This is a genomic window from Kibdelosporangium aridum, from assembly GCF_900176515.1.
Lineage (GTDB): Bacteria > Actinomycetota > Actinomycetes > Mycobacteriales > Pseudonocardiaceae > Kibdelosporangium > Kibdelosporangium aridum.
Genome location: NZ_FWXV01000005.1, coordinates 361,374 through 474,269 on the forward strand (window position 1 = coordinate 361,374; position 112,896 = coordinate 474,269).

Sequence of the window (112,896 nt, forward strand, 5' to 3'; positions counted from 1 at the left end):
CAAGTACGCCGCCGGAGTCGCGGAGGGCGACTGCTCGCCGTCGCAGGCTCCGGTCGACGCCGACTTCGACGTGATCACCCTGGCCAAGGGCAAGGAGAAGACCGGCGAGCCGATGGCGCTGTCGGTGCTGCCCGACCGCCGCGTGGTCCACACCTCCCGTGACGGCACGGTCTGGCTGACCACTCCGGACGCGACCACGAAGCAAGCGGGCAAGATCCCGGTGTACAACCACGACGAGGACGGTCTGCAAGGCGTGGCCGCGGACCCGGACTTCGCCAACAACAAGTGGCTGTACTTCTTCTACGCGCCACCGCTGAACACCCCGGTGGACGACCCCGCGACACCGGACGTCAACGAGGGCGACGCGCCGGCGAACGGGACACCCGCGGACTTCGCGCCGTTCAACGGCTACAACCAGTTGTCGCGGTTCAAGCTGGCCGACGACGGAACCCTGGACTTGGCCTCGGAGCAGGAGATCCTGCAGATCCCGACGCAGCGCGGACTGTGCTGCCACGTCGGTGGCGAGATCGACTTCGACGCTCAGGGCAACCTGTTGATGAGCACGGGTGACGACACCAACCCGTTCTCATCGGACGGTTACACGCCGATCGACGAGCGCTCGACCCGCAACCCGGGTTACGACGCACAGCGCACCTCGGCGAACACCAACGACCTGCGCGGCAAGTTGTTGCGTATCAAGGTCAACGCGGACGGCTCGTACTCGATCCCGGACGGGAACATGTTCCCGCAGGGCACCGAGAAGACCCGCCCGGAGATCTACGCGATGGGCTTCCGCAACCCGTTCCGGTTCGCTGTGGACAAGAAGACCGGCTGGATCTACCTCGGTGACTACGGTCCGGACGCCGGTTCGGCGAACCCGGCTCGCGGTCCAGGTGGGACGGTCGAGTTCAACCTGATCAAGGGCCCGGGCAACTACGGGTGGCCGTACTGCGTGGGCGACAACCAGCCGTTCATCGACTACAACTTCGAAACCGGCCAGTCGGGGCAGGCATTCAACTGTGCCGCACCGAAGAATGAGAGCCCGAACAACACCGGTCTGGTGGACCTGCCGCCGGTGCAGCCCGCCTGGATTGCGTATGACGGCGGTTCGGTGCCCGAGTTCGGAACCGGTGGCGAGTCGCCGATGGGCGGCCCGGTTTACCGCTACGACGCGAACAACCCGTCGCCGACGAAGTTCCCGCAGTACTTCGACGGAAAGAACTTCGCGTACGAGTGGGACCGCGGCTGGATCAAGGAGATCACGGTCGGCGCGAACGGTGAACGCGGCCCGATCAAGCCGTTCATGGATTCCATGACGCTGTCGCGGCCGATGAACATCGAGTTCGGCCCGGACGGTTCGCTGTACGTGCTCGACTACGGCACCGGGTACTTCGGTGGTTCGCCGGAGTCGGCGGTGTACCGGATCGACTACACCAAGGGCACCCGGACGCCGGTGGTGAAACTGGCCGCCGACAAGACATCCGGACCCGGCCCGCTCACGGTCAACTTCGACCCGGCAGGCACCAACGACCCAGACGGCCAGCCGATCACGTACGCGTGGGACTTCCAGAACGACGGTGTCGTGGACTCGACCTCGTCGAGTGCGGTGACCCACACCTACACAACGGAAGGCCAGTTCATCGCCAAGCTCTCGGTGACGGACTCGACCGGACTGGTCGGTTCGGCGAACGTGATCATCACTGTCGGAAACACCGCGCCGACCGTGGTCGTCCAAACGCCACTCAATGGTGGGTTCTTCTCCTTCGGTGACAAGGTTCCGTTCAAGGCCGTGATCACCGATCCGGAGGACGGCACGATCGACTGCAGCAAGGTGATCGTGCGTTACCTGCTCGGGCACGACAACCACGCCCACGAGCTGAGCCAGACCGCCGGCTGCGAGGGCGTGATCGACACGCCGGCCGAGGGCGGCCACGGCGAGGACACCAACATCTTCGGTGTCATCAACGTGGAGTACACCGACAAGGGCAAGGGTTCCGTGCCGCCGCTGACCGGCGAGGGCGAGAACATCATGCAGCCCAAGCACAAGCAGGCCGAGTTCTTCTCCAGCATGAACGGCATCCAGGTCGTCAACCAGGGCGATGCCAGCGGTGGCAGGCGGGTCGGCTACATCGACGCCGGCGACTGGATCTCCTTCGATCCGACCAACCTGGCCGGCATCACCGGGCTGGGGATGCGGGTGTCGTCGGGAGGTGCCGGTGGCACGATCGAGGTCCGGTCCGGCGCGCCGGACGGCCAGGTGCTGCAGACGTTCCAGGTCAGCAACACCGGCGGCTGGGACACCTATGTGGACCTGCCCGCCAAGCCGATCCCGGATCCCGGTGGCACCAAGCCGTTGTACCTGGTGTTCCAGGGCACGGGCACCGGCGGACTGTTCGATGTGGACGTTCTGCGGTTCGAAGGACGCGGTGTGGCACAGCCGCCGGCATGCAAGCCGACCCAGCCGGAAGCCGGATACCGCAGCCTGTACGACGGCACCGCGGCCAGCCTGACCAAGTGGAAGCAGTCCGGTCCGGGCCGCTTCGCCCAGCAGGCCGACTGCACGATCCTGTCCGAGGGCGGGATGGGGCTGCTGTCGGTCAACGAGGAGTTCAACGCCTACAGCCTGAAGCTGGACTGGAAGGTCGCGGGCGACGACAACTCGGGCATCTTCGTCGGCTACCCGGACCCGGGCAACGACCCGTGGGTCGCGGTCAACCAGGGTTACGAGATCCAGATCGACGCGACCGACGCGCCGGACCGGACGACTGGCGCGGTCTACTCGTTCCAGTCGGCCGACATCGCCAAGCGTGATGCCGCGCTGAAGCCGCCGGGTGAGTGGAACGCGTACGAGATCCTCGTGCGCGGCCAGACGATCCAGGTGTTCCTCAACGGGGTGCTGATCAACGACTTCGTCTCCACCGACCCGAACCGGGATCTCACGCAGGGCTTCATCGGCCTGCAGAACCACGGCAACGGCGACGACGTGTCGTTCCGCAACGTCCGGATCAAGGAGCTGGAGACCACACCGCCGGTGACGGTCGCCAACTTCGCAAACCCGGGCGGGTGGCACCCCGGCCAGGTCCCGGTCGAACTGGTCGCGACCGACGAGGGGTCGGGCGTGGCTCGAACCGATTACAAGCTCGACAACGGGCCGTGGACCCCCTATTCACAACCCCTGATTGTCACCGGGGACGGGCAGCACACGCTGCTGTACCGCTCGGTCGACAAGGACGGCAACGTGGAGCCGGACAAGGCCGCGACGATCCTGATCGACGCGTCCAAGCCGACTCTGCTGGTGTCGGGCGTGGCCGACGGCCATGTCTACGGGGATGCCACGGATGTCGTTGTCAAGTGGCATGCCGAAGATGCAACTTCCGGCATCGCTTCGGTCACCGGCGTGCTGAACGCGACGCCGATCCAGTCCGGCCAGGTCACGTCGCTGTACCAGCTGCCGCTGGGTGTGCACAACCTCTCAGTGACAGCACTTGACAAGGCGGGCAACCGGACGGAGCAGAAGCTCACGTTCGCGACGACCACCTCGTTGCGGGACATCGACCAGCTGATCACGCGGTTCAGGGCGACCAACCGGTTGTCGCTGTCGGCGTACGTCAGCCTGTCGGGTCAGCTCGCCAAGGCCCGCAAGGCCGAGGCCGCAGGCGACGATGCCAAGGCTGTCAAGCAGTTGCAAAAGTTCGTGGTACTCGCGAATGATCCGGCTAAGGTCACCGATCCGGACGTCCGGTCCACCCTGGTCAGGGACGCCCAAGCGGTGATCGGCTCGCTCGAGGGCGGCCCTGCCCTGGTCCGGGCGAGCTCCGGAAGTTGATCACGGCCGAGGTGTTCTTAATGACGCGGGAGCACCTCGGCCGTTCGCGGGAATGGGGATGAGGCCAATGCGGCAACGATGCGGACTCTGGCTGATGGGGGCGCGCGGCTCAGTCGCGACAACCGCGATCACCGGTCTGCTCGCTTTGCGGGCCGGACTGGTCCGGCCGTTCGGATGTGTCACCGAGCGGCTGGAGATGGATCATTCGGTACTGCCGACCTGGGACGAGATCATCGTCGGCGGTCACGACATCGTTTCGATACCGCTGGACAAGCGAGCGGAACACCTCGCCGAGTCCGGCCTCATCCCACATTCGGTGTTCACCGCCGTGGCCTCCGGGCTGCGTGCGGTGGACGCCGAACTGCGGTGCGGGTACCACCCCGTGTCGCACACCGGTTCGCTGGCCGACGCGGCCGCCAGGCTGGCCGCGGACATCACGGAGTTCCGCGACCGGCACGAACTGGCCAGGGTGATCGTCGTCAACGTGACCTCGACCGAGCCACCCGTGCCGCAACTGCCGGAACACCTGGACATCGACCTACTCACCGAGTCACTGAACGATCCACAACGGACAGTTCTGCCGCCGAGCTCGGTCGGTGCGTACGCCGCTCTGACGGCAGGATGTCCGTATGTGGACTTCACCCCCTCGCCGGGGATCAAGATGCCGGCGTTGACCGAGCTGGCACGCAGGCAGGGCTTGCCTTATGCCGGTGCGGACGGCAAGACGGGGGAGACTCTGCTGCGGACGGTGCTCGCGCCGATGTTCGTCGCTCGTGCGCTGAATGTCCGTTCCTGGGCGGGGACCAACTTGCTCGGCGGTGGTGACGGCGCCAACCTGGCCGATCCCGAGCAGGCCAAGGGCAAGCTCGAGTCCAAGGCACGCGGGCTGGCGTCGCTGATCGGTGACGTCACCGCGCCGCTGCACATCGACAACGTGCCCGACCTGGCCGAGCGCAAGATCGCCTGGGACTACGTGTCGTTCGAAGGCTTCCTCGGCGCCAAGATGAGCCTGCAGTTCACTTGGGACGGTTACGACTCCGCGCTGGCCGCGCCGCTCGTGCTCGACCTCACCCGGCTGGTGAGCGCCGCGCACGCGAAGGGCCTGTCCGGTGCGTTGTCCGAGCTGGCGTTCTTCTTCAAGGATCCATTGGGGACGGACGAGCACCGGTTCGCCGAGCAGACCAGGATGCTGGCTGATTGGGCGGCAGGCCTGTGAAAGCTTACGTCGAATTGGTGCGGGCGCCGGCCGCGTTGTCGGTTCTCGGTGACACGGTCGCAGGCGCGGCCGCTGCCGGGATCCCGTTGCGCGGCAGGCGTCTCGCGCTGCCGTTGGCGTCGGTTGCGTTCTATTGGTCCGGAATGGCGTTGAACGACTGGTCTGACCGGGCGGTCGACGCCGTTGAACGGCCGGAACGCCCGATCCCGTCCGGCAGGATTTCGCCGAACCAAGCGCTTGCGGTGGCCGGCGGGCTGACCGCTGCCGGTCTGGCGCTTGCCGCGTACGGTAAGTCCTTCAAGGTCGCGTTGCCGTTGGCCGGTGCGGTCTGGGCGTACGACCTGGTGTTGAAGTCCACTGTGGCTGGTCCTGTCTCGATGGCGCTGTGTCGTGGCCTCGACGTCATGCTGGGTGCCGGTGGTTCTCGCGCGGCGTTGCCTGCGGCGACTGTCATGGCCGGGCACACGTTGGGGCTCACCGCTTTGTCGCGCGGCGAGGTCCATGGCGCCGATGACATCGTTGCCAAGGCCGCTTTGACTACGACGATGGCTGCCACGGCCGCTGCCGTGACCGGGAAAGCCGCTTCGTGGAAGCACCGGCTGGGGGCGTTGGCCTTCGGCGGGATGTACGCGGCGAACGTCGGCTCGGCCCAGCTGGCGGCGACTCGTGACCCGTCCGGCCCGGTTGTCCGGAAGGCGACCATGGCCGGGATCCACGGAATGGTCCCGCTTCAAGCCGCTCTGGTGGCTCGCCGTGGGTCCTTGCTCGGCGCCGGACTGATCTCCGCCGCACTGCCGTTGGCTCGCCGCCTGGCCAAGAAGGTGAGCCCGACATAATGTTCTCTCTTGGCTATGGCACCAACGGGTTCGCCAACCATCGGCTGGAGGATGCGCTACGCATCATCGCCGACATCGGTTACCGGGCGGTCGCGTTGACGCTGGACCACCACCACCTGGACCCGTTCGACCCGAATGTGTCCAAAAAGGCCAGTCAGCTGGGCAGCCTGCTGGCGTCGAACGGCATTTCGGTTGTCATCGAGACGGGTGCGCGGTACCTGCTTGATCCGAACCGCAAACACCACCCGACGCTGGTCTCCGAGGACACCGAGGTGCGAATCGACTTCCTGCACCGGGCGATCCGCATCGCCCAGGACATGGGCGCGGAAGCGGTGTCGTACTGGTCGGGCATCAAGCCGTCCGATGTGGACGACAAGACCGCACACCAGCGGATGCTCAGCGGTGTCGAGAAAGTGCTCGTCGAGGCCGACCGCAGGCAGGTCAAGATCGGCCTGGAACCCGAGCCGGGCATGTACGTCCAGCATCTCGCGCAGGCGTTGGCCTTGCGTGAGGAGCTGGGCAACCCGGAGATGTTCGGCATCACGCTCGATGTCGGGCACTGCATCGCGGTCGAGCCGATGAACGCGGCGGAGTGCATCCGGCAGGCAGCCGGGCTGCTGGTCAACGTCCAGCTCGACGACATGCGGCCAGGGGTGCACGAACATCTCGAGTTCGGCGAGGGCGAGCTCGATCTGGCCGGCACCCTGGCCGCACTGGCCGAGGTCGGCTACGAGGGCGTCGCCGCGGTCGAACTGCCGCGGCACAGCCACGCCGCGCCTGAGGTCGCGCGCCGGGCGTGGACGGCACTGACCTCGGCATTGAGCGCGGCCATGCCACCGTTCAACTGGGATGTGGTGGGAGACATGGATCATCCTTGGCTGGTGGACGCCGAACGGCGGGTCCGGTCCGAACCGGCCGCCATCCGCGCCCTTTTCCCCGCTGTCGGCCGGAAAGTGGGCCGTGACCCGCTGCGGCCCGAGACCGATCCGCAAGGCCTTGTCCACGGCACTGTGGACGACCTGGCCCGTACGCGCCTGCTGGCCGCGTTGGCCGACGTCCTGTCCCCTGAGGAGCTGACCGAGGAGATCACCGAGCTCTACCGCTACGGGGACGACGCCGAACGCCGTGGCGTACTGCGCGGTCTGCCCGCGTTGCCGCCGCAAGCGGTCAAGGCCGGCCTTGAGCTGGTGCAGGACGCGTTGCGTACCAACGACATCCGGCTGGTCGCGGCGGCGCTCGGCTCGTTCGCCGGTGCGCACCTCGACGAGCATTCCTGGCGGCACGGCGTGTTGAAGTGCCTTTTCGTCGGTGTTCCGCTGGCCGCGGTCGCGGACCTGGAGCGCCGTACTGACCCCGAGTTGCTTCGCATGGTCGCCGACTACGCCGACGAGCGCAGGGCGGCCGGCCGCGAAGTCCCTGCCGACGCAGTACGCCTGCTGGAGGTCAACTGATGCGTATCTTCGACCCGCATATCCACATGACCTCACGGACCACCGACGACTACGAGGCGATGTTCGCCGCCGGGGTCCGTGCCCTGGTCGAACCGGCCTTCTGGCTCGGCCAGCCACGCACGACGGTCGGTTCCTTCAAGGACTACTTCGACGCGTTGATCGGCTGGGAGCGGTTCCGGGCCGCCCAGTTCGGCATCCGCCACCACTGCACGATCGCGCTGAACCCCAAGGAAGCCAACGATCCCCGGTGCACGCCGGTGCTCGACATCCTGCCTCGGTACCTGTCCAAGGACGGTGTCGTCGCGGTCGGTGAGGTCGGCTACGACTCGATGACCCCGGAGGAGGACTCGGCTTTCGCCAGTCAGCTGGAGATGGCCGTCGAGCACGAGCTGCCCGCGCTGGTCCACACTCCGCACCGGGACAAGCTGGCGGGTACCCGCCGGACTCTGGATGTCGTGGCGGAGTCCAAGATCGCCCCTGAGTTCGTCGCGGTCGACCACTTGAACGAGGTGACCGTCAAGCTGGTCAAGGATGCCGGGTGCTGGATGGGCTTCTCCATCTACCCGGACACCAAAATGGACGAAGACCGGATGGTCGCGATCCTCAAGGAGTACGGCACCGACAAGGTGCTCGTGAACTCAGCGGCCGACTGGGGCCGCTCGGATCCGTTGAAGACGTACAAGACGGCTCAGGCGATGCTGTCCGCCGGCTTCACCGAGTCCGATGTGGACAAGGTGCTCTGGCAGAACCCGGTCGACTTCTACGGCCAGAGCGGCAGGCTCGTCCTTGACGAACTGCCCGGGTTCTCCGCGTCGACCGAGACGTTCGCGGGCAACTCGGTGCTGCGAGGCGGGCGCCAGTGACCCGGCTCTGCTACTGCACGAACGTGCACCCGGCGGAGGATCTCGACGGGATCCTCCGTCAGCTGGACAGCTACGCGGTGCCAGTGCGCGAGAAACTCGGCGTTCCCCGACTGGGGCTGGGCCTGTGGCTGGCCGCTGAGGTGGCTGCCGGTCTGGCGTCCTCGCCGGACGCGTTGCGGAAGTTCCGTGCCGAGCTGGACGCTCGTGGCCTCGACGTGATCACCATGAACGCCTTTCCCTACGGTGGTTTTCACGCCGATGTCGTGAAGCTGTCGGTGTACGAGCCGCGGTGGACCGATCAGCGGCGGCTGAAGTACACAGTGGACTGCGTCAGGGTTCTCTCCGAGCTGCTCCCGGACAACGCCGCTTACGGCAGCATTTCGACCCTTCCGCTTGGCTGGCGCGAACCGTGGACGGCCGCGGATGACGCGGCTGCCTTGGAGTCGTTGACCGAGTTGACTCGGACGCTGCGCTCGGCGCCGCGGCTGATCAAGCTGGCGGTCGAACCAGAGCCCGGGTGCATTCTGGACACCGTGGCCGATACGGTCGCTTGGCTGGCTCCGCGGGTGGATCCCGAGTACATCGGGCTGTGTCTGGACACATGTCATTTGGCGGTGTCGTTCGCCGATCCGATGGCGGCCGTCCGGTCGATCGAGGACGCCGGGCTGGAGATCGTCAAGGTCCAGGCTTCGGCCGCGTTGCACGTGGACGATCCGCGTGCGGCGCTGGCCGAGCTTCGCGAGTTCGCCGAACCCCGTTACCTGCACCAGGTTCGGGAACTCTCGCCGGATGGAACCGTGCTCAAGGCAGACGATCTGCCGGAGGCGCTGGAGACCCTGCCTGGCGACGGGCCGTGGCGGGTGCACTTCCACGTTCCGCTGCACGCCGCGCCCGAGCCGCCCTTGCGATCCACCAACGACGTGCTCACCGAAGTACTGAACACAGTGTCCAGTGACCGGACCATCGAAGTCGAGACGTACACATGGCAAGTGCTGCCCGACCGGCACCAGCAGGATCTGGTAGACGGTATAGCAGCGGAGCTGGCCTGGGCAGACGGCCGGCTGAGGTTGGAGGTGCCATGAAGCCGGTGGTCGTCATCGACATCGTCGGGCTGACCCCACGACTGTTGAAGCACATGCCGAACGTCTCCCGGATCGCGGAGAAGGGCTGGCAGGCCGAGCTGGGTACGGTGCTGCCCGCGGTCACGTGCAGCGCGCAGTCGACGTTCCTGACCGGCAAGATGCCCGCCGAACACGGCATCGTCGGCAACGGCTGGTACTTCAGGGAACTCGGCGAGGTGTTCCTGTGGCGCCAGCACAACAAGCTCGTCGGCGGGGACAAGGTCTGGGAGACCGCACGAGCCGCGCACCCGGGTTATCGCGCTGCCAACGTGTGTTGGTGGTACGCCATGGGCGCCACGACGGACTTGACCGTTACGCCCCGGCCGATCTACTACGCGGACGGCAGGAAGTCGCCGGATTGCTACACCCGTCCGGTCCGTCTGCACGACGAGTTGACCGAGGCGCTGGGTGAGTTCCCGCTCTTCCAGTACTGGGGTCCGACAGCGTCGATCGCTTCGACGAAGTGGATCGTCGGTGCGGCCCGCCGGATCCTGTCCGGGCACAAGCCGGACATGCTGTTGGTGTACATCCCGCACCTGGACTACGACTTGCAGCGGTTCGGCCCGGACTCGCAGGAGGCGGTCAACGCGGCCCGTGACGTCGACGCCGAACTGGCACCGCTGCTGCAGGATGCCGCGAACGCGGACGCGACCGTGGTCGCGTTGAGCGAGTACGGGATCACCAACGCCAGCCGTCCGGTGGACATCAACCGGACACTGCGTGCCGAAGGCTTGCTCGAGGTGTACACACAGGACGGTATGGAGTACCTGGACCCGTGGGTTTCCAGGGCTTTCGCCGTCGCGGACCACCAGGTCGCACACGTGTACGTGGAGAACGCCGACGACATTCCGCGCGTCAAGGACTTGCTCGACCGGCTGCCCGGTGTGGACATGGTGCTCGACCGGGTCGAGCAGGCGCGGTACCAGCTCGATCACCCGCGTGCGGGTGACCTGGTGGTCGTCGCCGAGCCGGACGCGTGGTTCACGTACTACTACTGGCTCAACGACGACCGTGCGCCGGACTTCGCCAGGGGAGTGGAGATCCACCGCAAGCCCGGCTACGACCCGGCCGAGCTGTTCTTCAACCCGGCCGACCCGTTGGTGAAGGCCAAGGCGGGGCTGAACCTGGTGAAGAAGAAGGTCGGCCTGCGCTACACGATGAACGTGGTCCCGTTGGAGGCCGGGATGGTCCGTGGTTCGCACGGCAGGCTGCCGGACTCCCCGCAGGACGGTCCGGTTCTGCTCTGTTCCGACCCGCGTGACCCAGGCCGCGAGAAGCTGGCCGCCACCGAGGTGCACGAACTTCTGCTTGCGTTGCAAGACATCCGGCCGATGGCCGAAGTTCTGAAAGGATAGTCATCCATGAGCCGACCGATCACGCTGTTCACCGGGCAGTGGGCGGACCTGCCGTTCGAGGAGGTGTGCCGCCTTGCTTCGGGCTGGGGGTACGACGGGCTGGAGATCGCGTGCTCCGGCGACCACTTCGAAGTGGACCGTGCATTGTCCGAACCGGACTACGTGGCGGGCAGGCACAAGATCCTCGAGCAGTACGGCCTGAAGACCTGGGCGATCTCGAACCACCTTGTCGGACAGGCGATCTGTGACGACCCGATCGACTTCCGGCACCAGAACATCGTGCCTGCCCGGATCTGGGGCGACGGCGACGCCGAAGGTGTCCGTCAGCGCGCGGCCAAGGAGATGGCCGACACCGCCCGTGCGGCCCGCAAACTGGGCGTCGACACGGTGATCGGCTTCACCGGGTCGAAGATCTGGAAGTACGTGGCGATGTTCCCGCCGGTCGGCCAGGACGTGATCGACGACGGCTACCAGGACTTCGCCGACCGGTGGAACCCGATCCTTGACGTGTTCGACGCCGAGGGCGTGCGGTTCGCGCACGAGGTGCACCCGTCGGAGATCGCGTACGACTACTGGACGACCCGCAAGACTCTGGACGCGGTGGACAACCGGCCGGCGTTCGGGCTGAACTGGGACCCGTCGCACTTCATCTGGCAGGACCTCGACCCGGTCGGGTTCATCCTGGACTTCGCCGACCGGATCTACCACGTGGACTGCAAGGACACCAAGAAGAGGTTCGACGGCCGCAACGGCCGGATGGGCTCGCACCTCGCGTGGGCCGATCCGCGGCGTGGCTGGGACTTCGTGTCGACCGGGCACGGTGACGTGCCATGGGAGGAGTCGTTCCGCGCGCTGAACGCGATCAAGTACACCGGCCCGATCTCCGTGGAGTGGGAGGACGCGGGGATGGACCGGCTGCGTGGCGCGGAAGAAGCGGTGAAGTTCATCCGCAACCTGGTTTTCGATCCGCCTGCCGCGGCCTTCGACGCGGCGTTCAGTTCGAAGAAGTCCTGAAGGGATCACCATGGCACTGTCTCGTAGGTCCATGCTGCGCGGCGCCGCCGCGGCGGGTGTCGCGGCTGTCGCGTTACCCGCAACGGCGGCAGCCGCTGACGCCTCGCGTGGTCGGCTGCGCATCCCGCGTGAGAAGATCAGCATCCAGCTCTACACCCTGCGCTCGATCCTTGAGAAAGACCTGGAAGGCACCCTCTCGGCGCTGGCTGACATCGGCTATCGCCGGGTGGAACTGGCCGGGACGTACGGGCGCAGCGCGGCCGAGTTCAAGTCCATTCTGGACAAGAACCACATCAAGGCGCCGTCGACGCACATCAACATCGGCGACGACCTGAACAAGATCATCGCCGACGCGAAGGTGCTGGGAAACCGCAAACTCGTCCACCCGTACTCGAACTACGCGACCGCGGCCGAGTGGAAAGCCTTCGTCGGCCGCCTGGAAGCCGCGGGCAAGCTCGCCCGGCAAGCCGGCTTCACCCTCGGATACCACAACCACGACCACGAATTCCGGCCGGTCGAAGGCCAGCGCCCGTGGGACCTGATCGTCCGAGGCACCACCCGCCGCAACGTCCACCTGCAGATCGACCTGTTCTGGGCGGTGCACGGCGGCGAAGACCCGGTCCGCCTGGTCTACGAGAACTACGGCCGCGTCCTGCACTACCACGTCAAGGACCGCACCGCCGACGGCCAAATGGTCGACCCGGGCAAGGGCGTGATCGACTTTGGCAAGATCTTCCGCCGCACCTGGCACGAGGGCATCCAGGAGTTCATCGTCGAGCACGACAACCCGGCCGACCCGCTGGTGACGGCCAAGACCGGCTTCGATTACCTGGCCAACTTGCGCTTCTAGAGTTTCTTCGCCAGAAACCGCCCCGGGAACGTGCCTCCGGGGCGGTTTCTTCATGCGGCGTCAGACCTTGGCCGCGGTTTTGAGTTTGTGGAGGATCCGGGTCGCGAGGCGTTTTCCTGCCGGGGTGAGGACGAACTTGTTGTTGGAGTCCGGCTTCTGGGCCAAGCCTCGGCACACGATGCCGTGCGTCTCGATGCGGGTGCACAGCTTTTCCGTGATCGCCTTGATGGAAACCTCGGTGTACAGCGACGGGTGCGCCTCGTCGAGGAGCTTCTTGTACAGCGCGGTCCGTGCACGCCACGGGACGTACCACGGCACAACGAGAAGCAGGACGGCCGCGAAGGTGATGCACGTGGCCATCCCGGCGCGGGCCCACCACGGTGCGTCGTTCCACCATGAAGAGGCGAACGGTGTGCCGGGTGCGATGAAGGACAGGCCGATGGCGATGAGGACGTAGATGGTTCCGTAGACCACTGCCCAGCCTGCGGCGGCTGCTGACGGGTCGCGGGTTGCCGGGTCTGTCCAGTTGCCGTCGGGACTGCGGTGCCACTTGCGCAGGCCTCGGCCGCCGAAGTAACTCAGCACCGCCGCCAGGGCTACGAACCCTCCGGTCAGGATGAGCAGGACCGGTGTGTTCGAGTCGAAGTAGCCGAGGATTCCGCTCCACCAGATCAGAAAACCGATTCCGGCCACGCCCGCCGCCACCAGCGGGCCGATCCACGCTCCGGACTTCAGCCACGCAGGGAAGCCGTTGATCATCTTGCCCGCGCTGCCCATCGGGGTCAGGCTTGTGCCGGGCAGGCTGCCGAGCAACAACAGTGCCGCGACGAACAAACCCACGCCGATCAGACCGGCAAGGCCTTGTCCTGTCTCGTCCGATGTCGACTCTGTCAGGCCGTAGGTCAGCAGCGGCACGACGGGAGTGAGCAGGACCAGGCCGTGCAGCAGGCTTCCGGTGCGGACCGCGCTGTATCCGAAGGCCGCAAGGATGGCCGCGCCACCGAAGGACGCCGCCGGTGTCTCGGCCCATTCCGGCAAGGCTCCGAAGATCGACAACACCAGCAGCAAGCCGCCGGCCGCCAGGCCGAACTGGCCGAGGAACCGCGCCAGCCTGCCGCCCCGGGTCAGGCCGAACACCATCCAGTAGGGCAACAGTGCCATGCCGCGCAACGAACGTGTCACCGGACGGGCCGCTTTGACACCGAGCTGAGGGCTGTCGGCGAGCGTCACGGCGGTCGCCGCGGCCGTCGCGACTGTGCGGATCATCTGGTCGCTGGCGGCTTCCTCGCCCAGCGGTTCCCGGCCGATGCCCGCGCGGTCGAACGCCTCCAAGGCCTTGAGACCCATGTCGACGGTCTCCGGCGTGAGCGGCTGGCCTGCCGGGATGCGCTCCAGTTGATTCAGCAGTCCCGCGTACTGCTTGACGAAACGTTCACCGTTCGACCGTACGTTGGCTCCGTCGACGCCGTCCGCGGCGATCGCACGGCGAAGTTCGGGCAGCTCCTCGATGATGATCTGGATGTGCACGGCCCATGCCACCAGATCGGCCAGCGCCACACATGTCGCGGGCTGAGCCGCGCCCGCCTCAGCGGCCAGCGCGTCCGTGAGTTCCTCGATCGCGTCCTCTCGGCACTGCTGGATCCGGGGATCGGACGGCATGCCGCCGAACAACTGCTTGATCAGGTCGTCGACGACCGCGGTGGCGTCCATATCGGACAGGGTGCCGGAGAGATCGGCCGCGCGCCGGATCCGTGCTGGGTCGAGCATTACGCGGCACAACATGCTCGCCGCGTCCATCCGGCCCCAGATCCAGTCGTTCGCCCGCCACGATCGTTTCAGGAAGCCGGAGAACCGGGACAGCGAGTAGCCGCCTGCCTTGTCATCGGGCGTGATGCTGTAGCGGGCGAAGGAATTCGACGTCTGCAGGCTGATCTGGGCCAGCTCGACCTGCTGTTCCTCCGGTGCTTCCGAGTCGTCGGCGAAGCACGTTGTCGCGACTTCCAGCGCGAGCAGCCGCGACATCCACCGGTAGCCGGAATCCAGTGACGCGTCCGGGTCGTCCGCGGAAAGCTGTGCGAAGTCGCGCCACGCCAGCAGATCCGGGTCGCGGACGACCAGCGTGTCATCCGAAGCGAGCACTTGGGCGCCTGCGCCGAAGGCCGCCGAGATCCGCAGGACCAGGTCGCGCACGCTGGTTCCGTGGGAACCGGTCATGTGCTTGTGGTAGTCGAGCAGGCGCTGTTCCCAGCATTCGCCGTCGGGGGAATCCACCGGCTCGTCTTCCCACGCCTTGTGCATGGTCAGGCGCATCCGCCTCAGCTGTGCCCGTGCGCTGTGGACCTCCGCCCTGGCTGCGTGGATCTCGCTGATCGCGGATTCCTTGGGCAGCACCCAGACCAAGCGCTTGAGCATGTCCAAAACGGACGCCGCGATCCGCTCACCGGTCGTGATGTCCCACGGCCAGCCGGTCTTGCCGAGCTCGACGATCCCGGCCACCGGGGGAGAAGGGGGCACATACGGCAAAGAGCCGTTGTCCTTCAACCACTTCCGGTGGGCGACCTCGACCGCGTCCCTGATCCGCTCGAACGACCATGGCTCGCCGTCCGGGGCGATGTCGGCCTTGCCGCGCGCGATCACCTGGCGCTCGGCCAGTTTCCACGCCGCCCGCCGAAGCCGGATGTCCCGGTAATGCGGGTAAAGCAGCTCCACAAGCGCGTACAGCTGGCCGGCCACCGGGCCGTCCGAAGTGGACAGCCGGGCGAGCAGTGCGTTCCGGCCACCCCGACGCGCGCCGGCACTGCGGTTGTACTTCTCGATCTCGTCGACGAATGTCCGGTTGCTCTGGCTGGACTGCGCTCGCATGATCGACCGGACCGCGCTGATCACGCTCGGCTGCTCAACCTTGCCCTGCACGGGCGACGCGGGCTTGGCGGCGGACGCGTGCGGGAACACCAGCAGCATGACCCGCCGAGTAGGCCCCTCGGCAGGCATCTGGTCGATCGCCTCGAGCGCCTCCTTGGTCGGTGTGTTGACCAACGCGCCGCCGTCGACGACGTGTTGCGAGCCCTCCCATGAGGTGACTTCACGCATCGGCGAGTTCTCGTCGAGCTGGACGAACGACGGTTCGAACGCGACTGGGAAGGACGCCGACGAGCGCGCCGCGAGCGCGAGCTGGTGCGTCAGGTTCGTGGGCAGTGTGCCGTCGTTGGCGAAGTGGTCGCGCTCGTCGTCGCGCCGGAACCGGAAGCTGCCCTGGTGGAGGTTCTGCGTCAGCCGCTGACCGAGCGCGTCGGTCGTGGTCTTGGTGACGCCTTTGAGCAGCGTCGTGGTGATCCGCAGGTCCATCGGGCGGTCGTGCACGTCGCGCGGCTCGTAGCGCGACGTGAGCCTGCGCATCGCGTCTTCCAGCCGGGGCAGGAAGAATTCGTCACCCTTCAGCAGTGACACCGGCTCGCCCTTGAACGGCGTGCGCAGCAGCAGATCCATCCGGCCTTGCTCGGCCCATAGCTCGCGCAGGCTGTTCAGATCGGCGTGCGGGTTGACCTGCGCCAACGCCAAGGCAGCGCCGTTGATGCCGCCTGCGGACGTCCCGCTGATCACGTCGGCCCGCGCGGTCGCCCCGACCAGGCGTAACAGGTCGGAATAGGCACCGGTGGCGCGGGTCAGCCGGTCCAGTTCGAGGACCACGCCGCCCATCCAGACCGCGAGACTGACACCGCCGTTGAGCACGACGGCGAACCGGACTTCTTCCCACGTGGGGTCGTGTTCATCGGTCATGGCGCGACTCCCCCTCATCCTGGCACCCGAAAATCGGGCGCACGGACCAAGCGGTTACGCCTTGTCACCCGTTCGTGATGCGCTCATGGGCCTACCGGCCCTGCGGGGGAGGACCTTACCGAGGCCGGTCACTCCGCCCGGTGGCGATGCACCGACTGGCTGGCCTGCGGCTGAGGGGCCTGGTCCGGCTGCTCCGGTTGCTGCGCGGTCCGCTGCTGCTCTTCCATCCGGCTGGCGAACTCGCGCAGTAGTTCATCGAAGATCGGCGTGGACATCGGTCGCGGTTGCGTCACGTCGTGCCCCTCCTCTCATCCGGACATACGCGGGCTTCATGTGATCTCACGGTCTCACGCAGTGACGGAACACGACTGGGCGATCCGGGCATGTCGGGGATACGTACCCAAAGTGGTGATCTACGGCGTCATTCGGCTGACGCTGAGTGCCACGGCCGGGGTAGTCGCAAAGTTACCGCTCGGTAGGCAATGATGGGGGCATGGCTGACAACCTCGTATCGCTCCAGGTGAAGCAGTCCGGCCACGTCGCCGAGGTGACGTTGCTCGGACCGGGCAAGGGCAACGCGATGGGCCCGGATTTCTGGCGCGAGCTGCCGGTCGTGTTCCGCGAGCTGGACGCGGACGACACCGTCCGGGCGATCGTGCTGACGGGCAGTGGCAAGCACTTCTCCTACGGCCTCGACCTGCCCGCGATGATGGGCAGCTGGGGTGAGCTGCTCGGCGGCGCCCTTGCCGGGCCGCGGACCCGGTTCCTCGACGAGATCCGCAGGCTGCAGGACTCGGTCACGGCCGTGGCGCAGTGCCGCAAGCCGGTGATCGCCGCGGTCGCGGGCTGGTGCATCGGCGGTGGCGTGGATCTGATCTCGGCCGCCGACATCCGCCTGGCCTCCCAGGACGCCAAGTTCAGCGTGCGCGAGGTGAAGGTCGCGATCGTCGCGGACATCGGCAGCCTGCAGCGGCTGCGCGGGATCATCGGCGAAGGTCACCTGCGCGAGCTGGCGTACACCGGCAAGGACATCGACGCCGCCCGTGCCGAGAAGATCGGCCTGGTCAACGACGTGTACGCGGACCAGGACGCCATGCTGGCCGCGGCGCGTGAACTGGCCGCGGACATCGCCAAGAACCCGCCGCTGGTCGTGCAGGGCACCAAGGACGTCCTGGACCACGACCTGGCCCCGCGTGTCGCGGATGGACTGCGGTACGTCTCGGCCTGGAACGCGGCGTTCTTGCCGAGCAAGGACCTCGGCGAGGCCGTGCAGGCGTTCCTCGAACGTCGCGATCCTGAGTTCACCGGAGAATAATCCCGGAGATGATGACCGCCGTGACCTTCCAGAGCGCGCGTGATTTCCTGCTGGCCCATCGGGACGACTACGACACCGCTTACCGGGAGTTCCGATGGCCGCAGCCCGACGAGTTCAACTGGGCGCTGGACTGGTTCGACACGCTGCCCGCCGACCAGCTGGGGCTGTGGATCGTCGAAGAGGACGGCGCGGAGAGGAAGTGGACCTTCGGCGAGCTGTCGCAGCGGTCCAATCTGGTCGCGAACTGGCTGCGGTCGCTCGGTGTGCGGCGCGGTGACCGGCTGATCCTGATGCTGGGCAACCAGGGTGAGCTGTGGGAGACCATCCTCGCGGCGATGAAGCTCGGCGCGGTGATCATCCCCGCGTCCACGTTGCTCGGGCCGGAAGACCTGCGCGACCGGGTGGACCGCGGTGGCGTGAAGCACGTCGTGGCCCGTTCTGCGGACGCCTCGAAGTTCGACGCCGTGCCAGGTTCCTACACGCGGATCGCGGTCGGCGACCCCGTCGACGGCTGGCATTCCTATGCCTCCGCGGCGGGGTCACGGGCGTTCGAGCCGGACGGGCCGACGGCCGCGTCGGACACCTTGTTGCTGTACTTCACTTCGGGCACGACGGCCAAGCCGAAGCTGGTGCGGCACACGCACGCCAGCTACCCGATCGGGCACCTGTCCACGATGTACTGGATCGGCCTTGAGCCAGGCGACATCCACTTGAACATCTCGTCACCGGGATGGGCGAAACACGCGTGGAGCAACGTGTTCGCGCCGTGGAACGCGGGTGCGTGCGTGTTCATCTACAACTACACGCGGTTCGATGCCGTCGGCTTGATGGCACAGATGGACCGCTGCGGTGTCACGTCCTTCTGCGCGCCACCGACCGTGTGGCGGATGCTGATCCAGGCCGATCTGTCGCAACTGGCCACACCGCCCGCGAAGGTCGTCGGAGCGGGGGAGCCGCTGAACCCCGAGGTGATCGAGCAGGTCCGCAAGGCGTGGGGAGTGACGATCCGGGATGGCTTCGGGCAGACCGAAACCAGCGTCCAGGTCGCCAACACTCCCGGGCAGAGCGTCAAACCAGGGTCGATGGGCCGTGCCCTGCCCGGCTTCACCGTTGCCCTGATCGACCCGGTGACCGGCGAGCCGGGGGAGGAAGGCGAGATCTGCCTCGCGCTGGATCCCCGCCCGGTCGGTCTGATGACGGGCTATGCCGACTCGGCGGAGCGCACCGACGAGGTGATGCGGGACGGGTACTACCACACGGGAGATGTGGGAGCGCGCGATTCCGATGGGTACATCACGTATGTCGGGCGTGCCGACGACGTGTTCAAGGCTTCGGACTACCGGATTTCCCCGTTCGAGCTGGAGAGTGTGCTGATCGAGCACCCCGCGGTGGCCGAAGCGGCCGTTGTTCCGTCGCCTGACCCGCTGCGGCTGGCCGTGCCCAAGGCGTATGTCGTGTTGACGGCCGGGTACTCGCCTTCGGCTGAGACCGCTCGGGACATCCTGGCCTTCGCGCGCGAGCATTTGGCTCCGTACAAGCGGATCCGGCGCCTGGAGTTCGCCGAACTGCCGAAGACGATCTCCGGCAAGATCCGTCGCGTCGAGCTGCGTGGGCGGGAAGGCGAGGTGCACGGGGATCCGTCGGCGCAGGTGCCCGGCGAGTACACCGACGACGATCTCAGGAACTGATCGCCTGCCCGATGGTGAGCGGAGCGGCGGCGTGCGTGCCGCCGTTCTGGCATGTCATTGCGGCGTGATCATCACCGGGTGAATTATCGCGGAGGTGAAATTCTCCTTGTTCTATCCGGTTGCCACGGGTTCGCCGTCACAGCAACTGGGAACCGGATTACTCGGCCTTGATCGCGACCTGTACCGGCAGACGCTGGCAGAACTGCTCGAGCAGGCGATATGCGCGGACGAAACCGGTTGGACGTCATTCATGATGGCCGAACACCATTTCGAGGTGGAGGGTTATCAGGTCACGCCGAACCCGTTGTTGCTGAACGTCCACCTGGCCGCGCACACGAAAAGGTTGCGGCACGGCCAAATGGGTTTGGTGCTGCCGAACTGGAATCCGCTGCGGCTGGCCGAGGACATCGCGGTGGCGGATCACCTGACCGGCGGCAGGCTCGACATCGGGCTCAGCCGCGGCTACCAGCCCCGGTCGGTCGGGGTGCTCGGGCAGCACCTGAACGTGTCGGTCGCCGGCGGGCCGGATGAGGGGCGCAACCGGCGCGTGTTCGAAGAGTGGTTCGAGGTGATGCGCCGGTCGTGGGCCGAGGATCTGTGGTCCTACCGGGGCGAGTTCATCGACGTGCCGCCATCGGGCCTGGCCTGGCCGCATCCGGTCTCCGCCCGGCTGGGCGCCGGTGTGCACGCCGGTGAAGTCCGGCAAGTCGCGACCGTGCCCAAGCCCTCGCAACTGCCGCACCCGCCGTTGTTCACCACACTCACCCAAAGCCCGGCCACTCTGGAATGGGCGGCGCGGGTCGGCAGTTCAATCGTCACGCTGGCGTCCGACAATGACATGCTTCGCGGATTGTTCCAGCGTTATGTCGAGGTCGCCGCCGAGCACGGCCGTGATTTCAAAATGGGGGAATGGCGGCCGGACGGCGGCGTGGCGATCTGCCGGATGCTTGCCGTCGCGGACACGTATGAAGAGGCTTGGAAATCCGCCGAGCAGTCGATGGCGTTCATGGGCGAATGGCTCGGCGAATTCGGGTTCTTCGAAGCCTGGCGGCTACCGGGCCAAGAAGGCCCGGTGCCACGGACGCTGGAACAGTTGGTGAAGTCCGGCATGATGCTCGTCGGCACCCCGGACAGCGTCGGCGAACAAGTGCAGACGCTGCGCCGTGAACTCGGTGTCGACTACATCGTTTTCGTCGCGTGCGCCGGCGCCGTCGACCACCAGCGCATGCTCGACACGATCCAGCTGTTCGGCGAGAACGTCATTCCGGCGGTGTGAGCAGCTTCCGCAGATGGGCGACAGGGCGTACCGCCGACGTGGGCTTCCCGTCGCCGATCACCAACGAGGGGACGCCGGTGACTCCTCGTTCGCGAGCCTCGGCGTTGTTGGCCTGCACGGTCTGCGCGTGGGTGTCGCTGGTGAGCAGGTCCTGGATCTCGGTCCTGGGTAGTCCTGCCTGGGTTGCGAGGCCTGTCAGGGTTTCCGGGTCGGCGATGTCGCGGCCTTCGGTGTGGTAGCCGCGCAGCATGGCCTCCCAGGCTTCGTCCTGCCTGCCGTGGTCTTTGGCCAGGTGCAGGACTCGGTGAGCGTCGAACGTGTTCACCGGACGGGCCAGCTCGAGGTTGAGTTCGAGGCTGTCCTGCCTGCCGACCGCTTTGATGTGCTCGACCCGCTGGCTCGCCTGGTCGCCCCACCACCGGGACATCATCTCGGCAGCCGTTTGGCCCGGGGTCGCTGGCGCTTCGGGGTCCAACTGGAAGCTGCGCCACGTCACCGTTCGCGTGGTGGCCGCTTCGACCCGGCGCTTGCCGATGTAGCACCAAGGACAGATGACGTCGGCGTAGATCTCGACCTTCATCCGCCCAGCCTGTGACCTCAACCGAGGTTGAGGTCAACTCGTTCGTTGACTCGCTCGTCACACTGACAGATAAATAGTTGCTACATGCAACCAGATTGGTTAGCGTTACTAAGTAACTGGAGGTTGTGTGTGGAGGGAGTCGGTGTGGCCAGGCGGGGTGCGGGGCAGAAGACCCTGAGTGAGCTCGGACCGCGCTACAAGTGGGTGGCACTGTCCAATACGACGCTCGGGCTGCTCATCGCGACGATCAACTCGTCGATCGTGCTGATCGCGTTGCCGGACATCTTCAAGGGCATCGGGGTCAACCCCCTCGACGCGAGCAACACCAGCTATTTGCTGTGGATGATGATGGGCTTCCTGGTCGTCACCGCGGTGCTGGTGGTCACCTTCGGGCGGCTGGGGGACATGTATGGCCGCGCCAGGATGTACAACCTGGGTTTTCTGATCTTCACCGTCTCGTCGATCGCTTTGGCCGTCACGTGGATGAGTGGTGACGCCGCCGCCATCTGGTTGATCGCCTGGCGGATCGTGCAGGGGATCGGTGGCGCGTTCCTGATGGCCAACTCCAGCGCCATCCTCACCGACGCCTTCCCCGCCAACCAGCGTGGGCTCGCGCTGGGCATCAACGGCATCGCTGCGATCGCCGGCAGCTTCCTCGGCCTGGTCATCGGCGGTGTGCTCGCGCCCATCCACTGGCACTGGATCTTCCTGGTCTCCGTTCCGTTCGGGCTGATCGGCACCGTCTGGGCGTACCTCAAACTGCATGACACCGGCGTTCGGCAGAAGTCCAAGATGGACTGGGGTGGCAACGTCACCTTCGCCGTTGGCCTGATCGCCGTTCTCGTCGCGATCACCTACGGCATTCAGCCCTACGGCGGTCACTCCATGGGGTGGACGAACCCGTGGGTCCTCGGCGCCCTCGTCGGTGGCGCGCTCGTCCTTGCCTGGTTCGTCGCCATCGAGCGGAAGTCGCCGAACCCGCTGTTCAACCTCGGGCTGTTCAAGATCCGCACGTTTACGTGGGGCAATGTCGCCAACCTGATGGCGTCGCTCGGCCGGGGTGGCCTGCAGTTCATCCTGATCATCTGGCTGCAGGGGATCTGGCTGCCGCAGCACGGCTACTCGTTCGAGGAGACTCCGCTGTGGGCGGGCATCTACATGGTGCCGATGACGATCGGGTTCCTCGTCGCCGCTCCGCTTTCCGGCGTTCTGTCCGACCGGATCGGCGCCCGCGGCCTTGCCACCACTGGGATGATCATCACAGCGGGCACGTTCTTCGCCCTGACCGTCCTCCCGGTCAACTTCGACTACGTCGTCTTCGCGATCCTGCTTGTGATCAACGGCATCGGAATGGGCATGTTCTCGTCGCCCAACCGGGCCGCCGTGATGAGCAGCCTGCCGGGCAACGCGCGTGGTGCGGGTGCCGGCATGACCGCCACGTTCCAGAACGCGGCCATGGTCCTGTCGATCGGCATCTTCTTCAGCTTGATCATCGCCGGGCTGTCCACGAGCCTGCCGGGCGCGTTGACCAGCGGGTTGACCGCTCACGGCGTGCCTGCCGCGGACGCGAGCCAGATCGCCCAGCTGCCTGCCGTCGCCGTGCTGTTCGCGGCGTTCCTCGGGTACAACCCCGTCCAGCAGCTGCTGGGTCCCGCGCTCAGCCAGTTGCCGCCCGACCAGGCGAGCTTCCTGACCGGCCGGAGCTTCTTCCCGAGCCTGATCACCGAACCGTTCGCCGACGGGTTGCACGTCGCCTTCTGGTTCGCCATCGCCGCTTGTGTCATCGCGGCGGTTGCTTCCTGGCTCGCGGGCAGCGGCGTCCCAGCACGTGAGAGCGTCGGGGAGGAGTTGGCGGCCACCGCGTCGGAAGGCGGGACAATCCCCGCTGACCTGGTCGGTATGAGCCGGGCCGATAACGGCGTGACCGCTGGGCGCTCGGTGAGCGGCGGCTGACGACGGTTCCGCGATCGTTCCGCCTAAATGATCTTCGACCGATCGGCGCGCGTTCGCGCCGATCGGCGCCATACACCCGCGAATTGTCAATGGCAAGGTGAACCATGCCGCATCATTTCCCCCGTGGCTAACGGAGCGGCTCCGTAAGCCGACACCCCTGACGGAGGTGGGGGACATGACTGACGAGGCAGCACCCGAGACAAAGTCCATCCGCAGGCTCCCGACCGCGCCCTGCAGCGTCGTGTGGAGCCGGGGCCACGCATACGTCCTCGAGGCAGGCCTTGCCAGGTCCCGCTGGGTCGGCTGTGACGACCGCGGGCGGCCGATCGAGTTCACCAACGCCGAGATCGAGCGCAGGGGTTGGACCCTCACCCGCGCCAGCTGATCGCCCTTCACTAGAGTTTCCCCTGGCCAACGCCGTTGGCCAGGGGATTTCCATATCTGGAGGGGCCGAGGTGACCCAAGGCGAGCGGATTTGGACCGTGCCGAACGCGCTGAGCGTTCTGCGACTCGCCGGGGTGCCGCTCTTCCTCTGGCTGCTGCTCGGCCCGCAAGAGGACGGCTGGGCCTTGCTCGTGTTCGTGGTCAGCGGGATCACCGACTGGCTCGACGGCAAGATCGCCCGCTGGCTCAACCAGATGAGCCAGTTCGGCGCGATGCTCGACCCGCTCGCCGACCGGCTGTACACACTCGCCGCGATGGTCGCCTTCGTCGTCCGCGACATCGTGCCGCTCTGGGTTGTGCTCCTGGTCATCGGCCGTGACCTGGCCGTACTGGTCTGCCTGCCGCTGCTGCGCCGCGCGGGCTACGGCCCGCCCGAAGTGCTGTACCTCGGCAAGGGCGCCACGTTCGTCTTGCTCTACGCCTTCCCGTTCCTGCTGCTCGCCCAGATCGACTCGGTCTTCGCGGGCGTGGCCAAGCCGATCGCGTACGCCTTCACGGTCTGGGGCGTGGTGCTGTACCTCTGGTCTGGGCTGATCTATGTCATGCAGGCGGTCACCGCGATCCGGCGACCGCGCTCACTCTAAGAGGCACCGCCAAGTGAGTCTCGGAATAGCGAGTCAGGATCCACGTGGATGCATCGGCGTTCGGCGGGCCGGGCCGGGACTGGACCGTCCCGGTCCGGTCCGCCGGGCGGCGAGGCGCCGCGTGGGCCTGATCTCGCCCGAACGCTCACTTGGCGGTGCCTCTAAGCTCTGCGCCATCGAGCGCAGTCGGTGATCGGAAAGAGGAGACGGGGACGTGACGCCGGAAGAGTTGAAGTACACACCTGAGCACGAGTGGATCGCCGTGAACGGCGACACCGTACGGGTGGGCATCACCGACTTCGCCCAGGACCAGCTGGGTGACGTGGTGTTCGTGCAGTTGCCCGAGGTCGGCGGGACGGTGTCGGCGAAGGACTCGGTCGGCGAGGTCGAGTCGACCAAGAGCGTGTCGGAGATCTACGCCCCGGTCGGCGGGGAGGTCACCGCGGTCAACGAGGCGCTCAACGACAGCCCCGAGTTGATCAACTCCGACCCGTTCGGCGAAGGCTGGATGTTCGAGGTCAAGATCACCAACTCCGGGGAGCTCAGCGAGTTGCTCGACGCGAACGGCTACCGCGAGCTGACCGGTCAGGCATGAGAAGGATCTTGGACTGGTTCCGTAGGCGGCGGGGCGCATCTGGGGGACCAGCCGATTCGTCATACAGCGCGCACGGTACGTTTGGCGGAACAAGCGAATCCAGTAGCAGGAGGAGAGCTCAGGTGAGCACGAACGACGGACCCGGCGTTCCGCCGGAGCAGTCTCCGGAGCGGACCTCCGTCTTCCGGGCCGACTTCCTCGCCGATGTCGAGGGGCAGCAGGCTCCTCAGCCGGACCCCCAGGTCGCCGGGATCGACGCGCTGCCTTCCGGTTCCGCTCTGCTCGTGGTGAAGCGCGGCCCGAACGCGGGCTCACGGTTCCTGCTGGACCGCGACACCACGAGTGCGGGCCGTCATCCGGACAGCGACATCTTCCTCGACGATGTCACGGTTTCCCGCAGGCACGCGGAATTCCGCCGGGAGGGCGCCGACTTCGTGGTGATCGACGTCGGCAGCCTGAACGGGACCTACGTCAACCGCGAGCCGGTGGACCAGGCCGTGCTGGCCGGTGGCGACGAGGTCCAGATCGGCAAGTTCCGCCTGGTGTTCCTGACTGGTCCGCAGGGCCAGTAAGCCGGGGCCGGTAGTCAACAAAGAGGCTGGTCGCACGCGGGCCGGGGGTATCCCTCGGCCCGAGCTTCTTTTCTGTTGCCCTGCACACACTTTTTGTGTCCAGAGTGTTGCAGCGGGTAACAGGCGGCTAGAACAGGCCATCATATGAGCTGCACACAGCGCACATCGTGATCGATATGCAAGCCTGGGAAGTCAAGCGTGGGGCCCGGATGGCGGGTAGCGTCATTGTTGACGATGCGCGATCCTCTTGGCAGCAGGGGGTCGTCGCGGTTGAGCGTGCTGAGGGAGGCGATGGCCGATGAGCGAGATGCGCGTCGTTGGCGTGCGGGTCGAGCTGCCCGCCAACCAGCCGATCTTGTTGCTACGCGAGACCGAGGGCGAACGCTACCTGCCGATCTGGATCGGCTCGGTGGAGGCCACTGCGATCGCATTGGAACAGCAGGGCGTGCGGCCTGCCCGGCCGTTGACCCACGACCTGCTCAAGGACGTGATCGCCGCGCTCGGCCGTGAGCTGGAGCAAGTCCGGATCACCGACCTGCGCGAAGGCACGTTCTTCGCCGAACTGGTCTTCGACGGCGACATCCGGGTGTCGGCGAGGCCGAGCGACTCCGTGGCGCTGGCCCTGCGGATCGGCGTGCCGATCCACGCCGAGGACTCGGTGCTCGCCGAAGCCGGGCTGATCATCCCGGACGAGCAGGAAGACGAAGTGGAGAAGTTCCGCGAGTTCCTGGATTCGGTCTCGCCGGAGGATTTTAGAGGTGCGGACACCTGAGGCACGCCCCCGGCGAACAGGTGTCCGCTTGTTTCGGTGCGCACGCTGCCCATTCGTGGGCCCGGCTAAACGTCCACGTGGTGTGAACCACTTCTCTCGATTGACCCCGCTCCGCGCGTCGCGTTGACCGGGATGCCGACCCGTCCTACCGTCAGATACGAGCCAATGACGACGGCGTGACCACTAGAGGCGCCGCCGTCGAATGCTCATGACCGGCGTATTCCTGCTCCTGGGGGCGGGCGCTGGGGACGATGGGAGGCAGTGTGATGGAGCAACGGCCCGACAGTCCGCTCGCCGGTGTGGACGCCGGTGAACAGGGCGAGCTGTTCCCGGACGCTTCACTGCCGGACGAGCTGGTCGGCTACCGCGGCCCGGCCGCCTGTCAGATCGCGGGGATAACGTACCGGCAACTGGACTACTGGGCGCGCACCGGGTTGGTCGCACCGTCCATCCGGACCGCGCACGGTTCGGGCAGCCAGCGGCTGTACTCGTTCAAGGACATCCTGGTGTTGAAGGTGGTCAAGCGGCTGCTGGACACCGGGGTCTCGCTGCAGAACATCCGCGTGGCCGTCGACCACCTGCGCCGCCGCGGCGTGCGCGACCTCGCGAAAATCACCCTCTTCAGCGACGGAACGACCGTGTACGAGTGCTCCTCGCCGGAGGAGGTCGTCGACCTGCTGCAGGGCGGCCAGGGCGTGTTCGGTATCGCGGTGAGCGGCGCGATGCGGGAGATCAGCGGAACCATCCACGAGTTCCCGGCCGAGCGGGCCGACGGCGCCGAGCTGATCCAGCACGACGACGAGCTTTCCGTGCGTCGCCGCACCCGCAACGCGGGCTAGGACGTGATGAACGGGTTCGCGCGAGCGCTGGCTGGACTGGCCCTCGTCGTGCCCGCGATCGGCGCCCTGCAGGGATGCTCGCCGGAGAAGATCTGTATGACCGGCGAGGTGGTCATCGAGCGCGCCGGAGGTGGCCGGACGTGTCAGCAGCCGGCCCCGGGGGACAGGAGCTGCCCGAGCGGCGAGATCTTGCTCAAGAACCCGGACGCGGGCCGTGAGGGATGCATCCCGAACGTCTACTCGTCCGACCCGTACACCGACAAGTTGGGCGAAGATGTCGGCCAGGTGACCAAGACACCAGTCACAGTTGACCAGTAGTTGATCTGCCGCAGGGTATCCTTGGCGGGCAGTCGACGACGTCGCGCGGGAGAGACCGGGTTGCTCATACGCCGCCCGGCACCGAAGGAGCAATTCCTCCCCGGAACCTCTCAGGTACCAAGGACCGCGCGAAGAAGACGCCTCTGGAAAGTGGGTTTGCACACCCCGCCGACGGTGAAAACTCGCACTAGCTGCGGGTGAAGCTCTCAGGCGCCCCGTGAAAAGGGGTATGGACAGAGGGGGAGGGCTTGCCGGAGCACGCCCGACCCTCGCCGGAGGCAGAAGATGACCCAGGACCGGATCTCGCTGGCAGACCTCGAGCACGGTACGCCGTTCGCCGACCGGCACATCGGTCCGCGCAATGGCGAGATCGCCAAGATCCTCGACGTCGTGGGCGTGGGTTCGCTCGAGACCCTGGCGCAGCGGGCCGTGCCGGACTCCATCCGCGAGACCAACCTGGTGATGGACCTGCCGCCGGCCGCGACCGAGGCGGAGGCGCTGGCCGAGCTCCGGGCGCTCGCTGCCCGTAACCGCCCGATCACGCAGATGATCGGCCTTGGCTACTACGGCACCGTGACGCCGCCGGTGATCCTGCGCAACGTGCTGGAGAGCCCGGCCTGGTACACCGCGTACACGCCGTACCAGCCGGAGATCTCGCAGGGCAGGCTCGAGGCGCTGCTGAACTTCCAGACCATGGTCGCCGACCTGACCGGCGTGCCGGTCGCCAACGCGTCGATGCTGGACGAGGGCACGGCCGCCGCTGAGGCCATGACGCTGGTGCGGCGCGGCGGCAAGGCCAAGTCGCCGCGGTTCCTGGTCGATTCCGACACGTTCCCGCAGACGATCGCGGTGATCGAGACCCGCGCCGAGCCCCTCGGCATCGAGGTCGAGGTCGTCGACCTGACCAACGGGCTGCCCGAGGGCGAGTTCTTCGGCGTTCTCCTGTCGTACCCCGGCGGCAGCGGCGTGATCCGTGACCACGCGGCGCTGATCGAGCAAGCGCACGGGCGTGGCGCGCAGGTGGTCGTGGCGTCGGATCTGCTGTCGCTGACGCTGCTGCGGCCGCCGGGTGAGATCGGCGCGGACGTCGTCGTCGGGACGACTCAGCGGTTCGGTGTGCCGATGGGCTTCGGTGGCCCGCACGCCGGATACATGGCTGTGCGCAAGGGACTTGAGCGCCAGCTTCCCGGCCGCCTGGTCGGCGTGAGCACCGACGTCGACGGTTCGATGGCCTACCGGCTGGCGCTGCAGACCCGTGAGCAGCACATCCGCCGGGAGAAGGCGACCAGCAACATCTGTACCGCGCAGGTTCTGCTCGCGGTGGTCGCGTCGATGTACGCGGTCTACCACGGCCCGGCGGGCCTGAAGTCGATTGCCTTGCGCGCACACAGGATGGCGACTGTGCTGGCGGCTGGTCTGCGTGCCGGTGGCGTCGATGTGGTGCACTCGCAGTTCTTCGACACGATCCGGGTCCGCGTGCCGGGGCGTGCTTCGGATGTCGTGAACGCGGCTCGTGAGCGTGACATCAACCTGTGGCTTGTGGACGGTGACCACGTCGCGATCTCGTGCGACGAGACCACCACGCGTGCGCACATTTCGGCGCTGTGGGAGGCATTCGGCGTCTCCGGTGACGTCGATGTGCTTGATGCGTCCACTGAGGACATCATCCCCGCCGAGCTGGTCCGGACCTCGGAGTACTTGACGCACCCGGTGTTCCACACACACCGCTCGGAGACCGCGCTGCTGCGTTACCTGCGTGCGTTGTCCGACAAGGACATCGCGCTCGACCGGAGCATGATCCCGCTCGGTTCGTGCACGATGAAGCTGAACGCGACCGCGGAGATGGAGCCCATCACGTGGCCGGAGTTCGCCAGCCTGCACCCGTTCGCCCCGGCGGAGCACGCGTCCGGGCTGCTGGAGATCATCACCGACCTGGAGAGCTGGCTGGCCCAGATCACCGGCTACCACGCGGTTTCGTTGCAGCCCAACGCGGGCAGCCAGGGTGAGTTCGCCGGTCTGCTGGCGATCCGGGCCTACCACCGCGACCGTGGCGAGACCGGCCGTGACGTCTGCCTGATCCCCGCGAGCGCGCACGGCACCAACGCCGCCTCCGCGGTGATGGCCGGGATGCGCGTCGCGGTCGTGAAGTGCGACGACAACGGCAACATCGACATGGACCACCTGCGGGCGTCGGTGCAGGATCACAAGGACGACCTCGCAGCGATCATGATCACGTACCCGTCGACCCACGGCGTGTACGAGGACACCATGCGCGAGGTATGTGCCCTCGTGCACGACGCGGGCGGCCAGGTGTACGTCGACGGCGCCAACCTGAACGCGTTGATCGGCTTGGCGCAGTACGGCCGGTTCGGCTCGGACGTGTCACACCTGAACCTGCACAAGACGTTCTGCATCCCGCACGGTGGCGGCGGCCCGGGTGTCGGCCCGATCGGTGTGCGTGAGCACCTGGCGCCGTTCCTGCCGAACCACCCGTTGCAGCCGCTGGCAGGCCCGAAGACCGGCGTCGGCCCGATCAGCGCGGCGCCGTGGGGCAGCGCGTCGATCCTGCCGATCTCGTGGGCGTACGTGCGCATGATGGGCGCTGACGGCCTGCGCAACGCGACCCTGACCGCCGTGGCCGCCGCGAACTACGTGGCCCGGCGGCTGGACGAGCACTACCCGGTGCTGTACACCGGCGAGGGCGGATTCGTTGCCCACGAATGCATCCTGGACCTGCGGCCGATCACCAAGGCGACCGGCGTGACGGTCGACGACGTGGCCAAGCGCTTGGCCGACTACGGCCTGCACGCCCCGACGATGTCGTTCCCGGTGGCGGGCACGCTGATGGTGGAGCCGACCGAGAGCGAGGACCTCGCCGAGCTGGATCGCTTCTGCGAAGCCATGATCGCGATCAAGAAGGAAATCGACAAGGTCGGCGCGGGCGAATGGCCAGCGGACGACAACCCGCTCAGCAACGCCCCGCACACCGCGGCATCGATCGCCGGCGAGTGGAACCACCCGTACAGCCGCGAGATCGCCGCGTTCCCGGTGACCTCCGACCGTCCGAAGGCGTGGCCGCCCGTCCGCCGGATCGACGGCGCCAAGGGCGACCGCAACCTCGTCTGCTCCTGCCCGCCTCTGGACGCGTACACCAGCTGAGAACACGCGGGAGTGACCGCCAGGTGCTTGGCGCCTGGCGGTCCTTCGTTTCTCCGCCGCTGACGGGTGGGGTTGTCCACCGATTCTCGGGGCAGTTCGACTCGGTGACCGACGGTGTCCAGGGCTTCCGTGACCGTGATTCCGTTGGGGTTAAATAACATTGTCGGTTGTATTGGACTAGACCATAGCTGCCAATCGGCGGTGTGGCGGGGTGGGCGGCGGCGGGCACGATGTCGTCGAGTCACCACCGAGGAGGGCAACAATGCGCGTTGTCACCGCCGGCCTCGCTGCCGTCGCTGTGATCGCACTCGCCACGCCTGGCGTGGCGCAGGCAACGAACTGGATCACCGTCGGGCCGTACCCGAGCAAGGAGACCTGTCAGCCCGACAAGGAAAGAACCAACCAGGCTTTCCCGGCCTGGGGCTGCTACCAGGCCGAAGGCGGCTGGTACTACCAGTACAACAGGGTCTGAATTCTGCTGTGTGACAGCCCTTGTGAGCGGCCCCCGCTCACAAGGGCTGTTCGCTGTCCTGGACACGGACGAGGGAAACGTGAAATTGGCCCGGTAGTTGTTTTGACCCGTTCCAGATAAGCCATCTATGGTGGGTGCGTGGCGTCCGACTTCGAGGCGCAGCTGCGGTCGGTCTCTTTGCGCGTGACCAGGCCACGTCTGGCGGTGCTCGCCGCGCTGCGCGACAACCCGCACGTCGACACCGAAACGGTGATCGCGTTGGTACGGGCCGATCACCCGAAGGTGTCCCATCAGGCGATCTACGACGTGCTGCGGGCACTGACCGACGCAGGCCTGGTGCGGCGCATTCAGCCTGCCGGTGCGATCGCCCGGTACGAGTCCCGGGTGGGGGACAACCATCACCACGTCGTGTGCCGCGGTTGCGGCGCGATCGCGGACGTCGACTGCGTGGTCGGTCACGCCCCCTGCCTCACCCCCTCGAATGACCACGGCTACGTGGTCGACGAGGCGGAGGTCGTCTATTGGGGCACCTGCCCCGACTGCACCTGTCCATGACCAGCTCGGAAGGAAACAGATGAGCGACCCAACGACAACGCCCCCGTCGAGTGCACAGGGCGTGGACGAGAAGGCGGCGGCCGGCTGCCCGGTCGCGCACGACTCCGTGACCGCGCACGGCAGCGAGAGCGAGAACCCGGCGATCGACTCGCCGACCCCGAAGACGGGCGGCCGTCCGCGCACGAACCGCGACTGGTGGCCCAACCAGCTCGACCTCTCGGTGCTGCACACCCATTCGTCGAAGGGCAACCCGCTCGGCGAGAGCTTCAGCTACGCCGAGGAGTTCGCCAAGCTCGACGTCGAGGCTCTCAAGCGTGACATCGTCGAGGTGCTGACCACCTCGCAGGACTGGTGGCCCGCCGACTTCGGCCACTACGGCGGTCTGATGATCCGGATGAGCTGGCACGCCGCCGGCACTTACCGCATCCACGACGGCCGCGGCGGTGCGGGCGACGGCGGTCAGCGTTTCGCCCCGCTCAACAGCTGGCCTGACAACGCCAACCTGGACAAGGCCCGCCGTCTGCTGTGGCCGGTCAAGCAGAAGTACGGCCAGAAGATCTCGTGGGCCGACCTGCTCGTGCTCGCGGGCAACGTCGCCATGGAGTCGATGGGCTTCAAGACCTTCGGCTTCGGGTTCGGCCGCGAGGACGTCTGGGAGCCGGAGGAGATCTTCTGGGGCCCGGAGGACGCCTGGCTGGGTGACGAGCGCTACGTCAGCGACTCGGAGATGGCGCCCGAGGTCGGCGCGACCGAGATGGGGCTGATCTACGTCAACCCGGAGGGTCCTCGCGGCAACGCGGACCCGGCCGCGGCGGCGCACTTCATCCGGGAGACCTTCGCCCGGATGGCAATGAACGACGAGGAGACCGTCGCGCTGATCGCCGGTGGCCACACCTTCGGCAAGACCCACGGCGCCGGCATCTCCGACGAGCACGTGGGCCCCGAGCCGGAGGGCGCTCCGCTGGAGGCACAGGGCCTTGGCTGGCTGAGCACGTACGGCAGCGGCAAGGGCGCCGACACGATCACCAGCGGCCTGGAGGTCACCTGGACCGACAAGCCGACTCAGTGGAGCAACCGCTTCTTCGAGATCCTCTTCGGCTACGAGTGGGAGCTCACCACGAGCCCCGGCGGCGCCAAGCAGTACGTCGCCAAGGACGCCGAGGAGATCATCCCGGACCCCTTCGACCCGGCCAAGAAGCACAAGCCGACCATGCTCACGACAGACTTGGCGCTGCGCGTCGACCCGACGTACGAGAAGATCTCCCGCCGCTTCCTGGAAAACCCCGACGAGTTCGCGCTGGCGTTCGCCAAGGCCTGGTACAAGCTGCTGCACCGCGACATGGGCCCGGTCAGCCGCTTCCTCGGCCCGTGGGTGCCCGAGCCTCAGCTGTGGCAGGACCCGGTGCCCGCGGTCGACCACGAGCTCGTGGGTGACGCCGACATCGAAGCCCTCAAGGCGAAGGTCCTCGACTCCGGTCTCACCACCGCGCAGCTGGTCACGACCGCGTGGGCGTCCGCCGCGAGCTTCCGGTCCACCGACAAGCGCGGCGGCGCCAACGGCGCCCGGATCCGCCTTGAGCCGCAGCGCGACTGGGAGGTCAACCAGCCGGAGCAGCTCGCGAAGGTGCTGGAGTCCCTCGAGGGCATCCAGCGGGAGTTCAACCAGGCCGGCGGCGCGAAGATCTCACTCGCCGACCTGATCGTGCTGGCCGGTTCGGCTGTGGTCGAGAAGGCGGCGCGCGACGCGGGCTTCGACGTGACCGTGCCGTTCCACCCGGGACGCACTGACGCCAGCCAGGAGCAGACCGATGTCGAGTCGTTCCGGGTACTCGAGCCCCGCGCCGATGGGTTCCGCAACTACCTGCGGCCCGGCGAGAAGCTCCAGCCGGAGGTGCTGCTGGTCGACCGCGCGTACATGCTCAACCTGACGGCACCCGAGATGACCGTTCTCGTCGGCGGCCTGCGCTCCCTCGGGGCCAACTTCGGCGGCACGCAGCACGGTGTGCTCACCGACCGGTCGGGAGTGCTCACCAACGACTACTTCGCCAACCTGCTCGCGCCGGGGACCCGGTGGAAGGCGTCGGAGTCCGAGGAGCACGTGTACGAGATCCGCGACTCGGTGACCGACGAGGTGAAGTGGACCGCCACCGCGGTCGACCTCATCTTCGGCTCGAACTCGCAGTTGCGGGCGCTCGCGGAGGTCTACGCCAGCCATGACGCCCGCGAGAGGTTCGTGACCGACTTCGTCGCGGCCTGGACCAAGGTGATGGAGCTCGACCGCTTCGACCTCGCCTGATCTGGCTACCGTTGAGCCCGGCGGACCTGTCAGTGGTCTGCCGGGTTCTTCACTTGTGAGGCGAATCTGGTGGGGTTCATGAAGTCGATCGGGCAGTAGGTGGGTTCGCCGGTGGCGATCTGGGCGAGCAGTTCGCCGATGCCTGCGCAGTGTTTGAAGCCGTGGCCGCTGTCGCCGCCCGCGATGGTCACGTGGTCGCTGATCCGTCCGACGAGGAACTGCTCGTCGGGTGAATCGGTGACGTGGCAGGGTTTGACGTCGAACGGCTTCGGATCCAGCTCCGGGAATGCTTGTGCGACAGCGTCTTCGACGTTGACCGTGTCCAGTGGGTGTGCGCCGATCTTGACGGCGTAGTCCTGCGCTGAGCCGTGGCCCCACAGGCCCATTTCGTCCGAGAAGTGCCAGACGAACGCCGGGAACTTCTCGAGGGTGAAGGAGTCCTTGGGGCGGAACCAGTTCACCGGCGTCGGTACGTGCTTGAGCGGCAGATCCGGGACGAAGTGCCGCAACCCGGCACCGGCCGCGATGACGACCTGGTCCGCCTCGATCACCAGCGTCGGCGTGTAGACCGTGGTGCCTTCGATGGCGAGGACGTTGGTGTTCGCGTGCACGTCCGCGCCGAGCCGTTGGGCCGCAGCGACATGGGCGCGGACATTGCGTTCGGGATAGCAGATGCCCGCGCCGGGATCCCAGACGCCGACCTGTCCAGGTTGGACGTTGTACTGCGGTTGGCGTTCGACAACCTGTGAGTGGGTGAGCAGCTCGACCGCAACGCCTGCTTCTTGCGGGCCGGTGATGGCTTTGCTGTCCGGATTCCCGACGTAGAGCAGGCCGGTTTGGCTTACGTAGGTTTCACCGGTTTCCGCGCTGAGCGCGGTCCACAGCTCCAGAGACTTCAGCGCGATCGGCGACAGGCCGGGGTGTTCCATACACGCGATTCGGAACAGCCTTGTGCCACCGTGAGATGAGCCTTGGTCGTGGCCGATGCCGTGTTGCTCGATCCCCGCCACGTTCAGGCCTCGTGCGGCGAGACGCCAGAGCGCCGCCGATCCGAACGCGCCCAAACCGACAACCACGACATCTTTCCGAACGGTCTGCAAGCTAGCTCCTCAGGCGGATCAAGGTGACGCCGTACGTGCCGATCCAGACAACCCACAGTAGCCAGCCGAACAACCCGATCAAGCCGACGGACAAGGTCGCGGAGCCGAACAGCAATACCGCGGAGGAGAAGCCCAGCACGGCGCGCCAGCGGCGGATAAGGCCAGACCACAGGCCGCCCATGGACAGGCCGACCAGGGCCCAGCCTGGCTCGGCCGACCACAGGGCGACCGCGCCTACGCCGAAGATCGTGGCCAGCACCCAGCTGAGCGGACCGAGGGCCGAAGCGATGTGCAAAGCCGCGCTGTCACCCGAGAAGAACTTGGCTGCGTCGGGGAACGCGGTGCCCGGGGTGGGCAGCCCGGCTGGCACGGCGATGGCGTTGCCGAGGACGATCAGGATCGCGAAGCCCAGCCCAGCATCGCCCGGGCGGCGAGAAAGCTCTTCGTGGAGCAGGGCTGGGCAGCCACGACTGTGCGGGACGTGGCACGGGAGGCGGGCGTGTCCGTGCCGACCGTGTATTCGGTCTACGGCAACAAGACCGGGCTCGCGTTGGCCGTGGCGGACTCGGCAGATCTAAGTGCTGACGGGCCTCGTATGGTCGAAGAACTCGAATCTGAGACTGACCCAGCCCGGCGTCGACGAGACGCGGATCCAGGTGTTCTCGGGATGGCCGCGGTTGCGGCTGGACATCGGCACGGCCGTCGACGTGTACGCGGCCCTGTGCAACATCGATGTCTATCTGACGTTGATCAACGAACGCGGCTGGTCGGCCGATCGGGTCGAGCAGTGGTGGAACGAGGTGCTCACGCGGGAACTTCTCGTTGGTGGACCGCCTTGATCACACCGAGCGCGGCGACGAGCACGAGCGTGATGCCGTTGGCGACGATCACCGGCAGGTCCGCGCCGAGCAGGCCGTAGACGAACCACGTGCCGACGCCCGCGCACATCATCAGGATCCATGCCCACGACAGATCGCCGGTGCTTCTCGTGCGGAAACACCGCACCACCTGCGGCAGAAAGGCGAGCGTGGTCAGTGTGCCCGCGAACAGGCCTAGGACGGTCAAGGTAACCCCTCGTTTGTGCAGCTGCTGTACAAAGGTACAGTACGGGGATGGGCGGCGCGATACAAGCGCCCAAGGACACGCTTGGGCAGCTGTTGCTGGCGCTGCACGTCTCCGGCGGCCAAGCCAGCCGCGCCGAGCTGACCGACCGGCTCGGCTGCGGGCGCAGCGTGATGGGATACCTGCTCGGTGAGCTGGCCGACCGGTCCCTCGTGCGGATCGACCGGACCGGCGGAAAGCCCGAGGGTGGACGGCCGTCGCACCAGGTGGCCATCCCCTCGGAGGCCCCGACAGTGGTCGCCGCGCAGATCCAGCCGGACGGGTTCACGGTCGGCACGGTCGGCCTCGGCGGAAAAGTCCTGTCCCGCTCAACGCTTCCGCTGCGCAACCCGCAGCCGTCCGAAGCGCTCGACGAGCTCTGCGAGCTGATGACCTCCCACGTCGGGCCGAACGTCCTCGGCTTCGGTGTGGCCGTGCCCTCACCGGTGCGCGCCGACGGCTACGCCCCGGCCGCGCTGCACCTCGGCTGGCCCGGTCTGCACTTGCAAGAGCTGTTCGAGGAGCACCTGACCCTGCCGGTCGCGATCGCCAACGACGCCAACCTGGCCGCCCTCGCCGAACACAGGCATGGCGCGGGAAGGGGATCGCGCCAGCTGCTCTACCTGACGACCGGGAACGTCGGGCTCGGCGGGGGAGTGGTCAGCGAGGGACGCCTTTTCCTCGGCGCCCACGGCTATGCGATCGAGCCGGGCCACATCACCGTCGACCCCGGCGGCGCGCCATGTCCTTGTGGCTCAACAGGATGCCTTGAAGTCGAGGCGGATCACCGCGCGCTGCTGCGGTTGCTGGGCATCGAGCTGCCGTTGCGGGAAGTCGCCGCGAAGGTCGAGTCCCTGATGGCCGATCCGGCTGACGACGTGCTCGAAGCCGTGCACCGGGTGAACACCCGTCTGGCCATCGGACTCGGCAGCCTGGCCAACATCGTCGACGCTGACCGGATCGTGCTCGGCGGCACCCTTGGCAAGCTCTACTCGCTCGAGCCGGAGATCGTCCGGCGCAAGCTGGCGGAACGGGCGTTCCTGGCAGATCTGGCACACGTGCCGATCACGCCGGGTGAGCGGGCCGACAGCGTCCTGCTCGGCGCCGCCGAGCTGGCTTTCCAGCCGCTGCTGGACGACCCGCGCGCCTTCGCGCCGGGATGAGATGAGCAAAGATGTGTCCATGAGCGAGATACGGCTGGGCATCATCGGACTGGGCGTGATGGGCAGGAGGATGCTCGAAGTCGCCCTGGACCACCCGGACTTCACGGTGACCCGCGCGAGCGACCTCGCCCCGGCGGATCCCGGGGTGCCCTTCACCACCAACCCGCTCGACGTGGTCAACGCGTCCGATGTGGATGCCGTCTACATCGCCACACCGCCGAACTTCCACGCCGACCTCGCAGTCGCCGCGTTCGAATCGGGCAAGGCGGTCTTCTGCGAGAAGCCGTTGGCCGTGAACCTCGAAGACGGCAAGCGAATGCTTGAAGCCGCGACGCGGACCGGCCTGGCGAACGCCGTCAACTTTGCACTGTCCGACCGGGACGCCGTGCGGTACGTCGCCGAGCAGGACCTCGGCACGATCCGTGGCGTCGACATCCGGCTGCAGTTCCCGCGCTGGCCACGGGACTTCCAGGCGACCGCGACCTGGCTCGCGCAGCGCGAGCAAGGCGGGTTCGTGCGGGAAGTGTTGTCCCACTTCATCTATCTGACCGACCGGCTCGTCGGCCCGCCGCGCGCGGTCGGGACCAGTGTGGACTATGCGGGCGCCGGTGCCGAGATCGCCGCTCGCGGCCTGCTGAGGGCCGGTGACGTGCCGGTGCACGTGTCAGCGGTGGCCGACATGGCCGGGCCCGAACTCTACGAGTGGGTGATCTGGGGGACTCGCCGGTCTTTCCTGCTGCGTGACTGGGCGCAGTTGTTCGTGACCGAAGGCGACGGCTGGCAACCGGTCGAATTGGACAACCACGGCAGCGAAGCGACCAGGCTTTCGTTGTTCGCCAACGCGATTCGTGGTGTCGCATCGCCCGATCTCGCCGACTTCGCGGCCGGATCGCGGGTCCAGCAGGCGATCGAGGCGTTCCACGGCTTTCAGCCCTGACTGAAGGGCGTGGCCGTCTCTCACACTCTGGTCCGCCGGACGTCAGGCTGTCCGGCATGAGCAGCGAAGACATCACGCCTTTCCGGATGATCGACATCCCGCCGGCCGAGCTCGACCACTTGGCCGACCGGTTGACCCGTGTCCGCTGGACCTCGGAGCAGTTACCCGGCTGGGACCGCGGCGTGCCCACACAGGAGCTGAAGCGACTCGCCGCCTACTGGACGGACGGCTACGACTGGCGCGTCCACGAGGAACGGATCAACAGCTTCCCGCAGTTCCACACCGAGATCGACGGCGCGCACGTGCACTTCCTGCACGTGCGCTCGCCGGAACCGGACGCGTTCCCGCTGATCCTGACGCACGGCTGGCCCGGCACGTTCGTCGAGTACCTCGATGTGATCGGGCCGTTGACCGACCCGCGGTCCCACGGCGGGGATCCGGCCGACGCGTTCCATCTGGTCATTCCCGCCATCCCGGGATTCCCGTTCTCCGGCCCGGCGCCGGACGCGGGCTGGAACGACACCCGCATCGCCAAGGCGTGGGCGGAGTTGATGCGCCGCTTGGGATATGAGCGTTACGGCGCCGCAGGAAACGACGCGGGCTCGATGATCACGCCGGTCCTCGCCAGGGTCGCCGCCGAGAAGATTCCAGCCGTGCACGTGACCCAGGTGTTCTCGTTCCCCAGCGGGGACCCGGCCGAGTTCGACCGCTTCGGTCCTGAGGAGTACGGCAGGCTGGCGTTCCTGCAGCGGTTCATGGACGAGCACTCGGGTTTCAACAAGCTCCAGTCGACGCGGCCGGAGACGCTGGCGCACGCGCTCGCGGACTCACCTGTGGGGCAGTTGGCGTGGGTGATGGACCTGATCCGTGGTTTCGGCGACCACCCGGCGGAGATGGACAAGGCACTCGACGACGACTTCATCCTGACTGTCGCGTCGCTCTACTGGTTCACCAACACAGCGGGTTCGGCTGCCCGGCTGTACTACGAGAACGCGCACCAGGGCGAGGAAACACCGTCACGTGGCACGGTGCCGACTGGTGTCGCGGTGTTCGCCCACGACTTCAAAGCCATTCGGCCGCTGGCCGAACGCGACCACAACATCGTGCACTGGTCGGAGTTCGACCGTGGCGGGCACTACTCCGGCGTCGACGCACCGGACCTGCTGACCGGCGACCTCCGCACCTTCTTCCGTGGCTACAGGTGATCACACATGGCACTGAACCGGCGTAACCTTTTCTCGATCACCGCTGCCTCGGCGGTTCTCGGCGCTCCGGCAGCCGCAGCCGACACGGTGAGTGCGTCCTTGCCGGGTTTCCGCAGCGGATACGCGAACGTCAACGGCATCCGGATGCATTACGTCACCGGAGGCCGCGGCAGACCGGTGGTGCTGGTGCCGGGCTGGCCGCAGACATGGTGGGAATTCCACAAGATCATGCCGGCGCTGGCGGCGAAGTACCGGGTGATCGCCGTGGATCTGCGTGGCCAGGGCGGTTCGGACAAACCGGCGGGCGGCTACGACAAGAAGACCATGGCGCGGGACATCTACGAACTCGTCTGCGGGCTCGGATACTCCACTGTGGACATAATTGGGCACGACATCGGCGCGATGGTCGCGTTCAGCTTCGCCGCCAACCACCCCGGCGCGACCAGGACCGTCAGCCTGCTGGACGTGTCGCACCCGGACGAGAACCTGTTCAGGATCCCGCTGCTGGCCCCGCCCGGCACACCGGTGCACGTCTGGTGGTTCGCCTTCAACCAGGTCCGGTGCCTGCCCGAGCAACTGCTCACCGGCCGGTTCCGGTACATGGTGGACTGGCTGTTCGACACGATCCTGGTCGACAAGACCTCGGTCGGCGACCGGGACCGGGCGATCTACGCGGCCGCCTACGACCGACCGGACGCCATCCGCGCGGGCAACGCCTGGTATCAGGCTTTCTACCAGGACATCGAGGACCAGAAGGGGTATTCCAAGATCACCGCGCCGATGCTCGGGCTCGCCGCGGAGTACAACGACACGCTGCAGTACTCGTTGCCGGACAAGGGAACCAACGTCAAGCTCGGCAAGATCGCCAAGGCCGGGCACTTCCTGCCGGAGGAACAGCCCGAGGCGGTGCTCAAGGCACTGGCCGAATTCCTCTAAGGTCGCGGGTGTGCGGCCGCTCCTGCTCCTCGACGTGGACGGCCCGCTGAATCCGTTCGCCGCCAAGGCGGACGCGAAACCGGCGGGCTTCCACGAGCACAAGTTCCGGCTCGCCGGCTGGAGCAGGCGGCGGCCGCTGCGGATGTGGCTCAACCCCGGCCACGGCCGCGCCCTGCTCGACGCGGCCGGGTCCGCCGAACTGGTCTGGGCGACGACGTGGGAGCACAAGGCGAACACGATGATCGGCCCGGCGATCGGGCTGCCGGTTCTGCCGGTCATCGAGTTCGGGCAAACCGGGACGGAGTGGAAGTTCGCGGCAGTGGCCCGCTACGCGCGGGGCCGTCCGCTCGTCTGGCTGGACGACGACTTCGACATGTACACGAAAGCACGTGACGAGTTCCTCAGCGCGAGGACCGGGCTGATGTCCGAACTCGTCCGCGTCGACCCGCATACCGGCATTACGCAGGCCGAACTGGCCGCGGTGCGTGCCTGCCTCGGGTGAGCCACTACCATCCGTGGGCGTTACGCCATGTGGAGTCGGAAGGGCTGTTCGTTGATGGGCGAGGTTCCTGTCGTTGAGATGAGCAACGGCGTGTCCATCCCGCAGGTGGGCTTCGGGATGGCGTTGGTGCACGACAGCATGGTCGCCGACGTGATCGCCACGGCGATCGACGCGGGCTACCGCAGCTTCGACACGGCCTCGATCTACGGCAACGAGGAAGCCGTCGGCAAGGCTCTCGTCCGCTCGGGCGTGCCGCGGGACGAGTTGTTCGTCACCACCAAGCTGTGGAAGAACGCGCAGGGCTACGACGCCGCACTGCGGGCGTTCGACGAGAGCCTGACCAGGCTCGGCCTCGACTACATCGACATGTTCCTGATCCACTGGCCCGCACCGGCCCGCGGCGACTTCGTGCAGACGTGGAAGGCACTGGAGAAGCTCGAGGCCGACGGCCGGGTCCGGGCGATCGGTGTGTCGAACTTCCAGATCCCGCACCTGCGCAGGCTCAGCGAGGAGACCAACACGGTCCCCGCGCTCAACCAGATCGAGCTGCACCCGAACCTCGTCCAGGACAACCTGCGCGCCTACCACAGCGAGCACGGCATCGTGACCGAGGCGTGGAGCCCGCTGGCCAACGGACGGCTCGTGCACGACGAGAGCATCCGCCTGATGGCCGAGAAGTACGGCAAGTCCCCTGCCCAGGTGATCCTGCGCTGGCACCTGGAGCTGGGCAACGTGGTGATCCCGAAGTCGGTCACACCGTCCCGGATCCGCGAGAACCTCGACATCTTCGATTTCGAGCTCGCCGAGGACGACGTGATGACCCTCTCGGAGATGCACAACGACACGCGCGTCGGGCCGCACCCCGACCATTTCTCCTAATTGCGCGGGGTGACCAGGCCCAGTTCGTAGGCCGCGATCACCAGCTGAGCCCGGTCACGCGCCGCGAGCTTGCTCAACAACCGGCTGATGTGCGTCTTCACGGTCTTGACCGAGATGGTCAGTGCCGTGGCGATCTCGTCGTTGGACAGTCCGCGGCCGATGTGCGTGAGGATCTCCGCCTCGCGTTGGGTCAGGCCGTCTGGTCGTGGCGGCTGATGCCGTGGCGTGGCGAGGTAGTGCTCGACCAGCCGCGTGAGGATCGCCGGTGCGAAAAGGGACTCGCCCGCGTGGGTACGCCGGACCATCGCCAGGAGGTCGTCCGGGTTGGTGTCCTTGAGCAGGAACCCGGACGCGCCCGCGCGCAGGGCACCGTAGACGTACTCGTCGAGTTCGAACATGGTCAGTACGAGGACTCGCGTCCCGGTGAGTTCTTGGCTGATCTGGCGGGTGGTCACGATGCCGTCCTGGCCGGGCATCCGGATGTCCATCAGGACGACGTCCGGGCGCAGCTGCCGTGCCAACGTGACGGCTTCGGATCCGTCGCCCGCTTCGCCGACAACGGTCATGTCGGGCGCGGCGTTGATGATGATCGCGAGGCTGTGCCGGAGCAACTGCTGATCGTCGACGAGCAGGACGTCGATCACAGAACCTCTCCGTCAGGTAGGCGTGCGGTGACGCGGAACCCGTTGCCTGCTCGGCCGGTGACCAGGTCACCGCCGAGTGCGTCCACCCTTTCACGAAGCCCGGCCAGGCCATGGCCTGCGCCCCGGGTGGGCTGCCATGACGTGCTCGGCCCGTCGTCTTCAGCCGACACGATGATCGTGTCGCCTTCGCGCCGCACGGCGATCCGGATCTCCGCCGGACCCGCGTACCGCGTGGTGTTGGCGATGGCCTCGCGAATGATGGCGCAAACGGTTGCCTGTACGCCAGGGGAGACCTCGCCGAGCGTGCCCATGGTCAATCGCGGTGCCAGCCCGGCGGCGCGGGCGGCGTCGACAAGCGCGGGAATGTCCGACAGGTTCTGCACTGGACGCAGGGGAGCGTCGTCCGTATCGCGCAGTACGGTCAGCATGCGCCGTAGTTCTGAAATCGCGTGCCTGCTCGCGTGCACGATGTCGGCGAGGGCCTGATCGCGCTCGGTCTCCCGTTGATCGCCTTGAACGCGTTGTGCGGCGGTGGCTCGGAGCGTGATCATGCCGAGCCCGTGCGAGACAATGTCGTGCAGTTCCCTGGCGATCCTGAGCCGTTCGTGATGCGTGGCCTCGGCAGCCGCCCACGCGGTGAGGCGGGCTTCGTACTCACGACGTTGCCAGCGTGCACGTACGACGGTCCAGCCCGTCACGCTGATGGCGGTCACGACGATGACGATCGGGATAACCACAGAGCCAGGTCCCTCGGAGCCCACGGCCAGCAACGCGATCGTCAGCACGGCGAGGATCGCACCGGCCGTCAGCCACGCGCGTGAGCGCCACACCGGACGGGTCGTCATGCTGCTCAACTCTATGCGTCGCGCAGACGGAACAACGCTGTGGAGATACCCACGGCGAGCACGGTCCACATCACGTAGCCGATGGTGCCGGGCAAGGACGTCCGGTCGTGCAGGAGCGGGCTGATGATGAAGTAGTAGATCAACAGGCCTGCCACTGCGGGGATGCTTCGTCGGACGACCGACGCGACCGACGCGGAGATCAGCGTTGTGAGTACCAAGTAGACGGCGCCTTCGCTCACCCGGCCCACCAGCACGACAAGTACGGCGGTTGGTGCCGCGACGATCGACAGGGCGACCAATTTGGACAGGTGCTGCGTGACTCGCCGCGGCATCGCGGTGAGTGTCACGTAGATCTGCCTGCCTTGGTATTCCGACGTCACAGCCACAACACCGAGGACGACGAAGCCCGCCTGCGCGTAGATGACCGGTGCGAGCCCAGCCTTCGCGAACGCCAGAAGTCCCGAGACACCGAGCGCGCCGATGAGCGCGAGAATTACCGGGGGGAGGTTGAGTTTCAGGATCTCCGCCTTGATCACGCGTCTCTCCTGGAGAAGGTCACGAACGCGGCGAGCAGAACCGCTACGACCCATGCCGTCATCACCAAACCCCCGACCACAGGGGACAGTTGGACGGGCACGGCCATTTTCCCGACGAACATCCGTGCCCCGGCCAGGTCGGGGAAGTAGGCGGCCAACGGCGTGAGCTTCGTCAGCAGGAACGTCACGCTGACCACCGAGGTGTTCAGGATCAGCACGGCCAGCGGGACGATTCCGTTACGTGCCAACACTGTGATGCCGAATGCGAGCATGCTGGTCAACACCCAGTAAACGATGATCCCGAGTGCCCTGGGTATCGCCACGTCGTAGCCGAGAATCACGTGCACGCTCAGCAGAGTGAGCGCCGAGGCGACGATGGCGAGAACAGTCGTCGCGATCGTCAGAGCCACGATTTTCGCGGCCAGTAAGCGGGTTCGGGACGGAACGACGGTCAGGCTCGCGACGATCTGGCGTCCGGCGGCGGAGTCCTCGCCTTCGGTGACGTACTCGCTGCTTGCCAGCACAACGCCGAGAATGATCGCGCCGACGACGCCGAACGCGAGTTCCTGGTAGCCAACGTCCGTGGATGTCCTCCCTGTGTTGCGCAGCGACGATGAGTTGAGAATCGCGATGACCGTCGGTGCAGCCAATCCGACCGCCACCGCAGCCCATGTCGACGGCAGCGACCGCAGCTTGCTGAGCTCACCTCGGACCGCGTTCATCGTGTGTTTCCTTGTGTGAGTGCGAAGAACGCGTCCTCCAGGCTGCGGTGTGTTCTGGTGATCTCCGCGAGCGTGCCGTGTGCCATCACACGGCCGTGGTTGATGATGACGACATCGTCGATCGTCTCCGAGAGTTCTCCCATGAGGTGACTGGACAGCAGAACCGTTCTGCCCGCGGCGGCGTACTCGCGCAAGAACGTCCGGATCCAGCGGATGCCTTCGGGATCCAGACCGTTGACGGGCTCGTCAAGCACGAGCGCTTCGGGATCGCCCAGCAACGCGGCAGCGATACCAAGGCGCCGGCCCATTCCCAGCGAGTAGCGGCCGACACGCTTGCTGGCCGCGTCAGTCAGCCCCACGGTCGCCAGGACTTCGTCGACCCTGCGTCGCGGAATGCCTCCCGCGGCGGCGATCCAGTTCAGGTGCGCGCGGCCAGTACGTGACCGGTGTGCGCCGGAACCGTCAAGCATGGCACCGACCTTCGCAAGGGGACGCCGCAGTCGCGCGAACGGAACCCCGTCCACCAAGGCCTTTCCGGACGTCGGGTGGTCCAGTCCGAGCAGGATCCGCAGTGTCGAGGACTTCCCGGCGCCGTTCGGTCCGAGGAACCCGGTCACCCGCCCTGGCCGGGCTTCGAAGCTGACGTCGTGAAGAACGTGTCGCTTGGTGACACGGTCGATGGTGAGCATGCCGGGAAGTCAACCGGGACCGGGTGGCGGGCACATCGGCTCCGAGCCCGATCTTGGCCGGTCCGTGGTCCGTCAGACCTGGGTCTTAGGGGCCGCTCACGTTGCCCGTTCTGTCACACCGTTGCCGGTGCTGCCCGAGGGGTGCTGTGGTGATCATGAGATGTTCGCCGGGGACAGGGAGGAACCACATGAGGCGTTGGACAACGCTCGCTGGACTGATCGCGACTGTGGCGGCCGCGGTGGTGGGGATCGCGCCGGCCGCGTCAGCGGCGGCGTGCCCGTCGGTGGGCGGCAACTGGGCCGGACCAGGGCCGTTCGCGGTGACACAGGCGTCCAATGGGGCAGGCACGACGATCTTCCAGCCGACCGGCCTTGGCAGCCTGGGGTGCGGCACCCATCCGGTGCTGCTGTGGGGCAACGGCGGAGCAGCGACGCCGCAGAACTACGTCCCGCTGCTGACCCATTTCGCCTCGCACGGGTTCATCGTGGCCGCATATGAGGCCCAGTCGGCCGATCCGAAGTTCCTGCTGTCCGGACTGGACTACCTCACGCAGCAGAACAGCACGGCCGGTAGCCCGTTCGCGGGCAAGGTCGACCTCGCGCGTGTCGGCGCGACCGGCCACTCGCTCGGTGGCGGCCAAGCGGTCGGTGCTGGTGCTGATCCGCGTGTGGACACCGTGGCGCCGATCCTGGGTGGTCCATTCAACGATCCGGCCAAGCTGCACGGCCCCGCCTTCTTCACCGCGGGCCAGAACGACCTCATCGTGTGGTCGTCGGTCGTCCACGGCCAGTACGAAAAGGCGAGTCAGGTGCCCGCCATTTTCGCCGAGTTGCGTGGCGCCGGCCATTTCCTCAACGGTGACGCTGGTGGCTTGCGTGGACCGGTCACCGCGTGGTTCCGCTACCACCTGATGGGCGACACGCAGGCCCGTGGTCTGTTCTTCGGACCCAACTGTGGCTACTGCGGTCCGTCCGAGTGGTCGAAGTTCGAACGCAATGCGAAGGCATCAGCGTTCTGACGCCCGCCGACCTGGCCCGGTTCATGTCCCCGCTCGGCCACGACGACGGCGAGTCCTTATTCGATCCTCACGCCTTGGAGGTCCTCATGCGCGCGGGCGTCGTAGTCACCGCACACCCCGGTGTGGAGGACCTCGCCGTACAGGCCGAGGAGCTGGGCTTGCACAGCCTCTGGATCAACGACACCCCGATGGTCCACGGCGACCCCTTCGTCGCCTTGAGCCTGTGTGCGAAGGCCACCCGCCGCATCAAGCTCGGCGTCGGCGTGACCTCACCGGCGCTGCGCTCGGCCCCGGCTGCCGCGTGCGGGCTCGCCAGCCTCAACGCACTGGCACCGGGCCGGATCCGCTGCGGGGTCGGCACCGGGAACACCGCCCGGCGCACCCTGGGCATGCCGCCGACCACGGCGGCCACACTCGAGAGGTTCACCGCCGCACTGCAGGACCTGTGCGCCGGACGCTCCACCGAGTACCGCGAAGGTGACCGGGTCCGCGACATCCGGTTCCTGCACACCGGGGCGCACGTGAACACCACAGACCCGATCGAGTTCGTCGTGGCCGCGCTCGGACCTAAAGCCGCCGCCGTCGCCGGCCGCCGCAGCACCGGCCTCATCTCCTTCGGCTTGCTCGACCCCACCGCCTGGCGGGCACTGCACCACGCCCGCCGCCACGCCGCCCAAGAAGCACACCGCGTCCCTGACTCCCATGTGGACTCCTACGTCGTCACCGCGCTCCACCTACTCGACGAGAACGAAGACCCGCACAGCGACACAGCCCGTGACGCGACCGGCCACCTTGTCCTGTCCCTGCTGGCCTTCGCCGCCGACACCCCCGCCTTCGCCGAGCAACTCGGCCCCGAGGAACGGGAGGCGGTGCGGCGGCTGCTCGACCGGCGCGGCACCACCGCCACCGCGCCGGACCGGCACACCAAGCTCTACCCCAACTACCTCGGACGCATCGCACCGCAGGACCGGGACCTGGTCGTGCCCTCGCTGATGAACACCCTGGCCCTGGTCGGCACCCGCGACGATCTCCTCGCCCGCATCACCACCCTGGAACAGGCCGGCATCGACGAGCTCCTCATCCAGCCGGTGATCGACCCGCCGACCGAAATGGCCCAGCTCGCGAAGCTCCTCACCTGAAGTCCCGCCGGCTGCGCCTCAGACCCCGGGACGTCCGCGACCGCGCGGACAACGGACAGGTAATACACCGGCGACATAACCGCACGGAGAAATCGAGCATCTACCGGTTGGAAAATTGCTTCCGCTAAACAACCAAGATTGTGCGCCATTTTTGTGAAAACTGACATATGCGCGTAGCCATCTCGCTACGCTCGGCATCCTCCGTCATCGAACTGGAGGAAAATTTCATGCCACTGCGGGGGTTTGTAGCGGGGTTTCTGGTCAGCGCGCTGCTGGCCGGAGTGGCCGGATGTGGGCTGATGGAGTCGTCGTCGGCGCCTGACCAGTCCGGCGGGCCGCTCGAACGCAAGGTGATCAAGGTCGGCACACTGGGGCTCGTCGACTCCGCGCCGTTGCACCTGGCCATGGAGAACGGGTACTTCGCGGCCGAGGGCCTCGAGGTGCAGCTGACCACCGGAGCCAAGGGATCGGCCAATGTGGACAACGTGCTCGGCGGGACACTGGACTTCGGGCTGACCAGCTACCCGCCCGCGTTGATGCCACAGGTCAAGGGCGTCGCGAACATCAAGATCGTCGCCGACGCCGTGCAGACGACCGAGAACCTGATCCTGTGCGTGGTGTCGAAGAACAGCCCGATCAAGAAACCGGCCGACCTCGCCGAGAAGAAGATCGCGGTGTCCTCCAAGCGCGGCATCTCCGAGCTGACGCTCAACTCCCAGCTCAAGATGATGTCGGTGGACCACAAGAAGATCGAGTACATCTCGATGGAGATCGCGTCCATGCCCTCGGCGCTGGACCGCGGTGACGTCGCCGCTGCCGTGATCGCCGAGCCGCACCTGACCGCGGCCACGAAGGCCGGTCTGGTCAAGCTGATGGACCCGTTCTCCGGGCCGACGGCGGACTTCCCGTGGTCGGGGTGGATCGCCAAGAAGGAGTTCACCGACGCCAACCCGAACGTGGTCGCCGCCTTCAAACGAGCGCTGAACAAAGGCGTCGCGGACACTGCAAGCCGGGACAAGGTCGGTGAGGTGCTGATGAAGCACGTCAGGATCGACTCGGCGACGTATCAGCTGATGACCATGCCGGTGTTCCCGACAAGCGTCGATCCCGTCCGGCTGCAACGGGTTGCCGACCTGATGCTCGACCAGGGCGAGATCGACAAGCCCATCGACATGCGCACCATGATGCTGTGACGCTGGGATGCTCTAGTACTGCCAGTTGAGGCCGCTGCCGCTGTACTGTTCGATCGGGATCGCCTCGGTGCCCGGCGGCAGCCGGTCGATGTAGAGCTTGCCGTGCAGGTGATCGATCTCGTGCGCGACAAGGCGGGCAACGCCGCGTTCGAAGATGGTGATCTTGCGGGCGCCGGACAGCTCCTGGTGTTCGACGTGGATCACGAGCGGCCGCGGTACCAGGCCGCGGACGTCGAAGAAGGACAGACAGCCCTCGTACTGTTCGTCGAACTGCTCGCCGTTCTCGATGATCCTGGCGTTCAGCAACATGATCACGTCGTCGGTGCCGGGTGGGAAGACGATCGCGGCCGCGCGGTCGATGCCGATCTGGTTGGCCGCGAACCCGATTCCCTTGCCGAACGTGTGCGCGGCCGACACCCGTTTGGCGGCTGACACCAGTTCCGCGATCACTCGTTTGGCGTCCTCGGCCTCTTCCGGTAACTGGAAGGGTTTCGCCGGCCGGTGCAGGATCGGGTCGTCGGACTGCACGACCCCCAAGGAACGCATGACTTGGCTGGGTTTCTCCGCGGGCTCAGCCGGTTGTGTCGACGGCTTGCGCCGGAAGTGCCATTCCAAACGGTATCTGGCGTGCAAGGGCGGCTCTTCCGTCGTCCACGAGAAAACCCGGCGGTTGTTCGATCTCTGCTCGTCGATCGCGGTCCGGAACGGCATCGCCTCCGCGGTCATCGAGGTGTGCAGACCCCACACCGCGGGGTCGAGGTGCTCGGGAAAGTCAAGCCGCACAGACAAAAGCGACGTGGGCAACCGGATCGCGCGCTGAAACCAGTTGCCCCACTTGTCATCCCGGACGGTGTAGGTGTACTCGATCCACGTGCTCTGCCCTGGGTACAAGGGAAAGTGGCCGCTGTCGTTGGCGAACTGCAGCCATACCTCCTTGAATGCGTCCCGGTCGTGCTGCGCCACCCAGCGCATCGGCTCGGAGCGGTCCTCGCCGCACCACGCCTGCAGGTCCAGTTCTTCCCATGTCAACGGGCGATCGCGGTAGAGCTGATTGGACAGGTCCGGATCGCCGGGGAACCGGTCGACCGAGATCCTGATCATGTAACGGGTGATCGGGTCGGTGCCGTAGTTGACCAGCCTTCGCCGCATGATCGCCCGGTAAGTCCGGCCGTCGTAACGGAGTTCGGCGTCGTCATGTTCTACGAAAAGACTGCGAGTCGACGGTTCCGGTGTGCGCTCGATTGGAGTAGGCCGCACCACGACTGGGCGAAGCGCTTCGTACTCACGCCACGCACGGCGTAACGCCCCACCGGCGTTCAGCGCGTCATCCGCCGCCTTGGCGAACTCACGGGACGGGCGCTCGTGCCCGCTCTCCACTTTCGAGACGTACGAACGGCTGTAGCCCATGGCAACGGCCACAGCGGTACGCGACATCCCACGCACCTCCCGCCATCGCCGGAGTTCACCGACGAAGACGTCTTGGTGCGCAGGCGAGTCCTCGTCCTGGGTCGCCATGCTGCCTCCCACACCGGCTGACCGTGAGTACGCGTGAGCGCGCCGTGAGTAGCTCTCAGTCTTCCATGACATACCCCGTCGCTGGTGTCCTCGTATTTCAGATGTAGCACAGAAGGGGCTGAAACCGTGCAGAACACATCGACGACGGCGGTGACAAACGGGGCCACGAGTCCAGCGCCGCCGCGCAGCAGGGGACTTGTCATGAGCAAGCGCGCGCGCAGTGCTCGGCGCCTCGCCAGCCTGCTGACCAGCAAGTCAGGCACCTACGTCCGGGTTTACTACGACCGTCAGATCCGCAGGTACCGGGTTGTGTGGACGAACGGCCCGGACGCGGCACAGATGTTCACGTTCGCTGTCCAGGCAGCCGGGGAGGTGCCTGAACTCGACGTGGCGACGCTGCTGTGGGACCGGGGGACGACCAACAACCACAAGTGAATAGACCCGTCGACCGGACGACGTATCGCGGCTGGACGCCTGTGTCCAAGAAGCTGATGCCGCACCCCTCCCGACGCGTTGCCCGGTAGGCGTGCCGTTCCGGTGACCAGCCGACAGCCCCCGTGCTGGTTTCCGGAACGGCGTCCAACCATTTCCAGCTAGACCGGATAGCGGATCAGCGTGCGCATCTTCTCGGGGGCGTCGGTGCGAGGCCTGGTCAGGTAGATCTCGTGGTGGTTTCCGGTGATCTGGCGGCCTTCCTGCCGCACGAAATCTATCAGCCTGGCGATTGTGGCCGGCTCCTCGCTGTACGGGCCGTTGTGCAGGATCTGAGCGCACGTGCCCTCGGTGAATTCCTCGAACCGCACCCCGTCCACGGCCCTCTTGCGTGCCGCTTTGGCTATGGCTTCGGCGACGATCCCGACCGTGGCCTGCCGGGGTTGCAAGATCATCATCGTCCAGCACCAGGCGTTCCGGTCGCCCGCGGCGAAGACTGCCGGATCGGGTGACCACCATTGACCCTGTAGGGGTAATACCGAGTACTCCACTTGAGTTTTGAGCGCCGCGCGCACGGCATAGGCGACTGCGTACAACCCGGACACCGCATTGCTGTATTCGGGTGAATCCGGCGAACCCTTGCCGTCCACCATCAAGTACGGCAACGCGGGCACCTCGATCAGCGCCGGTTCTTTCTTGCCGGAGAACAGGTACTTGTACTCATTCATGGGATTGCTCCAAAGGGATGACGATTCGCGTGACCGGGTGTTCCGGTCCGGCGAGATAGGCCTCACGGGCAAGTCCGGACGGCCGGTGCCCGCGTTCGTAGATCCACGCGAACAAGCCTTGGTAGGCCAACGTGACGTCCTCGTACGGCCCCACGTGCGTTGTCATCGCGACCAGACCGGCGGGCAGATGTTCGACATCGCCGCCGGGTTCGTCGGTTTCCACGCCAACGGTGATGGAGATCTGCGTCGCGTCGAGGTCCAAGGGGAACAGCCCCCACCGCAGCCCGGGCGTGCTTGCTATGGCTGCCATGCACTTCCCGACAGCGAGCCCGATTTCCTCTGGCGCGCATACGGTTCGGTGCACGACCAGGCGCCGTGACGGTTCGTTGGCGAGTGTGACTTCCTGACGCAGCAAGCCTTCTTCGAGCAGCCGCGTCAACGCCCGGGCGGTGCGTCTGCGATGTTCGATCTCCGCTTCGACCCGGCCGAGGTGTGTGCTCAACACCTGTTCGTCCTCCAGCGCCGCGGCGATCTCCGCCAGCGGGACGTCGAGCTTGCGCAGTAGCGCGATGGCCAGCGCGCGGCGCGCCTGGGCGGTGGAGTAGTAGCGGTAGCCGGTCGCGGCGTCGACTTCGGCCGGGACGAGCAGGCCGAGCTGGTCGTAATGGCGCAGCTGCTTGGTGCTCAGCCGGCACATCCTGGCGAACTCGCCGATCGGCAACAGGTGGTCGGTCACCCGTGCATCCTGATCCTTCCCACAATGGGAAGGTCAAATTCACAGCTAGCCTGGTCGGGTGAACGAGTACCGCTTTGTCGCGACCGGGGACAGCTTCACCGAGGGTGTCGGCGATCCGCAGCCGGACGGCACGTTTCGCGGATGGGCCGACCGGTTCGCCGAGATGCTGGCCGAACGCCGTGGCCCGATCAGTTACGCCAACCTGGCCGTGCGTGGCCTGACCGTGCGCCAGATCGTGGAGACCCAGCTCGAGCCCGCGGTGGCGCTGGAGCCTGAGCTCGTGACGGCGGTCGCGGGCATGAACGACCTGATCCGGCCGAAGCTGAACTTCCGTGAGTTCGTCGACGACCAGGAGAAGCTGATCGGGACCCTGGCCGCGACCGGAGCGCAGGTGATCACCGCGACCCTGCCCACGCCCGGCCAGGGCGCGCCGCTGCCGACGCCGCTGCGCCGCGCCTTGGTCAAGCGGTTGAACCTCAGCAACGCGTTCGTCCGGCGGATAGCGGCCAAGCACGGTGCACTGTGCCTCGATCTGGCCGTGATGCTGCCGCCTGGAGTCGGCGGCTGGAGCGAAGACCGCCTGCATCCCGGACCGGACGGGCACCGCGCGGCAGCGCAGGCGTGTATGGGCTTGCTGGACGGCGAGCCGCCGCGCAGGCTGGCTGTGTCCGAGATCGTGGCAGCGGATCCCGTTGAACCAACCCTGCGCGAGCAGCTGCGCTGGGCGAAGCAGTTCCTGGTGCCGTGGGTGAAACGGCGTCTGCGTGGCGAGTCGAGCGGAACCGGGGTGGCGGCGAAGCGCGAGGGCTACGGGACAATAAGCTCCTGAAGGTGCAGACGATCTCGCTCGACGGCCTTGAACACCCGGCCGAACGCCGGTGGGAACACCGTGGCCTGCCCTACCCGGCTGAGGCGGAAGTGCTGCGGCGGAACGGGAACATCGTTGCGGCCGCGCCGGTGACGAACGGGCCGCGCGGGGTCGGCGTGTGGGATCTCGATAACGGGAAACTGCGTTTCTGGGACGCCTGGGGCGACACTGTCCGGTTCCTGGAGTCCGGCATGCTCGTGGTGGTCGACGGGAAGATCTCGTTGCTGTCGTGGCCGGACCTCGCGACGCTGGAGTCGGTTGACGCGCCGTACATGGCGGAGACGTTCGTGGTGTCACCGTCGGAGAAAACCCTTGTGGTGCACCAGAACGACGGCCAAGGGATGAACGGCTACGAGGTGTTCTCGCTCGGCCCGCTTACCAAGCAGAGTGACCACATTGGACTCTGCGAGGACCCGATGTACAGCATGCCGGTGTTCTCGCCGAGTGAGCGGTATGTGGCGTGCTCGCCGGGCGGCGACTACTTCTGGGTGCCCGACGAGGCCGACTGGCCGCAGGACTGGGACAAGGACGAAGCCGAGATTCCCAGTACCGGCGGGCAGATCCGGTTCGGTGACCTGCTCGTGCACGACCTCGCCACGGACACGGTGGCTCGCTCGCGACTGCGTTTCGAGCTCGAGCCGGGCTGGGTGCCGCAGGACTGCTGGGACAGCCGCTGGCACTACGGCGCGATCGACCTCGAGTTCGTGGCGGACGAGCACATCAAGCTGCGGCTGCCCGACGGCACATGGGTCGAGCTCGCGCTTCCGTTGCCGGACACCGTCGTGCTGCCGACACCCAACCGGGAACTGCCGCGTCAGCCCTCGGTGGACAGGAGCTGACCGAGTGCGCCGTCGACGCCGCGCGCGTCGGTGAGGACGGAAACCGTGCCACCGGTGGACCGTGCGAGGTCGGTGAGTTCCCGGCGGTTCAACTCCGGGCCGATGGACAGGAAGCTGACCGGGAGCTTGCCCCTGGCGACGTTCTTGTCCCGCAAGCGGTCCTTCAGCTGCGCGAACGTCAGCCCGCCGTCGTTGGGGCCGTCGGTGATGACGACGACACGGTTGCGTTTGCCTTCGGCGTACGAGTTCAGCGCGGCCTGGTAGGCCGCTTCGAGGCTCGTGTACAGATGCGTGCCGGTGGCCGGCTTGAGGGCGTCGATCCCGGCGTGCAACGCCGGGCGGCTTGTCGCGACCGGGCTGACCGCCACGAGCTGTTTGTACGGGCGGTCCGCGTCCAGCCGCCGGGAGAACTCCCAGATCCCGACGGCGCCGCTGGCCATCCGGTCGGTCATCCCGTGCAGGGCTTGTTTGACCCAGTCGATGCGGGTCTTGCCGTCGCCGCCGTTGGTCAGCATCGAGCGGGAGACGTCAACGAGGACCGTGATCACCTGGCCGCCCTCGGCGGCGTTGGTCCACGTGGCTGAGATCTGTTGCGTGGTCGTGGCATCGGCCGGGACGAGGCTGGTTGTGGCGCTGTCCCAACGGATGCCAGGGGAGTCGTGCGGGTACGCGGCGCCGCCCGCGGCACGCAGGCCGATGCGGTTGAAGGACTGTTGCTGCGGGGTTTCCTTCAGGAAGTCACGGAACTTCAACGCCGCGCGGACCTGCGACTGGTCGCCGGACAACGCCACGAACGGGAAGTCCGCGGCCGGGCTCGGCCCACGCGCCGCGACCTCGTACAACGGTTTTCCGGCAGCGGGTTTGCCGTCCAGGCCGAGATTGCGGCGGTACAGGTCGACCTCGATGACGGGGACCGCGCTGTACGGCGCACCCGCGACCTTCCCGGCCTTGCCCAGTTCGATCAGGGCGTCGGCGGTCGTTCGCGGCACGTTGGCCGGGCGCGCGGCCGCCAATTGCGCCAGGTTCTCCTGCACCGCGGGCAAAGTCAGGGTCTCGACGGTCACTGGCCCGGCGCGTTGCGGGCTGACGCCGGCGATGGCGCATTGCAGCGCGAGAACGCTCGCGGTGTTGGCGGCTGGATCCGGCATGGCCACGGTGAACTTGCCCCACTCCGGCTTGCCGTAGCGCGCCCAGCCGTCAGGCGCGCTGGTCAACGTCGCCAGGTCGCCGAACGTGTAGGAGTCGTGGCCTTCAAGCGGTTTGACGGCCTCGTACGGCAGCGCCAGCACAACCGGACTCGTCGCGACCGACTCCGTGTTCGAGCCGATCGCCGAACCATTGGCCGCGGACAGCCGGTTGACCCAGTACGACGACTCCGGCAGCCACGCCTGTGGCTTGCCACCCATGGCCTCTGGGTTCCAGTCACCGGACAGCCCGGTGAAGACCTGGCTGGGTTCCTGCGCGGTGACCTCGACCCGGACGCAGTGATCGGCGACGACGGTCTTCTCGACGTTCCAGCGCTTCGCCGCTTCCTCGACGGCCGTGGCGGCGCTCGGGGTGACCGCGACCCGTAGCACCGAGTCGCCTTCCGGGCAGGACTTGGACTGGATGGCGGCTCGTTGCTCGATCCGGTCGTTGATCCACGTCCAGCCAAGCCATGCGAGTGCGAGCAGAGCGACCACACCGAGGACGACGACGGGCCACTTGGCAACGCCGCGCCGCACGTTCTCCAGCGTGCGGTGTCGACCCATGCACACTCCGCCTTCGTGTCTGTCCGTAACCGGCAGGCCCTAGTCAAGCGAAAATAACGCTAACAGCCGACGGCGGTGGGTCAAGTTTGCTCACTCTTCGTACACGTTACGTAACTGAGATTGACCTAATCGTTATCTTCTGGATCAAGCAGTTGTGTACACAGCGCGATCAACCGGGTGCGCAGCGGAGCGGCGCGGGACGCGAACTCGGCCTGAAGGCGGGCGTAGGTCGCCCGTCCGGCGGCCGTCTCGATCGGCACGGGGGAGTAGCCGAGTTCGCGAAGGTCGTAAGGACTCGCCCGCATGTCGAGTTCTCGCACGTCAGAGGCCAGTTCGAAGCAGTCGGCGATCAGCTCCGACGGCGTGAACGGCGCCAGTTTGTACGACCACTTGAACAGATCCATGTTCGCGTGCAGGCAACCCGGCTGCTCCATGGCGATCTGGGTGGCACGGGTGGGCTGCAGCGTGTTGAGCGGCCGGGCCTCGGGCGTGAAGAACCGGAACGCGTCGAAGTGGCCGCACTTGATCGGCAGCGACTCAACGACGGTGTCGGTCCCGGCCGAGCCGAGGCGCAGCGGCCACGACTCGTGCCGGATCTCCGACGTGCGGTAGACCATCGCCCATTCGTGCAGGCCGAAGCAGCCGAGCCGGGGCGGTCGCGACTGCGTCGCGGCGAGCAGCGACCGGACGAACGACACCGACTCGCGGCGCTGAGCAGTCAGCAAGTCCCGCGACAGCGTCACGCCTTCGGGTGTCTGGACGTACCCGGTCCACGACAGGAACTCGCTGGCGTCCCCGGCCAGCGCGACGTCCGGACCGGGGTGCCAGCGCAGCAGCCGGGTCGGCCGGTAGGAGTAGTAGCTGAACAGGAAGTCCAGCACCGGGTGCTTCTGGCCCAGCGCCTTGCGCTCCTGGTGCGGGTCGACCCACTTGCGCATGCGCGAGACGTACGCCTCCTGCCGGGCGCGCCACTCCTGCTCGGCCAACACAATCACAGCGGTCATTATTCGCCGATGTGCGTGCTGTCCCGAACAGTGCCGACGTACTCCTCGACCAGGTCTTCCAGAGCGACGACACCGAGCACCGTGCCGTCAGGCGCCACGGCCTTGGCCAGGTGGCTCTGCACGCGCCGCAAAGCCGCCAGTGCCTCGTCGAGGCGAGCGTCCGCGGGCAGCTGGGGCAAGCCGCGCACACGTGCCCACGGCAGAGGCGCGTCGGCGTCGCCCGCGAGGTCCAGGACGTCCTTGACGTGCACGAACCCGTTCAGCCGGCCATCGGAGAGCCGGACCGGGAAACGGGAGAAGCCCGTTGCCGCGACCGCCGCCTCGATGTCGCCGATCGTCGGCGGGTACGGCACCGTCGTGAGCTGGTCCAACGGCACGAGCACGTCGGCCACCGTGCGCTCGGCTGACGACAGGGTCTGCGTCAGCCTGCGGTGCTCGAGGTCGTCGAGCAGGCCTTCCCGCCGCGAGTCGGCGATCAGGCTGGCCAGCTCCTCGGGCGTGTAGGAGGTCTCCAGCTCGTCCTTCGGCTCCACCTTCAGCAGCCGCAGGATGCCGTTGGCCATCCAGTTCAGCAGGCTGATCACCGGCCGGACCAGCCGCACCCACGCGACCAGGAACGGCGTCAGCCAGACCGCGGTCCGCTCCGGCGCGGCGATCGCGATGTTCTTGGTGACCATCTCGCCGAGCAGCACGTGCAGCACGGACACGATCAGCAGGGCGATCGCGAACGCGATGCCGTGCATCACAGCGGGGTGCACGCCGAGCGGTTCGAGGACCATCTCCAGGTAGTGCGCCACGGCCGGTTCACCCAGCGCACCAAGAGCGATCGTGCACAGCGTGATGCCGAACTGGGCACCGGCCATCATCAACGACGTCTTCTCGGCGGCACGCATCACCGTCCGCGCGCGGTCGATGCCCCGTTCGGCCATCGCCTCAAGGCGGTCACGGCGGGCGCTGACCAGCGCGAACTCCGCGCCGACGAAGAACGCGTTCAACCCGAGCAGCAACAGCGACACCAGGATCGCGGGAACACCAGTCATCGCGCACCTGCCTCAGCAGGCGTTTCCTGGTCGGCCATGCGCGTCACGCGCAGCTCGGCGACCCGGTGGCGGTCCATCCGCATCACGGTGATCCGCCAGCCGTTCACGATCACCTCGTCGTTGACCTCGGGGATCCGGCCGAGCCGGGAGAGCACCAGGCCGGCCAGGGTCTCGTACTCGCCCTGCGGCATCCGGAACCCGGTCGCCTCGGCCAGTTCGTCGTCCCGCAGCAGCCCGGAGACCATCCAGCTGTCGCGGCCCAGCGGCCGGACCGGGCTGACCTCGCCACGGTCGTGCTCGTCGCGGACGTCGCCGACGATCTCCTCGATCAGGTCTTCCAGGGTCACGATGCCCGCGGTACCGCCGTACTCGTCGACGACGATCGCCAGCTGCAACCCGGAGCCACGCAGGCGGTCCAGCAGCGTGTCACCGTCAAGGCTCTCCGGCACGGTCGGGACTGGGCTGGCGAGCTTGGCCATCTCGGTCGCGGCGCGCTGGTCCTGCGGTACGCCGAAGACCTGCTTCACGTGCACGACGCCGACCACCTCGTCGAGGTCGCCCTTGTGCACGGGGAACCGGGAGAACCCGGTGGCCCTGGCGAGTTCGATCAGGTCAGGCACGGTCGCGTCGCACCGCAGCGCGGCAACGCGGACCCGTGGCGTCATCAGCTCGTCGGCCGTGCGGTCGCCGAACCGCAGCGAGCGGTCCAGCAGCGTGGCTGTGCCCTGGTCGAGCGTGCCGTGTTCGGCACTCGAGCGCACGAGCGAGCCCAGCTCCTGTGGCGAGCGCGCCGAGGCCAGCTCGTCGGCCGGTTCCACGCCGAGCCTGCGGACCAGCCAGTTCGCCGACCGGTTCAGGCCGTTGATCAGCCAGCTCAACGCCTTCGAGAAGCCCATCTGGAAGCCGGCGACCATCCGCGCGGTCTCCAGCGGCTTGGAGATCGCCACGTTCTTGGGCACGAGCTCGCCGAACAGCATCGAGATGAAGTTGGCCAGCAGCAGCGCGATAGCCAGCGCGAAGCCGTGCGCGGCGCCGTCGGGCAGGCCAAGCACGCGCATCAGCGGCACGAGCCATTCGGCGACGATCGGTTCGGCCAGATAACCAGTGGTCAGCGTGGTGATCGTGATGCCGACCTGCGCGCCGGACAGCTGGAACGACAGCGTGCGGTGCGCCCTGGCGACGTTCTGGGCTTTCTTGTCCTTCTTGCGCTGTTCGTGGCTGTCGACCTGGCTACGGTCGAGCGCGGTCAGCGAGAACTCGGCCGCGACGAAGATGGCGGTTCCGAGGGTGAGGAAGACGACGGCGAGGACGCCGAGCACGTCGAGCAATGGTCCGGTCACCGTGCAACTCCGGTGTCCGGGCGAATATGGCAGCCGGGAGAATCGCCCGGCTGGCTACTGCCACCAGGCGACTTGGCGTCGCACACCTTACTGACTCACTCCTTGCAAGGTCCAAAGAAGACCCATCAATCATACCGAGCCTCAGGGGTGGCGACCGACCAAACCGAGCAGGCGGGCAGGCGCCCCGGCGTCCGCGGACACCGGCACCGGCGGCGCGAAGATCCCCGTGCCCTGCCAGCGCCAGACCTGCGGCTGGAAGACCCGCAGCAGGGCCTCGGCCAGTTCCTCGTGCAGCGGCGAGGTCTCGCCGATGCCTTTGGCCAGGTCCCAGCCGTGCACGGCCAGGTCGAGGGTCATCTGCCAGCCGAACTCCGCGGCGGGCACGAGCCCGTAACTGAGATGTACCTCTCGTTCGAGAGCGCCGGGCCGCAGCCACGCCTCCCGCGCTTCGGTGGATGACGTGGTCCACGCACCAACTGGATCGTCCCCGAGCACGTCCCCGTCGTAGGAGTCGCCGACCTCGTCCAGGTCGGCGCCGCTGAGCAGCTCAGGCACCCAGAGCTGCTCAGCGACCAAGTGGTTGAGCAGGTCGCGGACGCTCCAGCCGGGGTTGGGCGTCGGCCTGGCCCAGTCGGCCGGGCCGATCGCCTTGACCAGCCAGTCGAACCCGCTCAGCGCACTGCCATGAGCGTCCAGCAGTTCCATACGATCAAGTGGACCACTGGACGCCCGACCTTGCACTCAGAGAGACCAGGGCGGCGGGAACGTGTTGCCGTCGACAATCGCCTGCATACCGGCAGTAGTCGACACGGTGAGTGACGCCGGTTCGGCCGCGGAGTGGTTACCGAGGGTGAAGTCGGTGTCCGGCGGGACGATGATCGCGTCCCCAGGGCCCGCCGTGAAGCTCTCGCCACCGATGGACCCGGTCATCCGGCCGGTCGCGACGAAGAAGATCACTTCCCTGTCGTGCTGGTGCGGGGTGCTCGTGGCGCCAGGAGCAGCGGTAATGCTCCAGACCGCCAGTTGCGTGCTGCCGCGAGAAGGCACGGCTAACGGGTGGAACTCGTATCCCTCGACCTCGAAGTGCGGGGCATCGGCGCGCGTGGCAACCGTCATGAGGGCTCCTTGAAGAGATGGTCAACTTGGTTGACCGGATGCTATCCAGGGTTTGACTCGATAGGCAACTAGGTTGACCATGTCGGGGTGCCGGAGAGGAAACCGGGCGAGGTCGCCCTGCTGTTCGCGATGGTCTACCGCGCGATGACGGACCACATGCACGACCTGCTGGAGGAGCACGGCCGTGAGCCGTTGCGGCCCGCGCACGGGTACGTATTCCGTTATCTGGCAGGCAAAGACCCGGTGACCGTCGTGGAACTGGCGGCCCAATTGGACGTCACCAAGCAGGCGGCCTCGAAGACCGTGGCCGAGTTGGTGGACTGGGGATACATCGAGCGACGCCCGCACCCGACCGACGGCCGGGCTCAAGTCCTCGCGCTGACGGGCAAAGGCGAGGACTACGTGCGCCTGGCCGATCGCCTTTGGGGCGAGGTGGAGAACCACTGGGCAGGCCTGATCGGGGACAAAAGGCTCGCGGCGGTACGTGATGACCTGCAGGCGTACCTGGACTCCCGCTACGGCGACGACGACCGGGTAAAGCTCCGTCCAGTCTGGTGAGTCCTGCTTAAGTAGTACGTCGCTCGGCTCCTTCGCATGACTCGCTGGGATGTGCCTGCGCCCTAGCGTCTCGTGGCATGGGGCGGATCTTCGCGGTGCTGGCACTGGTTGTCGCTGTATTCGGCGTGGCAGCGCCACAAGCCGGTGCGCATGGAGTGAGCGACACCGCTGATTTCCATCTGGCGCAAAGCTTTGCGGGCAATGAACTGACCTTGGTCGTACGCAGGACGCAGGCGGTTCCCGGCCCGCTGGCCATCGACTTCATCGCGCATGACCCGGTGCACAGAACGTCGATCGAGGTCGGCTTGGTCGGTGCGCCGGGCAAGGCCACAGTGGAGCTGACTCGCCGCGGTACGCATTCTGTTCAGCTCGAAGTGGACCGGACTGGTCGGTGGGAACTGGTGCTGACGGCCGCGAGCGGTGAGCAGGCGCGGATTCCGTTCCAGGTCATGCTGTCGAAGATGGCGGTATGGGAGCCATTGGCGTACGGCGGTTTGTCTGCGACTGGCCTGCTGGTGGCGCTCGCGTTGATCACTGCCGTGCTCGCGAAAAGGCGGTTCATGGCCGTAGTGCCCGCGGCGGCGGCGATTCTGGCGCTGACCGTCGCGGTTACCGCGGCCTTGTTGTCACCGGCGATCCCGCCAGCGCAAGCCGAGGGTGCGATTCCCGTTGACGCGGCAGGTGGCCGGCCGTACGTCAACTCAAGGATCGAAGTGGATCAGAGTCCGGTGACCGGCAAGGAGTTCCGGCTCGGCATCAAGATCACCGACGGGAACACCGGCCGGCCGGTCGACGACCTCGTCGCGCACCACGACGCGCTCGCACATCTGGTCGTGTCCAGTGTGGACGGCGAGTACTTCCGGCACCTGCATCCGGTCAGGCGGGCACCAGGGGAGCTGGGGGTTCTCCTGGTGGCCGACCGGCCAGGCCGGTACCTCGTGCACGCGGAGTTCGAACGCGTCAACTCGGGATCACAGCTGGTCAACGGTTCCTTCGAGGTGACGGGCGGGCGCATGGGCGCCGACGCGCCGAAGGAAACGCGTCAGGCGATCGTCGGCCGCAGTCACACCATCGAGATGGACCTCGGTGGCAAGGCCGATCTGCAACCGTGGCTCGGAATGGCCGGGCATCTGGTGCTGCGCAACGAAAAGGGCGACTTCTTCGGACACGTGCACGAGATGGGTCCGATGCGCGAGAGGACCGCGGACGAGACGGTGGCGGCGCTGCCGCCGCGGCTGCGGTTCACCTTCACATTTCCGGAACCTGGGAGGTACTTCGGATGGGTGCAGTATCAACGGAACTTCACGGTGACGACCGTGCCACTGGTCGTCGACGCCCGGTCGCCGTGATGGTCCTCATTGGACTTGTCGTCCTCGGAGTCGTCGCGTTCGCGTTGTGGCCGCGTTCGCAGACCGGCACGACTACAGCGTCAGGCGACAGTGAGACGTATCGGATCGAGCTGACCACGAACCCGCGCAGCGGTCCAGTCACGACAACGCTCCAGGTCACCCGGCACGACGGAGCCCCGGTCGAGATCAGCGAGATCGTCATCGACCCGGTGATGCCCGCGATGGGGCACGCGATGCCGCAAGTTGTTGCCACAAAACAAAACGACCGATTCCAAGCGCACGGCGAGCTGTTCACCATGGGCGGCCTGTGGGAGGTCTCGCTGCGCCTGGCCGACGAGACGGTCACCGTGCAAATCCCGGTGACGGAGGGGTAGGGGAATGAAAGCGGAACGAACAGGCGCGTGGGTGCTACTGGCCGGCGCGTTCATCACGATCTTCGGGTTGACGTGGGACCTCCAGTGGCACGGCGACGTCGGCCCGGACACGTTCTTCACGGCGCCGCACCTGGTGATGTACCTCGGCACCGCGACGGCCGGGTTCACGTCCCTCTCGGTGGTGCTGTACCGGACGTTCCGGCGTCCTGACCCGGACGTCCGAACGGTCAAGGTGCTCGGCACGTTCCGGGCACCGATCCCATTCCTGGTCACGGGCCTGGCAGCGGCGGGGGAGCTGCTGTACGGCCTGACGGATCTGTGGTGGCACACGGTCTACGGCTTCGACGCGACGCCGACCTCGCCGCCGCATGTGGCGATGTCGCTGTGTTTCCTGGTCCAGGCGGTCGGTGCGGTGATGGCCTTCGCGTCGCTGCGGGAGTCACGGTCCGGCCGGATCGGGCTGGCGGTGTACGTGGGAATCTCCATCTATGGCCAGGTCTTCCTGCTCTTCTCGACTCCAGAATTGCCGTGGATCAGCGCGTTTCCGTTCGTGGTCGCGCTGCTTTGCGTACTTGGTCTGATCCTGGTCGCGGCGGTCACGCGTGCACCGGCTCTGGTCGTGGTAGCAGGGTTGTCGTTCGCTGCGATCCACGCGATCACGTGGGTGGTCAACCCACCGCTCACGAGGGCTTATGCCGCCGCGATCGACCTGCCGGTCCGGGACTACGTCGACGGCTCACCGGTCTACGCGTCGTACTCGCCGATCGCCATGCTCCCGGTCGCGCTGCTCATGGCGGGCGCATTGGCGCTGGGCAAGCGGTTCGGTTCGACCAAGGGCGCGGTCATGGTGACTGCCGCGGTCGGCGCGGCAGCGCTGGCGTTCGGGCATCTCGTCCAGTTCGAGGCCTTCGACGGCGCGACCATCGCGGCCGCGACAGTCTTCGGTGTCGGCGTCGGATTGGCCGCATGGCGGATGAGCGCACCACTTCGGAATCTGGCGGAGGTCTGACGATGCGAGCGTTCATTCTCGCGCTGACAGTGATGTTCCTGGCGGCCGCACCGGCCTACGCGGCGCCGCCACCAGTCGAGGTCGTGCACACCGAGAACGTGCAGGTCGGGCCATACGATGTACGCGCCTCGTTCAGCGAGTGGCCGCTGCGTGCCGAGCGGTCGCTGGACTTCACATTCCTGCCGGACGGCGACATCACCGGCCATCGGGGCACATTGCGCCTCGTCGGGCCGACCATCTCGGGTGATGAGGAACGGCTCGCCCGGCATCCGCGGTCCCGGAGCGAATGGGGCCTGGACATCCGTGCGCTGCCGGAGGAAGGCGTGTGGAAGCTCGAGTTCGCCGTGGACGGTCCGAAGGGGCCGGGCAACGGTGTGCTCGCGGTGGCCGTCGGGCCCCGACCCGGACCACCCGCGTTGCTGAGTTGGACGCTGGGTCTTGGCCCGGTGATCATCGGCGGGATCGCGGCGTTGGTGGTGTGGATCCGAGGCCGCGGCCGCCGCCGTGCCGATATCTGGACGTGGTGATGACAATATGCAAGAATCTCTCAAACTAAGATAATCAGTCTTTGAGGGGTTGGTATGTCCGGGAACTTGGTGATTCGGCTGTCGGATGAGGAACGGTTCGAGGCGGTCCGCGTTCTGGACGCAGCGGTCGCCGACGGCCGGATCACCTGGGACGAGCATGCCGAACGGACCGACCTGGTCTGGGCGGCCAAGACCAAGGGAGATCTTGTGCCGCAGCTGGCCGACCTCGGCCCGGTCGCGGCTCAGGCCGAACCCGCGCACCGTGTCGTCGCCACGATCAGCAAGGTGATCCGGACGCCCGAAGCGACCAGGGAAGTCAAGGCCCGGGCGACCTTCGGGGCCGTCGTGCTGAACCTGTCGGGCATGCGGCCGGGCGAGCACATCCGGGTCGTCGCCGACTCGTTCTGCGGCAAGGTCGCGGTGTTCGTCCCGGAGAACGCCGTCGTGATCGATGAAGGTACCGCGGTCATGGGCAAACGCAGCATCTTCGGTGTCGCGGAAGGTCAGGGCGGACCGGTTGTCCGGATCAGCGGCCGGGTCACCATGGGCAACATCAAGGTGTTCCGAGGCGAAGCCCGCCACTGGTGACTACCTGAAACAGGCTTGGCGACATCAGCACGACGTGCCCAGTCCTGGCGCGCGATGTCCGAGAACAACCAAGGACATCAAACCCCTTTGACCTCCACGGGCACGCCGTTGAAGACCGCCGTTCCGGACAGGACGTCAAGGATTGATTCGTCGGTCACGGTGTTCACGTTGACACCATTGGTGTTCCGGGCGACGGACATCCGCACGCCAGGTGAGTCGTGGCCCCAGCCGTGCGGGAGGCTGACCACGCCCGGCATGATCTTGTCGGTCGGTTCGACCGGGACCTCGACCGTCCCGGTCCGGGACATCACCAGCACCCGCTGGCCGGTGGTGACCGAGAGCTTCTCGGCGTCCTGCGGGTTCATCTGCAGTGTGCACGTGTTCGAGCCGGTGACCAGTGCGGGCACGTTGTGCATCCAACTGTTGTTGGAGCGCAGGTGCCTTCGTCCGATGAGGACCATTCCGCGCGGGCGTTCCTCCAGCCACGCAAGCAACCTGGGCACGTCAGTCACCAGCTCCGACGGGCAGAGGTGTACCTTTCCGTCCGCTGTGGACAGGACTTCGGCCAGCCTCGGCTGCAACGGACCCAGATCGATGCCATGCGGGTTGGCCAGCAAGGTCGACAAGCGCAGGCCGGACGGGTTCGCGCCGAAGCCTTCGCCGTACGGGCCGAGCCGCAGCGAGAGGTCGAGGAACCGTTCCAGCGGCCCCTCACCTTCGATCATCTGCCGCAGCTCGCCAGGGTCACGGCCGTGCACCGGAGAGCCTTCGACCTGCACCGCCTTGCCCAGCAGCCCGCCGAGCATCATCTCCTCAAGGCCACGCGGATCGGCCGCCGCGCCTTGACCGGCGGCGATCATCACCAGCCTGGCCATGATCTCGGCTTCACTCGGCCGTCCTTCGGGCAACGGCAACGCGGGCGGCGAGTAGTTGGCGAAGTTCCGCACGCCGAACTGCGTGAAGCCGAAGTCGAAGTGCGGCGACTGCGTCACCCGTGGCGGCGGCAGGATCACGGTCGCGTGCCGCGTGGTTTCGTTCACATACGGGTCAACGCTCACCATGAATTCAAGCTCTGCCAACGCCGCTGCGAGCCTGGGCGCGTTCGGCGCGGACGAGGCCGGGTTGCCGCAGACTGTGAACAGCGCGCGGACCTGGCCCTCGCCGGGTGTTTCGATCTCGTCGGCGAGGGTCGCGGTCGGCAGTTCGCCGATGGCCTCGGCGAAACCGCGCACACGGCTGCGCCAGCGGCCGGTGCGGAACGGCTTGCGCTTCACGTAGGTCGCACGTGCCGCCGAAGACGGGAACATGGCGCCGCCAGGCGTATCCAGGTTGCCGGTGAGCACGTTCAGCGCGTCCACCAGCCAGCTGGAGATCGTCCCGAACTCGGCCGTCGTCGTGCCGATCCGGCCGTACACCACAGCTGTCGGCGCGGCCGCGAGGTCCCTGGCGACCTGCCTGATCGTCGACGCGTCGATGCCACACGCGTCCGCGACGGTCTCCGGCGAGAACTTCGACGCCAGCACGCGCAGTTCTTCGACACCGTCGACGATTTGCGGTACGTCGGCCGTCAGGTTCTCGTCGAACAGGGTGTGTACCAAGGCGAACAGGAACACCGCGTCCGCGCCGGGCCGGATGAACAGGTGCTGGTCGGCCAGGTCGGCGGTCCGGGTCCGGCGCGGGTCGACCACCACGAACTTCCCGCCGCGGGCCTTGAGCTTCTTCAGCCTGCCCGGGAAATCGGGCGCGGTGCACAGGCTTCCGTTGGACTCCAACGGGTTCGCGCCCAGCATGAGCAGGTAGTCGGTCCGGTCGATGTCCGGCACCGGGATCGAGTACGGGTCGCCGAAGAGGTATCCACTGGACACGTGCTTGGGCATCTGGTCGCTCGTGCTCGCGGTGTAGATGTTGCGCGTGCCGAGGCTTTTGGCGAACACCCCGTTGTAGACCGGGCCGGCCATTGTGTGGACGCTCGGGTTGCCCATGTACAACGCGACCGCTTCGTTGCCGTGCTTTTCCCGTACCGCCTTCAGGCCACGCTCGACCTCGGCGAACGCTTCGTCCCACGCCACCTCGACGAACTGGCCGTCCCGTTTGACCAACGGCTTGTGCAGCCGGTCGGGGTCCATGTCGAGATCACCGAGCTTGGCACCCTTGGGGCAGATGAAGCCGAGGCTGAACACGTCGTCCTTGTCGCCGCGGACGTCGATGACGCGGTCGCCTGCCATGGTGATCTTCAGGCCACACGTCGCCTCGCACAGCGGGCAGGTACGAAAGTGCGTTGTCGTCGGCGTTGTCGTCGGCGTTGTCGTCGGCGGTGTAGTCGGCACAGTGGTGGACATGCACAACTCCTTGTCACACGGGCTGGTAGCAACGTACCGCGCCCATGTGACAAAAAGCCATTATGTATCAGGTAACGGGCGCCAAGGGTGCGTCCTGCGAGTATGCGCAGCACGTTCGATACGTGCACTCCACCGAGGGCGGCGTCAGAACGGGGGTTCGGTGGAGAAAGCGCCCGTCCGGACAGGCACGACCGGCTCGGGCTTGCGCTGCTGAAGGACTGCCACAGCGTCCTTGATCCGGCCGAGGTCGATGAGGTGGCGTGCCAGAGAGCCACAGTTGGCGAGGGCGTGTGCTTGAAGGACCGCGACAGCCTCCTCGGTCCGGCCGGTCTCGGCGAGAAGGTCGGAGATGGTCCAGGCCGCGTACGAGGTGTCGCCCTCGGGATGCACCCGCGCCTGCGCGATTGCTTCGTCGAGCAGGCCGCAGTCGGCCATGAGCTGAAGCCGCATCCTGAAGAAATCCCACTCCTCCTCGCCGTCGCGGCGCGCCTTGAGGGTGTCGAGGTAGGCCAGGCCGTCGCGGGCACGGCCATGGTCGGCGTACAGGGTGCACAGCATGTCGACGATCCAGTCCTCCGCGCCACCGGGAGAGTCCGCGAGCATGCGCATCACCTCGATCGCCTCGTCGCCCCGGCCGTGCCGGGCCAGGAGCTGCGCCAGTTGGACCGAGCCGTGACACTGACGGGCCGGTGAGTCGCCCGGCTGCCGGTACACGGCGATCGCGCCTTCCACGTCACCGCGTTCCTCCAACACCTCGGCCAGGCGCTGCGCGGCGTGCCCGTGGTACTCGGACGCCGCGTACTCACGCAGTTCCTCGATCCGGTTGTGCCTCGCCAGCAGGTCGGCCAGCTGGTCGTGGTTGTTCACGGAGGTGATGTGCTGCCGGGTGTGCAGCAGGGCGATCGCTTCGTCGATCCGGCCCTGGCGCTCGCGGATCACGGCAACCAGGCCGATTGCCGTGTCCGGGTCGAGGCCGGGGCAGCACCACGGACCGTCGCATCGGTGGTCGGCCGGGATCCGCGCGGCCAGCAGCGCAGCGATGTCTTCGTCCCTGCCCGCACCCTCGGAAACCTCTACCAGAGCAGTGGCGAGGAACCAGTCTTCGATGCCCGCGCTCAGCAACACTAGCGCCTCATCCTGGCGGCCATGCCGGGCCAGTAGCCGCCCGAAAAACTCCAGCGAGAGCCTTTCGGCCTGTGCGTACGGCCGGGCCAGCGCGATTGCCTCCTCCGCTCGCCCCCAGCTCTCCAATAGTTCCGCCTGGGCCCGCGCGGCCGGCCACCAGCCCGTGGCGACGTACGGAGCAAGCACCTCCAACGCCTCGGCCTGCCGCCCTTGGTCACCGAGCATCCGTGCCCACTCACGCGCACAGAACCATTCCCCACGGCCAGCCTGGAACTCCACTTCTTTCTCATGGCCGAGCTCAACAAGCCGGGAGACCAGCAGCGGGGGAATGCAGCCGGACAAGGTCCGGGCCCGGTAGTCAAGATCAGCAGCGTCCATGCCCGTGCACCCTAGCCGCCACCCCCGACATCGGCGTGCAGCCTCCGATGGAAGATGGTCAAGCCCCCGGGACGTGAGGGCACAGTTCGTAGGGCGGCGCGGTGAGCTTGACGAGCTCACCTACCGGCTGCGCGCGGGCACTGGACAGGTCGTACTCGTGTCGGGCGAGCCGGGGATCGGCAAGACCAGGCTGGCCCACGAGCTGACAGCGGTCGCCGAGGCGAACGGTGTGCTCACCTCCTGGGGGCGTGCCGTCCAGGATGACGGCAGTCCGTCGTACTGGCCGTTCCGGATGGTGCTCAAGGTGCTGGCCAGGTTGCACGCGCCCGGCGCGCTGGCTGGGGATCTGTCTCTGCTCGTGCCCGAATTCGGTGACGGGCGGCGATGTCGCCGGGAGAGCGGTTCCGGGTCTTCGAGGCCGTCACGGAGTACCTGACCGGGGTCGGCAAGGTCCTGATCGTGCTGGATCACCTGCAGTGGGCCGATCCGCCGACCGTACAGCTGCTCGTCCACCTGGCCAGGGCGATCGGGTCGGCACCGGTGATGATCCTGGTGACCTACCGGGACACCGAGGTCTCACCGGCGTTGTCCGACGGGCTCGCATCGTTGGCACGTGAGGAAACGGTGTCCCGGATCCGGTTGGGCACTTGTGCCGCCGTGCTCGACCGGCCGCTGGACGGCGTCCTGGCGTCGATGGACGAGGCGCTCCAGGCCGGTGTGCTGTCCGGTTTGGACGGTTGGTGGTTCACGCACGATCTGGTCAGGGAAGCGGCGCGGCTGCTCATGCCGACCGCACGGCGATTGGCGCTGCACGCGCGCACCGCGACGGCGATGGAACAACGTCCGGAGGCAGCACAACGGGTTGCGGAGATCGCGCACCACTGGCTCGAAGCGCTGCCCGCCGGTGATGCGACGAAGGCAGCCGAGTGGGCACGGCGCGCGGGCGATGCCGCGATGGCGCAATTGGCTTGGGAGAACGCGGTAAGGCTGTACGCACGCGCACTGCTCGCGGCGCCTGACATGCCGGACGTGGACCGTGCGTCTGTGCTGATCAGCAAGGGAATCGCGCAACTGCGGCAAATGGACATCCATGAGCCCATCGGCGGCATGCGACGGCTGTCGGTGCTGTGCGCCCTGGTGGTTCTGGCCGAGCAGTTCAAGGACAGGCGACCGCCGCGGTGGCATATCGCCGGTTGTTGCCGTTCGAAGATCTTATCCAGTGCGGTGGTGCCGGAGTCGTCACCATCGAAGGCGCGGTCGCTGGCTCGTTAGGCCTCGCGGCTGCTGTATGCGACCGGCTTGACGACGCCGTACGGTACCTGCGGCGCGCCATCGAGATCAACGATCGCGTCGGGCTGCCGCCTTGTGTCGCCACCGCCACGTTCGACCTGGCCCGCGTGCTTGCCCGCCGCGACCGCCCCGGCGACGCCGCCGAATCGGCCGCACTGGCCCAGTCCGCGCGGGCCATGGCCGAACAAATGGGCATGCGGCGGCTGGTGGCCGCCGCGGAATCCCTTACCGGGCCACGAGTTCTGTCCCCTCGCGAAGGTGAGATCGCCCGGCTCGTCACGCAGGGGCTGACCAACAGGCAGATCGCCGCAACGCTGCACATCTCCGTGCGGACGGTCGAGACCCACGTGCAGAACATCCTCAGCAAACTCGGAGCGACCGGCCGCGCCGAAATCCGGTCGAAAATGCCTGGAAGCACCCTGTGACACCAGTCACTATTTGATCGCGGGGTGCAACGGTCGCGGACGGTCGACTACAACGGGTCGTGACTGTTTCGTTGACGGAGGCCGCTGTGCGGGATGGGCCAAGGTCGGATGCCGAGCTCTGGCGGCTCATCGCCGCCGACGACCACCAGGCCTTCACCGACTTGTTCGAACGGCACGCGCAGACCGTCTGGAATTACGCGTACAAGCTCACTGCTTCGTGGAGCGCGGCCGACGACCTGCTCGCGACTACGTTCATGACCGCTTGGCGCAGACGCGGTGAAGTCCGTCTTGTCCGCGACAGCGCGTTGCCGTGGTTGTACACCGTGACGGCGAACCTGTGCCGAGGAGAGCGCCGGCGGCTGAGCCGATTCCTCAGGCTGGTCCCGAAGCTGGCGACCACGGAATCGACACCCGACCACGCCGAGAAGCTCGCTCAGGACAACGCGACCCAGGCGCGGCTGCAGCGCGTCCTCGCGGCTGTCGAGCGATTGCCGCCGAAGGAGCGGGAAGCGGTGCAGGTCTGCTTGCTCGGCGGCACGTCCGCGGCGGACGCCGCTGAACTGTTCGGTATCTCCGAGGCCAGCGTGCGCTCGCGGCTTTCCCGCGCCCGGTCCCGGTTGCATGAGCTTTCCCAGGAGACATCAGATGAATGACATCTTTGACGTGCACGAGGAACGGCAGTTGCCGGAGTCCGTGCGCGCCGACGCCCGCCGCCGGATTCTGGCGGACATCCACCGTCCCAACCGGACAGTCGGCTGGGCTCCGCTGGCCATCGCGGCGGCCGTTGTCCTGCTCGCCGCGGGCGCGGTGACCTTCACCGTCACCACCAACCGGTCCCAGGAACTGCCTCCGGCTACTGCGGAGAGCCAGAACCGATTCGTGACGCCTGAGGAGATGTACAGCGTCAAGGATCTTCAAGCACCGCCTGAGCAGGCGGCCCGCTGTGCGGCAGCCGGAGCTGGCGAGTGGCGACCGCTGATGACGGCGTCCGCTCGAGGTGCCACCGTCATCACGTACTCTACCGAGGCTGGGCCACGGTTCTGTGAACTGACACCGTCCACTGTGACGCTTTCCGCGCCCATTGTCGGCGCATCTGCCGCAGGAACGGCACGGGCCACGTTCGTTTCAGCGGCCGGCACCGTCGCCGGGGTGCTGGATCCGGCCTTCCGGACAATGCAGATCGGACCGGGTGATCGGCAGGCCGGTCGCACGCTCGCTGTCGTGCGTGACGGGGTTTTCGTGTCACCCAACAACTTGCCGCTCGGTTCCCGAGGACTGACGATCGCTCTCGGCGGGACCCCGGAGATCATGGGAGACGTACGGTCGGTGCCCGCAACGGAAGTACCTTCCGTCACGCCTGCCGTAGTCGATCGTCCACAATCGCCCGGAAATCCCGACTCGGACGGGGCGCGCCGCCTGGCCGACTGCTTCACCCGCGAGTTCTCATTCCGTCCCGTTGATCCGGCGAACTGGGAGGCCACCGAATCGTTGCAGCTCACCAAGGATGAGACACTCCAACTTGGACGTTACGGCAATCTCCTCGCTGTCTGCGTGGTCTCCGCTGACCGGGTCTCGCTCAAGATCGACGAGGAGACCTTCAGCAACGGCTACCGTGACCTGGAAGTCCCGTCGAACCCGTACCTGTTCAGCACCACCGTGTTCTACGACTTCCGGCAGCGCCCGGGCGGCAGCGGCGACAGTGACACCGTGGTGGTAGCCGGCCTGGTGAAGTCGGCTGATGTCGCCTCGGTGAGCATTTCCCGGCCGGAGTCGCCCGACGTTCGAGCGGACGTCCACAATGGTACGTTCGCGCTGCCCAACATCTGGCTCAACGAAGGCACGCTCGAGCAACGGCACAAGAGCGAGATCACCGTACTGGACGCGAAAGGCACTGTGCTGGCACGGCTTCCCATCCGCATCTGAGCCGGTTCAGCGCCCGACGCTGCCGTCGATCAACTCCCGCAGGATGTCGGCGTGTCCCGCGTGCCGGGCGGTTTCCTCGATCATGTGGACCAGTGTCCACCGCCTCGATGACCCCCGGCGGGCGCCGGGGCCGGTGAGGTCGTCCCAGGACATGATCTCGTCGTTGGCCTCGGTGTTGGTTTTCCGGTAGGCGGTGAGGATCGCGTCCGCGGTGTCGTCCGGGGCGAGGCGGAACGTTGCTTTCCAGTTGGTCACGGCCGCACCGAGCAACCAGTACCGCTCCACGTGGGTGAGGTGTTTGATCAGCCCGAGCAGGTTCGTCCCGGACGGCACACCCGCGGTGCGGGCCTGGGGTTCCGGCGCTCCTTCGGCCTTGGCCGCGATGGCGGCGCGCAGGTAGTCGAGGAACCCGACGAGCACATCTCTCTCGCCGGGGCCGGTCGTCGGCGGTCCGGTGTCACGTTTGCCCATACGTGCCACCCTGGCGCCGAGGTGCCGTGAAAGCACGAAACGTTGCCGGAATGGCAAGACCGGGTCGGTCGCCCGACCCGGTCTCACCACCGCTCGATCAGCACGTGCCTGCCGTGTCTTTGACGTAGTAGGCGGTCACGAGGTAGTTGATGGTGTGGCCGATCTGGGTGTCGGTCTGGGCCGGCGCGCAGACCTGCCGGTCGAAGCGGTCGAACGCGCCGCTGTAGGCCTTGAACCAGACGTTGATCTTCACGCCGGTGTTCTCACAGTTGCCCCAGAAGTACTTGCGCTCGTACTGCTGGCCGCCGGGCACCGGTTCGGCGTGGTTGCCGCACTTGTCGGGCGCCGCCGTGGTGGCCTGGCCGGCCATGGCCGGTGCCGCGATCATCGTCAGACCGGCGACGGCGGCGGTCAATGCCGAAATACGCACAATAACTCCACAGTGGACTGAATGGCTGGAATCGGGTGACTGCCCCTCTCGTGGGCGGGGGCTTATCCGAGCCTATGAGGAATTCGTACCCGTGAGACCCGAGTAGCGACCCCCATTCAGCCGCAGATGAATACCGGTGGAGTTTCTTTGCCGCCCACCTTGTTCGTGCGTATCCTGCTCAGTCCAGTGCGGTGCCGCTGGTCATGTTGATCTCGGTTCCGGTGATCGTGCGGGCCCAGTCCGACGCCGCGAACGCCGCCACATTGCCGACGTCCTGCACAGTCGCGGCGTGGCCGGTGAGGGTCCCCTTGCGGAAGCTGTCGATGATCATCTGGCGGTTCTCGTAGTCCGGCGGGATCGATTCGAACAGGCCGCTGGTCCTCAGGCTGAGCACGCGGATGCCGTACCTGCCCAGTTCCACCGCGAGCTGGCGGCGCATCGACTCCACCGCGTCGAAAGTGACCTGGATGCCGCCGAAGTTGTAGTCGTGCATCAGCGGGCTGCGTTCGACCGAGCCGCCGAACGCCATGATCACGCCGGACTTCTGCTTGATCATGTGTCGTGCGGCCGCGCATGAGGTGAGGAATTTCGAGCTGACCGCCGTGATCACCGGGCGGATGTAGTCCTCGAGCGTCATCTCGACCATCGGGGTGCCTTGGGTGTCGGTGTCGGAAATGACGTTCATCGAGATGTCGATGCTGCCCGCCTGCGCGGCCACGGCGTCCGCGTGCTCGTTGACCTGACGTTCGTCGAGGGCGTCGACCTGGGCGATCTCGACGTTGCGGCCGATGCGCCCAGCGGCTTTCTCAAGCGTGGCCAGCGTGCGTCCGACGAGGAAGACGCGAGCGCCTTCGCGGACGAAAGCGCTGGCCACAGCCGTACCGACGGTCCCGCCGCCGTAGATGATCGCGTTCTTGCCGTCGAGCAACATGGTGTGCCTCCTGGGTTGGTTTGCTTCTACAACCCAGGAGGGCGCATCAACTCATCGCGGCTCAGGCAGACAGTTTCGTCGGCAGTCCGTACCTGGGGAAATCGGCGGTCAGGAACGACACGACCTCGGCGATCTTCGAGCCGTCGAATCGCAGCAGATCCAGTCCCGCGGGCACGTAGTGGTCGCCTTCGAGCATGTACGTGCCGAACGCCAGCTGGCCGTTCGCCCGAGCCGGCAGGAATTTCCAGCGCGTTCGCAGTGGTGTCGCCAGGAAACCGCGGATGGCCTCGTGGCCCTGGTACCACTCCGGCAGCGGTGGCATCGCGTACTTCGCGTCCTCGGTCAGCATGGCCACGATCGCCTCCACGTCGCCGATCTCCCAGGCAGCGGCGTACTGGTCGGCGACTTTCTGCAGCTCAGGCCCGGGTTCCACGTACTTGCGCGGGCTGACGGCCTTGCGGGCACGCTGCAACGCGCTGTTCACGGCGGCCACGGTCGTGTCGAGTTGGTCGGCGACTTCCTGCGCGGAGAAACCGAGGACTTCGCGGAGCACCAGCACGGCCCGTTGCGTCGCGGACAAGTGCTGCAAAGCGGCGACGAACGCGAGCTCGATGCCTTCGCGTGCCAGGTAACTGGCCTCCGGGTCATCCGGATAGGGCTCCAGCCAGATCGGGTCGTCGGCTTGGGTGAGCTCGGCAGGCAGTTCCCGTCTCGCGCGCTTCTCCAGCAGCGTCAAGCACCGGTTCGTGGCGATCTTGTACAGCCAGGCCCGCAGGTGCACGCCGTCGAACCGGTCGGCCGAGCGCCACGCGCGGACCAGCGTTTCCTGCAACGCGTCCTCGGCGTCCTGCACCGAGCCGAGCATCCGGTAGCAATGCGCCTGCAGCTCGCCACGCAGAAGATCGACTTGATCCCATCGCACCAGGTCAGCGTATACAGTGTCCACGGCGAGCTGCTCGATCTGTACCGGCTCAGCGACGGCCAGCTCGAGCCGTGGCGCAGCGAGCTGCCCGGCGCGACCGATCTCTTTCCGTGCGCCCGGTTCGTGCCGCTCGCCGACATGCAGACCGGGACGGTCATCGCTGCGACTTTGGTGGCGTATCTGGGACGACTGGCGACATCGGCACTGGAGATCAGCGATGATGACGGGGTGCTGACCTGGGACGTGCGCTAGTGGACCTGGTGCTGAGCGGCGGGAGGGTGATCGACCCGGAGAGCGGGTTCGACAAGGTCGCCGACGTCGGTATCGCCGGTGACCGGGTCGTGTCGGTGTCGAGCGCCCCGCTCGAGTGCCCGAACCGGGTGGACGTGTCCGGCATGGTGGTGTGCCCAGGGTTCATCGACTTGCACAGTCATGGCCAGGCGATCCCGGAACAGCGCCTGCAGGCGTTGGACGGCGTGACCACGGCGTTGGAACTCGAGGCGGGCACGACGCCGGTCAGGGTCGCGTACGCCAAAGCCGGTGCCGAAGGCCGCCCGCTGAACTACGGCTACGCCACGTCGTGGGCGTTGGCCAGGATGGTCGAGCTGATCGGCGCGCAGCCGGGGCCTAGCCTGCACGCGATCCTGAAACACCTGGGCAACCCGGGCTGGCAGGTGCCCGCGACGATGAAGCAGCGGGTGCGGATCTTCCAGCGGCTGTACGACGATCTGGCCGACGGCGCGCTCGGAATCGGGATCCTGGTCGGCTACGCGCCGCAGGTCGATCCGGATGAGTTCGTTGCCGTTGCTGGACTTGCGTCGCAAGCCGGAGTTCCGACGTACACGCACGCGCGGCCGCTGATCGACGTCGATCCGGGCGTGCCGGTCGACGGTGCCACGGAGATCATCCGGGCGGCCGGTGAGACTGGCGCGCATATGCATTACTGCCACGTCAACAGCACCTCGGCGAGGCGCATCGAGAAGGTGCGCACGCTGCTGGACAAGGCAAGGGCCGAAGGCGCGCCGGTGACGGTCGAGGCGTATCCCTACGGCGCTGGTTCGACGGCGATCGGCGCGGCGTTTCTCGACCCGGAAGCCTTGAAGCGATCGGACATCCGGCCGAGCGACATTGTGGTCGTCGCGACGGGGGAGCGGATCGCGGACGAGAAGCGTCTGCTGGAGTTGCGCGCCGCGGATCCGGGTGCGTTGGTGATCGTGCACTTCTTGGACGAGGACAATCCGGTTGACCGCGATCATCTTGTGCGGGCGCTGGCGTATCCGGGTGGTGCGATCGCCAGTGACGCCGTGCCGTTGACGTGGCCAGGACCTCCGCCACCACCGACGACGTGGCCGCTGCCGCCTGGTGCGCTTGTCCATCCACGCAGCGCGGGGACGTTCGCCAAGTCGTTGCGGACATTGTGGCGTGAGCACGGTGTGCTGTCGTTGGCTGAGGTGATCTCACGGTGTTCGCTGATTCCCGCGCAGGTCCTGGAGAAAGCGGTGCCCGCCATGCGCCGCAAGGGACGGCTCAAGGCGGGCAGTGACGCGGATGTGCTGGTGTTCGATCCGGACCGGATCACCGACCAAGCGACCTATGTGGACGGTGTGCGGCCGTCCGTCGGCGTGGTTCACTTGCTGGTCAACGGTTCCTTCGTGGTTCGTGATTCGTCGTTGGTGCTGGAGTCGATGCCGGGCAGGCCGGTCCGCGGCTCGATGTCCTTGAGCGCGACGGCCGAGTAGAGCGCGGCGAGCAGACAGCCCGCGCCCATCAGGATGAACGCCAGGCCTGCGCCCGCGCCCTCGAGGAGCACACCGGTCAGCGAGACACCGATCGGGCCAGCGACCAGAGCGAGCGACGAGATGCTGCCGATCACCCTGCCGCGAAGCCGTTCCGGCGTGCGTTCCTGGATGAGAACGGCCGTGATCGGGTTGATCGGCGCGGCCGCGACGCCGACGAGCGCGGCGAGCACAGCCATCGGGATGCCCGACGCGAACAGCATGATCCCGGCCCCGCTGATCACGAGTCCCCACAACAGGACTGGGCGACGGCGGTGCTTGGTGGCGATGGCGCCGTACACGATCGCACCCACGATGCCGCCGACCGCGAACATGGTCATGACAAGGCCGAGTAGTCCCGGGCTGCCAATGCTTTGCGCCTGAGCGGTCAGCACGATCGAGATCGGTGCGATGAACAGGATGAGCAGCATGGCCGCGAGCCCGGCGCCGCGCAGCACCGGTTGCCGCCAGACGAACTTGAATCCTTCGGCCACGGAACGGAAATAGTGATCCGGGGCCTCGTGCCTGACGTCGCGCGGCACCGTCAACCGAGTGAGGAGAACGGCGCCGAAGAACATGCCGACCGTCACCCACAACGTGTTGGTAGCGCCCGCGATCGCGATGAACAACGCGGCGAGTCCCGGCGCCACAAGGTTGCCGAGGCCTTCGAGAGCTTCACCCCACGCGTTCACCCGTTCAAGCGGGACGTTGGCGTGCCGCGCGACATCAGGCCGGAGCGCTTCCCGTGCGGCCATGCCAGGACCATCGAACAAGGCGCCCAACGCGACAAGAACTGCGATGAGAGCGGTGTTCAAGCCGATCGTACTGTCCAAAATAGGCAGTGCGGCCACGGCCAGCGCGCTGAGGATGTCCGCGACGATGCTCAACCGCCGGCGGCCCCACCGGTCGATCAGCGCGCCACCGAAAAGAGTGGACAGCGCCAACGGGCCGAGTGCGGCCGCGGCCAGCAGGCCGGCGAGGCCAGGGCTGCCGGTCCGTTCGAGCACGAGCCACGGGATAGCGATACCCGTGATGGCGTTGCCCGCGACGGAAAGACCGGTAGCACCGAGCAGGCCGATGACGGCAATCATGTCCCGATGCCCTGCATGACCGTCTTCATGACGAGCTTGGGCGCGTCGAGCGGGGCCAGCTTGCCGGACGAGATGGCCTCCCACGCGGTGTAGAACGCGGCGTCCAAGGTGGACAGAATCCACCAGTCGGGCACATCGGTGCGAAGCTTGCCCGCCTCCTGGCCACGCCGGATAAGCCGCAGCAGCGGCTCGCCGGACTGTTCATAGCGGGTGACGAGATCAGGCACATCGTCCAAGCCGATCTGGCGGTACATGAACTCAATCCGCGGCCCAAGCGGAATAAGGGCAGCGATGGCCCGCTCCAACGCCTCGACAACATCGCTGCCAGGGACGTCGAGTTGCGCGTCGGTCATCGCTTTGTCGACGCGGTCGTAGGCGTCGTGTGCCAACGCGACGAGGAGGTCATGCCGGGTGGCATACCGTTTGTGCAGCGTTGTGCGGCTGACACCGGCCGCCTTGGCCACGTCCCCCAGCGAGGCACTCGGGTCCGCCAGCAGCACCTCAGTAGCCACATCCAAAATCGAGTGAACACTCATGTTCAGAAGTGTACACGAGTGTTCACGTCGCGGTCGGGTGTCGTGTCCCGGTGAGTGTCGGATGGCGAACGTGGGTCGGTGAGTAGTGCTTGGACAGATATGGTTGTGAAACTGCTGATCACAGAAGATCCCAGCATGAGGGTTGATTCGATCATCAATCTGTCCTGGTGGTGACAACGCGCCGGGTAACAGATCAGGCGCGGTCTTGGTCGTTTTATGGTTACGGGCGCAGCATCAATAGAACTCGCCGACTGCGTATGGCTTGGTCCCTTGTGGGGGGCAGCCGCATTCGTTTTATTGGTACAGTTCGGCCTTTACGGAGCAGCTGGTTTCCGTCTTGGTGGCCTGGCGGCCGCTGTGGGCGGTATAGCGGCTGCCTTCACGACATCGCGCAAATCGGATGAGAAGCGACTCGAAGTGGAGCGGGAAGTATCGGTCGCCCTCGGTCTTCCACCTGGGCCGGTCCAGAAATCACTGGATCTGAGCCGCGAGGATGAAGGACCTCTTTCGGAAGGTCGCAGCGGGTCAAGTGTCACCGTGCGGCGCGCTGGGCCGGTGATCTATGGTGACCACGTCGAGATCGACGTCGCTGGTGAACGGGCGACGACAGCCATTGCCAATGTCGTCCGGCAGCAGTCTGATGGCCATGCGCGCCTCATCGTCAAGTATTACGCTCAAGACCATACGTATCTATCAGCTTTCTCTTCAGCATGGTGTTCGCGGTCGCCGGCTTCGTCCTTATTGCCATTGCGATTGTCCAAGCGATAAAGCGAGAGGTCGAAATGAAGTTCGTGGCCGGCCTGGCTTCTATCGAACAAGTGGCAGCCAGCGGCCTGCGTGACGCGCTTCGTGCCGCGGCAGCCCTGGAGTTCAATGGCTCGAAGCTAAATCTTGAGCACCTTGCTGCTTTGGTGAACTCAGGTGCTCTTACCTCGTTGCCTGCACGGTTTCCGCGATCTCCGCATCCAGCGACCGTGGGGCCGTAAGGTCCAGGTACATCTCGTGCCGGTACACGTCATCCAGGTGCCCGATGTCCATCAGTTGCTCAGGCGCGCGGGTCAGTTTCGCCACGGCGCCGGTGAATCGGGCCATTTTCCGCAGCACGGGTGCCGGGACTTCCCGCACCGCCCGAGGCTTGCCGGACGCCGCCGCCATCCGAAGAACCATGTCCTTCCACGACAGGTTCTCCTCGGCCACGGGGATGTCGGCGTCCGACCGTTCCTCCAACGCCGTCACGGCCGCGTCCGCCACGGCCTTTACGCTGGTCACGGCCGTGCCGCCGCTGGGGACGACCATCGGGATGGGGGAGCGCAGCCACTTCACCCAGAAGTTCGACCACTCGGGCACACGGCCCGGCGCGACTCCGAACACATAAGGGATCTGAATCGTCGCGAGCGACATCTCTGCCCCGGCGACCTCGCGGGCTTCATTCGCCTGCGATAACCGTGCACGCACATACGGATGCCGTGCCAGTCGCCACTCCGGGTGAGTGCGCTGGAAGTGCACGTAGTACGAGCCCAGCAACACCGCCCGGGTACACCCCGCTGACCGCGCTGCGCGCACGAGCGTCACAGCTGGATCCACGTACCCCGAACGCAGGCGGTCCTCGACGCTTTCGCTGCCTTCGTCCAACACTCCGCCTGCGAACACCACTGCGTCGTAACCGGCCAACAACTCCGCTAACGACGCCTGGGTAACCGTGGTCAGGTCGACCGCGTGATCCACTCCTGGCCTGCGGGTCCTTGCCATCACCGCTACTTTGTGCCCGCGTGACCGTGCCTGCCGCACCACGTGGTGCCCGAGCAGGCCGCTGCCCCCGGCGACCATGATCATCATGGCTGCAGCCTCTCATGAGTTTCGAAACACGTTGATCCAGAGTCGCCTGTTCGCCACCTTCCCTTGCCAGGCTGCGCGCGTGCAGACCACTGCGGCCGAGCGGGGCCGCAAATTCAACAACGTCATGGCCGCGATCGCCGCCCGCCTCCCGTTCGGGCTCAACCGGATCGTGCCGCCCAGCCTGCTGGGCTTCGCCGTCATCAACAGCTTCACGTTCGGCGTGGACCTCGTCCTGCTCAGCATTCTGCACGGCGTGCTCGATGTCGTGCTCTGGCTGAGCATCACGATCGCTTACGCGTGCGCGTTCGCGTTGAGCTACTTCCTCAACCGGGCGTTCAACTTCCGGTCGCACGCACCAGTCGGCCCGCAGTTCGGCATCTACGTCGTCGTGGTGATCGTCAACTACCTCGCGTGGATCCTCGGCGTGGGCAGCGGTCTGGCCGCACTGGGCGTCGACTACCGGATCGCGAGACTGGCCGCCGGGGCTTGTGAAGCCGTCTACATGTACGCCGCGATGCGGTGGGTGGTTTTTCGCAACTAGCCGAGTCGCACCGGCAAGGACACCAGGGCGCGGAGCATCGGGTTGACCTCCCAACGCAGGTCCGTCACTGCGAGCCTGATATTGGGGAACCGGGAGACCAGGCTGCCGATCGCCACCTGTGCCTCCATCCGTGCCAGCGCCGCGCCGACACAGAAGTGCACACCGTGGCCGAAACCCAAGTGCTGGTTGTCGGCCCGCGTGATGTCCAGACGGTCGGGATCGTCGAACCGTGACGCGTCCCGGTTGGCCGCCGATACGACGACGCTCACCATGCTGCCCGCGGGAATCGTGACGCCGCTGATTTCCACGTCCTCAAGGGTGTGGCGCGGTAAGGAGACCTGAAGCGGCCCGTCGTGCCGGACGAGTTCCTCGACCGCCTGCGGCAGCAAGTCCGGGCGCTCGCGCAGCAACGCGAACTGCGCCGGGTTGGTCATCAGCGCCAGCATTCCGTTGCTGATCAGGTTGACCGTTGTCGAGTGCCCGGCCAGCAGCAGCAACATCAGCATGCTGACCAGCTCGTCGTGGCTCATCCGGCCCGCCCTGATCAACGCGCGGGTCAGGTCCGGCTGTTCGTCGGAAGGACGGTCGTCCACGTCGATGTGCGCGACCAGGTTCTCGAAGTACGCCCGCAGCGCCTTGCCGCCGTGTTCCACAGTGGCCCGATCCGCGGTCGGATCCATGCCCATCGCCAGCTCCGCGCCCCAGATCCGGAAGTCGGCGCGGTCCGCCTCGGGCAGCCCGAGCAACTCGCACATGATCGTCATCGGGAGCGGGAACGCCAGTGCGTCAATCAGATCCACCTCGCCGGACAGGCCGTCCAGCAACGCGTCGGTGATCTCTTGCGCGCGTGGCCGGAGGTTCTCCACACGCCGTGGTGTGAAGGCCTTCTTGATCAGACCGCGCAGCCGGGTGTGGTCGGGCGGGTCTTCGTCCAGCAGATGCCGTCCCATCGACATGTCGGCGCGGTGGTTATGTGCGAAGGCACGCAACGCGTCCGGTGCCTTGCGTTCGTCACGAGACAGCCGCGGATCTGCCAGCACCGCTCGGCCTTCCTCAAGGCCGGTGACCAGCCACGTGGTGCCGAGTCCTGGTACTTCGAGTTCGTTAATGGACATGTGTCCGATACTTGGACAGGCAGGTAGCTCCAGGCCAGAGACAATTTTACGGCGCCGTCCGGTACCGCACGGATCGCGGCGGATTGTTCGGAAACGAGGAGTGGATGACTGATCGGCGGGTGCACAAGACCCGTGACGCGCTGCGCCGCGCCTTGGTCGAGTTGATCGTCGAGCGGGGATACGACCGGGTCACCGTGCAGGACATCCTCGATCGCGCCGACGTCGGCAGGTCGACGTTCTACACCCACTTCCACGGCAAGGACGACCTGCTGCTGACCGGCTTCGAGAACGTCAAAGCCGAGATGGCCGGGACACAGCAACCGGGCGACGTGCTCAGCCCGCTGCGTGCGGTGTTCCGGCACGCGGGCGACAACCGGGAGCTGTTCACCGCCACGGTCATGCGGCATGAACCGGCGATGCTGGTGGTCCGCCGCGAGATGACCAAGCTGCTGACCGAGTACCTGCGGCCGCACCTGCCCGAGGACGAGCTCGATCTGGTCGTCACGTTCGTCATCCGCGGCATGACCGGGGTCATCGGCTGGTGGCTCGGCACGAAGGCGCCGCTCACCGCCGACGAGGCGTACGAGCGTTTTCGCCGTTTGGCCATGGGAGGCATCGGACCACTGCTACCGTGACATCGAGTTGCGGACTGGGGAGCCGGGCTTCACGATTGGGCACCGGCAGGCCCAGAGTCCGATGTGGAGGGGACGAGACAGTGTCCAGCGGGGGACGACTCACGGTTCTGCTATGCGCTGGGATCTTGCTGCTCACCGCGTGCGGCGGGGACGGCACCAAGTTCGCGTACCTGTTCGGCGATCCCTCGGCTCCTGGCGCGCCGCCCGCGGCAGGAGCCGATGCTCCGTACACACCTGACTACCCGGTGGCGGAGTACGAAAAAGAGGCCATCCCGATCTTCGCGAACCTGCGGCAGATCGACCCGTGCGCGATGTTCGACCTCGAGGCGGTCAAGAAGATCGACCCGCAGCTCGACTCGATCGCGCCGGGCGACTCGCTCGGCGAGTGCACGGTGAACGCGGGCAAGAGCGAGCTGGCCCAGACCTGGTCGTTCAAGATCACCCTCGGCGACGCGGCCGGCACCGAACAGCCCGAGACCATCGGCGACATGCAGTTCCAGAAGTACGCGCCGCGCGGTGGTTCGTGCCAGTACACCAACCCGATCAACAAGTCGCACGGTGTGTCGTTGCGGGTCCAGTGGAACGGCTCGAACCGCGATCAACCGCCGACGCCCGCGTGCGACGTGGCCAAGCAGTACCTGACCGACACGATCGCCAAGTGGAAGACGCCGCCGAAGCGTTCGGAGCACAAGAGCACACCCGCGTTGCCGTTGGGCACGATCGACCCGTGCATCGCGGCGAAGACCCTGCTGAACGGCACCGAAGGCCGCGCGAAGCTCGGCGCGCCGCACCGCTGCACGGTGGCTCCCAAAGCGGCCCCGACCAAGGACAAGACAGCGCCGACGCCGGAGATCGACATCTCGCTGGAGTTCGCCGCTGACCCGGTCCAGCAGATCCCGAACAACCCGACGAGCTTCAAACCGGCGCAGGTCAAAGGAAAACCGGCGTCGGTGTTCCAGAGCGGCTCGCGGTGTGTGATCAGCGTCCAGTACAGCCCGGACACCCTGGTGAAGGTCGACGAGGCCAAGGGCTCGGACATGGAGCGCACGCAGGTGATCGAGGTGACCGCGAGTTCCTGCGAGGCGGCGAACAAAGCGGCGGAGACGGTCGTCGGCCGGATCCTCGAAGTGAAGGTCCCGCCCGCGGGCCAGCCCGCGCAGGGCGCGGTCAAACTCGGCGACCTCAACCCGCCGCCGTCGTGGCAGGAAGTCGGCGCGCCCGCGGACCCGTGCACGGTGATCGGATGGGACGCGTTCCCGCCGGAAGCCCGTAACCCCAAGAACACCAAGCCAACCCGGCGCCCACCGGAGAAGGACAGCGTGTTCAAGGCCGCGTGCCGCTTCGAGGCAGGCGGTGCGGACGTGACTGTCGAGAAGGACAAACCCGCCACCCAGACGACGAAGGTCATGCTCGCATTGGTTGTGTGGGGCGATGACGCGTCCGGGATGAGCGCGGATCCAGCCAAGCGCCAGGGATCCGTGGCCAAGGACTACGGCGGTAAGCCGGGCTTGGAGCTGTCGGGCACCGATTCCCTTGGCAACCCGGAATGTCTGGGCGTGGTGAAGACCGCCAAAGGCTACTGGGGCGTCTCGGTCACCAATGGTGCCTTCCCGAACACGCAAGCGTGTGCGATCAGTAGCGCTGTGCTGACTGCGATCGCCGCCAAGATGCAGTAGGCAGTCGCCCGGGGAGACCTCCCCGGCGACCTACTTAGATTGTGGTGGGTGTTGTCCTACCCGAATGCTCGCAAGGACTGCGTCGCGTGCCATGAACGCGACGCCGCAGTGGTGTTCTCAGAAGTGACAACGCCACCCAGCGGTGCGGTGCCGTCGGAGACATTGCGAAATCCGCCACTGGCACCGGGAACGCGCCGATTACGAAGGCCGGTGCCGCGCGAAAAGCTGTTATGCGTGCCGTGTTTCAGCGTTCAGCTGCTGTACTGGATGCGGTTCATCTTCGACTTGGGGCGGCTGACCACCAGGGTCGTGCTCACCCGGCCGGTGCCGGCGGTTGACGTGTCCAGCGCCAAGCCACCGTATGGTGACTGCCCCAAGACTTCCGGTGATTGTCCACTATGCGGCCAGGACACCGACGGATTTCTTGTCGGTGTCGACTCGGACGATTTCGGTGATCGGCCAGCTGTATGCAAGGAGTGTCTGGCGTGGATCATGTCGTGTCACTTGTGGTCGCACCCGCAACCAGGCGTCCGGATGACGTTCAGGGTCCGCCTGAAACCATCGTGAGTGTTTGCGGGGCCGGCACCCACGCAAACACTCACGAACTCTCAGCAGGATGTGGACAGCACATCCCGCAACGTGAAGTCGACCCAGGCGAACCCATGGGCCTGACGCGTCACGCCGCTGAGCTTGCGGCTCAGCGTCTGCGGGATCGGCTTGGCTTCCTTGCTCCACCAACCCCTATCTGAGGCGTATCCGATCTGGTAGAGCACAGGGTTCGGGTAGTACAGATCCGCCCAGCCCTTCATCTCGGCCACGTAGTCGGTGACGTTGGTGAAGTACTGCGTGTCGTCGACGAACACGATCTGGCCGCGGTAGGTCTTCGGCAGCGACGCCGGGCTGAAGTGCTTGAGGAACAGCGTGTACGACGACTTGTGGCTCTTCACCCGTGATTCCCACTGCTGCGCGAGCGAATCAGTCACCGGGTCGTTCAGGTCCGCCCCACGTGGGTTGAACCACTCGACGTCCACGCCGAACCCGAGGACGCTCGGGTGGTGCTTGTAACGCTTGAGCACCAGGTCGATCAGCGTTGGCATGTCGGCGAACCCGGACTCGACCTGCAGCCACACCTTGATGCCGTGGGTGTCGAAGTAGTCGAGGAACGGCTCGTGTTTGTCACTGCTCGCGAACTTGATCCGGGAGCCGTAGTTACGGCCGTCGCCCGGGTGCGGGAACTGCAGCGCGACACCGTTGTTGGAGATGTTGCCGACGATCCAGACGTTCGCGGGCGTCGATCCGGGGAAGTAGCCGCTCATCTGCTTTGTGGCCTTCTCCCAGCCGCAGGCGCTGGGGAAGGGGCTGATGCCGTAGCTGGACGAGCGTGCGCCGCCCCAGTGGACCGGGCCGTTGCCGCCGCCCGGGTCGCTCTTGGTGGTCAGGGTGAACGGCGCCGAGTCGGGCGAGGTTCCGCTGGAGCCCTTGGCGCGTACGCGGAACGTGTACGAGGTCGACGGGCTCAGGCCCGAGATCACCGCGTTCGGGATGGTCGCGCCGACGACCTTCGACGAGCCGGTCCATCTGACTTCGTATTCGGACGCGCCGGATGAGGTGTTCCATTCCAGCGTTGCCGAGGTGCCGGTGATGCTGAAGGCTCGGACGTTGGTCGGGGCGGGCGGTGCGGCGGCGGCGGTTGCAGGGAAGGCGGTCGCGACGGTCGCCGTGATCGCCATGAGGACCAGGGACTTCCGGAATCCCATGGAATGTCGCCTTTCGCTGACGCGGCGATGCCCGGCGCGCGGGCATTGGCGGCGACCGCGATAGTTAACAAACTTTCCTAATGAATGATGCCAGTCCTGTCAACCATGCGGTTCTGTCCCTGGATGCGTGATCAACTTGCGGGGTGCGGGGTGCGGGGCGTCTGGCGGAGGGCTTTGCGATCATGATCGGCGTGTGTGGCTGGGCAGCCTGTGGCGCTGCGATTACGGGTCCGCCGGTTCTTCTGCGACGCACACGACTTGCTACGCAAGCGAATACTGGAGTAATTGTCAAGACCTGTTGATTGTGTTCGCTGCGCGGTTCAGGTTGTGCGTGCGGTGATGTCCAGGATTTGGTGGTGGAGGGCGGGGGTTGAGAACAGGGCGGTTCTGGTGTCGCCGTGTCGGTCGTCGGACAGGTCGCTGTAGATGCCGCCGGCTTCCTCCACGATCGGGACGAGTGCGGCGATGTCCCAGAGTCCTGCTCCTTGTAGCAGGAAGGCATCGAGTTTGCCGGTGGCCACGAGTAGGGCGCCGTGGCATGTTCCGGATCCGGTTGATGGTTTGCGGATTGTGGTTGTTGGTGGGGGTGTGCTGTGCCAGTCCAGCGCCGGGAGCGTGGTTCGGGCTTGCTTTGCCAGGTTCGCGGCGCGTTGTCGGTCGCGTGTGTTGAGTCGGGCAGGCGGCGGCCAGATGCCGATTGCGGCGTCGTGGAGGTCGGTGGCCGTGGTAACGGCGAGCCGGGTTGGCGCCGCGGTGTGGTCCATCGGCAGGCTGGTGCTCCAGGCTCCCGAGCCGCGTGTGGCCCACCATCGGGTCTGGCAGGCCGGAGCGGTGACCACGCCGAGCGAGACGGCATCGCCCTCCGCCAGGGCGATCAAGGTGCCCCACTCTGGTTCGCCGGCGAGGAAGCTGGTGGTGCCGTCGATGGCATCGACTATCCATCGGCGGTGGCCGTGGCCCTGGGCGCCGAATTCCTCGCCGAGGAAGGTGTCATTGGCGTGTGTCTGGTTGATCAGGGCGCGAACGGCGTGTTCGATCTCGCGGTCGACGGCGGTGACCGGGCTGCCGTCGCTTTTGGTCTGCCAGGCGATGCCGCCGGTCGCGAAATGGCGTGAGGCGATGGCGTCAGCGTGGTCTGCCAGCCTGTGCGCCAGTTCCAGATCGGCTGGGGCGCCGTGGGCTTGACGGGCTTCGGCGTTTGTCATGCCGCACCTGCTGTCGGGCGTTCGACCAGGATGCCCCGATCGAAGTGGGCTCCGGCGCGGACCAAGGCGACCAGGTGGGGTGCGTTGACGGCGCGCCAGCGGGTTTGGGCGGACTCGATCAGTTTGAAGGCCATTGCGAGGCCAGCGGCGCGGGAGCCGGGGCCCTTGGTGAGCTTGCTGCGGTGTCGGACGGTGGCGAAGGTGGACTCGGTCGGGTTGGTCGTGCGCATGTGCTGCCAGTGCTCGGCGGGATAGTTGTAGAACGCCAGCAGTTCGGCAATATCGCCGGTGATCTTGGCGACCGCTTTGGGGAACTTCGCGCCGTAGGCCGCATCGAAGGCCTTCACCGCGTCCACGGCGTGGCGGCGGTCCTCGGCGTTCCAGATCTCGGCCAGGTGCTTCTTCGCGCCGGGGTGGGCGGACTTGGGCAGCGCGGCGAGCACGTTGCCGGTCTTGTGGAACCAGCACCGCTGTTCGCGCGTGTCGGGGAAGACCTTACGCAGCGCGCCCCAGAACCCGAGCGCGCCGTCACCGACGGCCAGGACCGGGGCGCGCATGCCGCGGCTCTTGCAGTCGCGTAGAAGATCAGCCCACGACTCGACCGATTCTCGGTAGCCGTCGGCCTGCGCGACGAGTTCCTTGCGGCCATCGGCGCGCACACCGATCATCACCAGCAGACACAGTTTGTGTTCCTCGAGACGGATGTTGACGTGAATGCCGTCCGCCCACAGATACACGAAGTCCACATCAGACAGATTGCGGGTAGCGAACGCGTGTTGCTCGGCCTGCCAGTGCTCGGTCAGCTTCGTCCCCCACCGAGCTTGACAAGCCCTTGGCTGAGCCGAGGAACTGACCCAGCGCCGGCACGAAATCGCCGGACGACAGGCCGTGCAGGTACAGCAGCGGCAGCACGTCGGTGATCTTCGGGGGCTTGCGCGCCCAGGGCGGCAGGATCGCCGAAGAGAACCGCTGCCGCTCGCCCGTCTCGGGGTTGACACGCTTGTCGTTGACTCGCGGCATCCGCACCTCCACCTGGCCGGGCTGTGGTTGTCACCTGCTGCGGCTGGTGATAGCCGTTGCGCACTACCAGTCGGTGGCCGTGCTCGTCGAGCTCGTCGCGGAACCGGGCTGCAGGGCCGGGCACTACGCTGAGCATGGGTCGTTTCAAGCATTGCTCCCGAATACTGCTCGACCAGTGACCAAGACGCCAGAACGGCAAAGTTGACCATGCACTAGGGGCAGAACCGAACGCTGCCGGGTCAGCTCTGTTGAGCGGCGTTCCACAGGTCCTGCATGGCCTCCAGGTAGACCTCGGCCTCCACGGCACGCAGCCGGGCGGCCGGGATGATGTCGTCGGGGTGGGTCTGGATCAGGAACCGCTCCTCGATCAGCCCACGCACCGCGACGTCGGCGACGTCCACAGGTGCCATCGCGTGGTTGTCCAGACCCATCCGGACCGCACGCCCGACGGGGTCGTCGTCCACAGCGAGCATCAGCGGCGTCTCGACCAGGCCAGGGCACAGGCATGAGAAGCGAACCCCGGTGTGGCTGTACATCACGGCGTACGACTCCGCGAGCGCCAGCGCGGCGTGTTTGGTCACCGTGTACGGCGCGGCGCCGGGCGTCATGATCAGACCGGCACCGGACGCCGTGTTGACCAGGTAGCCCTCACCGCGCTTGATCATCGCGGGCAGCAGGGCGCGCATCGCCCAGATGTGCGACATGACGTGCACGTTCCACTGCTGCTGCCAGCCTTCGTCGGTGACTTCCAGGCCGCCGATCGGCCGCGGGATGCCCGCGTTGGAGAAGTACACGTCGATCTCGCCGAACCGCTGTTCCGCCTCGGCGATCAGCCGGAGGATCTCCGACTCCCTGCTGACGTCGGCCTCGATCGCCAGGCCGTCCACTCGGAACGCGGTCTCCTGCGCACTTGCGAAATCGATGTCCACGACGGTGATCCCGCGTGGGCATTCTTTGGCGAACCGTTCGGCCAGCGCGGCTCCGATACCGCTACCGCCGCCGGTGATCAGGACGTGCCTGCCGCCGAACTCCATACCCACAATTTTAGTAGTGCCAACTTGCCGTCAGCTGTCAACTTCTTGCCACTAGGCAGCTCAGCTGAACGCCTCGGCCAGCCACCAGGACCCGCCGTCCGAGGCGATCCTGGCGTCGAGCAGTAACGGCCGGTCGCGAGGGCCGTTGAGCCAGTCGGTGACGCCGTCGAGGTCCTTTACATTGTGGACAGCTATAGCCGAACAGCCGAAACCCCGTGCTATCTGGCCTATTCCGGCATCCGGAAAGCGCACAGTGGACAAATCGGCGTCCTGTCCGAAGTGGTGGATCTCGGCGCCGTACGCCGAGTCGTTGTAGACCACGATCACCATCGGCAATTTCAGCCGTACGACCGTCTCAAGCTCCGCGATGCTCATCAGCAATCCGCCGTCGCCGACCGCCGCCACCGGCAGCCGGTCCGGTCGCGCCAGTGCCGCGCCGATCGCGGTGAACAGGCCGAGCCCGATCGACTGGAACGACTGGGTGAAACAGAAGCCGAACTCGTCGGGTACGGACAGGTACGCGCTGGGATAACCCATGAAGTTCCCGGAGTCCACCGCCACGATCCGCTCGCCGGGCAGCAGTTCGTCCAGCCGTGCGGTCAACTCCCGTGGATCGATGTGGGTGTCGGTGGACAGGTCCGGCACTGGCCAGCGGGGACCGGCGGCGATCCGGGCTTGGATGTCGTCGGTGCGGTATCCGTCTCGGACCGTGACCAGCTCGGCCACGTCCTGTGCGGTCTGCCCGGCGTCGCCCCGCACCGCGAGATCCACGGGCTGGTGCGCCTGCCCGCCGATGTCCACGTGCGCGACCTTGCCGGTGAGCAGCGTGCCCCGGCGCGTGGTCCACTTGGTCAACGCGCAGCCCCACCCGACGACGAGGTCGGCCTGTGAGATCAAGTCGGCGGTCAGGGCGGAGGAGAACCCGCCGGAGATCCCCAACGACCACGGATCGTCGTGGAAAAGCCCGTGCGCCACGGCCGAAGTGGCCAGCAGCGCACCCGTCTTCGCGGCGAGGGCGCGAATTTCCTTGGCCGCGCCACGAGCGCCACGCCCCGCGATGAACACCGGGCGTCGCGCTTGGTCGATCATCGCGGCCAGATCCTCGACCGCTTTGCGGTTGGGCCGTATCGGCAACAACGGCTCGACCGGCTGCACTGTGGCCGGGACGGCAGAAGCGGCCTGGACGTCCAATGGCAGGTTGAGCACGACCGTCCGGCGTTCGTGGACGGCGATGCGGTAGGCGCGGACCGTGTCGGCGACCGCCGTTTGCGCCGAGTACACACGTTCCGACGTCGCGCCAAGGGCTGTCACGGCGGCGTCCTGGTCGATCCGGAAGTTGGCCAGGATCGCCGAACTCGGGGTGTCCGCGGTCAGCACGATCATCGGCGTGCGGCTCTTGGCCGCTTCGGCGATTCCGGTCATCGCGTTGGTCAGGCCGCAGCCTTGGTGGACGGACACCACGGCGACTCGTCCGCTCATGCGGCCGTACGCGTCGGCCATGGTCGCCGCGCCCGCTTCGTGCCGAGTTGCGACGAATGGGACACCGTGCGCGCGCAGTGCGTTCGTCACTTCGAAGTTTCCGCTGCCGACCACCCCGAATGCCTGCGCCACACCGAGTTCCGCCAGCGTCTGGCCGACGATTGCGGCGACGTTCATCGCTCCACCAACGCCAGCACCCGCGCGGGACTGCCTGATCCGCCGACGATCGGCAACGGCGACACCACGAGCATCGTGCCCGTCGGCGGTAGCGACTCCAGGTTGCGCAACTGCGTCAGGCCGTGCTTGCCCGCGCCCAACATGAAGTTGTGACAAGGGAAAGGCGGATCGAAGCTGTGCGCAGCTCCGGCGTCTGTGCCGACCGTCTCGACACCGACACCTGTTAATGGTGTCTCTTCAGCAAGCCATTTCGCGCACTCCGCGGACATGCCGGGGCTGTGCGCCTCGTTGAGAAAGCTCGCCGCATCGTCCGAGCGCGTGGACCACCCACTGCGCACGAGCAGCCAGCCGCCGTCGGGCAGAGCGCCGTGCTCGGCCTCCCAGCGCTTGACGTCGTCGATCTCCAGCAGGAAATCGTCGTCGCCGGCGACCGGCCCGGACACGTCGATCACGACCGCGGGCGCGACCAGGGTCTTGATCGGGACCTGGGACACGTCGTGGCCGTCTTTGCCCGACACCCAGTGCACCGGGACGTCGAGGTGGGTGCCCGTGTGCTCGCCGGTATGGATGTTGTTCCAGTACCAGGCCGGGCCTTTCTCGTCGTACCGGCTGATCTCCTCGAGCTGGAACGGGATCGTGTTGGCGAACGGCTCGGGCAGCTGCAGGATCGGCGTGCTGGACGTCAGCGGCGCGGTCAAGTCGATCACCTCGACACCGCCGGTCGAGATCGCGTCCCGGAGCTGGTCAAGCAGACCCATCATCGTTCCCTTCGTCCGTTCGCAGCCGAGCGTGCAGATGCCCGTCGTGAAAGCCGTCCATATGCAACATCGCCCCGCGAAGGGTGCCTTCGGGGGCGAATCCGGCTCGGGTGGCGACGCGGCACGAAGCCATGTTCGCCTGCGAATGCTTCAAGAACAACCTGTGAAAACCGACCGTGTCGAAGCACCACTTCGCGGCCACCCGCACCGCCGGTGCCGTCACCCCGGCGCCGCGCGCCTCGGGGAGCAGCCAGTACGCCACCTCGGCCACGGCCGACATCAGGTCGATGCCGCGCAAGCCGACCTGACCGATCGCTTGGTCGTCCCTGGCGATCGCCCAGTTGGCCTCGGTCTCGTCGCGCCATCCCGTGTCCCATCGGGCGACCCATTCGAGGGCTTCGGCGTCCGAGTCGATCCGGCGGGTGTGCCAGTGCTGGATCTCCGGGCAACTGAACGCCGCGCGGGCTACCGGGGCGTCGTCTTCCCGCCAGGGGCGGAGCGTCAAACGGTCATCGATCTCAAGGATGGGTTGCGTGTGTGCGCTCAGCGAACCCGCGGGCAATGTCGGTTTCAGGAGAAAGGGCACTTGTCATCTTGGCACGGGAATCTCGTCGATGACTTCCCGCGCGATCCGCAGAGCGGGCTCCTCGTAGTGCTCCGCCAGCGCGGTGAACGTCTCCTCCGCGCGGATCGCGGGCCAGTCATGGGAGAGGTGCTCAGCGGGTAGATGCGGGTCCTGGCGGACGAGGTTGAGCCAGTCCGTGTGCAGCATCAGCTGGCGTGCCAGGTCGTCGCGGGCTGCGGGCAACGGGTCCTTGGTGTCCCAGCGGGCCAGGAAGTCCTGGTAACGGGCGGCGATCGCGTCGGTGTCGAAGGCCTTGTGCACCAGATCGGCCGATTCGGTCGGCTTGGCGTGCTGCGCGGTGAAGACCGTGACGTTCCCGGCGAGGTCGAGGTGCTCGACGATCGCGGCGGCGTCCTTGATGCCCGGCGCGATCCACAGGCCGTTCTGCAGCATGCCGAAGCCGGCCCAGATCAGCTGCGAGCGCAGGTCGTGCCGGTCGGCGCGGCGGCCTTCGGGCATGGAGAACGCGACCAGCGTCCAGTTGCCGTCCCAGTCCCGGTTCACCGCGCCGGTCTGCCATATCCGCCGCTCGCCATCCGACAGCACGTCGGTGGCCCGCTGGGTGAGTCCGAAGTAGACGCGACGGCCGTCGCGGTGGCGTTCCAGCAGACCGCGGCCTGCCATCCGGGTCAGCGTCGAGCGGACCGCCTCCTCGGACACCCCGACGCGGTCGAACACGTCGATGATGCTGCCCGAGTACACCGCCGTGTGGCGCCCCAGCAAGTAGATGCCCAGAAAGCTGAGCATGAGCGGCTGCGGTCGTACCTGGTCCTCCACATCGGCCAGAGTAGACGGCACGAATGTTGGGCACAATATTGACGCTCGTCATCAAATTGACGTACTTTGCCTGGCATGGACCTGACAGGCAAAGTCGCCGTCGTCACGGGAGCGGGACGCGGTCTCGGCCGTGCCTACGCCGAAGCCCTCGCGGCCGCAGGGGCCGCGGTGGTGGTGAACGACGTGGACGCGGACGCCGCCACTCGTGTCGTCAAGGCGATCGTCGAATCCGGTGGCCGTGCGGCCGAGGTCGTGGCCCCGGTCGGTACCGCGGAAGTCGCGAATGAGTTGGTGGACAAGGCCGTGACGCAGTTCGGCCGTCTCGACGTGATGGTCACCAACGCGGGCATCCTGCGCGACCGGGTGCTCTGGAAGATGACCGACGAGGACTTCGACGCGGTCATCGATGTCCACCTGCGCGGCACGTTCACGTGCGCCCGAGCCGCGGCGGTACGGATGCGGGAGCAGGGGACCGGTGGCCGGCTGATTCTGATCTCCTCACCAGCGGGCCAACGCGGCAACTTCGGGCAGACCAACTACGCGGCGGCCAAGGCCGGGATCGTCGCGATGGCCCGGACGTGGGCGATGGAACTGGCCAAGGCGCAGGTCATGGTGAACGCGGTCGTCCCGGTCGCCGCCACCGAGATGACCAAGACCATCCCGGCGTTCGGCCCGGCCATCGAGGAAGCCGAACGCACCGGGACGCCGTTGCCGGACTGGATGCGCAAAGACGAAGGCCTTGGCACGGTCGAGGATGTCGCCCCGCTGATCGTGTTCCTGGCGTCCGACGCGTCGGCCGGGATCACCGGCCAGGCGATCGGGATCGGCGGTGACAAGCTCACACTCTGGTCACACCCGGCGGAGAAACAGACGGCGTACAGCGACGGAGGATGGACGGCGGCTGACATCGCGGGTGTGTCGTGGCAACTGGAAACCTACGGGATGCCGATGTCATGAACCTGGATTCCCTTGTGGCCATTGACGTCCACACGCACGCCGAGATCTCCAAGGACGGGCACGGGTCGCTCAGCCCGCACCTGTTCAGCGCGTCCGCGGACTACTTCAAGGCGCACGACCACCGGCAGCCGACCATCCCGGAGATGGCCTCCTACTATGCCGCGCGGGATATGGCTGCCGTGGTGTTCACTGTGGACGCGGAACACGCGACCGGCCATCCCCGGATCTCCAACTTCGAAGTCGCGGAGTCGTGCGCCGAGTTCCCGGATGTGCTCATTCCGTTCGCGAGTATCGATCCGTGGAAAGGCCGTGCAGGGGCTCATGAGGCTCGGCGGCTGGTCGAGTCCTACGGGGTCCGCGGCTTCAAGTTCCACCCGAGCATCCAGGGGTTCGCGCCCAACGATCCGCTGGCTTACCCACTGTACGAGGTGATCGAGGAACTCGGCGTGCCCGCGTTGTTCCACACTGGACAGACCGGGATCGGCGCGGGCGTGCCGGGCGGTGGCGGGATCCGGCTGAAGTACTCCAACCCGATGCTGGTCGACGACGTGGCCGTGGACTTCCCCGAGTTGCGGATCATCCTCGCCCACCCGTCTTTCCCTTGGCAGGACGAGGCATTGGCGGTCGCCACGCACAAGCCGTACGTCTACATCGACCTGTCCGGCTGGTCGCCGAAGTACTTCCCGCCGCAGCTGGTCCGGTACGCCAACTCGCTGTTGCAGGACAAGGTGCTGTTCGGCTCGGACTACCCGGTGATCACGCCGGACCGCTGGCTGGCCGACTTCGCCAAGCTGGAGATCAAACCCGAAGTGCGGCCGAAGATCCTGAAGCACAACGCGATCCGACTACTAGGCCTGGAGAAGACATGACCACGCACGCACGAGGGCTGGCCGCGATCAAGGCGCTGGCAGGCCAGGACCTCGGCCACACCGGCTGGTGGGAGATCACCCAGGACCGCGTCGACAAGTTCGCCGACGCCACCGACGACCACCAGTGGATCCACATCGACCCCCAGCGCGCGGCCGACGGCCCGTTCAAAACGACGATCGCGCACGGCTACCTGACGCTCTCCTTGCTGAGCGCGTTGTCCTCGGAGCTGCTGGTGATCGAAGGCGTGGGGATGAGCATCAACTACGGGCTCGACCGGGTCCGGTTCCCCGCTCCTGTGCCGGTCGGCAGCAAGATCCGGCTGGCCGGAACCGTCGTCTCGGTCGACGACGTGCGCGACAACGGCGTCCAGATGGTGCAGGACCTCACCGTCGAGATCGACGGATCCGACAAGCCCGCGTGCGTTGCCCGCTGGCTGTCCCGCCACTACGCCTGAAGGGGCGTGCCATGTCGACTCAACTACGAAGGGCGGTCACGTCCAGCTACTTAGGCAGCGTGATCGAGTACTACGACTTCCTGCTCTACGGCACGGCGTCGGCCGTGGTGTTCAACAAGGTCTTCTTCGCCAACCTGGATCCGTTGCTGGCCACCGTCGCCAGCTTCGGCACGTTCGCGACGGGGTACCTGGCCAGGCCGATCGGCGGGATCCTGTTCGGGCACTTCGGCGATCTGCTCGGGCGCAAGCGGATGCTCGTGCTGTCGATGACGTTGATGGGTGTCGCGAGCTTCCTGATCGGTGTCCTGCCGACGTACGCCCAAGTTGGCGGGCTGGCGCCGGTCGGACTGGTGGTGCTCCGGCTGGTCCAGGGCATCGCGGTCGGCGGCGAGTGGGGTGGATCGGTGCTGATGTCCGCCGAGCACGCCACGTCCCGCCGAGGCCTGTGGGCCGGGTTCACCAACGCGGGCGCGCCGAGCGGGATGGTCCTGTCGACCGCGGTGCTGACCGGGACGTCAGCTGCCGTCGGTGAGCAGGCGTTCCTGGACTGGGGCTGGCGGATCCCGTTCCTGCTCAGCATTCTGCTGCTGGCGGTCGGGTTGTTCGTCCGGGTCAAAGTCGAGGAGACGCCCGCTTTCAAAGCGATGACAGCCCCTCCCCAGCGCAGGTTGCCCGTGGTGCAGGTGCTGCGCAGCCATCCGAAGAAGTTGCTGCTGGGCATCGGCGTCGGGTTCGCCGCGTTCGTCGCACAGTCCACTTTGACCACCTTCGTGATCTCGTACGCCGTTCAGGCCGGGCACACCCGGCAGGCTGTCCTGAACGTGCTGACGATCAGCTCGGCCGGTGCGGTCTTCGGGATCCTCGCGTTCGCCGCCATGTCCGACCGGTTCGGCAGGCGGCCGATCGTGCTCGTGGGCACGGTCGCCATGGCGGTCTGGTCGTTCTTCCTCTTCCCGATGATCGACGCCCGCAGTGCCGCGCTGTTGCTGCTGTCTCTGTTTGTCGGCCAGGCCGTTCTGCACGCCATGATGTACGGGCCGTTGGCCGCCCTGTACTCCGAGATGTTCCGCACCGAGAACCGGTACACAGGTGCTTCGCTGGCGTACCAGATCGGTGGACTGGGTGCCGGTATCGCACCGGTGCTGTTCGCGCAGCTGCAACGGGCAGGCGGCGGTACCCTGGCGATTTCCTGTACGGTCGCGGCTTTCTGTCTGCTCGCCGCGGGATGTGTGCTCGCGTTGAAGGAGACGAACAAGCAGGACCTGATCCCAGTCGCGGCATAGGAGAGTCCAATGACCAACGAGGGTTTGGGTGGCTGGCCGGCGCGCCGGGCGATGCTGACGCCGGAACGCACTGCGATCATCTACCAGGACAGGTCGACGACGTACGACGATTTCTTCACCCGCACGACCCGGGTGGCCTCGCGGTTGCGGGCCAGCGGCGTGGCGAAGGGCGACAGGGTCGCGTATCTCGGGCCCAACCACCCGGCCTTCGTGGAGACCATGTTCGCGACCCACATGCTCGGCGCGATCTTCGTACCGCTGAACTTCCGCCTGGCCACGCCGGAACTGCAGTACATGATCGCCGACGCGGGCATCGAGATCATGGTCCGCGATCCGTCCACCGCGGACGTGACAGGCCCCGACATCATCTCGTTGGACGACTACGAAGCCTGGCTCGCATCGGGTTCGGACGAACCGATCGATGTCGCGGTGGCGCAGGACGAGATCGCGTTGATCCTCTACACCTCGGGCACAACCGGGCGGCCCAAGGGTGCGATGTTGAGCCACGCCAACATGATCTGGAACACGTACAACGCGCTGGTGTCGTTCGACGTGGCGGGTGACGAGGTCGGACTGGTCTCCGCGCCACTGTTCCACGTCGCCGCGCTCGGACAGCTCTTGCTGCCGACGTTCATCAAAGGCGGCTGCTCGGTGATCACCCCGACATGGGACGTCGACATGGCCTACGACCTGATCGAACGTCATCGGATCACATGGATGTTCGGCGTGACGACGATGTTCGCCGCGATGGTCCAGTCACCTCGCTGGCAGAACGCGGACCTGTCATCCGTGCGCTGCTTGATGTCCGGCGGTGCGCCGATCCCGGTGTCGCTGATCTTGACGTACCAGGAACGCGGGCTGGTGTTCCAGCAGGGCTACGGGCTCACCGAGACCTCGCCGGGCGCGACGATGCTGGAGGCGCGGCAGAGCGTCCGCAAGGCCGGGTCAGCGGGTGTGCCGGTGTTCTTCACGTCGGTCCGGGTCGAGGCGCCGGTCGGCGAACCGGGCGAGGTACTGATCAAGGGACCGAACGTCACACCGGGCTACTGGAACAACCCGGCGGCGACAGAGGCGGCGTTCGAGGACGGTTGGTTCCGTTCCGGGGATCTCGCAACCGTGGACAAGGAGGGGTACCTGTACATCGTCGACCGGGTGAAGGACATGTTCATCTCCGGCGGCGAGAACGTGTATCCGGCGGAGGTCGAAGGCGTGATCTTCGGGCATCCGTCGGTGGCCGAGGTGGCCGTGATCGGGGTGCCGGACCCGAAGTGGGGCGAGGTCGGCAAGGCTTTCGTGGTGTGCCGTCCTGGTTGCGGCCTCACCCTCCCCGAGCTGCAGGAGTTTCTCCTCTCCAAGCTGGCCAAGTACAAGATTCCTGCGCACCTGGAGGTGGTCAGCGGCCTGCCGCGGACTGGTTCGGGGAAGGTCCAGAAGGCCAAGCTGCGTGATGGCTCGAAATGAGGTTCCGGCGGATGCGATCGAAGCCGCGTTGACAACCCCTCGTCGTGAACGTATGTTCATGAACAAGCGTTCATGACTTTGGGGGTGCGACGATGAGCATCGTGAACTCCGCGCAGGCGGAGGCGTGGAACGGGTACGAAGGCCAGCACTGGGCCGCGCATGATTCGCGGTATGACGCGATGAACAGTGGGTTCAACCAGTTCGTTCTTGAGCACATTGGGCCTGATGACCGGGTGCTGGACATAGGATGTGGCAACGGTCAGCTGACGAGGCTGGCTGCTGGGGTTGGCAGGTCGGCGACTGGGGTCGACCTGTCGGCTCCTATGCTGTCGGTTGCGCGGCTGCGGGCCGCGGACGTGCCGAACGTGACCTTCACCCAGGGTGACGCGCAGGTCTTTCCCTTCGAGGCAGGCTCTTTCGACATCGCCATCAGCCGGTTCGGGATCATGTTCTTCGCTGATCCGGTCGCCGCGTTCACCAACATCCGCCGGGCGCTCGCATCGGACGGCCGGATGGCGTTTCTCTGCATGACTTCGTTGCAGGACACGGATCTCGGCACCATCTTCGACGCGATGGGGGAGTACCTGCCGTGGCCGACGGGCGCGGATGGGTCAGGGCCGACGTCGTTCGCCGATCCCGCGCGGACCGAATCGGTGTTGTCGGACGCTGGATTCCGGGATGTCACGTGCACTCGTGTGCAGGCCGACCAGATCTGGGGCCGTGACGTCGAAGACGCCACCGAGTTCTTCGCCGACTGGGGGCCGGTGAAATACCACATGGGGCTCGCCGGTCCGCAAGCCGCGGCCAAGGCCAAACAAGCGCTCGCCAAGGCACTTGAGCCCTTCGAAACACCCGAAGCCGTGAAGCTGCGCGGTCATGCCTGGCTTGTGCGGGCCAACGCCTGATGTCGCCGCGGAAAACCAACCTGCGTGAGCAGTTGGTCGCCACGGCCGCCGCGATGATCGCCGAGCAGGGCACCGCAGGGTTGACCGTCCGGGCGATCGCCAAGCAGGCTGGTGTCGCGGATGGCGTGCTGTACAACCACTTCAGCGACAAGGAGGAACTCCTCGCGCAGTCGTTGGTCACGCACGTCCGCAACGTCGAAGCCACCCTCGGCGAGCTGCCGGAGGCGGGTTCCGGTTCGGTCGAGGCGAACCTGAAGGCTCACTTGGCGTACGGCTTGGCGCTGCACCGGGCGATCCTGCCTGCCTTCGCGGGTCTGATCGGGCAGCCGGCCGTGCTGGAACGGCTGGGGGACTTGGAAAACGACAGCTGGCGGGACCGCTTGGCCGCGTACCTGCATGCCGAGAAGGACATCGGCAGGCTACGGCCGGACGCCGACGTCGGCACAGCGGCTGCGTTGATCGTCGGAATCTGCCACGAGGCCGTGCTTTCCGGGTTGATGCCGCACACTCCGGCCAGCCGGAAACCGGACGTGGGCAGGATCGTCGCGACTGTCCTTACCGGGATCAGATGAGACCGGACCGTGCCGCGTGCGCCGCAGCCGCGGTGCGGGACGGCAACCCGAGTTTGGTGCGAATGTTGGCCACATGCCGGTGCACGGTGTGTGCGCTCAGCGTCAGCCGTTGCGCGATTTCCTGATCGCTCATGCCGGCCGCGACCAGACGAAGAACGTCGATCTCCCGCGTCGACAACGACGTCGTGTCCACTGTGGAAGAAGGCGTGGAGCCGAGGAATCGGAAGGTGTGCTCGGCGATCGCGGCCGAGTCGCCCATCCACGGCATGTGGTTCACGCCGTCCAACGGGACGAGAGTGGCTCCACGGATCGTCGACGCGAGCGACCGGCCAAGGCGAAACGGGACCACGCGGTCGTTGCGGCGATGCATGACCAGCGTCGGCGCCTTGATCTGGCGCACGTGATCGCGTACGTCGAACTTGTACACCGCCTGCAACGCGGTGGCCGCTTCCTGCGGGCTCATCGTGGCGCGCTGGAACCGGATGAACTCGTTGCGGTCCTCGGCGCTGGAGTCGGGCAGGAACAGGTCGGCGAGGAACCTCGACCCGACACCCCAGTGCCGGCCAAGGATGTCCACAATGGATGACTGGGCTTCGGGTGTGGTGATCTCGCCACCGTAGGCGTACGCCCCGTAGAGCACGAGACGGTCGACCCGGTCGGGATACAGCGCGGCGTACGCGGCGGACACACAGCCGCCGGAAGACGCGCCGAGCAACGAAACCGGTGCGCCGACCTCGGCGACGACCGCGTCGAGCGTGGCCAATTGGTCCTCAAGGCCTGACCCGATCGCCCGGCCGTAACGGATCAGTGTGACACCGCTGGCGAGCAGGGTCATGAACTCCCGGAAGGCCGACATCTGCCATTCCTGCTCCAGATCACAGCACCACCAGCCGCCCGCGATCAGCGGCGGGCCGGATCCCATGGCCGCCCACGCCACTTCACGGTCGCCCACATGCGCGAAACGGACCAGCGGTGTTGCCACGCCGTCAAGGGTAACCGGGTGGCCGGGATCGGCCAGTAGCCAAAATGGCCTGTTCCGGCGATGCGACCGGGCATCCGCGGCGGAGAAGGTGATCGCATGAAAGAGCGTTTCTTCGCCGCGGTCTACGACCCGTTCCTCTGGTTGGGGGAGCAGCGCGGCATGCGAGCACGCCGTGCCACGCTGCTGAGTGAGGCACGTGGCCGGGTATTGGAGATCGGTGCGGGAACCGGGCTGAACCTCCGGCACTACACCGGTGAAGTGAGCGAGCTGATCCTCACCGAACCGGACGAAGCGATGTACAAAAGGCTGCGCCAAAGGGCAGCCGGACGGCCGGAAATCGTTGTACGCCAGACATCTGGCAGCGATCTGCCCGCCGAGGACGGCAGCGTGGACACCGTCGTGTCGACCCTCGTGCTCTGCACAGTTGCCGAAGTCGAGCCCGTGCTCGACGAGATCGCCAGGGTGCTGCGGCCCGGCGGGCGTTTCCTGTTCTGCGAACACGTGCTGGCCAAGGACAGCAAACGCGCGCGCACGCAGCGCCGGGTGGCGCCGTACTGGATGAAGGTCGCAGGCGGCTGCTACCCGGACAGGGACACCGCGAGTGCGTTGGCTGAACGTTTCGACATCATGCGAATGGAGGATGAGCGTTGGCACGGCATGCCATCGTGGGTGCGTCCCTTGATCACTGGTACGGCATCGGCACGGGAGTGTGTGGCACACCCGTGGCACACCCGTGTCACGCCTACAGGTCATGGGTGAGTACCGGGGTGGAATGAACTATTGGCAGCGCGCGACGGGCAGCTGGCAGGTGCGGCTGGTCGGCGAGGTCACTGTGCACGGCATGGACGGCACGTGGGAAGCGCCCGACGTGGGCAGCCGCAAGGCACGGACCTTGTTGGCGCTGCTGGGCGTGGCACAGGGGCGCATGGTGACGGTGGAGACCATCGGCGAGGAGCTATGGGGCGACGCCCCGCCGCAACAGCCGAGAGCCAACGTGGCCACGTTGGTGTCCCGGTTACGGGCCAGATTCGGTGCGGCGGTGATCATCGGCGGCCGGCGCGGGTACCGGCTCGGTGACACGATCCGGGTGGACCTGCACGATGCCGCGCAGGACATCACGTACGCCGAGTCCGCGTTGAGCACCGGCCGGCCAGGGACCGGCTTGGTCGCGGCCGAGAACGGCCTCGAGCTGATCGGCACCAACCTGGTGCTGATGGACTACCCGGCGCCCGAGTGGGCAGAGCGGGCGCGGGCAATGCAAACAGGGTTGCTGCGTCGAGGGCGGCACGCGGGTGCTGAGTGCGCGTTGCGAGTCAGCCAACCAGCCAAGGCACAGGCCATTGCCGAGGCGGCGATCATCGCGGACCCGTTGGACGAACGGGCGTACGGGATGCTCATGCGGGCCTACGACGCCCTAGGGGAGCCTGCACGGGCGCTGGTGGCGTACGAACGGCTGCGTACGACGCTGGCGACCGAGCTGGGCACTGGTCCCGTGGCCGCGATCCGCGACCTGCACGTGGCCATCCTGCGGGCAAACGCTGTTTCGGCGTGACGTCAGGGGTCCCGCCGCACACTCCACTGCCGGGTGGTGGGCGTGTAGCGGCAGGAGGTGCCGGTGGTGACTGCCGAGCGCAGCTCACCACCGAGCACCGGGTCGTGCTCGGTGATCACGTCGAGGGCACGTTTGATCGCCTTGCGCACGGCCGTTCGCGCGCGTTCGGGGGAGGACGCGAAGCCGCGGACTCGTCCGCCCAGCCCCATGGCGCGGACGAGTTCGTTGGCGACCGCGTCGCGTTCCGTGCGCAGCTTTTCGGCTTTGGACCCCTCACCGTTCGTTTCGGCGTCGTCGATGGCTTTGTCCAGGTCACGGACGCGTCTTCGGTACGCGTCGAGTGCTGTGTCGTCCAGCAGTTCCTGGCGCCCGGCCAGCACCGCCGAGCCGACCAGGTCCACCGCGGCAAGGTCCTCGCCGGGGTTCTCCAGCAGACGACTCAGGTAGTCCAGGCCGACGAGGTCAGGCAGCCGATAGGTGTCGCTGCCACTGCGTACGGTCCAACCGGCGCTCCAATGCAGCACGGCCGGAGTTGTCGACGGCGCCAGCATTTCCGCCTGCGCGGTCCACTGTTCGACGCGGGTGCTCATGCCTATCGCGCCGGCTTCGTCGATTGCCTGCGCCAGCACAGTCCTTGCCCGCTCGAGGTCACCAGGCCTGCCGCGGGCGACAAGGGCTTTGGCGAGTTGCGCGCGGCTGTTGGCCAGCGCGGGCCGGTTCTCGATCCGGACGTTGACCTTGATCGCCTTCTCCAGATACGCCACAGCGGCGACCGGATCGCCCGCGACGAGCGAGGCGACGCCGAGCGAAGTCGCGACCGCGCCGAGGCAACAGACCGCGAGCGACACCATGACCGGCAGGTCCTCGAAGGGCCGCAACAACTCCACGACTTCCGCGGCCAGCGACGCGTCGTTGAGCAGCGCGGACGCCTCCGCCAGGCCGACCATCGCGGCCAGCCACGTGCTCGACTTGGGCACGTTGGCCAGGCCGATCTTCAGCATCGGCGCCAAGGCGGCCCGGGCTTCGGCGTGCCTGCCGTCGCGCGCGAGGACCATCACCGCCGAGGCCCGGAAGCCGTATTCGCCGACCGCGAGGGTCGCGGACGTCAGAGTTTGCGTGACCAGGCCGGCCAGTTCGGCGTCCCGGCCCTGCAGCCAGCGGATGTCCAGCAACTGGGCGGCGTAGTAGCCGGTGGAGTCGGCGTCCCCGACCTCGAGGCCTTGCTGCAGGCACTGCCCGGCGGCCGCTTCGGCTTCGTCGAACTTGCCCGCCCGGATCAGCCGCATCACGTCCATGCACGCCACGATGAACCCGGTGGAAGCGACGCCGAGGGTGGCGGATCGTTGCCTCAGTTCAGTCAACGATCGCTCGGCGCCAGGATCGCCGAGCAGGTACAGATCCGTTGTCCGCCACAGCAATCCGAACAGTGCGAGGATTCCGTCACCGGCGGCGGAAGCGGCCGCGATCTGTTCCTCGGCGAGCGGCAGGCGCATCTCGGCGTGTTCAGGGCTGAGCAAAGCGTGATGTGTCAACGAAAGCGCGTCAGCCAGGGCATGCGGGTCGCCGATCGCCCTGGTTCGTTCCATGGCTTGGAGAACCTCGTCGACGGCCGCGCCTTCGTACACGGCCTCAGCGGCCAGCCGGACCGAAAGCCTGCACCGCAAGGAACGTTGGTGCTGCGGCAACATCGCGAGTGCGGCCCGTTGGCGGGCAAGGACATGGCCACGGACCGCGGCGTTGCGGTATTCGTGCACCCACACGCCGCCCAGCCCGAGCACCGAGCGTGCCAACAGGACTGGGTCGCCTGCCCGTTCGGCGGCCTCGGTCGATTCCTCGAATGCGGCACGGGCGTCGTTGAGACGACCGCACGCCAACACCGCGTCGGCGTATTCGATCAGGAGCTCGGCACGTCCTGGCAGGTCAGGGCTGTGCTGCGCGAGCGTGATTGCTCGGCTGAGCAGGTCCGCCGCGCGCTCGTAGGCGTAGCCGCGGCGCAGCGAATCCGCCGCCTCACGGCACGCGCCGATCGCGATCTCCGCGTCGGCGTTCGAGCGCATAGCCGCGACCAGGGCGTGGTGCGCGATGCGTTCCGGGTTGCCCGTCAGGATCGTCGCGGCCCGGGCGTGCGCGTCCAGCAGTTCGGTCGTCTCGAACTGGTCGAGCGCCGCCTCCCGCACCAAGTCGTGGAAGGTGCATCCGTTCGGCCTAAGCTCTACGAGCCCTTTGGCCTGCGCGGCGGTCAACGCTCGCAGGACCTCGGCGGGCGAGTGGCCGCAGATGCTCGCGACCTCGCCGACCGAGCCGTCCACACCGAGCAGTGCGGCGAACGCCAGTATCCGGCTGTGCTCCGGCTTGAGGCGGGTCACCGCCTCGGTGATGGCATGCTCCAAAGTGGCCGGTCCAGTCCCGGTCCACCCGCGATCCACCGCACGGGCAAGGTAAAGCGGACTGCCGCCGGTGACTCGCAGCAAAGTCGTGGCCACGGCCTGGTCAGGACTCGGCTGGCCGTGCGCGTCCAGCAACGCCGTCACGTCATTGAGGTCGAACGGGCGCAACGCGATGGTCGTGGCGCCCGCCTGCAGTTCACCGAGCAACGCTTCGGCGGCGGCACTGCTCTGTGAGGGCGTGTTCCGCCTGGTGAGAACCATGACCAGCGGCAATCGGTCCAGCGTGGCGGCGAGGAACCGGGTGAGCAGCAATGCGCTTTCGTCCGCGTAATGCACGTCATCGATGACGATCATCGTCGGTGTCTTGCCGCGGGACGCCATGAGCAGGTCGCCGACCGCGGCGAACCGCGCGAACCGTTCTGGGTCAACGTGATCGCGGCCGGAGTCGGCAGCGAGCAGTTCAGCGCCCGCCGGACCTGCCAACGCGGGCAGGACAGCAGGCCACGGCCACAACGCGGGCGCACCGCCGTGCGGCCAGCAGCGGCCCCAGATCACTTCGAACCCGTCGCGTTCAGCCTCGGCCGACGCGTGTTCGGAGAACCATGTCTTGCCCACGCCCGCTTCGCCCGTCACCACGACAAGCTGACGGCGCCCGGCAGCAGCCCACCTCCTCGCATCGGCGAGGACGGCGAGCTCGTGTGCACGACCGACGAATGTGGCGACCATCGTGGGCAAGTGTGCCGTACGCGTCGGTCAACTCAAGCGATGGTGGTAGCTCGATGTGATCACGAAGAATGCACAGAGTTGATCATCCGCTGACCGGATCGCTTGGCCCGTGCGCGTTTCGCTACCTGAACGGTGATCAGCAGGAGCAGCGCGATCGTGCCAATGGACAGCACAGTGGACAGGCCGACCATCGTGCTGACAGCCAATTGGTACGCCAGGACGGCCCGTACGATCGCTTCGGCCAGCAATCCCGTGCCCCATACCACACTCAGCAAACGCATGAGTCCATCATGTTCCTGGCCGATGTTTCCGCCGACGGCCCTGCGATAGGCCAAATAGGTCAACGGCTTGCCCACGACACAGCTGATCAGAAACGCGGCGCCGATGATCCCAGTCATCAGCGACGCCTTGAGGATGACGAACTTCGGGTCGTTGAAGGCGACCGCCGCGATCAGACCAAGGCCGAAGATCGTCAGCATGAACCCGGAGAACGGGTCGAGGCGCCGGGAGCGGACGGCGTCGGTGACGAGCAAGCCCGCGGAGACGACCGTTCCGCCCAGCAGCGCTATCCAGTCGTTGGCTCCGGCCGCGTTGAGCACGTAGTAGATCGCGACCGGCGGGAGGATGTCCTTCAGCAGGATCGGGACCAGGGTCTTGATCGCTTTGTTCGCCATACCTCGACGGTAGGAGCGCGCAAGCTTGGGCGCTTCGGCGTTCTGTCAGCAGTTAGGCCTGACATCCGTCATGGACGGGTGCGGCGCGATGATGACACCACGCCGCCCCAGTGCACCTAGTCACGCGATGCTTTCGCGCGTTTCTGGCCAGCCCAGCCGATTGAGGCGAGCACGAGTCCGAGCACGCCGATCGCGATGCCGCTGACCGGCTGCCAGTCCAGTGCCCAGCGCATCATCTGCCAGTTGCCGCCCCACACCTGGGTGACCAGCGTCGAGCCGAAGCCTTGCACCATACCGATGATGCCGATGACTTCCAGTGCGATGAACAGTCCCATGTGGATCCTCTCCCCAGTTCGATCGGTTGCGGATCCGACGCTAACACCGCGTTCGGGCCGCAAAGCCGGTTGTCGTACCAAGGGATGACCCCGAATCGATCCAACGGCTGGCCTCAGGGATGATCAAGGGATCCTCCCTGAGGTGGTGCCCGGTGGTGTCGTGATCGGATGGGCGCCGACAAACCAAGGGGGACGAATGCCTCGATACCGGCTCGCGACCGCTGTGTCCACAGTGTTCGCTGCTGCTGCTTTCACAGTTCCCGCCAGCGCGCAGGCGGCGGGGTTGCGCTGGGAAAAGTGCCCACAGAACGAGGAAGTGTGGTGCGCCGACTTACAGGTGCCTGTGGACTGGGTTACCGGCCGAGGCGTTGTCACGCTGAAGCTGGCCCGCCGGGCCGCGACCACTGACCGCAAGATCGGCACCGTCATCTATCTGCCCGGTGGCCCTGGCGATTCCGGGCGCGGGCAGTTGCTCGGCAAGAACTGGCTTTCCAAGGCCGCCGCCGAACGGTTCGACATCGTGACGCTGGATCCCAGGGGTATCAACGAAAGCGGCGGGGTCAAGTGCGATACCGGCCTGATCGACGACGTGCCGAACCTGAACCCGGACACCGGCGGCCGGCTCGCGAACGTGATCGAGTACAGCAGGGCAGTGGCGGCCGATTGCCGCAAGCAACCCGTTGACGTGATCGACCACATGAGCAGTCGCGATGTGGCGCGTGACGTCGAAGCGATCCGCGCCGCGATCGGCGAACAGCGCATCTCCCTCTACAGTCGGTCATACGGCACGCTGGCGGCTCAGACGTACGCGGAAATGTTCCCGCACAGGACAAGGGCCGTGGTGCTGGACAGCGTCTTCGACCACAGCTTGTCCGCCAGGCAACTGCTTGAGTCATCTGTTCGCGGCGTGGAGGACTCGTTCAAGGCCTTCACCGATTGGTGTGCCCGGACGCAATCCTGTGTGCTGCATGGCAAAGACGTCGGTGCACTCTTCGATGACCTCTACCGCAAGGCTGAACGCGGCGAACTGACCGAGCCGAGCAACCCCGCACAGGACATCACACCCACCGAGTTGTCGTGGCTCACCATGCGGGTGTGGCTGTACCGGCCCGACTGGCCGGGACTCGCGGATCGGCTGGCCAGGCTGTCCGGCCTGCTGCCGCCTGGAGCCGCGGTGGAGTTCCCGTCCTCGAAGGGGTTCTTCCCCATGGCGGCATTCTGTGCCGACCACAGGATCACTTTCCGATCCGAGCTGGAATGGCGTTGGCAATGGGCGCGGCTCAAGGCGATGGCGCCGCACATGCGGACGCACATGGTGTGGCAGATCGCCTCGATCTGCGCGGGCTGGCCGATTCCAGCGGCAAATCCGCAGCGCGAACCCGACATCCGCGTGCCGGTCCTTGTGCTCAATTCCCGGCACGACCCGGCGACGAATCTGGAATGGGCCGTCAACGTCAGCAGGCAGATTCCTCGCAGCGCCTTGTTGACGTACGAAGGCGCTGGTCACGGCGTCTACAACCGCACCGCCTGCACCGAGCAGGTCACCGACCGGTATTTCATCGATCTGGTGCAACCGGCGCAGGGCGCGAGTTGCCCAAGCGCCTAGGGCGCTATCGCGCGGTGAGTTTGGCGACCCGTTCGTTCAACCCGATCTCGCTGAGCTGCTGTTTTACGATTTCGATGGTGCCGTCGGCGTAGGCGAACGCGTACGCGGGCTGCTGGGTGATTCCGAACCGGGTCCAGATCGCCGCGTTCGCGTCGTTGAGGTGCGTGAAGCCGCTGACCTCGTTCTCCGCCACGAACTTCTTCATCGCGGGCACCTGGTCCTGCGCGCCGACACCGACGAAGGCGATCTTGCCCTCGTTCTGCTTGGCCAACGCGCCCATGTGCGGCGCCTCGCCCTGACAGCGCGGGCACCACGGTGTCCAGAACCAGATCACCGCCGGCTTGCCTGCCAGGGTCGAGCCGTCGAAGTCCTTGTCATCCAGGGTCTTGGCGGTGAACTGGAGCTTCGGTGAGACGTTCGCGCCGGTCTGCGGCGGTGCGGGCGGCGCTTCGGCGGCGCACCCGGTCAGCACCAGCAGAACGGCGACAAGCAGGGCCTTCATACGTCAGATCCTGGCCCACAACGCAACCCCTTGGGGACAGCTGATGTGTGCCGGACATAGGCTGACGGCATGTCAAAGGGCCATCGGGTGCGCGGCGGTCGCCGTGACGTGCGCTTCGGCATGGCCGAACTGATCCGCGACCTGGACCGGCCGGACGGCTGGCTGCTGAGCGTCGACGGGGTGGCCCAGTCGTACGTCGACCTCGACGATCCGACCCACCTGGAGTTCGACTACGTCCGGCGGATCGGTGACGTGATCGACTGCCTGCCCGAAGGCCCGCTGAACACCGTGCACATCGGTGGCGGAGCGTGCACGCTGCCGCGCTACGTGGCGGCGACCAGGCCGGGATCACGCCAGCTCGTGCTCGACCCGGACGAAGAGCTGATCGACATGGTCCGGGAACGGCTGGACCTGCGCAGCGTGCCGTCGCTGCGGGTGCGGATCTCCGACGGCAGGGAAGGCCTCGCGACCCGCAACGAGGACTCGGCCGACCTGATCGTGCTGGACGCGTTCGTGTCCGCCGAGATGCCGAGCGCGATGGCGACCGTCGAGTTCGCGCGCGACGTCAGGCGGGTCCTGCGGCCGCACGGGACGTACTTGATGAACGTGACCGACGGGCCAGGCTGGCAGTTCGCCCGGCGCGTGGTCGCGACCGTCGCCGAGGTGTTCGGCTCGATGCTGTTGCTCGCTGACCCGAGCGTGATGCGTGGCCGCCGGTTCGGCAATCTCGTCGTGGCCGCGTCGGCGGAGAGCCTGCCCGAGGCCGAACTGGCGCGCCGTGCGGCGTCCGCGGCGTTCCCAGCGCGCCTGGTGACGGGCGAGAAGCTGCGCGAGTTCTACCGTGGCGCCAAGGTGATCACTGACGCCGAGCAGCTCTCCGCGCCAACGCCGCCCGAGACCGCCTTTACCTGAGCCGCCAGGTTCTCTGTGTGGGGCCCGACCCGGCTCGATCTCCACTTCGTTCAGAACTACGTCCGCTGTAGATTAACGTGTGACGAAAAACAACGACACGCCTTGACGTGAAGACGGGTTCCTCGCGTGTCCACACTGGACGATTCGGGAACTTCTGTGGGGGTTAGGGGATGCACTCCTCGGAGAACGAGTACACGTCGTTGAAGAACATGTGGTGGTACTCGGGTTGCTGTTGCTGCGGCGGAAGTGACGCGGCCCAGCGTTTCCACAGGCCGCCTGCGCCGATGAACCGCTCGGCCTCACGGGTGTCCAGGCGGGCGTCGAGATGCATCAAGGCTCCCAGTGCCCACGTCTGGTCGTACCGGCAGGCGGATTGCGGCAAGTAGTGGCTGAGGTAGGCGACGAGCCGCCATGCGTCGTCGCGTGTCGAGAATCGGGCGAGCGCGAGGCAAAACCCTTGTCCCGCATAGGTGACCTCGCTGGCGAGGAGTTTTTCCCCGATGCGGTCACGGTATTGCGTGCGATGCGAGAGGCCGGCCAGCCACGCGGCGGTGATCTGGTCACGCCAGTCCGAGTCGAACAGCAGGTCGAGCTCGTGATCGCTGATGCTCTGGGCATCTGCCGCGATGGCACGGGCGAACTCGGTGCGTTCCTCGCCTCTCAGGCCCACCACGTTGCCGTGCAGGAGCTTCTGATAGCGGGATGCGACGTACCGGTCCACTAGCGACATGGAGACATCCTGACGCGGGACGTCCGATCATGTGGGGCAATCGAGTGAAAAACCCACATAACTTGTGTGCGTTCGCTAATCGTGGGTAGTCCAGTGAGCGAGGTGATAACGATGCGAGTACGTCGCCTGACGGCAATGATCTCGAGTGTCCCCCTTGGACTGGCGCTCACCGTGGGATTCGCCGCCGAAGCGCAAGCCGCGTCGGCGCCGTGCGGTCCTGCCGCGAAGGCATGCCTTGATCTCTCGGCGAACCAGGCGTGGCTGATGAACAACGGTGCGGTCACGTACGGGCCGGTCCCGGTCACCCACGGCAAGCCAGGGTGGGAAACGCCACCTGGAACGTTCAAGGTGACCAGGAAGAACAGGCACCACCGCAGTAGTCAGTTCAACAACGCACCGATGCCGTATTCGGTGTTCTTCAACGGTGGAATCGCCTTCCACCAGGGCAGTCTGCGTGAGAAGTCACACGGATGTGTGCACCTTTCCAAGTCGGCTGCCGCGAAGTTCTTCGGCACCTTGAAGATCGGCGACCAGGTTCAGGTCGTCCCGTAACCGAAGAGAGTCTTGTTTCGGCGTAAGGCGAGGCTTACCTTGGCGTGGATAGCCTAACTTACCTGGTGGGGGCAGGTGGTGAGCCAAGGAGGAGCCATTGGCACCCCGCCGGAGCATTGCGGCACTGCTGGCCATCGCTTTGGTCTCACCAGCGGCGTGTTCGGACACCGCTGGTGAGGCCGGCGATGCGTTGATCATCTATTCCGGTCGCAACAAGGAACTCGTCGGCGGAATTCTGGAACAGCTCAAGCAATCCGTCGGCGGCAACGTCGAAGTCCGCTACGGCGGCAGTGCCGAGATGGCCGCGCAGATCCTCGAAGAAGGCGGCGGCACGCAGGCAGATGTCTTCTTCTCGCAGGACGCGGGGGCGCTCGGTGCGCTGACCGAGCAAGGCAAGCTGGCCGCGCTCCCACAGGACGTTCTTGGCCTGGTGCCGGAGAAATACCGTGCTGACAACGGCACGTGGGTGGCGACATCCGCACGGTCCAGAGTTGTCACCTACGACCCTGGCCAGGTCGCCGAAGCCGATCTTCCCGCCAGCGCCGACGCGATCCTCGATCCCAAGTGGCGCGGCAAAGTCGGTTATGCACCAACGAACGCGTCATGGCAAGCGTTCGTCACCGGGCTGCGGGTGATTCGCGGTGAAGAGGGCGCCAAACAGTGGCTGGCCAAGTTCAAAGCCAACGAGCCGAAGCGGTTCGAGAACAACATCGCCATCCTCGACGCTGTCGACAAAGGACAGCTGGCGCTCGGGCTGATCAACCACTACTACTGGTACGCGCGGGTTGCCGAGGTCGGTGCCGACAAGGTGAAGGCCAAGCTGCACTTCGTCAGCGGCAATGATCCGCTCGGCCTGGTGAACGTGGCGGGCGTCGGCGTGGTGAACGGCAGCCCGCAGAACGAAGCCGCGGTGAAGGCCGTGCGGTTCCTGCTGTCCGACCAAGCTCAGCGGTACTTCGCCGACCGGACAGCGGAATACCCGGCCAATCCGGCCGTCGCACCGGGCAAGCACCAATTGCCGCCGCTCGGTTCCCTTCAAGGGCCGGATATCGACCTGTCGAAGCTGTCCTCCTTGCAGCAGACGCTGTCCGTGCTGCAGGAGGTGGGGCTGTCCTGATCGGGCTGAACCGCGTGCGCAGCAATGCGCCGGTACTGAGCGCGGCGGCCGTCATAGCCGCGGTCGCCGCGTTGACTCCCTTGGCCTACTTGGCAGTCCGGTCCTTCGAGCGTGGATACGCCACGGTCTGGCAAGTGCTGTGGCGTGATCGCACCGCCGAGTTGGCGTTACGCAGCCTTGGGCTCGCAGGCGCTGTCACGGCCGCGTGCATCGTGCTTGGTGTGCTTGGCGCGTGGCTGGTGGTCCGCAGTGATCTTCCGGCGCGGCGCACGGTGGCGGTTCTGCTCGTCCTGCCGCTGGCGGTGCCGTCGTATGTTTCGGGCTTCACCTGGATCGCCGATGCGCCATGGCTTTCCGGGTTCAGTGGCGCTTTCCTGGTCCTGACGCTCGTGTCCTTTCCCTATGTCCTGCTGCCGGTGGCCGCGGCGCTGCGGTCGGCCGATCCGGCGATGGAGGAAGTGGCTCGATCGTTGGGGAAAACCCGGTCGCAGACGTTTGTCCTGGTGACGCTGCGGCAGATCCGTCCAGCCGCGACAGCAGGCGGTCTGCTTGTCGCGCTGTATGCCTTGAGTGACTTCGGTGCTGTGTCGTTGATGCGGTACGAGGCGTTCACGATGGGCATCTACACGAGTTACCGTGCGACATTCGACCGCACACCGGCCGCCATCCTCGGCTGTGTCCTGGTGATCTTGGCTTTGGCTCTCACGATCGGCGAGCGCAAGGCCAGGGGAGCGTGGGCGGCACGATCCTCCAAGAACGCGGGACGCACTGTCACCGTTGTCCCGCTGGGCAAAGCCCGCGGTCCTGCTGTGTTCGCGGTTGTCGTGCTGGTTGTTCTGTCGTTGGGTGTCCCGGTTTTCAGTCTCGTCCGTTGGTTGGTCATCGGCAGCTCGGCCGGGATCGATGTGGCCGGACTGCTCGCCGCGACCTGGGGCACGGTGACGGTCTCCGCCCTGGGTGCACTGTTCGCGGTGATCTTGGCGGTCCCGGTCGGGGTGTACGTGGTCCGGCACAGTGGCAGGCTCGCCAGGGGAGTGGAGCTCGCGAGCTTCGCCGGACATGCGTTGCCCGGCATCACGGTCGGGCTGGCGTTGGTGTTCTTCGCGGTCCGGTTCGTACCCGGCCTCTATCAGCGAACTCCGATGCTGGCCTTCGCCTACGCGGTCTTGTTCTTGCCGTTGGCGGTCTCCGCGGTACGGACCGCTGTCGCGAACGCACCGCCGGTGCTTGAGGACGTCTCGCGGTCGCTCGGCAAAGGCAGGGCCGCGACTCGAATGCTGGTCACGATTCCGTTGGCGGCGCCTGGCGTGCTGACTGGTGCCGCGCTCGTGTTCCTGACCTGTGCCAAGGAATTGCCTGCCACATTGATGCTCAGGCCGACTGGGACGGACACGTTGGCGACGGAGTTGTGGAGCAAGACGGACGTCTCCGCGTTCGCCGCAGCGGCGCCGTACGCGGCCGTGCTGCTCGTGGTGGCGGCGGTGCCCGCGTTGATCCTTGACCGGTTCCTCCACAAAGGAGGGATATGATGACCGGATTGGTCGTCAAGGGGTTGGTCGCCGGGTACGGGACCGATCCGGTGCTGCGTGGACTCGATCTCGTGGTGCCCGAGGGTGCTTTGGTGGCCGTGCTCGGGCCATCCGGCTGCGGCAAAACGACCCTGCTGCGGGTCGTTGCCGGGTTGCACACGCCTGCCGCGGGGCGGATCGAGCTCGGCGGTCGTGACCTGGCAGGTATCCCACCGGAACGTCGTGGAATCGGTATCGTTCCGCAAGAGGGTGCGTTGTTCCCGCATCTGACCGTGACCAGGAATGTCGCTTTTGGACTGAGCAGGGACGAGCGCCGCAATGGCCGGGTCGGCGAGCTGCTCGACCTGGTCGGCTTGGCTGACTTCGGCCAGCGGATGCCCAGTGAGCTGTCGGGTGGGCAACAGCAGC

At 66.6% G+C, this 112,896-nt stretch carries 112 protein-coding genes, 2 pseudogenes and 2 riboswitches (2 of these 116 running past the window's edge); of the genes and pseudogenes, 69 read left to right on the forward strand and 45 right to left on the reverse strand.

Annotated features, from left to right (window positions below):
• From B9C43_RS28955 to B9C43_RS28995, 9 genes are all read left to right on the forward strand, one after another.
• Positions 1-3,826, forward strand: partial view of a ThuA domain-containing protein gene (locus tag B9C43_RS28955; RefSeq protein WP_084430115.1) — the 3' portion only. 677 nt of this gene lie to the left of the window's left edge; only the last 3,826 of its 4,503 coding nucleotides appear in the window; its start codon lies off the left edge, out of view; its stop codon occupies positions 3,824-3,826.
• A 67-nt stretch (positions 3,827-3,893) separates the two neighbouring features.
• Positions 3,894-5,042, forward strand: a complete 1,149-nt coding sequence (locus tag B9C43_RS28960; RefSeq protein WP_143446659.1) for an inositol-3-phosphate synthase — start codon at positions 3,894-3,896, stop codon at positions 5,040-5,042.
• Positions 5,039-5,878 carry an SCO3242 family prenyltransferase gene (locus B9C43_RS28965; RefSeq protein ID WP_084430117.1) on the forward strand — a complete coding sequence of 280 codons (840 nt, stop codon included), beginning with the start codon at positions 5,039-5,041 and terminating at the stop codon, positions 5,876-5,878. Before B9C43_RS28960 ends, B9C43_RS28965 begins: the two co-directional genes overlap by 4 nt.
• Positions 5,878-7,329, forward strand: coding sequence for an EboA domain-containing protein (locus B9C43_RS28970; protein ID WP_200825731.1), 1,452 nt, complete (start codon positions 5,878-5,880; stop codon positions 7,327-7,329). The genes B9C43_RS28965 and B9C43_RS28970 overlap by 1 nt, the downstream gene beginning before the upstream one ends.
• A complete protein-coding gene (locus tag B9C43_RS28975) occupies positions 7,329-8,192 on the forward strand; it encodes a TatD family hydrolase (RefSeq protein ID WP_033382823.1) in 864 nt (287 codons plus the stop codon). The genes B9C43_RS28970 and B9C43_RS28975 overlap by 1 nt, the downstream gene beginning before the upstream one ends.
• The gene (gene eboE / locus B9C43_RS28980) at positions 8,189-9,274 is read left to right on the forward strand and encodes a metabolite traffic protein EboE (RefSeq protein WP_084430119.1); all 1,086 of its coding nucleotides are present in this window, start codon (positions 8,189-8,191) and stop codon (positions 9,272-9,274) included. The genes B9C43_RS28975 and eboE overlap by 4 nt, the downstream gene beginning before the upstream one ends.
• Positions 9,271-10,668, forward strand: a complete 1,398-nt coding sequence (locus B9C43_RS28985) for an alkaline phosphatase family protein (protein WP_084430120.1) — start codon at positions 9,271-9,273, stop codon at positions 10,666-10,668. The genes eboE and B9C43_RS28985 overlap by 4 nt, the downstream gene beginning before the upstream one ends.
• 6 nt (positions 10,669-10,674) lie before the next feature.
• Positions 10,675-11,682: a sugar phosphate isomerase/epimerase family protein gene (locus B9C43_RS28990; protein WP_084430121.1), complete on the forward strand. Its 1,008-nt coding sequence runs from the start codon at positions 10,675-10,677 to the stop codon at positions 11,680-11,682.
• 10 nt (positions 11,683-11,692) lie between these two features.
• Complete coding sequence (locus B9C43_RS28995) at positions 11,693-12,532, forward strand: sugar phosphate isomerase/epimerase family protein (RefSeq protein WP_084430122.1); 840 nt, start codon at positions 11,693-11,695, stop codon at positions 12,530-12,532.
• A gap of 60 nt (positions 12,533-12,592) precedes the next feature.
• Here B9C43_RS28995 and B9C43_RS29000 read toward each other — a convergent pair whose 3' ends face one another.
• Positions 12,593-16,309 carry a patatin-like protein gene (locus B9C43_RS29000; RefSeq protein WP_084430123.1) on the reverse strand — a complete coding sequence of 1,239 codons (3,717 nt, stop codon included), beginning with the start codon at positions 16,307-16,309 and terminating at the stop codon, positions 12,593-12,595.
• Positions 16,310-16,437: 128 nt separating this feature from the next.
• Positions 16,438-16,602 carry a hypothetical protein gene (locus B9C43_RS56900; RefSeq protein ID WP_160096755.1) on the reverse strand — a complete coding sequence of 55 codons (165 nt, stop codon included), beginning with the start codon at positions 16,600-16,602 and terminating at the stop codon, positions 16,438-16,440.
• A 200-nt stretch (positions 16,603-16,802) separates the two neighbouring features.
• Here B9C43_RS56900 and B9C43_RS29005 point away from each other — a divergent pair, with 200 nt between their 5' ends.
• The 3 genes from B9C43_RS29005 (at position 16,803) to B9C43_RS29015 (ending at position 20,588) form a co-directional block, all read left to right on the forward strand.
• Positions 16,803-17,624, forward strand: coding sequence for a crotonase/enoyl-CoA hydratase family protein (locus tag B9C43_RS29005; RefSeq protein WP_084430124.1), 822 nt, complete (start codon positions 16,803-16,805; stop codon positions 17,622-17,624).
• 8 nt (positions 17,625-17,632) lie between these two features.
• Positions 17,633-19,312, forward strand: a complete 1,680-nt coding sequence (locus tag B9C43_RS29010; RefSeq protein ID WP_407657125.1) for an AMP-binding protein — start codon at positions 17,633-17,635, stop codon at positions 19,310-19,312.
• A 94-nt stretch (positions 19,313-19,406) separates the two neighbouring features.
• Positions 19,407-20,588, forward strand: coding sequence for an LLM class flavin-dependent oxidoreductase (locus B9C43_RS29015; protein ID WP_160096757.1), 1,182 nt, complete (start codon positions 19,407-19,409; stop codon positions 20,586-20,588).
• On the opposite strand, the gene B9C43_RS29020 is transcribed toward B9C43_RS29015, so the two are convergent.
• On the reverse strand, positions 20,572-21,168 hold the full coding sequence (locus B9C43_RS29020; RefSeq protein WP_084430126.1) for a DsbA family oxidoreductase: 597 nt from the start codon (positions 21,166-21,168) through the stop codon (positions 20,572-20,574). The two genes, B9C43_RS29015 and B9C43_RS29020, sit on opposite strands and share 17 nt — an antisense overlap.
• Positions 21,169-21,312: 144 nt before the next feature.
• Between B9C43_RS29020 and B9C43_RS29025 the strand changes: the two genes are divergently transcribed.
• The 12 genes from B9C43_RS29025 (at position 21,313) to katG (ending at position 33,727) form a co-directional block, all read left to right on the forward strand.
• Positions 21,313-23,121, forward strand: a complete 1,809-nt coding sequence (locus B9C43_RS29025; RefSeq protein WP_235038890.1) for an MFS transporter — start codon at positions 21,313-21,315, stop codon at positions 23,119-23,121.
• A gap of 175 nt (positions 23,122-23,296) precedes the next feature.
• A complete protein-coding gene (locus tag B9C43_RS29030) occupies positions 23,297-23,506 on the forward strand; it encodes a hypothetical protein (RefSeq protein WP_033382837.1) in 210 nt (69 codons plus the stop codon).
• Between the two features lie 70 nt (positions 23,507-23,576).
• A complete protein-coding gene (locus B9C43_RS29035) occupies positions 23,577-24,149 on the forward strand; it encodes a cardiolipin synthase ClsA (protein ID WP_235038891.1) in 573 nt (190 codons plus the stop codon).
• Between the two features lie 214 nt (positions 24,150-24,363).
• Complete coding sequence (gene gcvH / locus B9C43_RS29040; RefSeq protein WP_033382830.1) at positions 24,364-24,744, forward strand: glycine cleavage system protein GcvH; 381 nt, start codon at positions 24,364-24,366, stop codon at positions 24,742-24,744.
• A gap of 122 nt (positions 24,745-24,866) precedes the next feature.
• Positions 24,867-25,316 (forward strand): glycogen accumulation regulator GarA, encoded by a 450-nt coding sequence (garA, locus tag B9C43_RS29045; RefSeq protein ID WP_033382831.1) that lies wholly within the window; start codon positions 24,867-24,869, stop codon positions 25,314-25,316.
• A 298-nt stretch (positions 25,317-25,614) separates the two neighbouring features.
• Entirely contained in the window at positions 25,615-26,088 is a 474-nt protein-coding gene (locus B9C43_RS29050; protein WP_037260078.1) for a bifunctional nuclease family protein, read from the forward strand.
• A 266-nt stretch (positions 26,089-26,354) separates the two neighbouring features.
• Positions 26,355-26,927, forward strand: coding sequence for a MerR family transcriptional regulator (locus tag B9C43_RS29055; protein WP_033382832.1), 573 nt, complete (start codon positions 26,355-26,357; stop codon positions 26,925-26,927).
• A 6-nt stretch (positions 26,928-26,933) separates the two neighbouring features.
• Positions 26,934-27,245: a hypothetical protein gene (locus B9C43_RS29060; RefSeq protein WP_033382833.1), complete on the forward strand. Its 312-nt coding sequence runs from the start codon at positions 26,934-26,936 to the stop codon at positions 27,243-27,245.
• A 36-nt stretch (positions 27,246-27,281) separates the two neighbouring features.
• A riboswitch (glycine riboswitch) is annotated at positions 27,282-27,382 on the forward strand.
• Positions 27,383-27,492, forward strand: a riboswitch (glycine riboswitch). It abuts the riboswitch before it with no gap.
• A 38-nt stretch (positions 27,493-27,530) separates the two neighbouring features.
• Positions 27,531-30,404, forward strand: coding sequence for an aminomethyl-transferring glycine dehydrogenase (gcvP, locus tag B9C43_RS29065; RefSeq protein ID WP_084430128.1), 2,874 nt, complete (start codon positions 27,531-27,533; stop codon positions 30,402-30,404).
• 262 nt (positions 30,405-30,666) lie between these two features.
• A complete protein-coding gene (locus B9C43_RS29070; protein ID WP_033382839.1) occupies positions 30,667-30,876 on the forward strand; it encodes a hypothetical protein in 210 nt (69 codons plus the stop codon).
• 138 nt (positions 30,877-31,014) lie between these two features.
• Positions 31,015-31,431, forward strand: coding sequence for a Fur family transcriptional regulator (locus tag B9C43_RS29075; RefSeq protein ID WP_084430129.1), 417 nt, complete (start codon positions 31,015-31,017; stop codon positions 31,429-31,431).
• A 19-nt stretch (positions 31,432-31,450) separates the two neighbouring features.
• Complete coding sequence (gene katG, locus B9C43_RS29080) at positions 31,451-33,727, forward strand: catalase/peroxidase HPI (protein WP_084430130.1); 2,277 nt, start codon at positions 31,451-31,453, stop codon at positions 33,725-33,727.
• Between the two features lie 29 nt (positions 33,728-33,756).
• On the opposite strand, the gene solA is transcribed toward katG, so the two are convergent.
• Positions 33,757-34,827 carry an N-methyl-L-tryptophan oxidase gene (gene solA, locus B9C43_RS29085; protein ID WP_084430131.1) on the reverse strand — a complete coding sequence of 357 codons (1,071 nt, stop codon included), beginning with the start codon at positions 34,825-34,827 and terminating at the stop codon, positions 33,757-33,759.
• A gap of 1 nt (position 34,828) precedes the next feature.
• Positions 34,829-35,197 (reverse strand): hypothetical protein, encoded by a 369-nt coding sequence (locus tag B9C43_RS29090; protein ID WP_200825732.1) that lies wholly within the window; start codon positions 35,195-35,197, stop codon positions 34,829-34,831.
• Here B9C43_RS29090 and B9C43_RS60185 point away from each other — a divergent pair.
• A pseudogene (locus tag B9C43_RS60185) lies at positions 35,117-35,374 on the forward strand (helix-turn-helix domain-containing protein); the annotation flags it as partial. The gene B9C43_RS29090 and the pseudogene B9C43_RS60185 overlap by 81 nt on opposite strands.
• Positions 35,375-35,405: 31 nt before the next feature.
• On the forward strand, positions 35,406-35,666 hold the full coding sequence (locus tag B9C43_RS58700; RefSeq protein WP_235038892.1) for a hypothetical protein: 261 nt from the start codon (positions 35,406-35,408) through the stop codon (positions 35,664-35,666).
• Here B9C43_RS58700 and B9C43_RS29100 read toward each other — a convergent pair.
• Positions 35,632-35,892: a SemiSWEET family sugar transporter gene (locus B9C43_RS29100; protein WP_033382845.1), complete on the reverse strand. Its 261-nt coding sequence runs from the start codon at positions 35,890-35,892 to the stop codon at positions 35,632-35,634. The genes B9C43_RS58700 and B9C43_RS29100 overlap by 35 nt on opposite strands.
• A gap of 47 nt (positions 35,893-35,939) precedes the next feature.
• Between B9C43_RS29100 and B9C43_RS29105 the strand changes: the two genes are divergently transcribed.
• From B9C43_RS29105 to B9C43_RS29130, 6 genes are read left to right on the forward strand one after another with little or no spacing between them, the layout of a single operon-like run.
• Positions 35,940-37,091 carry an ROK family protein gene (locus B9C43_RS29105; RefSeq protein ID WP_084430134.1) on the forward strand — a complete coding sequence of 384 codons (1,152 nt, stop codon included), beginning with the start codon at positions 35,940-35,942 and terminating at the stop codon, positions 37,089-37,091.
• A gap of 19 nt (positions 37,092-37,110) precedes the next feature.
• Positions 37,111-38,028 carry a Gfo/Idh/MocA family protein gene (locus B9C43_RS29110; protein ID WP_200825734.1) on the forward strand — a complete coding sequence of 306 codons (918 nt, stop codon included), beginning with the start codon at positions 37,111-37,113 and terminating at the stop codon, positions 38,026-38,028.
• A gap of 56 nt (positions 38,029-38,084) precedes the next feature.
• Positions 38,085-39,233 carry an epoxide hydrolase family protein gene (locus tag B9C43_RS29115; protein WP_084430135.1) on the forward strand — a complete coding sequence of 383 codons (1,149 nt, stop codon included), beginning with the start codon at positions 38,085-38,087 and terminating at the stop codon, positions 39,231-39,233.
• Between the two features lie 6 nt (positions 39,234-39,239).
• Complete coding sequence (locus tag B9C43_RS29120) at positions 39,240-40,169, forward strand: alpha/beta fold hydrolase (protein WP_084430136.1); 930 nt, start codon at positions 39,240-39,242, stop codon at positions 40,167-40,169.
• Between the two features lie 10 nt (positions 40,170-40,179).
• On the forward strand, positions 40,180-40,671 hold the full coding sequence (locus B9C43_RS29125; protein WP_084430137.1) for an HAD domain-containing protein: 492 nt from the start codon (positions 40,180-40,182) through the stop codon (positions 40,669-40,671).
• A 54-nt stretch (positions 40,672-40,725) separates the two neighbouring features.
• Positions 40,726-41,550 (forward strand): aldo/keto reductase, encoded by an 825-nt coding sequence (locus B9C43_RS29130; RefSeq protein ID WP_033382851.1) that lies wholly within the window; start codon positions 40,726-40,728, stop codon positions 41,548-41,550.
• Here B9C43_RS29130 and B9C43_RS29135 read toward each other — a convergent pair.
• Genes B9C43_RS29135 through B9C43_RS29155 form a run of 5 tightly spaced genes read right to left on the reverse strand, consistent with a single transcriptional unit; the run spans position 41,547 to position 44,986 of the window.
• Positions 41,547-42,194, reverse strand: coding sequence for a response regulator (locus B9C43_RS29135; RefSeq protein ID WP_084430138.1), 648 nt, complete (start codon positions 42,192-42,194; stop codon positions 41,547-41,549). The two genes, B9C43_RS29130 and B9C43_RS29135, sit on opposite strands and share 4 nt — an antisense overlap.
• Entirely contained in the window at positions 42,191-43,039 is an 849-nt protein-coding gene (locus B9C43_RS29140) for a sensor histidine kinase (protein WP_084430139.1), read from the reverse strand. Before B9C43_RS29140 ends, B9C43_RS29135 begins: the two co-directional genes overlap by 4 nt.
• A gap of 11 nt (positions 43,040-43,050) precedes the next feature.
• On the reverse strand, positions 43,051-43,575 hold the full coding sequence (locus B9C43_RS29145) for a hypothetical protein (protein ID WP_235038893.1): 525 nt from the start codon (positions 43,573-43,575) through the stop codon (positions 43,051-43,053).
• Positions 43,572-44,297, reverse strand: a complete 726-nt coding sequence (locus tag B9C43_RS29150) for an ABC transporter permease (RefSeq protein WP_084430141.1) — start codon at positions 44,295-44,297, stop codon at positions 43,572-43,574. Before B9C43_RS29150 ends, B9C43_RS29145 begins: the two co-directional genes overlap by 4 nt.
• Positions 44,294-44,986 carry an ABC transporter ATP-binding protein gene (locus tag B9C43_RS29155; protein WP_084430142.1) on the reverse strand — a complete coding sequence of 231 codons (693 nt, stop codon included), beginning with the start codon at positions 44,984-44,986 and terminating at the stop codon, positions 44,294-44,296. The genes B9C43_RS29150 and B9C43_RS29155 overlap by 4 nt, the downstream gene beginning before the upstream one ends.
• 188 nt (positions 44,987-45,174) lie before the next feature.
• Between B9C43_RS29155 and B9C43_RS29160 the strand changes: the two genes are divergently transcribed.
• The 3 genes from B9C43_RS29160 (at position 45,175) to B9C43_RS29170 (ending at position 48,337) form a co-directional block, all read left to right on the forward strand.
• Positions 45,175-46,005 carry a poly(ethylene terephthalate) hydrolase family protein gene (locus tag B9C43_RS29160; protein ID WP_084430143.1) on the forward strand — a complete coding sequence of 277 codons (831 nt, stop codon included), beginning with the start codon at positions 45,175-45,177 and terminating at the stop codon, positions 46,003-46,005.
• Positions 45,963-47,144 carry an LLM class flavin-dependent oxidoreductase gene (locus B9C43_RS29165; protein WP_235038894.1) on the forward strand — a complete coding sequence of 394 codons (1,182 nt, stop codon included), beginning with the start codon at positions 45,963-45,965 and terminating at the stop codon, positions 47,142-47,144. The genes B9C43_RS29160 and B9C43_RS29165 overlap by 43 nt, the downstream gene beginning before the upstream one ends.
• A gap of 227 nt (positions 47,145-47,371) precedes the next feature.
• Positions 47,372-48,337 (forward strand): ABC transporter substrate-binding protein, encoded by a 966-nt coding sequence (locus B9C43_RS29170; protein WP_160096760.1) that lies wholly within the window; start codon positions 47,372-47,374, stop codon positions 48,335-48,337.
• Between the two features lie 12 nt (positions 48,338-48,349).
• On the opposite strand, the gene B9C43_RS29175 is transcribed toward B9C43_RS29170, so the two are convergent.
• Positions 48,350-49,852: a peptide deformylase gene (locus B9C43_RS29175; RefSeq protein WP_033382858.1), complete on the reverse strand. Its 1,503-nt coding sequence runs from the start codon at positions 49,850-49,852 to the stop codon at positions 48,350-48,352.
• 201 nt (positions 49,853-50,053) lie between these two features.
• On the opposite strand from B9C43_RS29175, the gene B9C43_RS29180 reads away from it, so the two are divergent.
• On the forward strand, positions 50,054-50,287 hold the full coding sequence (locus tag B9C43_RS29180; RefSeq protein ID WP_084430145.1) for a hypothetical protein: 234 nt from the start codon (positions 50,054-50,056) through the stop codon (positions 50,285-50,287).
• A gap of 158 nt (positions 50,288-50,445) precedes the next feature.
• Here B9C43_RS29180 and B9C43_RS29185 read toward each other — a convergent pair whose 3' ends face one another.
• Complete coding sequence (locus B9C43_RS29185; protein WP_084430146.1) at positions 50,446-51,012, reverse strand: GyrI-like domain-containing protein; 567 nt, start codon at positions 51,010-51,012, stop codon at positions 50,446-50,448.
• A complete protein-coding gene (locus B9C43_RS29190) occupies positions 51,005-51,748 on the reverse strand; it encodes a MerR family transcriptional regulator (RefSeq protein ID WP_084430147.1) in 744 nt (247 codons plus the stop codon). Before B9C43_RS29190 ends, B9C43_RS29185 begins: the two co-directional genes overlap by 8 nt.
• Positions 51,749-51,806: 58 nt before the next feature.
• On the opposite strand from B9C43_RS29190, the gene B9C43_RS29195 reads away from it, so the two are divergent.
• Complete coding sequence (locus tag B9C43_RS29195) at positions 51,807-52,577, forward strand: SGNH/GDSL hydrolase family protein (RefSeq protein ID WP_084430148.1); 771 nt, start codon at positions 51,807-51,809, stop codon at positions 52,575-52,577.
• A 2-nt stretch (positions 52,578-52,579) separates the two neighbouring features.
• Positions 52,580-53,455 carry a hypothetical protein gene (locus B9C43_RS29200; protein ID WP_084430149.1) on the forward strand — a complete coding sequence of 292 codons (876 nt, stop codon included), beginning with the start codon at positions 52,580-52,582 and terminating at the stop codon, positions 53,453-53,455.
• Here B9C43_RS29200 and B9C43_RS29205 read toward each other — a convergent pair.
• The 6 genes from B9C43_RS29205 to B9C43_RS29230 all read right to left on the reverse strand — a co-directional run bounded on the left by B9C43_RS29205 (position 53,431) and on the right by B9C43_RS29230 (position 59,706).
• Positions 53,431-55,206, reverse strand: a complete 1,776-nt coding sequence (locus B9C43_RS29205) for a VWA domain-containing protein (RefSeq protein WP_084430150.1) — start codon at positions 55,204-55,206, stop codon at positions 53,431-53,433. The genes B9C43_RS29200 and B9C43_RS29205 overlap by 25 nt on opposite strands.
• A 125-nt stretch (positions 55,207-55,331) precedes the next feature.
• Positions 55,332-56,210, reverse strand: coding sequence for a 3-methyladenine DNA glycosylase (locus B9C43_RS29210; RefSeq protein ID WP_084430151.1), 879 nt, complete (start codon positions 56,208-56,210; stop codon positions 55,332-55,334).
• Positions 56,210-57,250: a hemolysin family protein gene (locus B9C43_RS29215; RefSeq protein ID WP_084430152.1), complete on the reverse strand. Its 1,041-nt coding sequence runs from the start codon at positions 57,248-57,250 to the stop codon at positions 56,210-56,212. The genes B9C43_RS29210 and B9C43_RS29215 overlap by 1 nt, the downstream gene beginning before the upstream one ends.
• Positions 57,247-58,590 carry a hemolysin family protein gene (locus tag B9C43_RS29220; RefSeq protein ID WP_084430153.1) on the reverse strand — a complete coding sequence of 448 codons (1,344 nt, stop codon included), beginning with the start codon at positions 58,588-58,590 and terminating at the stop codon, positions 57,247-57,249. The genes B9C43_RS29215 and B9C43_RS29220 overlap by 4 nt, the downstream gene beginning before the upstream one ends.
• 141 nt (positions 58,591-58,731) lie before the next feature.
• The gene (locus tag B9C43_RS29225) at positions 58,732-59,295 is read right to left on the reverse strand and encodes a TIGR03086 family metal-binding protein (RefSeq protein WP_084430154.1); all 564 of its coding nucleotides are present in this window, start codon (positions 59,293-59,295) and stop codon (positions 58,732-58,734) included.
• Between the two features lie 36 nt (positions 59,296-59,331).
• Positions 59,332-59,706 carry a cupin domain-containing protein gene (locus tag B9C43_RS29230; RefSeq protein WP_084430155.1) on the reverse strand — a complete coding sequence of 125 codons (375 nt, stop codon included), beginning with the start codon at positions 59,704-59,706 and terminating at the stop codon, positions 59,332-59,334.
• An 87-nt stretch (positions 59,707-59,793) separates the two neighbouring features.
• On the opposite strand from B9C43_RS29230, the gene B9C43_RS29235 reads away from it, so the two are divergent.
• The 6 genes from B9C43_RS29235 to B9C43_RS29270 all read left to right on the forward strand — a co-directional run bounded on the left by B9C43_RS29235 (position 59,794) and on the right by B9C43_RS29270 (position 64,111).
• Positions 59,794-60,264: a MarR family winged helix-turn-helix transcriptional regulator gene (locus B9C43_RS29235; protein ID WP_235038895.1), complete on the forward strand. Its 471-nt coding sequence runs from the start codon at positions 59,794-59,796 to the stop codon at positions 60,262-60,264.
• A 77-nt stretch (positions 60,265-60,341) separates the two neighbouring features.
• Positions 60,342-61,613: a hypothetical protein gene (locus B9C43_RS55795; RefSeq protein WP_143446662.1), complete on the forward strand. Its 1,272-nt coding sequence runs from the start codon at positions 60,342-60,344 to the stop codon at positions 61,611-61,613.
• Positions 61,613-61,987, forward strand: coding sequence for a FixH family protein (locus B9C43_RS29255; RefSeq protein WP_160096762.1), 375 nt, complete (start codon positions 61,613-61,615; stop codon positions 61,985-61,987). The genes B9C43_RS55795 and B9C43_RS29255 overlap by 1 nt, the downstream gene beginning before the upstream one ends.
• A 4-nt stretch (positions 61,988-61,991) precedes the next feature.
• Positions 61,992-62,996, forward strand: a complete 1,005-nt coding sequence (locus tag B9C43_RS29260) for a hypothetical protein (RefSeq protein WP_084430160.1) — start codon at positions 61,992-61,994, stop codon at positions 62,994-62,996.
• Positions 62,997-62,998: 2 nt separating this feature from the next.
• The gene (locus tag B9C43_RS29265) at positions 62,999-63,523 is read left to right on the forward strand and encodes a hypothetical protein (protein WP_084430161.1); all 525 of its coding nucleotides are present in this window, start codon (positions 62,999-63,001) and stop codon (positions 63,521-63,523) included.
• A gap of 54 nt (positions 63,524-63,577) precedes the next feature.
• Positions 63,578-64,111 carry a DUF1707 SHOCT-like domain-containing protein gene (locus B9C43_RS29270; protein WP_033382874.1) on the forward strand — a complete coding sequence of 178 codons (534 nt, stop codon included), beginning with the start codon at positions 63,578-63,580 and terminating at the stop codon, positions 64,109-64,111.
• A gap of 77 nt (positions 64,112-64,188) precedes the next feature.
• Here the strand turns inward: B9C43_RS29270 and B9C43_RS29275 are convergent, their stop codons facing one another.
• Together B9C43_RS29275 and B9C43_RS29280 are read right to left on the reverse strand one after the other, a co-directional pair.
• Positions 64,189-66,450 carry a molybdopterin oxidoreductase family protein gene (locus B9C43_RS29275; RefSeq protein WP_084430162.1) on the reverse strand — a complete coding sequence of 754 codons (2,262 nt, stop codon included), beginning with the start codon at positions 66,448-66,450 and terminating at the stop codon, positions 64,189-64,191.
• Between the two features lie 144 nt (positions 66,451-66,594).
• The gene (locus B9C43_RS29280; protein WP_084430163.1) at positions 66,595-67,953 is read right to left on the reverse strand and encodes a tetratricopeptide repeat protein; all 1,359 of its coding nucleotides are present in this window, start codon (positions 67,951-67,953) and stop codon (positions 66,595-66,597) included.
• Positions 67,954-68,026: 73 nt separating this feature from the next.
• Here B9C43_RS29280 and B9C43_RS29285 point away from each other — a divergent pair, with 73 nt between their 5' ends.
• The 5 genes from B9C43_RS29285 (at position 68,027) to B9C43_RS29305 (ending at position 71,591) form a co-directional block, all read left to right on the forward strand.
• Positions 68,027-68,389, forward strand: coding sequence for an AAA family ATPase (locus tag B9C43_RS29285; protein WP_160096764.1), 363 nt, complete (start codon positions 68,027-68,029; stop codon positions 68,387-68,389).
• Complete coding sequence (locus B9C43_RS29290; protein WP_084430165.1) at positions 68,338-69,225, forward strand: ATP-binding protein; 888 nt, start codon at positions 68,338-68,340, stop codon at positions 69,223-69,225. The genes B9C43_RS29285 and B9C43_RS29290 overlap by 52 nt, the downstream gene beginning before the upstream one ends.
• Positions 69,150-69,668 (forward strand): helix-turn-helix transcriptional regulator, encoded by a 519-nt coding sequence (locus tag B9C43_RS58705; protein ID WP_084430166.1) that lies wholly within the window; start codon positions 69,150-69,152, stop codon positions 69,666-69,668. The genes B9C43_RS29290 and B9C43_RS58705 overlap by 76 nt, the downstream gene beginning before the upstream one ends.
• Before the next feature lie 86 nt (positions 69,669-69,754).
• Positions 69,755-70,321 (forward strand): RNA polymerase sigma factor, encoded by a 567-nt coding sequence (locus B9C43_RS29300; RefSeq protein WP_235038896.1) that lies wholly within the window; start codon positions 69,755-69,757, stop codon positions 70,319-70,321.
• The gene (locus B9C43_RS29305) at positions 70,314-71,591 is read left to right on the forward strand and encodes a hypothetical protein (RefSeq protein ID WP_084430168.1); all 1,278 of its coding nucleotides are present in this window, start codon (positions 70,314-70,316) and stop codon (positions 71,589-71,591) included. Before B9C43_RS29300 ends, B9C43_RS29305 begins: the two co-directional genes overlap by 8 nt.
• A gap of 6 nt (positions 71,592-71,597) precedes the next feature.
• Here the strand turns inward: B9C43_RS29305 and B9C43_RS29310 are convergent, their stop codons facing one another.
• From B9C43_RS29310 to B9C43_RS29325, 4 genes are all read right to left on the reverse strand, one after another.
• Positions 71,598-72,062 carry a DinB family protein gene (locus B9C43_RS29310; protein WP_084430401.1) on the reverse strand — a complete coding sequence of 155 codons (465 nt, stop codon included), beginning with the start codon at positions 72,060-72,062 and terminating at the stop codon, positions 71,598-71,600.
• A 97-nt stretch (positions 72,063-72,159) separates the two neighbouring features.
• Positions 72,160-72,492: a hypothetical protein gene (locus tag B9C43_RS29315; protein ID WP_084430169.1), complete on the reverse strand. Its 333-nt coding sequence runs from the start codon at positions 72,490-72,492 to the stop codon at positions 72,160-72,162.
• 178 nt (positions 72,493-72,670) lie between these two features.
• Positions 72,671-73,423 carry an SDR family NAD(P)-dependent oxidoreductase gene (locus tag B9C43_RS29320; RefSeq protein ID WP_033382882.1) on the reverse strand — a complete coding sequence of 251 codons (753 nt, stop codon included), beginning with the start codon at positions 73,421-73,423 and terminating at the stop codon, positions 72,671-72,673.
• A 61-nt stretch (positions 73,424-73,484) separates the two neighbouring features.
• Complete coding sequence (locus tag B9C43_RS29325; protein WP_235038897.1) at positions 73,485-74,345, reverse strand: RNA polymerase subunit sigma-70; 861 nt, start codon at positions 74,343-74,345, stop codon at positions 73,485-73,487.
• On the opposite strand from B9C43_RS29325, the gene B9C43_RS55805 reads away from it, so the two are divergent.
• Together B9C43_RS55805 and B9C43_RS29330 are read left to right on the forward strand one after the other, a co-directional pair.
• Positions 74,331-74,597 (forward strand): hypothetical protein, encoded by a 267-nt coding sequence (locus tag B9C43_RS55805; RefSeq protein WP_143446663.1) that lies wholly within the window; start codon positions 74,331-74,333, stop codon positions 74,595-74,597. The two genes, B9C43_RS29325 and B9C43_RS55805, sit on opposite strands and share 15 nt — an antisense overlap.
• Positions 74,597-76,084: an amidohydrolase family protein gene (locus B9C43_RS29330; RefSeq protein WP_143446664.1), complete on the forward strand. Its 1,488-nt coding sequence runs from the start codon at positions 74,597-74,599 to the stop codon at positions 76,082-76,084. The genes B9C43_RS55805 and B9C43_RS29330 overlap by 1 nt, the downstream gene beginning before the upstream one ends.
• Here the strand turns inward: B9C43_RS29330 and B9C43_RS29335 are convergent.
• From B9C43_RS29335 to B9C43_RS29345, 4 genes are all read right to left on the reverse strand, one after another.
• Entirely contained in the window at positions 75,973-77,211 is a 1,239-nt protein-coding gene (locus tag B9C43_RS29335; RefSeq protein ID WP_084430172.1) for an MFS transporter, read from the reverse strand. The genes B9C43_RS29330 and B9C43_RS29335 overlap by 112 nt on opposite strands.
• Positions 77,208-77,747: a TetR/AcrR family transcriptional regulator gene (locus tag B9C43_RS29340; protein ID WP_033382885.1), complete on the reverse strand. Its 540-nt coding sequence runs from the start codon at positions 77,745-77,747 to the stop codon at positions 77,208-77,210. The genes B9C43_RS29335 and B9C43_RS29340 overlap by 4 nt, the downstream gene beginning before the upstream one ends.
• 525 nt (positions 77,748-78,272) lie before the next feature.
• Positions 78,273-78,395 (reverse strand): hypothetical protein, encoded by a 123-nt coding sequence (locus B9C43_RS59665; protein ID WP_268811594.1) that lies wholly within the window; start codon positions 78,393-78,395, stop codon positions 78,273-78,275.
• 279 nt (positions 78,396-78,674) lie between these two features.
• The gene (locus B9C43_RS29345) at positions 78,675-79,583 is read right to left on the reverse strand and encodes an NAD(P)H-binding protein (RefSeq protein ID WP_084430173.1); all 909 of its coding nucleotides are present in this window, start codon (positions 79,581-79,583) and stop codon (positions 78,675-78,677) included.
• A gap of 79 nt (positions 79,584-79,662) precedes the next feature.
• Between B9C43_RS29345 and B9C43_RS29350 the strand changes: the two genes are divergently transcribed.
• Positions 79,663-80,124 (forward strand): GtrA family protein, encoded by a 462-nt coding sequence (locus tag B9C43_RS29350; protein WP_235038898.1) that lies wholly within the window; start codon positions 79,663-79,665, stop codon positions 80,122-80,124.
• Here the strand turns inward: B9C43_RS29350 and B9C43_RS29355 are convergent.
• The gene (locus B9C43_RS29355) at positions 80,121-81,239 is read right to left on the reverse strand and encodes a cytochrome P450 family protein (RefSeq protein WP_084430175.1); all 1,119 of its coding nucleotides are present in this window, start codon (positions 81,237-81,239) and stop codon (positions 80,121-80,123) included. The genes B9C43_RS29350 and B9C43_RS29355 overlap by 4 nt on opposite strands.
• A 104-nt stretch (positions 81,240-81,343) precedes the next feature.
• Between B9C43_RS29355 and B9C43_RS29360 the strand changes: the two genes are divergently transcribed.
• Together B9C43_RS29360 and B9C43_RS29365 are read left to right on the forward strand one after the other, a co-directional pair.
• A complete protein-coding gene (locus B9C43_RS29360) occupies positions 81,344-81,874 on the forward strand; it encodes a TetR/AcrR family transcriptional regulator (protein ID WP_084430176.1) in 531 nt (176 codons plus the stop codon).
• Between the two features lie 125 nt (positions 81,875-81,999).
• Entirely contained in the window at positions 82,000-83,550 is a 1,551-nt protein-coding gene (locus tag B9C43_RS29365) for a hypothetical protein (RefSeq protein ID WP_084430177.1), read from the forward strand.
• A 608-nt stretch (positions 83,551-84,158) separates the two neighbouring features.
• On the opposite strand, the gene B9C43_RS29375 is transcribed toward B9C43_RS29365, so the two are convergent.
• The 8 genes and pseudogenes from B9C43_RS29375 to B9C43_RS29410 form a co-directional block, all read right to left on the reverse strand.
• Complete coding sequence (locus B9C43_RS29375; protein ID WP_084430179.1) at positions 84,159-85,307, reverse strand: fibronectin type III domain-containing protein; 1,149 nt, start codon at positions 85,305-85,307, stop codon at positions 84,159-84,161.
• A 320-nt stretch (positions 85,308-85,627) separates the two neighbouring features.
• Positions 85,628-86,512 carry an inositol monophosphatase family protein gene (locus tag B9C43_RS29380; RefSeq protein ID WP_084430180.1) on the reverse strand — a complete coding sequence of 295 codons (885 nt, stop codon included), beginning with the start codon at positions 86,510-86,512 and terminating at the stop codon, positions 85,628-85,630.
• A pseudogene (locus tag B9C43_RS29385) lies at positions 86,509-87,635 on the reverse strand (IS256 family transposase); the annotation flags it as partial. The pseudogene B9C43_RS29385 and the gene B9C43_RS29380, both read right to left, overlap by 4 nt.
• Positions 87,636-87,771: 136 nt before the next feature.
• Entirely contained in the window at positions 87,772-88,566 is a 795-nt protein-coding gene (locus tag B9C43_RS29390) for an SDR family oxidoreductase (RefSeq protein WP_033382896.1), read from the reverse strand.
• A gap of 60 nt (positions 88,567-88,626) precedes the next feature.
• Positions 88,627-90,222 carry a thiamine pyrophosphate-binding protein gene (locus B9C43_RS29395; RefSeq protein ID WP_084430181.1) on the reverse strand — a complete coding sequence of 532 codons (1,596 nt, stop codon included), beginning with the start codon at positions 90,220-90,222 and terminating at the stop codon, positions 88,627-88,629.
• Positions 90,219-90,980 carry a cyclase family protein gene (locus B9C43_RS29400; protein WP_033382902.1) on the reverse strand — a complete coding sequence of 254 codons (762 nt, stop codon included), beginning with the start codon at positions 90,978-90,980 and terminating at the stop codon, positions 90,219-90,221. Before B9C43_RS29400 ends, B9C43_RS29395 begins: the two co-directional genes overlap by 4 nt.
• Positions 90,967-91,566, reverse strand: a complete 600-nt coding sequence (locus tag B9C43_RS29405; protein ID WP_033382903.1) for a GNAT family N-acetyltransferase — start codon at positions 91,564-91,566, stop codon at positions 90,967-90,969. Before B9C43_RS29405 ends, B9C43_RS29400 begins: the two co-directional genes overlap by 14 nt.
• Positions 91,567-91,569: 3 nt before the next feature.
• Complete coding sequence (locus B9C43_RS29410; RefSeq protein WP_235038899.1) at positions 91,570-92,382, reverse strand: PaaX family transcriptional regulator; 813 nt, start codon at positions 92,380-92,382, stop codon at positions 91,570-91,572.
• A gap of 75 nt (positions 92,383-92,457) precedes the next feature.
• Here B9C43_RS29410 and B9C43_RS29415 point away from each other — a divergent pair, with 75 nt between their 5' ends.
• The 7 genes from B9C43_RS29415 (at position 92,458) to B9C43_RS29445 (ending at position 98,884) form a co-directional block, all read left to right on the forward strand.
• Positions 92,458-93,339 (forward strand): SDR family oxidoreductase, encoded by an 882-nt coding sequence (locus B9C43_RS29415; protein ID WP_033382905.1) that lies wholly within the window; start codon positions 92,458-92,460, stop codon positions 93,337-93,339.
• Positions 93,336-94,208 carry an amidohydrolase family protein gene (locus B9C43_RS29420; RefSeq protein WP_084430183.1) on the forward strand — a complete coding sequence of 291 codons (873 nt, stop codon included), beginning with the start codon at positions 93,336-93,338 and terminating at the stop codon, positions 94,206-94,208. The genes B9C43_RS29415 and B9C43_RS29420 overlap by 4 nt, the downstream gene beginning before the upstream one ends.
• The gene (locus B9C43_RS29425; RefSeq protein WP_033382908.1) at positions 94,205-94,663 is read left to right on the forward strand and encodes a MaoC family dehydratase; all 459 of its coding nucleotides are present in this window, start codon (positions 94,205-94,207) and stop codon (positions 94,661-94,663) included. Before B9C43_RS29420 ends, B9C43_RS29425 begins: the two co-directional genes overlap by 4 nt.
• 11 nt (positions 94,664-94,674) lie before the next feature.
• On the forward strand, positions 94,675-95,946 hold the full coding sequence (locus tag B9C43_RS29430; protein WP_084430184.1) for an MFS transporter: 1,272 nt from the start codon (positions 94,675-94,677) through the stop codon (positions 95,944-95,946).
• Between the two features lie 9 nt (positions 95,947-95,955).
• Positions 95,956-97,407 (forward strand): acyl-CoA synthetase, encoded by a 1,452-nt coding sequence (locus B9C43_RS29435; RefSeq protein ID WP_084430185.1) that lies wholly within the window; start codon positions 95,956-95,958, stop codon positions 97,405-97,407.
• Between the two features lie 92 nt (positions 97,408-97,499).
• On the forward strand, positions 97,500-98,312 hold the full coding sequence (locus B9C43_RS29440; RefSeq protein ID WP_084430186.1) for a class I SAM-dependent methyltransferase: 813 nt from the start codon (positions 97,500-97,502) through the stop codon (positions 98,310-98,312).
• Positions 98,312-98,884: a TetR/AcrR family transcriptional regulator gene (locus B9C43_RS29445; RefSeq protein ID WP_084430187.1), complete on the forward strand. Its 573-nt coding sequence runs from the start codon at positions 98,312-98,314 to the stop codon at positions 98,882-98,884. Before B9C43_RS29440 ends, B9C43_RS29445 begins: the two co-directional genes overlap by 1 nt.
• Here B9C43_RS29445 and B9C43_RS29450 read toward each other — a convergent pair.
• Entirely contained in the window at positions 98,877-99,866 is a 990-nt protein-coding gene (locus B9C43_RS29450) for an alpha/beta fold hydrolase (RefSeq protein WP_235038900.1), read from the reverse strand. The genes B9C43_RS29445 and B9C43_RS29450 overlap by 8 nt on opposite strands.
• Before the next feature lie 96 nt (positions 99,867-99,962).
• On the opposite strand from B9C43_RS29450, the gene B9C43_RS29455 reads away from it, so the two are divergent.
• Positions 99,963-100,625 (forward strand): class I SAM-dependent methyltransferase, encoded by a 663-nt coding sequence (locus B9C43_RS29455; protein WP_235038901.1) that lies wholly within the window; start codon positions 99,963-99,965, stop codon positions 100,623-100,625.
• A 13-nt stretch (positions 100,626-100,638) separates the two neighbouring features.
• Positions 100,639-101,418 carry an AfsR/SARP family transcriptional regulator gene (locus tag B9C43_RS29460; protein ID WP_160096766.1) on the forward strand — a complete coding sequence of 260 codons (780 nt, stop codon included), beginning with the start codon at positions 100,639-100,641 and terminating at the stop codon, positions 101,416-101,418.
• Between the two features lie 2 nt (positions 101,419-101,420).
• Here B9C43_RS29460 and B9C43_RS29465 read toward each other — a convergent pair whose 3' ends face one another.
• The 3 genes from B9C43_RS29465 to B9C43_RS29475 all read right to left on the reverse strand — a co-directional run bounded on the left by B9C43_RS29465 (position 101,421) and on the right by B9C43_RS29475 (position 105,540).
• Positions 101,421-104,531, reverse strand: a complete 3,111-nt coding sequence (locus tag B9C43_RS29465) for an ATP-binding protein (RefSeq protein WP_084430189.1) — start codon at positions 104,529-104,531, stop codon at positions 101,421-101,423.
• 59 nt (positions 104,532-104,590) lie between these two features.
• Positions 104,591-105,205 (reverse strand): VC0807 family protein, encoded by a 615-nt coding sequence (locus tag B9C43_RS29470; RefSeq protein WP_084430190.1) that lies wholly within the window; start codon positions 105,203-105,205, stop codon positions 104,591-104,593.
• A 116-nt stretch (positions 105,206-105,321) separates the two neighbouring features.
• On the reverse strand, positions 105,322-105,540 hold the full coding sequence (locus tag B9C43_RS29475) for a hypothetical protein (RefSeq protein WP_084430191.1): 219 nt from the start codon (positions 105,538-105,540) through the stop codon (positions 105,322-105,324).
• 196 nt (positions 105,541-105,736) lie between these two features.
• On the opposite strand from B9C43_RS29475, the gene B9C43_RS29480 reads away from it, so the two are divergent.
• Positions 105,737-107,146 (forward strand): alpha/beta hydrolase, encoded by a 1,410-nt coding sequence (locus B9C43_RS29480; protein WP_143446666.1) that lies wholly within the window; start codon positions 105,737-105,739, stop codon positions 107,144-107,146.
• Between the two features lie 4 nt (positions 107,147-107,150).
• Here the strand turns inward: B9C43_RS29480 and B9C43_RS29485 are convergent, their stop codons facing one another.
• Positions 107,151-107,648 carry a redoxin family protein gene (locus B9C43_RS29485; protein ID WP_084430193.1) on the reverse strand — a complete coding sequence of 166 codons (498 nt, stop codon included), beginning with the start codon at positions 107,646-107,648 and terminating at the stop codon, positions 107,151-107,153.
• A 69-nt stretch (positions 107,649-107,717) separates the two neighbouring features.
• Between B9C43_RS29485 and B9C43_RS29490 the strand changes: the two genes are divergently transcribed.
• A complete protein-coding gene (locus B9C43_RS29490) occupies positions 107,718-108,560 on the forward strand; it encodes a spermidine synthase (RefSeq protein WP_084430194.1) in 843 nt (280 codons plus the stop codon).
• Positions 108,561-108,723: 163 nt separating this feature from the next.
• Here the strand turns inward: B9C43_RS29490 and B9C43_RS29495 are convergent, their stop codons facing one another.
• Positions 108,724-109,290, reverse strand: coding sequence for a DUF6000 family protein (locus B9C43_RS29495; protein ID WP_143446667.1), 567 nt, complete (start codon positions 109,288-109,290; stop codon positions 108,724-108,726).
• A gap of 111 nt (positions 109,291-109,401) precedes the next feature.
• On the opposite strand from B9C43_RS29495, the gene B9C43_RS29500 reads away from it, so the two are divergent.
• The 4 genes from B9C43_RS29500 to B9C43_RS29515 form a co-directional block, all read left to right on the forward strand.
• The gene (locus tag B9C43_RS29500) at positions 109,402-109,842 is read left to right on the forward strand and encodes a L,D-transpeptidase (RefSeq protein WP_051895351.1); all 441 of its coding nucleotides are present in this window, start codon (positions 109,402-109,404) and stop codon (positions 109,840-109,842) included.
• Positions 109,843-109,939: 97 nt separating this feature from the next.
• Entirely contained in the window at positions 109,940-110,959 is a 1,020-nt protein-coding gene (locus tag B9C43_RS29505) for an extracellular solute-binding protein (RefSeq protein ID WP_084430196.1), read from the forward strand.
• A gap of 14 nt (positions 110,960-110,973) precedes the next feature.
• A complete protein-coding gene (locus B9C43_RS29510; protein WP_235038902.1) occupies positions 110,974-112,488 on the forward strand; it encodes an ABC transporter permease in 1,515 nt (504 codons plus the stop codon).
• Positions 112,488-112,896: the start of an ABC transporter ATP-binding protein gene (locus B9C43_RS29515; RefSeq protein ID WP_084430197.1), read on the forward strand. It continues 590 nt past the right edge of the window; the window shows 409 of its 999 coding nt (coding positions 1-409); its start codon is at positions 112,488-112,490; its stop codon lies beyond the right edge, outside the window. The genes B9C43_RS29510 and B9C43_RS29515 overlap by 1 nt, the downstream gene beginning before the upstream one ends.

Bases quoted from the DNA above. Each gene is read 5' to 3' on its own strand.
- B9C43_RS29130 (WP_033382851.1), top strand. From the start codon at position 40,726: ATGGGCGAGGTTCCTGTCGTTGAGATGAGCAACGGCGTGTCCATCCCG.
- B9C43_RS29395 (WP_084430181.1), bottom strand. From the start codon at position 90,222: ATGAACGTCGCCGCAATCGTCGGCCAGACGCTGGCGGAACTCGGTGTG.
- B9C43_RS29380 (WP_084430180.1), bottom strand. From the start codon at position 86,512: ATGACAAACGCCGAAGCCCGTCAAGCCCACGGCGCCCCAGCCGATCTG.
- B9C43_RS29170 (WP_160096760.1), top strand. From the start codon at position 47,372: ATGCCACTGCGGGGGTTTGTAGCGGGGTTTCTGGTCAGCGCGCTGCTG.
- B9C43_RS29140 (WP_084430139.1), bottom strand. From the start codon at position 43,039: ATGACGACCCGTCCGGTGTGGCGCTCACGCGCGTGGCTGACGGCCGGT.
- B9C43_RS28995 (WP_084430122.1), top strand. From the start codon at position 11,693: ATGGCACTGTCTCGTAGGTCCATGCTGCGCGGCGCCGCCGCGGCGGGT.
- B9C43_RS29335 (WP_084430172.1), bottom strand. From the start codon at position 77,211: ATGATTGCCGTCATCGGCCTGCTCGGTGCTACCGGTCTTTCCGTCGCG.
- B9C43_RS29435 (WP_084430185.1), top strand. From the start codon at position 95,956: ATGACCAACGAGGGTTTGGGTGGCTGGCCGGCGCGCCGGGCGATGCTG.
- B9C43_RS29155 (WP_084430142.1), bottom strand. From the start codon at position 44,986: ATGCTCACCATCGACCGTGTCACCAAGCGACACGTTCTTCACGACGTC.
- katG (WP_084430130.1), top strand. From the start codon at position 31,451: ATGAGCGACCCAACGACAACGCCCCCGTCGAGTGCACAGGGCGTGGAC.
- B9C43_RS29290 (WP_084430165.1), top strand. From the start codon at position 68,338: ATGTCGCCGGGAGAGCGGTTCCGGGTCTTCGAGGCCGTCACGGAGTAC.
- B9C43_RS29105 (WP_084430134.1), top strand. From the start codon at position 35,940: ATGGGCGGCGCGATACAAGCGCCCAAGGACACGCTTGGGCAGCTGTTG.
- B9C43_RS28960 (WP_143446659.1), top strand. From the start codon at position 3,894: ATGCGGCAACGATGCGGACTCTGGCTGATGGGGGCGCGCGGCTCAGTC.
- B9C43_RS29205 (WP_084430150.1), bottom strand. From the start codon at position 55,206: ATGGGTCGACACCGCACGCTGGAGAACGTGCGGCGCGGCGTTGCCAAG.
- B9C43_RS29215 (WP_084430152.1), bottom strand. From the start codon at position 57,250: ATGACTGGTGTTCCCGCGATCCTGGTGTCGCTGTTGCTGCTCGGGTTG.
- B9C43_RS29030 (WP_033382837.1), top strand. From the start codon at position 23,297: ATGACTGACGAGGCAGCACCCGAGACAAAGTCCATCCGCAGGCTCCCG.
- B9C43_RS29355 (WP_084430175.1), bottom strand. From the start codon at position 81,239: ATGTCCATTAACGAACTCGAAGTACCAGGACTCGGCACCACGTGGCTG.
- B9C43_RS29055 (WP_033382832.1), top strand. From the start codon at position 26,355: ATGGAGCAACGGCCCGACAGTCCGCTCGCCGGTGTGGACGCCGGTGAA.
- B9C43_RS29490 (WP_084430194.1), top strand. From the start codon at position 107,718: ATGTCAAAGGGCCATCGGGTGCGCGGCGGTCGCCGTGACGTGCGCTTC.
- B9C43_RS29340 (WP_033382885.1), bottom strand. From the start codon at position 77,747: ATGAGTGTTCACTCGATTTTGGATGTGGCTACTGAGGTGCTGCTGGCG.
- B9C43_RS29115 (WP_084430135.1), top strand. From the start codon at position 38,085: ATGAGCAGCGAAGACATCACGCCTTTCCGGATGATCGACATCCCGCCG.
- B9C43_RS29305 (WP_084430168.1), top strand. From the start codon at position 70,314: ATGAATGACATCTTTGACGTGCACGAGGAACGGCAGTTGCCGGAGTCC.
- B9C43_RS29440 (WP_084430186.1), top strand. From the start codon at position 97,500: ATGAGCATCGTGAACTCCGCGCAGGCGGAGGCGTGGAACGGGTACGAA.
- B9C43_RS29445 (WP_084430187.1), top strand. From the start codon at position 98,312: ATGTCGCCGCGGAAAACCAACCTGCGTGAGCAGTTGGTCGCCACGGCC.
- B9C43_RS29360 (WP_084430176.1), top strand. From the start codon at position 81,344: ATGACTGATCGGCGGGTGCACAAGACCCGTGACGCGCTGCGCCGCGCC.
- B9C43_RS29150 (WP_084430141.1), bottom strand. From the start codon at position 44,297: ATGAACGCGGTCCGAGGTGAGCTCAGCAAGCTGCGGTCGCTGCCGTCG.
- B9C43_RS29270 (WP_033382874.1), top strand. From the start codon at position 63,578: ATGTCCGGGAACTTGGTGATTCGGCTGTCGGATGAGGAACGGTTCGAG.
- B9C43_RS29480 (WP_143446666.1), top strand. From the start codon at position 105,737: ATGCCTCGATACCGGCTCGCGACCGCTGTGTCCACAGTGTTCGCTGCT.
- B9C43_RS29160 (WP_084430143.1), top strand. From the start codon at position 45,175: ATGAGGCGTTGGACAACGCTCGCTGGACTGATCGCGACTGTGGCGGCC.
- B9C43_RS28975 (WP_033382823.1), top strand. From the start codon at position 7,329: ATGCGTATCTTCGACCCGCATATCCACATGACCTCACGGACCACCGAC.
- B9C43_RS29485 (WP_084430193.1), bottom strand. From the start codon at position 107,648: ATGAAGGCCCTGCTTGTCGCCGTTCTGCTGGTGCTGACCGGGTGCGCC.
- B9C43_RS59665 (WP_268811594.1), bottom strand. From the start codon at position 78,395: ATGGCCATCAGACTGCTGCCGGACGACATTGGCAATGGCTGTCGTCGC.
- B9C43_RS29420 (WP_084430183.1), top strand. From the start codon at position 93,336: ATGAACCTGGATTCCCTTGTGGCCATTGACGTCCACACGCACGCCGAG.
- B9C43_RS29210 (WP_084430151.1), bottom strand. From the start codon at position 56,210: ATGACCGCTGTGATTGTGTTGGCCGAGCAGGAGTGGCGCGCCCGGCAG.
- gcvP (WP_084430128.1), top strand. From the start codon at position 27,531: ATGACCCAGGACCGGATCTCGCTGGCAGACCTCGAGCACGGTACGCCG.
- B9C43_RS28985 (WP_084430120.1), top strand. From the start codon at position 9,271: ATGAAGCCGGTGGTCGTCATCGACATCGTCGGGCTGACCCCACGACTG.
- B9C43_RS29070 (WP_033382839.1), top strand. From the start codon at position 30,667: ATGCGCGTTGTCACCGCCGGCCTCGCTGCCGTCGCTGTGATCGCACTC.
- B9C43_RS29280 (WP_084430163.1), bottom strand. From the start codon at position 67,953: ATGGACGCTGCTGATCTTGACTACCGGGCCCGGACCTTGTCCGGCTGC.
- B9C43_RS29180 (WP_084430145.1), top strand. From the start codon at position 50,054: ATGAGCAAGCGCGCGCGCAGTGCTCGGCGCCTCGCCAGCCTGCTGACC.
- B9C43_RS29110 (WP_200825734.1), top strand. From the start codon at position 37,111: ATGAGCGAGATACGGCTGGGCATCATCGGACTGGGCGTGATGGGCAGG.
- B9C43_RS29265 (WP_084430161.1), top strand. From the start codon at position 62,999: ATGCGAGCGTTCATTCTCGCGCTGACAGTGATGTTCCTGGCGGCCGCA.
- B9C43_RS29465 (WP_084430189.1), bottom strand. From the start codon at position 104,531: ATGGTCGCCACATTCGTCGGTCGTGCACACGAGCTCGCCGTCCTCGCC.
- B9C43_RS29275 (WP_084430162.1), bottom strand. From the start codon at position 66,450: ATGTCCACCACTGTGCCGACTACACCGCCGACGACAACGCCGACGACA.
- B9C43_RS29260 (WP_084430160.1), top strand. From the start codon at position 61,992: ATGAAAGCGGAACGAACAGGCGCGTGGGTGCTACTGGCCGGCGCGTTC.
- B9C43_RS29500 (WP_051895351.1), top strand. From the start codon at position 109,402: ATGCGAGTACGTCGCCTGACGGCAATGATCTCGAGTGTCCCCCTTGGA.
- B9C43_RS29060 (WP_033382833.1), top strand. From the start codon at position 26,934: ATGAACGGGTTCGCGCGAGCGCTGGCTGGACTGGCCCTCGTCGTGCCC.
- B9C43_RS29475 (WP_084430191.1), bottom strand. From the start codon at position 105,540: ATGGGACTGTTCATCGCACTGGAAGTCATCGGCATCATCGGTATGGTG.
- B9C43_RS28970 (WP_200825731.1), top strand. From the start codon at position 5,878: ATGTTCTCTCTTGGCTATGGCACCAACGGGTTCGCCAACCATCGGCTG.
- B9C43_RS29375 (WP_084430179.1), bottom strand. From the start codon at position 85,307: ATGGGATTCCGGAAGTCCCTGGTCCTCATGGCGATCACGGCGACCGTC.
- B9C43_RS29455 (WP_235038901.1), top strand. From the start codon at position 99,963: ATGAAAGAGCGTTTCTTCGCCGCGGTCTACGACCCGTTCCTCTGGTTG.
- B9C43_RS55795 (WP_143446662.1), top strand. From the start codon at position 60,342: ATGGGGCGGATCTTCGCGGTGCTGGCACTGGTTGTCGCTGTATTCGGC.
- B9C43_RS29175 (WP_033382858.1), bottom strand. From the start codon at position 49,852: ATGGCGACCCAGGACGAGGACTCGCCTGCGCACCAAGACGTCTTCGTC.
- B9C43_RS29495 (WP_143446667.1), bottom strand. From the start codon at position 109,290: ATGTCGCTAGTGGACCGGTACGTCGCATCCCGCTATCAGAAGCTCCTG.
- B9C43_RS29020 (WP_084430126.1), bottom strand. From the start codon at position 21,168: ATGAAGGTCGAGATCTACGCCGACGTCATCTGTCCTTGGTGCTACATC.
- B9C43_RS29310 (WP_084430401.1), bottom strand. From the start codon at position 72,062: ATGGGCAAACGTGACACCGGACCGCCGACGACCGGCCCCGGCGAGAGA.
- B9C43_RS29345 (WP_084430173.1), bottom strand. From the start codon at position 79,583: ATGATGATCATGGTCGCCGGGGGCAGCGGCCTGCTCGGGCACCACGTG.
- B9C43_RS29425 (WP_033382908.1), top strand. From the start codon at position 94,205: ATGACCACGCACGCACGAGGGCTGGCCGCGATCAAGGCGCTGGCAGGC.
- B9C43_RS29225 (WP_084430154.1), bottom strand. From the start codon at position 59,295: ATGGAACTGCTGGACGCTCATGGCAGTGCGCTGAGCGGGTTCGACTGG.
- B9C43_RS29320 (WP_033382882.1), bottom strand. From the start codon at position 73,423: ATGTTGCTCGACGGCAAGAACGCGATCATCTACGGCGGCGGGACCGTC.
- B9C43_RS29000 (WP_084430123.1), bottom strand. From the start codon at position 16,309: ATGACCGATGAACACGACCCCACGTGGGAAGAAGTCCGGTTCGCCGTC.
- B9C43_RS29460 (WP_160096766.1), top strand. From the start codon at position 100,639: ATGAACTATTGGCAGCGCGCGACGGGCAGCTGGCAGGTGCGGCTGGTC.
- B9C43_RS29050 (WP_037260078.1), top strand. From the start codon at position 25,615: ATGAGCGAGATGCGCGTCGTTGGCGTGCGGGTCGAGCTGCCCGCCAAC.
- B9C43_RS29010 (WP_407657125.1), top strand. From the start codon at position 17,633: ATGATGACCGCCGTGACCTTCCAGAGCGCGCGTGATTTCCTGCTGGCC.
- B9C43_RS29185 (WP_084430146.1), bottom strand. From the start codon at position 51,012: ATGAATGAGTACAAGTACCTGTTCTCCGGCAAGAAAGAACCGGCGCTG.
- B9C43_RS28990 (WP_084430121.1), top strand. From the start codon at position 10,675: ATGAGCCGACCGATCACGCTGTTCACCGGGCAGTGGGCGGACCTGCCG.
- B9C43_RS29400 (WP_033382902.1), bottom strand. From the start codon at position 90,980: ATGGGTCTGCTTGACCAGCTCCGGGACGCGATCTCGACCGGCGGTGTC.
- B9C43_RS29390 (WP_033382896.1), bottom strand. From the start codon at position 88,566: ATGGAGTTCGGCGGCAGGCACGTCCTGATCACCGGCGGCGGTAGCGGT.
- B9C43_RS29470 (WP_084430190.1), bottom strand. From the start codon at position 105,205: ATGGCGAACAAAGCGATCAAGACCCTGGTCCCGATCCTGCTGAAGGAC.
- B9C43_RS29005 (WP_084430124.1), top strand. From the start codon at position 16,803: ATGGCTGACAACCTCGTATCGCTCCAGGTGAAGCAGTCCGGCCACGTC.
- B9C43_RS29255 (WP_160096762.1), top strand. From the start codon at position 61,613: ATGGTCCTCATTGGACTTGTCGTCCTCGGAGTCGTCGCGTTCGCGTTG.
- B9C43_RS29430 (WP_084430184.1), top strand. From the start codon at position 94,675: ATGTCGACTCAACTACGAAGGGCGGTCACGTCCAGCTACTTAGGCAGC.
- B9C43_RS29230 (WP_084430155.1), bottom strand. From the start codon at position 59,706: ATGACGGTTGCCACGCGCGCCGATGCCCCGCACTTCGAGGTCGAGGGA.
- B9C43_RS29415 (WP_033382905.1), top strand. From the start codon at position 92,458: ATGGACCTGACAGGCAAAGTCGCCGTCGTCACGGGAGCGGGACGCGGT.
- B9C43_RS29120 (WP_084430136.1), top strand. From the start codon at position 39,240: ATGGCACTGAACCGGCGTAACCTTTTCTCGATCACCGCTGCCTCGGCG.